Genomic DNA, 115,343 nt, shown 5'->3' with positions numbered 1-115,343 from the left:
ACTTTAGGGAATCTGCTCAGGGAAGGCTATTGGGTTTTTACCGGAGACCATCTTACTCTATTCCAGAAAACCGGAATCTACCAAAACGCTATTACTTCAGATGAAAAAAGCCGCGAACTTGGCTCAACGCCACATCCCCGACTTATACACGCCTCGTGCTACTGGTACTTCTCCCACTTTTCGTAAAAGCTGGACTTGCTGATCTGCAACAACTTGGCGGCGTTAAGCTTGTTTCCCCCTGCTTGCTGCATCGCTTGACGAAGCGCTTCCTGTTCAGCCTCTTCCAAGACTTGTTTCAATGGTCGAACGGCATGAGTTGGAACCGACAAGAATTCGTGCGTCCCTTCGTCAGATACAGGCAGCCAAATATGCTCCTTTTTCAAGATATCGTCTTCCATTAGATGCAGGGCTCGTTCTAGCACGTTTTTCAACTCCCGTACATTGCCTGGCCAGGAGTAGCCACGAAGTACGTGCCATACCTCTTCATCAATGGCCCTGACCGCAACGCCAGTGGACTCGCCAAGCTGTTTGAGCAGATTCGAAACCAGCTCCGGCAAATCCTCCAGACGCTCGCGCAACGGAGGAATCGAGAGTGACACGACATTCAATCGATAATAGAGGTCTGCCCGAAACTTTCCTTCCTTGATGCTTTGAAGCATATCCGAATTCGTGGAAGCGATCACCCGCACATCGATTGGCGTCGTTCTTACAGCACCTACCCGCTCGACTTCTTTTTCCTGCAACACACGCAGTAGCTTGGCTTGCAGCGGCAACGGCATGTCCCCGATCTCATCCAACAAAATGGTTCCGTGGTTGGCCAGCTCGAACTTTCCTTTTTTTCCGCGGCGAACAGCCCCGGTAAACGCACCTTCTTCATAGCCAAACAGCTCTGATTCCAGCAAAGAATCCGGAATAGCGGCACAATTCACCCGAATGAAAGGACCCATTTTGCGCTTGCTCTCGGCATGAATGGCGTGGGCAAACAACTCCTTGCCCGTCCCGCTTTCGCCCGTGATGAGCACAGTCGAATCGCTTTTCGCAACTTTCTGAGAAAACTTTTTAAGCTCCTGCAGCTTCTGGCTGTACCCAACGATTTGGTCAAAGTGATAGGTAGCCCCCATCCGCCGCCGCAGCTCTTTCTTATAATAGGTCAATTCATCCTTCAGCTGAGCAACCATCGCAGCCAAGGCAGTGAGCTCTTGCACATCTTGGAACAGCACGGTTCCCAAAACCGCAATCACTTTTCCTTCGTCCATGATCGGGATGCGATGCGCAATCATGTTCTGTCCTTTTATTTGCTGAATGTCGGCGATCTCGGCAACGCCAGCCTGACCGACAATATGCATCCGCGTGTTTTCGATGACATCCGTCACTGGTTGTCCAATCACGTCCTGTACATTAAGAAATTCCCGATAGCTCCGATTCAATAAGAGTATTTTTCCGTCTTTGTCCGTTACGATCATCGGTTCATGGGCATTTTCAAAAACGACCTCAAGCAATTTGCTCATCTGCTGGAGATTCCAATCCAAAACCGGCTCCCCCTTTGTCTGAATGCGGTTGTGTAAAAATTATACAGGAACGATCAGAGGAGGTGTTGTAATTGCTTGACCAATCGCTTGGGAGCCGCGCACATATAGCCTTCCCGTATGTAATCTTCAATTTCATCATAGCTCGTCACGTTTTTGTCCAGAATCGAAACCCAGCCGTGATGACCGATGTACGGTGTCTTGTAAAAATGCTCCTGTGCAAGCAAAATCTCTTGGGTCGTCTTCAGCACCTTCACAGAAAAGGAGGGGCCTTCAGTGCCCCCCTCTCCCAAGATGACAAACGGCTTATCGTTTACCCGAAACGATGTATGTCCAAAAGCGTCTACCTGCTCCGTTACCTCTGGCAACCGCATCGCCAGCTCACGAACAGCAGCTACCATCTTTAAGCCTTCTATAGAAGAGATCTGTTCGTGCACCATCTGGTCTAAGCCTCCCTTTGCTTCCAAACGCTCATGTACCAGTCTGTTCTGTACTTTGCACCACGTTTCCTTCTCTCATACGATAAAGCGGCAAAATAAAGCTGAGACCAATGATCATCAGGAATGCAGCGATCCCGTATATAACTGCGAGCGGAAGATACAGCTTCAATACTCCCGTAATACTCATCATGACGACCATGGAGCCTGTAAACAACGGGGTCAGTATGCCATTCACCCGACCGATAAAGGTACTCTCTGTGTTTTTAAGCAGCATGGTGTTGATCCCGATTTGAATGGAGGGCAAGAGCAATCCCGCAATGAACTGGGCAACAAGCGTCAGCCACAGATTCGTGGACATCCCGCAAATCGCTACTGCGATCGCATTCCCAAGAAGTCCCATAACTAATAGCTTTTGCGGTGGAATCGTTTTGGAAGCAGCCATCGTCATGGCCCCTCCGGCAATCATCCCCACACCTTGGGCGGTAATTAACCATTGCAGGCTTTCTTTTGGCAATTGTAGTTGCTCGGTCACGATAAAAATCCCAAGCGGCTGAATCATTCCCAATGAGAATCCTACAGCTAAAAAGCAAAAGCCAAGCATTGACAGCACGCGACTGGAGAACACATAACGAATCCCGCTGACCATCTCCCCAAGCAGTGCCGTTTCTTGCTGCTCTTCTTTCTCGACACGATCTGGCGGCAACAAATACAGGACACCCGCCGCTGCGAGGAACGCAACTGCCGTGATGACCATAGCAACCTCCATCCCCCATTGCTGGAACACAAACGTACCGACAATCGGACCAAATACCATAAAGATCGCGAAAATAGTCTGGTACGCCGACATTCCTACCTGAAGCTGTTCACCAGGTACATGCAGCTTGAACAGCTTCATACCGGACGGTTGGGAAAACTGAGAGAGAATGGCTGAAATTAGTGTGGCAAAAAAGATGGCCTTCCACGAGCCGAAAACGAAGGTAAGCAGCACTCCGACAACCGATAGAGCACTGAGCACCTCACACCAGACCATCGTTTTTCTCGGTTGCCAGCGATCGGCAAACGTACCAGCAAGAAAGGAAAACAGAAAGATTGGCGCATACTCTGCCACAGAAATTATGGAGACAGCAAACGGATCGCCTCCTGTATGATCCATCACATAGAGCAGAATCGCCATGTTGCGCACCCATACTCCGATTTGCAACAGAACTGCTGATAACAAAATAGCCCTGACATAACGATTTTTCAAAACATTTGACATAAAAAAGCCTCCTTATCCATTGCGATCTGGACAGGAGGCTACGCATATTATCGTCAAAAAGACATAGAAACCCTTTGGTGAGTCTAAAAAGGATCTACCATCTATTCGCCAATATGCACATACTACCCCTATCCAAAAACGCATCGATTTATCCGATTGGTTTTGTGGAAATGGAGTTAGCAGATCATCGGCTTAATGGTCACCCTTTCTTGTAGAATGACCCAAGGGTACCACAAAAAGTAATCCTGTGACAAGAAAAATTCACTTGATCTTGTCCTATGCCTTGTCTACAAGTGTGATGCGCTCTGCTGCTGGAATGCGTGGCTGTGCGTTAGGGATCGCGGCTGGATAACCGATATGCAGGTTCCCCAGCACCTTTTCACCTGGTCGAATGCCCATCGCTTCACGGAATTCCGGCTCGTGAATCCACGGGTACGTCTCCCATGTCAGACCGATGCCTTTTTCCCACGCCAGCAAGCTAAAGTTATGAATGACAATGCTGGTCGAAGCGAAATCGTCCTGACGCATGATCAGGTTCGGACTTTCTTCCATAATGACCGTCATCAGCATCGGAATCGCCATAATTTTATTGTAAAACTTCTCGCCGACTTCTTTCTTTTTCGACGGATCAATCTCCCGCTTCTCCTTCATGATTCGCACGGCCTCGGCGATTCTTTTCTTGCCTTCCCCGTACGAGACAATAAAGCGCCACGGTTGTGTCATGTGATAATTCGGCGCCCACACGGCTGTATCCATCAGTTCTGTAACCAGCGCAGGGTCTACCTCCCGATCTGTAAAGCGATGAATTGAGCGACGCTCTCTAATCAATTTGGTCAGTTCCATTTCTGTCTCCTCCTTCTCATTCCAGAGCCATTGCAACGCCCCAGGAAATCTGGCGCTTGCATATTTGCTCAAATGATCCGCCCCTTCGTCCATGAACAGGACGAGCTGATCTGCTGTGAAGCCGCTATCAGCCAATATCTGATGGGCTTCTTTTGTCAGCGGGACCATTTGTTTCTGGATGTTTTGTTTTTTAGCACCTTCCTTACTGCCAACATCCATGTAGATGCGCAGCCCGGGATGGTACATTTTCTTTTCCCGCATAAACGGAACCATGCCCTCATACCAGTACGATCCCGAGATGCTGCCGATTTTCGTGAAAACATCCGGATATTGGTGCGCAGCGTACATCGAAATCAAGCCACCCAGCGAAAATCCGATAATCCCTGTTTTTTCGGGCCTAGGGTCTGTCCTGTATTTGCTGTCGATATACGCCTTACATTCATTGGCAACGTAAGAAAGATACGCATCTCCCTGCCCGCCAAAATCAATGTTGCGCTCAGATGAGATCGCTTTGGAAAACCAGGGCGTATAGTCATCCCTGCGGTTTCCTGGTTGGATGCCGACGAGAATCAGCTCAGGAATTTTCCCCTCTGCAAACTTATCTTCGATTGCATCGAGGGCAGTACTAAACGCAGGATCAAACAAGTCACCGCCATCATGGACATACATGACGGGAAAACGGGACGTACTCTTGTCGTAGGATGGGGGCAAATATACGAGCAGTGCTCGGTGATGGCATACGTCTGCAAGCAATTGTCCTTTCACAATTTGCACGTCCCCTCTTTATTTTTTTCTTCTACTCAGTAGATAGAAGAAATACGGTACACCGATGATCGAAATGACGATACCCACAGGCAGTTCAATGGGCGTGAACACAGTTTTGGAGATAAAGTCAGCTGCCACGACCATAAGCATCCCGATTGTTCCCGACAAGGGAAGAGCATACCTGTGCTGGATTCCCGTCAAACGCTTCGCAATATGCGGTGCCATCAAGCCAACGAATCCGATGCCCCCGGAAACCGAGACACACGCGCTCACGATCCCGATACTCGACAGCAGGAGAATATTGCGCTCCTTTTCCACGGACACACCCAGGTTTTTGACGGATTCCTCGCTCAGTTGAAGCAAATCGAGAATATGCACCTTGCGCATCAAAACAGGAATGAGTATGACTAGCCATGGCAACATCCCTGCAATATGCGTCCAGTTGGCACTCCAAATACTGCCTGAGAGCCACACGGTTGCCATTTCAAAATCGTTTGGATTCATTTTTAACGAGAGATACAGCGATACAGCACCTAATCCGGAACCAATGGCGATCCCCACCAAAATCAGTCGCTGTGGATCAAGCGCTCCGTTACGCCAGGCAAAGAGGTAAATCAGTCCAGCCGCAAGCAATCCGCCTGTCAAACCGAACAAAGGCATGGCCATGATGGAATACCAGCTCGCCTCCATAAATTGTCCACCGAAGAAAAACATAAAGGCGACGATAGCGGCTCCTGCCCCAGCATTAATGCCCAAAATCCCCGGATCAGCCAGCCCGTTACGGGTGATCCCCTGAATGACGGTACCAGCAACCCCCAAGCCAAAGCCGACCGATGCCGCAATAACGATCCGCGGCAGGCGAAAATCGAAAATAACCAAATCAAATTCCGCTACAGGATCCATACGCAATAACGTTCGGATGACATCCATCACCGTCATGTCAAATACGCCGTTGGTCAGGCTGATATAAATCGCCAGCAAAATCAAGGCAATGTTGACGAGTAACAGCAAACGAAATCTAGCTTTTCGATCAGGCATGCTTTCCCCCTCCTCTCTTGTAAATCAAATAGAGGAAGAACGGAACGCCGATAAAGGCCGTCACCACACCGATTGGAGTCTCAAAAGGACTGTTCATAAATCGGCTAAGAACGTCCGACAAGGCCAGAAAAATGCTGCCTAGTAATCCTGCACATGGAATGATCCATCGATAATCGAGACCTACCAAAAAGCGGGTAATATGCGGAATAATTAGCCCGACAAAAGCGATTTTTCCTGCCAACGCTACGGAAATGCCTGTGAGAATGACAACAGCAGTCGTTGCCAGCACTTTAACCATCACCGTTCTCTGTCCGAGGCCGCGAGATACTTCGTCGCCCAAGGACAAGATCGTAATCGATTTGGACAAAAGAAGTGCTATGACAATACCGACGATGGCAAAAGGAACCGCCAGTTTCACCAATTCAGGCTCCAGGAGATGCAGCCTTGCATTGTACCAAAAGCTGACGTTTTGCGAGACTTGAAAATAAGTAGAAATCGCGGCTGAAATACTGCTCAGAAAGGTACCGGTAATCGTACCGATGACCGCCATCCCTACTGGCGTCAAGCCGTTCGGCAATAGTCGGGAAAAAGCGAGTACCATCGCAACCGCAAGTGCTGAACCGATCAAGGACATCGTAATCATCGTGACACTCGTAGCGGATGGAATGAAAACCATGCAAAGGGTAACAGCAAAGACCGAACCATCAGACACGCCCATAATAGAGGGGGACGCGAGGTAATTCCTCGTCATCCCCTGCATCAACGCTCCTGATATCGCTAAGAACGCTCCAATCATGAGTGCGCCCAAGACCCTCGGCAAACGAGAGTGCATGACAATTTGATGATCGACATTCCCTTCATCAAAGGCAAAGAAAGCTTGATAAATCGTCCCCGCATCAATCGGCTTGGCCCCGTAATGAATGGAGAGCAAGATTGTAAGCAGGATCACTACTGGCGAAACAGCTAGTATGATCATGGAAGTTGCTTTTTTGGATTGCATAGCTTACCCTCGCCCACCTTTACTTGGCAGACAATTTTTCTACAGCCGCCTTCAGGAATTGTGCTTTGCTCCAAGCAGTACCGCCTTGTGCGAGAGGATCAACCACGTTTACGTAAACATTGCCGTTTTTCACTGCATTCACGCTCTTCCAAATCGGGTTGCTCTGCAAATCTTCCAATGCGTTTGGCTTGTCTTTATTCTCATCTGGAGAGAACTGGATGAACAGGTAGTCCGGGTTGATCTGAGTGAACTTCTCCATGGAGATGATTTCTTGTGCCTTCGCTGCTTTTACTTCTTCAGGTGCAGTCAAACCAAGGTCTGCGTACAGAGCTGGGTTGAAGAACACTTTCTCTGGATAGATGTTGATGTTTCCTTGGCGCAGACGGATTACGAGTACTTTTTTATCCTTTATGCCGTCGCCCAGTTTTGCTTTCGCCGCTTCAATCCCTGATTTGTATTCATTGAGCGCTTTTTCTGCCTCAGCTTGTTTGCCAGTCAACTCCCCCAGCAATTGCAGGTTCGCTTCCCAGTTGGTCGAAATGTGGGACACAGGGAAGGTAGGCGCAATCTTGTTCAATTTCTCAGCCATCTCGGGCGGGAATTTACTGCTTCCCAGAATGACATCAGGCTTCAAGGACAGGATGGTTTCCAGGTTCGGTTGGATTTTTTCTCCGATGGATGTGGCTTCGCCCGTAATCGGTGCAAACATCTCCGGGAATTTACCTCCTACAGAAATCGCTCCTACTGGTTTCACGTTCAGTACCAGCGAATCTTCCATGGACTCCATGCTGCCTACAATGGCGATCCGCTCTGTTTTGCTAGGAACGGTATATTCTTTATCCAAATATTTGATTGTGCGTGTCTCTGCTTTATTCGCTTCATCCGCCGGCTTTTCTGCTGTAGCTGTTGTCGCAGGTGCTGTAGTAGGTGCAGTCGTGTTATTCACTGCTTCTTTTCCTCCGCCGCACGCTGTCAGAGCCAATGTCAGCGCTGCAATACTCAAGCCTAGGTATATCTTTTTCATTCTTGAAAGACCCCTCTCAGAAATGTAATGTTTCACCCCGTCCGAGTGATAACGATTATCATTCGTGATTATAAAGCATCCACTCCTGCCCGACCATGGACGAAATCCAGAATCAACATGGACGATCTCCTGAAAACAATCTCACACTCTCTTCCACGATCCGTTCATGAGCCGTTGCCGAGTATTCTCGCCAAGGGTCTGATGTAATGACATGCGCCCGATTGTTGCGGACTGCTTCGATCTCTTGCCATGGTCCCGATGCTTTCAAGGCCTGGAAGCATGCCAGCGTTTCGGCCTCTTGGCAAACCAGCAGCAGCAAGCGATCAGGCGCGAGCGCAGCCAATTCCTGTGCGGTCACAAGCTGGTCGTACTCGTTCTGCTTCGAGACAAAAGCAGGTTTGACTTGCAGATCCTGAAAAAACACTTCATTCATACTGCGATTGCAGTGGACATATAGCTGGTTTTTCAAAACCCGCACGATGAGCACCGTTTCATCGCCCAGAACCTGTTGAAGCTTTGTCCGGGCCCGCTTCACCTTTTTCTCATACTCGCAAAGCCAATGACTGGCTTCCACGGACTCACCCAAAAAGTCTGCCATGAGCTGTAATTGTTCTTTCCATCCCCGCTCTTCAAAGGGAACATACAACGTGGGCGCAATCTCGTTGAGTTGCTCCTGTTCCTGCAAGCTCGTCTCGTCCAAGCCAATGATGACGTCCGGCTTGGCATCGCGAAGCATTTCAATGTTGGCTTTCCAATTCTGATTAATTCGAAATGCGCTCAGATGTACCGTGATATCGTTTCGATAGCTGTGATGATAGTAAGCCGTCCATTTCGGGTGCAGTGGCGCCGCGTAAGGAATCATTTTCAAAGCCAGTAAATGCCCGATGATGGTCGAGCCGTACGCCGCAATTTTTCGTTGGCGGCTTTTCATATAGAGAGTGGGTGAAACACCGACAGCTTTCTTGAATTTTCGACTAAAGTAAAACTCGTCGTTGTAGCCCACTTGATGAGCGATATCGCGCAGCTTGGCATGCGACTGCACCATCATCTGCTTCGCCCGGCTAATGCGAAGCTCTGCCAAATAGTCCATAGCTGAGACGCCATACGTTTTTTTGAACAGATCGCCGAAATATTTTGGACTCACCTCTGCGATGCGAGCCAGCTGTTCAATCGTCACATTTTCCGAGTAATGCTCTTCCATATGTGCGCGTGCCTGCTCCAGCGCCATTCCAGAATCTGTGGCCGAGAAGTGAGCATGCTTGACGATGTGGTACCATAGCTCTTGAAAAGTATGTTGGCCTCGAAAACGCTCGAGCGCCGTCTCCTGCTTCCATAGATTCTGGATCAAATCACAATAGACAGGCAGCTGCCCTGCCGATTGGACAGAGATCTCTCCCCGAAAAGGAAACAGATCCTTTTCCCGAAGGGCTTGGAAGCGCCGATGTCTGTCTCTCGTTTCCATAAAGACATCAAACCGAAGCATGTACATCTCCAAATGATCAGCCGAATCAGGGACGATGCCAAACGTAAGCATAGGAGGACACACGTAAATCGCATCCTGCCGCAATTGGTACTCCTCGTTCTCCAGACGCAGCCGCCCTCGTCCCCCGGTTACGACCAGCAAAATATGCGAATGAGTGAATTGTTGGCGTAATCGGTCATATCCTTTTGCTTTGAGCCATGTAATGTCACGCAGCTTGAAAATGGCTTCTGCCATGGTCTTCTCTGTGAATTGTTGAACCAAGGCTTGTGTTTCGTTCATGTTCTCACCTCTGCCCGATCCTCTATGTAGATAGTGATAATAATTCTCATTATCATCGATAGAGAAAGTATATCAAAAGTGACGCTTGCTTCCTATCAGGAATATTTATTGGAATTGAACCGATAACTTGAACGTGGTATGGTACGTACCGATAGAAAGGGAACGACGGGAGGGAGTGCCCTGGACGCAAGGTGCTCAAGTATTTACGACGATTTATCAACTGAAACGATTCAACATAACGGAGTGAAATTGAAGATATGAAACAATATGTTCTACCTTTTGTCTCTAGCCTCATGGCGATTACTTTTGTAACAGGGTGCACCTCTGCCTCTGAGCAATTGACGGTAAAAGATCCTACCCCATCTACAACGGAAACCACAGGGATGTCTCATGCTGATGCAACAAAAGGCGAAAAGCCAGCGGATGATTTGCTCAAGCAGTTTACCGTACTAGCTGCACAAGCCAAGGAAGCGAATGAGCTAACTGCCTTTTTGGATCAGCATCTGGCGAAAACGGACACGAAAACTGCCGATCAATTATTTTTTGCACTTGATCAGTATTATGAAAAACATCTGCCCACGATAAACGATAACTTCAAGGCTCTTCTCGCCCAGCCTGGAAACGCGGAAAAGCTGTATGCCTTGCAATACCCTTACGATTTCAACAAGCTAGAAGGCGATGACAGTTTCAAACAATGGCTCCTCAATCAAACAGAGGGCGGACTCGTCTTAAAGGCAACGAACGACATGTCTTTTTACTGGCAAGTGGATTACAAAGCACTGCAAAAATATGCTGCTTCGCTCGATGAGGAAGGGAAGGACTACTTGTCCATTCAAGAAACGGAAACGGTCAAACCGTATTTGGGTGACGGCGGGTTGCAAATCACGCGGGCCGAGCTCGGACCCAGAATGGTTGAAGTCGAAGAGTATTTGGTCAACTACCGCAGTAGCCCACGTGCAGTGAAGCTCCGTACGCTTTATATCGACTACCTCAAAACATATTTGTCTGATTACCGTTATGATGCCATTGACGTAGCAACAATGAAACTGCTCCCGGCCGTCACGGAAGAGTATCAGAACTTTGCCAAGAAATATGAGGCTACGAAAACAGGACAGATCGTCAAGGATTACTTGAGCGAGGTCGCTAAAAACAAGGACGTGGTCTTTGAACCCGGCAAGCCTGGTGAAAGTATCATTGGAGAACGAAAGCCGAACCTTAGTCAGTTCTTGAATGGGCTCGAGGTGCGGATTGCTCATACGATGAATCCTTAAAAAACAAGCGGTTTGCGTGGCTGTAGTGGAGGAGAGGGAACAGGAGAAAACGACTCAGCTTCTAGGACCACCCACTGGGGATTGACTGGCGACTCCATGCAAAAAGCGAAACCGCGTCCAAAGTGGTCCAATCTGGAAGTATCTCAGAGGTGGACGCTTAAGGGCGTGTTTCGCTTTTTGCATTACGTCTCGGTCGGTGTCCCTAAGATCTTCGCTGTTTTCTCCTGTTCCCTCTACAAGCTGCTTGTTTTTTTCGGTAGTTGATAAAAAATGGAAAGACCTTTATTGTTCTACCGCGGAAGTCTCGAACAGATAAAAAATGTAATCGGAGGAAGCTCCCGCGTGACCCATTTGTCTAAGCATGGCGGAGATATTGCCTCGGTGATAGGTTCCGTGGTTGGCGACGTGCTGGACGATGTCTGCATAACGAGCATGAACCGTGCCTAATGCCGGGTGCGTATAAGGCGCGGTGTCCTCCATCGAGATTTGCCCGAAGAAGTCTCTGAACTGCTGGGCTGATTCGGCAAACAGTTTTCGCAGCTCGTGTACGTTTTTCCCTTTTAATTCCTGCAAGAGAACCCCAACTTTTGGTCCTACCTCTTCGTAGCTCTCCCCCTTCATGGCCAACAACCAAACATAATCCGTTTTGAGAATGTGAGCCAACGTCTGGGTGATGGTCGGAAACACACTGGGAACCTCCTGCTCACTTACTCCCTCTGGTACCTCCTGCAACCGCTTAAATACCTTTTCGTTTGCCCATACATGGTATTCGTACAAACGCAATGCTTCATGCTTCATATTCAATCTGCCCCCATTCCCTTTTTCCATCTCTTCTTTGCTTTCAATATAAATCAACTCTGCTGACAAAAATGGTCAGTGATATCAAGTCGACTGATAAAAAAGAAATAAATCGGCAGCGATGGCAGCCAATCGCTCTTTTACAAAAGCTGGCTCTTCCACTTGAATGGATTTTCCGTATGGCAAAAGATAATGAGGAAGGATCGAATGGGCCATTTGCTCATCTACTTGAAAAATCACCTGTGCTTCGCTGCGTTCCATCACAGTATGTCCGAGATACCAATGCCTACACAAATCAGCGAGTGACTGTGGCCTTCCTTTGATTTTTATCAAAATGGTGTTGCCCTGCTTGTCTGCCTCCGGCAGTAAATTCGAGAGAAAAAAATGGCGCGCAGAAAATTCAGGAGGGCGTTGGAAGCTGCCTTCTGTACGTTGGATCTCATGAACACGATCTGCACGAAAACTGCGAATGGTACTACGGAGATGGCAATAAGCAACGATATACCAGTTTCCCTTCCAATAAACGAGACCGTATGGATCGATATGACGCAACTGTCTCGTTGTCTGGTAGGCTTTCTGATACTCGATCGAAAGGGTGTACCCGTTGGCAACAGACAGCTCCAGTTCCTGTAGAGTAGACTCGAGAGAAGGATCAACAGGAGGTTGGATCACCTCGAAGCCGATACTATGTCGGTCAATCGCGTCACGCTGCTCTTCATTTGTGTAACGTTTTAGCTTGGAAATGGCTCGGTGTAAATCTGCTCCGAAGGGATAACCGGTCTCTTGGGCAAAAGCCGCTGCATGAATCAGGGCTTTTTGTTCGTTGAGGTCGAAAAACAACGGAGCCTCATTAAATTGCTGAAGTAAACTGTAGCCACCGTTGTGTCCAGCATCAGAAATGATCGGTACACCGCTCGCACACAGTGAGTCGATATAGCGATAAACGGTACGAATATTAATCTCGAGAATCTCTGCCAATTGCTTGGCTGTCATTCGCTTGCCGGTCTTCAACAGCCACAAAATGGAGAGCATATTATCGGCTTTGGACATGTTCTGATTCGCTCCCCCGAAAGAAATCTTCTGATTCTACTAATTACCACAGATTTCAATCCATTTCCTCTATCTACCCCTTCTCCTTTTCTCGACAGGATCAGTTCTTTCACGATAAGCTGCCAGTTGAAACATGGCGGAAACGGTTGAGAAGGTATATTTCTGCTCACTTAACACCTCAATAATATAGGGCAAGGCGTCCATACTCCCCTTTAGCGTGTCTTTCGTACCGCCAGCAGAATGTTGAAGCACGACTGCGCCTGGTGTGACATGTCCCAAGATGTTTCTTGCGACCTGTGGACCGGTGAGACCTTTCCAATCCCAACTATCTATATCCCACAAAATCATTTCGTAGTCGCTCGCCGCAAGTAGCTGGATGACCTCCTCATTCACTGCTCCATATGGCGGCCGAACCATCCGAGGTCTCACACCTACTACCTTTTCGATCTGATCTGAGGTACGTTCTACCTGCTCATGAACAGCCAACAGAGGGATTTTCGTAAAATCTGGGTGATCCCAGCTATGGTTTCCAACAATGTGCCCTTCCTTTACGATCCGCTCCAGTGTTTTCGGGTTGTACTTCACCATTTGCCCCACGCAGAAGAAAGTGGCCTTTACCTGATAGTGAGCGAATATGTCTAACACACGAGGCGTCCACAACTGATCCGGTCCATCATCAAAAGTGAGTGCGATTTCCTTGAGCCCATTGAGCTTGTTCACAAGCGTTACCCTCCCATAAGCCAGTATTCTGCTGCTTTGATGCATAGTATGACTGGGCTATCATTTGGTAACGCTAAATCAACCGCTATTCTGGGCTTTTGGCAAAATGGAAGAAGATACGGCATGAGTATGCAACGCAGAAAAAAATTTTTTAACAACGGTTAATGAATATAGTATAATAGTGATAATGATTTTCATTTTCGCAAAAATTTATACTAGTGCGTATTCAAAAAGTCAACTTTTTGAACTACCTCTATTAGAGAGAGCGTTGGATATACATGGAGGGTTAATCACGACAAAGCATGCTCGAAAGGGATGATTATATGGGAAAAGTTTTAGAAGTAAAAGATTTGCATGTGTCATTCGATACGTATGCAGGTGAAGTCAAAGCGGTACGTGGCGTCTCCTTCGATCTGGAAAAAGGAGAAACGCTGGCGATTGTTGGTGAATCTGGTTCCGGTAAATCCGTCACTTCCCAAGCACTTATGCGCCTCATTCCTTCTCCTCCTGGACGCATTCCAAAAGGGCAAGTTCTTTTTGAAGGAAGAGATTTGGTTACGCTTTCCGAAAAAGAAATGCAGGATGTTCGCGGTCGCGATATCTCAATGATCTTCCAAGACCCGATGACTTCCTTGAATCCGACGATGACTATCGGGAACCAAATCATGGAGAGCTTCATCAAGCACCAAAAGCTGAACCGTGCAGACGCCCGCAGCCGTGCTATTGAACTTTTGGAAATGGTAGGGATTCCCTTCGCCAAAGAACGTGTCGATCAATACCCGCATCAGTTTTCTGGTGGGATGCGCCAACGGATTGTCATTGCCATCGCATTGGCCTGCAATCCCAAAATTATCATCGCCGATGAGCCGACAACTGCTCTCGACGTATCGATTCAAGCGCAGATTTTGGAGTTGCTGAAGGAATTGCAAAAGAAGATGGGTACCTCGATCATCTTTATTACGCATGACCTCGGTGTAGTTGCGAACATGGCAGACCGTGTCGCGGTTATGTATGCAGGAAAAATTGTGGAAATCGGTAAAGTCGACGAAATTTTCTACGACCCTAAACATCCTTATACATGGGGTCTATTAGGTTCCATGCCTAGTCTCGATTCCAGCGATGACGAGCTGATGTCCATTCCTGGATCGCCGCCTGACATGTTCAAACCACCTGTAGGTGATGCTTTCGCGGCTCGTAACCCATTTGCGTTGAAGGTCGATCTGGAATATGAACCACCGATGTTCAAAATCTCCGATACGCACTATGCGGCAACATGGCTCTTGCATGAAATGGCACCTGACATCAAACCGCCTGCTTCGGCTGTGAGACGAAAAGTCAATTCTGATGAGGCAACTGAGGCTCCTGTAAGCACGAAAAAAACGTTCAACTACGAGAATCGCGAGAAGCTGGTTGAAGTCAAGGATTTGAAACAGCATTTTGACCTCGGGAATGGTCATACGCTGAAAGCGGTAGATGGTATCACCTTCGACATCTACAAAGGGGAAATCTTCGGCCTTGTGGGTGAATCCGGTTGCGGTAAATCGACCACAGGACGCACTATCCTTCGCCTGTACGATGCAACTGGCGGAGAGGTCTTGTTCAATGGACAAAGTGTACACGGGAAGAAAACACTCGAAGAAAAGAAATGGCTCAACCGCAAAATCCAGATGATTTTCCAGGACCCGTACTCATCGTTGAATCCACGTCTGACTGTATCTGATATTATTGCGGAAGGTCTGGACATTCATCGTCTGGCGAACAAGGAAGCACGCATCGCCAAGGTACACGAACTGTTGGAAACCGTCGGCCTCAACCGCGAGCACGCAAACCGTTACCCACATGAATTCAGCGGCGGACAGCGCCAACGGATCGGGATTGCACGTGCATTGGCTGTTGATCCGGAGTTCATCATTGCCGATGAACCGATCTCTGCTCTCGACGTGTCCATTCAGGCGCAGGTCATAAACCTGCTCAAACGCCTGCAAAAAGAAAAAGGCCTGACCTATCTGTTCATCGCCCATGACCTGTCCATGGTTAAATACATCAGTGACCGCATTGGTGTTATGTACCGCGGACGTATCGTGGAGCTGGCAGAAAGTAATCGCCTGTACGAGAATCCGATTCATCCGTACACCAAATCGTTGCTCTCGGCAATTCCGTTGCCAGACCCGGATTATGAGCGCAACCGCAAGCGCATCGTTTTCGATGATCAGGAATATTTGCGAGATCAAGGGGAAGAACGCGTCTTGCGTGAAGTGGAGCACGGTCACTTTGTCGCTTGCACCCAGAAAGAATTTGAAAGATACGGCGGCGTCTTGGTGTAAACCTATGCAAAAGAAAAGGGAGAGAGCTTCGACAGCTCATCTCCCCTTTTTTATTTAGCCTTTCATACGCAAGAGTCTCATGCTGTTTAAGATGACCAGCAAAGCGGCTCCCGTGTCACTGAGCACTGCCAGCCACAAGGTTAGATAGCCGGGGAATATCAGCACGAGTGCAATCAGCTTCACGATGATCGAAAACCAGATGTTTTGCTTGATAATCGTGAGTGCTTTTCTGCTGATCTTCATCGTGTGCGGCAGCTTTTCGAGATTGTCAGCCATCAGTACGATATCCGCGGTTTCCATTGCCGTATCAGTACCTGCTCCACCCATCGCAATCCCCAAGTCAGCTGATGCAAGAGCAGGCGCATCATTGATCCCGTCACCCACCATGGCGACGACCTTGCCTTCTTGCTGTAGTCGCTTGACCGCTTCTACCTTATCTTGTGGCAACAGCTCTGCAAAATAGCGATTGACGCCTGTCTGACTCGCTACTTTTTTCGCCGTACCCGTATTGTCACCGGTCAGCATCACGATGTCTTCGATTCCCGCAGCCTTAAGCTTGCCAATGGCACTAACCGTAATCTCCCGAATGGTGTCGGCAACGGCAATCATCCCGATCAATTTCGTTGCGGTACCAATAACCACCAGTGTATGTCCCTCACTCTGCAACGACTCGATTTTCGTTTGCCATGCCGAGAGATCGATTCCCAGCTCTTGAAACAGGGCGGGCTTTCCTGCATAAAATGTTTCGGTTCCGATGACAGCGCTCGCCCCTTTTCCGACGATCGCCTTGAAATCTTGCCCACTCTGGGAAGCAATCTGCTTTTGTTTCGCATAGGTGAGAATCGCTAGTGCAATCGGATGGGAAGAACGCTCTTCAATCGTTCTGGCGATCGACACTACGTCGTCCTCGCTTCCCTCCATCTCGATAACCGCCGCAACCTGTGGTTTTCCTTCCGTCAATGTGCCCGTTTTATCGAAAGCAATTGCGGTAATCGCTCCTGCCTTTTCCAAAAACGTACCGCCCTTGATCAGGACGCCGTTTCTCGCGGCATTTCCAATCGCGGACACAATCGCAACGGGCGTAGAAATGACCAGTGCGCACGGGCAAGCAACGACCAGCAGTTCAAGCCCTCTGTAAAACCATTCTCCCCAGGTACCGAGTCCGAGTAATGGCGGGAATACGATCACGAACAAAGCAAGCACGAGCACGATTGGCGTGTAGATCGCAGCGAATTTGTCGACGAACGCCTGAGTAGGCGCTTTTTTCTCCTGCGCTTCCTCCACGAGATGAATGATTCTGGCAATCGCTGTATCTTCCACCAGCTTTGTTACCTTGATCTCCACCGCGCCACTTTCGTTAACACTCCCTGCAAAAACACTGTCGCCGACCAGCTTATCTACGGGAATCGATTCACCTGTAATCGGGGCCTGATTGACGCTAGATGTCCCATGTACGATGACACCATCCAGCGGGATTTTCTCTCCCGGCTTCACTACGATGACTTGACCAACAGTGATGTCCTCAACTGGTTTGCGGGTAAGAGACTCCCCCACCTTGACCCATGCTTCAGGCGGAGCCAAATCCATCAGATTGCGTATGGAGTCGCGCGTTTTTTCAATCGACTTGGTCTGCAGCAAGTTTCCGATGGAAAAGAGCCAGACTACCGTTGCGCCCTCCAGCCACTCACCGATTAATGCGGCTCCAACAGCCGCAACAGACATCAATACGTTCATATCCAGTGAACCGCTTTTCATCGCGTAAAAAGCACTGCGTGCAGGTCGGTAGCCGCCGCTTATGATCGACAACGCATAGAGAACAGTAACGACCAGCGGAGGTATGCCAGACGATAAGGAACCTAGAAAACCGAGAGCCAACAATACACCAGAAATCACCGTCAGCGTCGTCCCTGCTCGATCCGTTTTCGGAACTGCTTTGGCCGTGCGCCTCGTAAGTAGCATGGCACTATATCCGGCCTTTGCGACTTCCTTTACCACCGCGTCTTCTCCTAGCCCATCCGCGACGAGCTGCATTTTACCCGTGGAAAAGTTCACGTTTACCTCTTTTACGGCAGGCAACGTCTGCATATGCTTTTCAAGCGATTTGGCGCACGAACTACAATCCATACCTATAACGCGATAGACAACAGCCTGTGAAGAAAGAATGCCTGGGCTTTCAGTTGCCGCAGCCGCAGGCTCGAGAACCGTGAGAATTTTACCAGCATGCTTATGCTCACTGCCGCATTGATGCCCACTGCAACACTCATCTTTTTTTCGTTCTTCTGCCATCTGTTTTCACCTTTTTCCAAGCATCTATTTTGCCCAGCTTCGAATGAAATCAATCCACAAACATTCAAACAAATATTTAATTATTATATTATCTTATCCTTCTGGTTCGTTCAAGAATTGATTTGAATATTTCGCCCATTTTTTTACAGACTGGGAATAAAGAAAAAGACCCCTATTTTACTTAGGAGTCTTGTTACTTGGTCCGGGTTTCTACAGGTGTTGGGGTAGTCTGCCAACGCTCCCCACAGTCCAGACATTTGCACTTGATTACTTTGCGCTTTTCTAAAGCAAGACGAACGGCAAACAGGATAAAGGCCCCTGATAGTCCGAGGAACAAAAAGATGACAGGAGTTCCTTTCACCGAAATCCCGATCAAGGCAAGCACTGCCAAAACTGCTGCATAAATGGTTATGTATAATGGCTTATTGATCGATTCTGTCAAATCGATTTTCGCAGAACGGCACTTCGGGCACTTTGGTTGCGCACTCATGGTATTCTCTCCCCATTTCTTGGATCATGTTCATCTTACACGAAAACAGAGAGGGACACTACACTGCCATCAAAATGTCGTTTTTCCTTTTCACTTTCCCTGTGAATGTCTATAATAGTAGGACATTGTAGAGCATGAGGTGATGGTTACAGTGGATGACATCTGTGAAATCCAATGTTTTGATGAGGAAAAAGTAAATCGGTTAAAGCCGTTCGCCACAGAATCAGAAGGGGTAGCAAAAATCTTCAAGGCGTTGGCCGATGACACCCGCGCCAAAATCATTCACATCCTCTCGATGGAAGACGAGCTCTGTGTCTGTGATGTGGCTGCTATCATCGGAAGCTCGATCGCTAACACCTCCCACCATCTGCGGCTTCTTCGCAACATGGGACTGGCCAAGTACCGCAAAGAAGGAAAGCTCGTTTTTTACTCGTTGGATGATGACCATGTACGCCATCTCATATCTGCGGGGATTGAACACGCCAAAGAACAGAAAACCATTGTCCGAGCTACCTGATTGCTCGGGCTTTTTTGTTACTCCAGCATTTTAAACATTTGATTAACCGCAACGGGTTTCCTCGCTTTTCCGGGTAAACCGCTTCCTGGTCGCCTCTGTACCTACAAATATAAGAAAGTAACAGATCGAAGCAAACACAAAAACCGTTGCCTGCGGATAAAACAATGCGGCATACGGATCAACACTCTTTAGCCATTGAAAAAGTACAGGTACATAACCGATGACAGCATATCCTGCGAAACGCACAACGTATTTTTTCCACCCGATCAGGTGTGATCGACTCACTAGCCAGTCCACGAATACCGACAGCCATACGAAGACAGTCAAGTTCATTGCCATGCTTATGAGTACGCCCAGCAAATACTCTTTTCCAAACCCGTACGGCGCGCTTGGATCACGATAAAGGTAAATGATCAGCGCAGCATACAGACCGGTAATAAAAGGGGATATGACTGCGGCGAGTATACGCATGCCGATATTCATGGAAATCACTCCTTTGCTTTGCTTCGTTATGATTTCTTTGTCGTTCGCGCACTAGGATGTTCACCCATCGGTAGGCTGACTGTGACCGTTGTCCCTTCGCCTACACGGCTCTGAATGTGAATGCCGCCTTTTGCGACCTGCAAAATTTTTTGTACGATGGAAAGACCGAGACCGCTTCCCGTCGCTTCCCGATTGCGTGACTTGTCTCCTTTGTAAAAACGGTCAAAGACATGCTCCTGCTCTTCTTCTGACATACCAATCCCCGTATCCCGAATGGTCACGACGATTCGCGTATCCTTCTGTATCATAATATAAATAGAGCCAGCCGTTGGGGTGAATTTGATACTATTGGCAATCAGGTTCATCCATACCTGATTGAGCAGCTGCTTGTCACCCACGATGAAGGTCTCCGGTAAGGTCAGCTCCATCGCGAGCTTTTTTTGTTGCCACTGATGCTCCAAAACTAAGAGGACTTGCCTGATCTGCTCATCCAGACGAAAACGTGTCGGTTCGTACAGACCTGTCTCCTTGTCCAGGGAAGCGAGCGTCAACAGCTGTTTGCTCAAGGAAGACAGCCGCCTGCTCTCCTCCTCGATGATAGTCAAGTACGTCTCCCGCTGTTCGTTAGTCACACCACCGCTGCGAATGGCTTGAGAAAAGCCTTGGATCGATGTCAATGGAGACTGGATTTCATGAGAGACATTGGAGACAAACTCTTGGCGCATCTCGTCCAGTTGTTTGAGAGACTCTGTCATCCTGGTAAAATGCATGGCCAAATCGCCGATCTCGTCCCGGCGAGAGATCTCCAAGTGGATATCGTACTCGCCTTCCGCCAGTTTTTTGGTCGCATGGCTCAGCTTCTCGATCGGCTTCACCAAATAACGGGTAAAGATCAAGATCAGGACCAAGCTCAGTACAAACATCGCTGCCAGCAGCAAAGCAAACATAATGTGCACCTCGCCAAACTGCTGCTCAATATTTGGCCGTACAAACAGGGCGTATTTTTTCCCTTCTGCTGTAAGCGGCAAGCCAATGCTGTTTGTCAACGTGTTTTCAAAAAATCCGGTCACAAACAAGCCGTGCTGTTCTTCTGTAATCCCTCTGTAGGTCTCTCCCGCCAACACTTTTTGAATAATGGCAGGTTCTATCTGCTGATCGCGAAAAGGTGCTCCGAACTGGCTTGCTGCACCATTCTCATCCACGAGATACAGCTGAAAATTCAAATTGGCGACATGAGTCATAAAGGCGGGCAGGTCGAGCGACGATTTATGCTCATACAAATCAATCATTTGCTGTCCGATGCTCATGATTTTTTGCTCATTATAAGCGCGTAGATTTCGCTGATAATACTCATTTGCCAGCAAAAATCCCAGTGTGCCGCTGATCATTACAATGGCGACGAAGGTAAGAACGACCCGTACGTAGAGAGATTTCACGTGCCTCGTACCTCCAGCTTGTAGCCTAAGCCGCGAACGGTAGAAATGACAAAGTCGTTTGTTTTCTCCGTAAACTTTTCTCGCAGCCGCTTAATATGCACATCGATGGTACGACTATCGCTCTCGGTATCGCCGCCCCACACAAGCTCCAACAGTTGATCCCGGGTAAAAATCCGATCAGGAAAACTGGCAAGCTGGGCAAGGAGTTCGAATTCCTTTAACGGTAAATGAATCAACTCTTCTTTCACCTTCACGACATGGCTGATCCGATCGATGACGGTATCGTTCATGACGATGATTTGTTTGCTGACCATCTGATAGCGACGCAGCAAGGCCTTGATGCGGTACAGCAATTCGGTAGGCTCAAATGGCTTGGTCAAATAATCATCCGTCCCCGCCAAAAAACCTTTTTCCTTATCTCGCACCTCTCCTTTTGCCGTTAGCAGGATGACAGGAAGGTCGTAAAATTCTCTGATCTCCCGGCACAACTCCCAACCGTTTTTGCCTGGCATCATCACATCCACGATGGCGAGCTGGACGGATTCCTGTTCCAACAGCTGCGAAGCCTCTTCTCCATCCACACAAGCCAAGACGTGGTACCCTTCTTTTGCTAAGTAAAATCGCAATAGCTCACGTACATGTGGGTCGTCATCTACAATCAGTATCGTCAGTTTCATCAAGCTGGCCCCCTTGCTACTCCGCCCTCTAGTTCTCTTACTTCATCATTATTTTGAATGATACTCACTTGTCGATCCTCCTGCAAATCGTCACTGGCTTGCGCCTATCTACGCGGATCAATCTTAAAGAAGCAATATGAACAAGAGATGAACGAATCCTGCTGGCTCTTGAAGACTCTTACACATTTGATTAAATCTGCGGGAAACATGCCCTTTTCCCGGAAAAACAATTGTTTGCGCACACAAAAAAGCGGCAGACACTTAGGTCCGCCGCTCTTGTTACTCATGAATTACTTGCGAAACATCTCTGTAAACCACGCCGCCGAAGCCTCTACTTCCTTCACCGTCAGCTGATGACCATACGAATCCCAATGCACAGTCACGTCAGCACCTGCTTCTGTCAGTAGTTGGTTCAGCTCCTCCGTCTCTTGTGCAGTACAGATCGGATCATTCGTGCCCGCTCCGATGAACACCGGGATGGCTGACATATCAGGGAGAGCGATCCCACGACGTGGAACCATTGGGTGGAAAAGAATTGCCCCTTTTAGCGGATTCGCGTAATGGAACAGGAGACTACCTGCAATATTTGCCCCGTTCGAATAGCCGACTGCCACGATATTGTCTCGGTTGATCTGATACGTAACCGCCGCTTGATCCAAAAACTCTTGCAGCTCCTGCGTGCGGTAGACCAAATCCTCTTCGTCAAAAACACCCTCTGCCAAGCGTCGGAAAAATCGCGGCATGCCGTTTTCGAGAACATTCCCACGGACGCTCAGAACAGAAGCGCCTGGATAAATGCGATCAGCCAGTGGCAAGAGGTTGTTCTCATCTCCGCCCGTACCATGAAGCAGCAACAGTGTTGGTGCTTCTGAATCGGTTCCTTTTCGAAAAATGTGCTTCAAATTCATTATTTATCTTCCTCCAACACTCTGACTGTAATCGGCGTCAAGCCTTGCTCAATCTGGGCACGACGTGGCTCATACCACTCAGGGAGCATCAGTTTTTCACCCAATGCCTCAAATGGCTCATCTCGTTCAAAGCCTGGAGGATCTGTTGCAATCTCAAACAAAATCTCGCCCGGCTCGCGGAAGTAGATGGCGTTGAAATATTGACGGTCGATAATATCCGTCGGATGGAGACCGGATTGAGCCGCACGCTGTTGCCACATTTGGTGATCCTGATCGTCTACGGCACGCCATGCGATATGGTGGATCGTACCTGCACCGCCTGCTCCTCTTGGTATCGGCTCGGCATTCACGTCAATGACATTGCCCAAATCGCCGTGAGCCTTGAAACGGACAAGGCCGTTTTCTTCGCCGACTCTGGTCAGTCCCATCAGTCTCTCGAGAACATCCATGGTGTGGGCTGGAGCCATGCTGTACAGGATCGCTCCGCCGAAGCCTTTGATCGCCTTGTCAGCTGGTACTCCGCCAAAGGACCATTTGCTCGCCGGACCGCCTTCACGTTCCACGATCTCCAGCTGTAAGCCGTCTCTGTCTGTAAATTGCAGATACGTTTCATTAAAACGCTCCACGCGGCTGTACTCGATTCCGAATTTTTTCAGTCGATCCTCCCAGAAGGAAAACGCCCCCACCGGAATCAAGAAAGTCGTATAGCCAACCTGCCCACCGCCAACGCGTCCACGACGTCCAGTTTCCCACGGGAAAAAGGTGATCGCAGTTCCTGGACTACCGACCTCATTCCCGAAGTACAGATGATATACATCTGGTGCATCGAAGTTGATCGTTTTTTTCACCAAGCGCAATCCGAGAAACCCTGCATAAAAATCAACGTTATTTTGGGCGCTTGTTACAAAAGCCGTGATATGGTGAATTCCTGCTGTTTGCTGTGTCATTTTGAATTGCCTCCTCAAATCTATTATTTACTTGCTTGGAATGTGTTGTAGCTTACGAACTCTCCAACGGGCTTGCGGTACCCTCTGACACGCTGGCTGGATGTATCTTCTTTTCCAATCGTGATCATCAAAGCTGGCACAAAGCTGTCCGGAACCTTCGCTATCTCTTGCACCGCTGCCGGGTCGAATCCGATCATCGGGCACGTATCCCAGCCTTTATCCTTTGCAGCGAGCATGAACAGCATTGCGGACAAATTGGCATTGCGGATCGCTTCATCACGCTTGAACTGCTCTCCTCCAGCCTCGTGCATTGCTCTGACAGAAGAATTGTTGTGGTCGTACTCGCGTTGATCCATGACTCCTAAATGAAGAAGACCTTCATTAATGCGCTCTACGCTTTGGTACGCTTCCTTGTCACCAAATACAAGCACAACTGCTGACGCGGTCTTTACCTTATATTGTCTATATGCTGCTTCATATACACGCTCTTTGGCTTCTGGATCGATGACAACTACATAATGGGCATGCTGCAAATTGAATGCTGATGGTGCGAATTTGACCAGGGACATGATTTCATCGATCTCAGCAGGTGTTATTGTTACGTCCGTTAGAAACTTGTTTGCGGATCTTCTGTTTTTTACAAGGGTAGTGAATTCACTCATGGGACTTCCTCCTCGATTTTTTCTATCTCATTCATTTTTGAATATCTCAAATTAAAGATAATGGATTTAAAAATGTTCCTGCTTGGGGAAGTAGGATGACGATGTTACGAAAATTAAATATCTTGAATTTAAGATAATTATAGGACGAGAATTGTCCCTTGTCAACAGCCTAAGGCCAGAAGAATGAAATCTCTTCCAGCCCAAGGCTCTTGTCAGTTGGCGTACCAGTAAAGAGCATACTCGGTCATAACAGAAGAATACCCCATTTGGCGCAGCATCGCCGTTATGTTTCCACGATGATACGTTCCGTGATTGACCACTTGCATGATGATTTCTGCCAAGCTCGTATCGCGTACTCTCGTGTACGGATTATCAAGGACAATGCGCCGCTCCAAGTCTTCTTCTTGGCTGAGAAAAGCTCTGAATTGCTCGACCAGCTCGGCATACAACTGCTCTACTTCCTCCAAGCTTTTTCCCGTAATTTTCTTCTCTTGCTGCCATGTCTCATCCATGGCAGCTTGCATATCCATCCCCTGCAATATGAGAAGCCAGCTTTGATCCACCATATAAATATGCTCCATCACTTTTGCCACTGTCGGGAAAACGCTTTGGACCTCCTGCTCGTAAACACCTTCCGGAAGTTCCTTCAAGCGATTGATTAATGTTTGATTCGCCCACGCGTGGAAATCGTACATGTTTTTGGCATAGTGTGTCATGATAAAGCCCCCTCTTTGGTTCGTCGATAGCTCTATCATAGACCGGTTTCCCTGACAGATATGGTCAGTGATGCTTCCTACCCCAGCCAAAATTAAAGCCCCCTTCTTACACGCTGCCAGAAAGGGGCTTTTCGCTACTATATGTGGATGCTGTCAAATCGAGATGAAAAATCAGCTCCTCGCCAAACTCACCCGCAAATCTCCATCCCTGATCGACGAGCCCCGCTTTTTTATACAGTTGGATCGCTGGCGTATTCGTATGATGCACGGTCAACACGATTTCATCTCTCTCCGGGTAATGCACTCGTGCAATGTCAGCCAACTCATGGAATACACGCAAAGCATAGCCCTTCTTTTGATAGCGGGAATCGATCGAAAATGATTTGAAAATAACCGCCTCGCCATTTGGTGTGTAGGGATTGCCTGTGTGTGGTGTGAATAAGGCAAAACAGCCGATTAGATGGCCTTCGTCGAGAACCACATAGGGCATATAACCAGGATTGTTTTGAGTTGCTTCGATCACATCGACTGGCATAGATGTGTAGATCGCTTGTTCTTGCGGCAAATCGTAAGCCATGATTGAAGGGTAGTCGCTTTTTTCGTACGGTCTGATAATGAACATCTTGGTTCCTTTCTCTTCTTACGGAGAAATTAGCGGCAGCCTGGTATGAATCTGTAAACACAGACTGCCACCGCCCCGAAATCGATTCATTTACTCGGCTTTTGATTTCTGCTCCCCTATTTTCTGATGCAGCTTTTCGAACGCCAATGCCAGCTCTTCCTTCGGGATCATCGCATACCGATCGCCAATACTTACCTCATAGGAGCTAGAAGATTCGTCATCTTGTCTGACATAATGCGTGAAGCCAATTCCTGTCTCTTCACTAAGTGAGACCATGATACGCTCGAGCTCTTCCTTCGGCAAATCTGTGTGAACATGAAACATGTTGGACACAGGCACAGTTGGTCTCGTGGATATCCCCTGGCATTGATTGTAGAGTGCCGCCAGCTCTTTTGCATGCTCGTAATATTGACTGAATTTATGCTTTCTCTGTTCAAAATGGTATTCTGCCGTGACAATATACGGGTACAAACTAATCAGGTCCCCGCCATGGCGTCTTTTCCATACCTTCGATTGCTTCGTGAAGTCTTCATCGCCAGCCAGGATCGCCCCGGCAATTGCGCCTATCCCTTTGTAAAAGGAAACGTACACGCTATCGAACAATGCGCATACCTCATCGGCTGTCTTCTGGTAATACGGCAGGATTTCCAAAAGCCGGGCACCATCCAGATGTAGCCGAATTCCTTTTTCCCGACAATAACGGGAGATCGCCTCCAACTCCTCATACGCGGGCAGCTGTCCGCCAATCTCACGCTGTGGCAATTCCAGCAACAGGCACGCGATATCGTCGTCCATGCCGAGAACATCGTCCAGTTCAATCACACTGTCTTTATCCGCCAGCAAGACAGCCTCGATTTGATGCAGCTCCTTGAGCCCATCCTCCTCGTGGATCTCCAAGTGGCAGAGCGGATGATAGGCGACCTTTTTGATTCCCTTCTCATCGCACCAGATACGTAACGCGATTTGTTGGGCCATCGTACCGCTCGGAAAGAACACGGCAGACTCTTTGCCCAAATATTCGGCCATCTTGTGCTGAAAATTCTCGATGAGTTCGCCTGTTCCGTACATATCGCCCTCCACATTCCCATCCACCCTGGACAGGACCTGCTGCAATTGATGGAGGTCTCTCTTGCTGTGCCCGGCGATTGGATAAGTGGTCTTTTTAAATACTTCTCGCAAGGTTTTCGTATCGTTCATCTTGGCAGGGCTCCTTTTTCTAATTGTGGTGAATCCATCAGACGCTGCGTCAGGAGAATGCCAATCATTTCTTCCTGCGGATCTGTGTAGGCTGACGTTTCGAAACCATTGTCATCAGCTCCACGGATGGACGGGACAAAATGCGCTCACGTCCGTAAATTCCCTTGCCCAGCATCATCTGGCAAAACTGCTAATGCTTCTTACTTTTAAAGATATCACATTTCACAAGCAGCTTATGTCGTTTGTTGTTTGACGTTCAGTTGGCGATATTCACTCGGGGTCTTACCCGTCATTTTTTTAAACAGCGTGATAAAATACGGCGTATTCGGCATTCCTACCAATTGCGCAACATCCGCGATCTGGTTGTTCGAATGAGCCAGCAGCTCTCGCGCCCTTTCTATCCGTTTTTTCTGGATGTACTCCACGGGCGTCATATCCATGAGTCGCTTAAACGTTCGCTGCAAATGAAACGGACTGCCATGGCACATATCAGCCAAATGCTCCAACGTCAGCTTTTCGTTATAATGAGAATCAATATACTGTGTAATTTGTGCCACCCACTCACGATCTGGCAACCTCTCTCCCGTGGGCTTGCAACGTTTACATGGCCGAAATTCTTCCCGCAGGGCTTGGCTTGCATTTTGGAAAACCCGCACATTCTCCCTCTTCGGTGGCTTCGACTTGCATGACGGTCTACAAAAGATCTTCGTCGTTTTTACCGCATAAAAAAATTGATCATCGTAAGACACATCGTTATGAATAATAGCCTGCCATCGCTCATCGGTTACCCGTTCCTCCAACACATGTCATCTCCTTTGCCGTAGCTGTCATCGAATCGCTTGCTCTTACCGACAGTATACCCCCACACTACATGATCCGTACTGCTAGAAGATTAAAATAGCAAGATAACGAAATGACAGCCCCGCTTATCTTGGTATAAAACTAGGAGGAAGTCAGACAGGAGGTTTTCGCATGACAAGCGGTCTATCACACTCGGCTTGGGTCGATAATAGAGATGAAATCATTTTGTCCGTACCTACGGAATTCAGTTTTTCGCAAAATCTTCACTACTTGTCCAGAGCATCCAACGAATGCATGTTTCACATTCAAAACGGGCGCCTCTACAAAGCCATCCCGATGGAACAAGATTCACAAGTGGTCGAAATTCACGCAAAGAATGATCAAGGGTTGACTGTGCGTTTTCTCAGCCCTTCGATTCCCAATGAAAAAGTACGAACAGAAGTAGCACGTTATGTACGAGACTGGTTCGATCTGGACAGGGATCTCCTTCCGTTTTATGAGCTTGCCGCAGGGGATGCTCTTCTACAGCAGGCCGTTGAAAAGTTTTACGGGCTGCGGACCATGGGTATTCCCGACCTGTTTGAAGCACTTAGTTGGGGAATCATTGGACAACAAATTAACCTGACCTACGCGTACACGCTTAAACGACGGTTGGTAGAGGCATTCGGAAGAAGGGTAGAATTCGAAGGAGAGACGTATTGGCTTTTTCCCACAGCAGAAAACATCGCCGGATTATCCGTCACTGATCTGGATGGATTGCGCATGACGACCAAGAAATGCGAGTATTTGATTGACGTCGCACAACTCATCGTTGAAGGGAAACTATCGAAAGAGCTATTATGGGACGGAGGAGATTATCAAACCGCGGAGAAACGCTTGACCAGTATCCGCGGGATTGGACCGTGGACGGCCAATTATGTGCTCATGCGCTGTCTGCGAATGCCCTCTGCTTTTCCCATTGATGATGTCGGCCTGCACAATGCGATCAAATTTTTACTAGGCAAAGAAAAAAAGCCGACAAAAGCAGAAATCCGAGAGCTGTCCAAGACTTGGACCAATTGGGAGTCGTACGCTACTTTTTATTTATGGCGTTTGCTTTATTAATCAAAGGAGGTTCTATCCTATGCTAAAAATAGGTTCGCATGTATCATTCTCCGGTAAAGGACTGCTGAATGCCGCCCAAGAAGCAGCCACCTACGGCTCAAGTACCTTTATGATCTACACGGGTGCGCCACAAAACACCCGCCGCAAGCCGATCGAGGATCAGTACATTTCGGAAGGAAAAGAGGTAATGGCGAAGCAGGGCGTGGATGAAATTGTGGTGCATGCCCCGTACATTATTAACTTGGGCTCTTACAAGGACGATACCTACGAGCTCGCTGTCCGCTTTCTGCAAGAAGAAATTCGCCGGACCGACTACATTGGTGTCAAAAATATCGTGCTGCACCCTGGTGCTTACACCGACAAAGATGCGGAGTACGGCATCGCCCGGATCGCGGAAGGCTTGAATGAGGTTTTGACAGGCATTAAAGACACCGACGTAAAAATTGCGTTGGAGACTATGGCGGGCAAAGGGACGGAAATCGGTCGCAGCTTTGAGGAAATCGCGGCCATCATCGAGAAAGTAGAAGACAATAGCAGATTGACCGTCTGCATGGATACTTGCCATATTCACGATGCTGGCTACGATATCGTCAACGACTTCGATGGCGTTCTAGAACAGTTTGACCGGACAATCGGTTTGGACCGTCTCGCCGTTGTTCACTTGAATGACAGCAAAAACTTCCGCGGGGCAGGCAAAGACCGCCATGCGCCAATCGGTGCGGGACTCATTGGCTTTGATGCGATGAATTACATCGTGAACCACGAGAAAATCCGCCACCTGCCGCTTGTACTGGAGACACCTTGGATCAGCAAGGAAAAAGGCAACGAGCGTCCGATGTACGAAGCAGAAATCGCCCTCCTACGCGGGGAAGTGGACAAGCGCTTCGGCAACGAATTCATGGATCATGTGGAGCGCCTCGATTTCTTTTTCCGCAAGCAAGATGTCACCAGACGCGAGTATGTAGTTGGGATTTGGGAGCTGCTCAAAAACGACGCGAAGGCAAAGAAAGCCGATGGTCGTGAGCCGATGGAGCGTCTGTACGATATGGTGAAGGAAGCGAGACTGTTCCCAGAGCTCACCGAAGAACAGATCAACCACCGCTTGACTGCCTACTTCGCAATTCCAAAATACTCGTAAGGTAAGAACACTTCATGTAGGCTGACCGTGGCTTCCTCCTTTTGGAGTGAAAACGACACATGACCAATAGAGGGGGAGCCATATGCCTACACCGAAAAAGCCAGCACCTCAAGATGCTGACTCTGCCAAAGCATACACCCTGCTCGGAGCTGATCGTTCCTTTTATCAAAGTGATTCTCCGGGTACATTGGGGGGCTACCGACCACGCAAAATATACGGCCGACTGGATTGCCCCTCTGCCATCAGAGCTATTACGCGAGGCGGTTATGTCCGTCATCGCGTATTTTTTGCGGATGAAGCTACTGCTATTGCTGCGGGGTATCGGCCTTGCTCTGTTTGTTTACGGGATAAATATTTGTTGTGGAAAGCCCTTCCCCTTTAAGGTTTTAGAACACCTGCGGGGATTCGAAAGAGTACATAGTTGCCCGTCCACATTTGTGAGGTAATGATCAGCTTCTCTTTCCCCCGTTCAAAAAAATATCCGGCCCCATCTTGTTGGATAAACGTCCAACCTTTTTCTGTCACCGCTCGTTTCATCGCTTCTGCCGCTGTAGCTTGATTCGCTTGCGGCCCATACCCATACCAATCTACGTTTTCCTCCGTTGTCAATTTGATGATAGTTCCCGTGTTTTCGCCCAACAGCTCCGTCACTTCTCTTTTGGACTTAGAATCGAATGGTAATGCAGGATGCCAGATCAGAGAAACATATGCGATCATGATGAAACAAAAACCCAAGAAAAATAGGAGGAACAGAACTTTCGCTCGTTTGTTCATGCCCATGCAACTACTCCTCTTCTTCAAAAATAGCAACAGGACGCGCCCATCCCGCACTTGCTCCCTTCACTTTTACAGGGAACACAGAAACAGTAAACCCGTAGGGCCTCGGCAATTGCTCCAGATTCGCCAGCTTTTCAATTTGGCAATACTCCTTCTCTTTTCCCACATAGTGAGCCGCCCATAAAACGCCATCGCGCGGATTTTGTTTATAATCAGCGGCTTGAATGGAAAACGGGATATCCCATCCCCACCCATCGGTTCCCATGACCTTGATTCCTTGATCGATCAACCAATGTGTCGCCTCGGCGGATACTCCCGCATGTGATTGAAAATAGTGCGCTTCATAGTATCGTTTATCTGCGTCCGTCCTGATCAGAACAATATCGAACGGTTTCAGTTCGTATTCGATTTGGGCAAGCTTCTGTTGCACATCCTTCACCATAATTTCATAGCCAGACGGCTTTTCACTAAAATCAAGCAGGACACCATCTCCGTAGAACCACTCCAACGGCAATTGATCAATCGTTTTCGCTGGCTCTCCCTCTGAAGTAGGCCAGTAATGCCAAGGAGCATCTACATGTGTCCCTGTATGTGTCGTGAGTGTCACTGTTTCACTCGCCCAAGCCTTCTGTTCGGGAAAATCCGTTGGCTGCAATCCGAAATACTGCGCGGCTTGGACAGCCCCTTCTTCATGACTATTGTATTGAATCTCAGGTGGGAACGGTTCTTTTGCCAGACGATCAAGAGGCACACTCAGATCAATGAACCGACGCGCTTTTCTATTCATAGCAGGATTCCCTTCTTTCTCCCTTTGAGTTTTCTGTATTTTCAATCAACCTTACTGTACTACCTGCCTTCCATCAGCGTCAAATGAACACAAGCAAAAAGCCAGTACCTCGTCGTCTATACAGGTACTGGCCTTCTTCATGGGGATTCTATGGGAATTTGTACTTCTACATAAGTATCGCCCCCATCCGGGGATTGCAGATAGTTTTCTCTGCCTGGCTGATCTTTTTTGATCCGGTATTGATTGCGCTCTATCCATTTTGCCAAGTCAATACAGGCCGTAGAAGGAACGAATGGCTCTACACGTTGGACCAGGGTGGCCATCATCGGCTCCTCTGGCAGCATACGTATTTCCAGCATGTCGGATGGCAAGGCAATGTCCTGTTTGAGTACATAGCCGATCTCCAATTCGAATGCCGCCTCGTCTCTCTCCGACTCCTTCCATAAAACGATGGGGGAAAGCATCCCTCTCTGCTGCTTGCCTGCATAATGAGCCAGCCGATCAAAAAGCATCGGAATCTCTTCCACCGTCCCTTCTGAACGGAACGAAACAACTTTTTCGGCTTCGACTTGTTTAAAGACAACCTCTTGTTCTATGTACCCCTTTTGCTCGATCGACAACAGACGCTCCTTGATTCGATTCAATCGTGCTTTCTCCGCCTCAAGTAGCTGTTCCATTTCCCTTTCTTTTTGCCTGAATATGCCTTGTAGTTGGTCTATCGACATCTCTTCATGCAGCAATTGCTGAATTTGTTGCAACGTAAATCCCAAGTCCTTGTACATGAGGATTCGATTGAGCATAACCAATTGCTCTGCTGTATAAAACCGATAGCCAGTCTCTTTGTCGATATCCGCTGGCTTTAAAATGCCAATTTGGTCATAGAAACGAAGCGTTTTTAGGGACACTCTGCTCAATCGGGAGAATTCACTGATCTTAAACATGGAAAAACCCCACTCTATCGTCCCCTTGACTTTCCCCTGTACGGGAAGGTTTATAGTTGAAAAAAATCATGCTTAGAAAAGGAGCAATGCGAAATGGATTACGACATTTTTCACTTGGGAGATGTTCGCTTGCAGTCAGGAGTGACACTACCGCATGCATTTATTGCTTACAAAACGTACGGCACGCTAAACGCAGCCAAGGATAACGTCATTATATTTCCTACATCGTTTGGAGACCAGCATTACCAAAACGAATGGCTTATCGGGGAAGATAAGGCTTTGAACCCGAATCAATATTTTATCATCATTCCCAACATGCTCGGCAACGGGCTATCGTCCTCCCCGAGCAACACGGCAAGCCCGTATGATCAGTCCCATTTTCCACATGTTACGATCTACGATAATGTCGCACTTCAGCATCGACTCATTACAGAGAGGTTTGGCATCAAAAAAGTTGCGCTGGCCACTGGCTGGTCGATGGGGGCCATCCAGGCTTTTCAGTGGGCGGCGAGCTACCCAGATATGGTCGAAAGATTGGCCCCTTTTGCCGGAACCGCAAAAACATGGCCGCATAACATCGTCTTGATCGAAGGTATCCGAGCAGCATTGCAGACCGATGTAGCTTGGAATAGCGGGCAGTATACTGCGTCTCCCGAGGTGGGCTTACGTACCTTGGGTCGCGTTTATGCGAGTTGGGGGTTTTCACAGCCATTTTACCGAGAGGAATGCTATAAAGCTTTGGGCTATGAGACACTTTCCGAATTTATCTCGGGATTTTGGGAGGAGAGCTTTGTTCCTTCGGATGCAAATGACTTGCTGGCGATGATGTGGACGTGGCAGCATGCCGACATTAGCCAAAATGATAAGTACAAGGGAGACTTTGAGACAGCGTTACGAAGCATCCAGGCACAAACGGTTGTGATGCCTGTACGGACTGATTTGTATTTCACGCCAGAAGACAGTGAATATGAGACGAAGCACATCCCTAACGCTACCTTTAAGCCGATTGAATCAATCTGGGGTCACTTGGCTGGGTTTGGACTTAATCCAGTCGATACCGCTTTTATTGATAACACGTTAAAAGAACTGTTGGGAACGAACTGAAAATACGAAGTAGAGGGACACCTATAATGGTGCCCCTCCTTATCATTTTTCCAAGAGTGACTCGACGGATTCAGCTATATCTTCCGGCAGAAACTTTCGAACTGCTTCAAGAGTATGGCTAATCTTTTCACACTGTTCATCCTTTAATCGCAAGTAGAACCTTCTATTATATCCATACAGCCAATGCTCGACATGCAGGATTGCATCATCGCGTATTTCTTTTTCCTGCACAGCACATGCCCGTAATAATAATGAAATACTGTCAGCCTTATTCATCTTCGAAAATAAGAAGAGAATGTTTTTCTTCACATGAAGGCCCACATCTTTTTCAAGCATCTCCCATAGCATATCCGTATGACGAAGCTCCACTCGATCCGCTAGTATTTGTCTTGCTTCACGGGATGCGCTTCGTTTATTGGTTTGTAGCGCGCGGATAAAAACTTCGATGTGATCATCTGGATTCAGCATAGCGAGTGCCTTCACGGCTGCTCTTTGTATTCGTTCATTTTCATGGCGCAAAAACGGGAGAATCCATTGATCATCTGCTTTCACACCCGTTTCCCCTACTCCCACAATCGCTATGAGTATCACCTGCTCCTCGGAATCTACCAATTTTTCCCGATAGAAGGCAACGAAATCGATCTTCTTGTCCCTCAAATAAAATCGGGCCATTTCGCGGATAGATTTATGTCCATCCAGCAGAGCCACAAGCAACGCGTCGGTCGATTCCTCAGGAAAGCGATCCACATAAGCTTGTAGGGCCAGTTGGCGAATCGAAGGGAAAACGTCATGCCGGATTCGATCCAGCCATTTTCCCAGACGCTCATTGTCGTCCTGTTTGCACATATGCCTAACCGTCTGGAGCCTGATCATGGCATCCTTCTGAATCAAAGCCGCTGCAATGACCTCATCTGGATCGATATCATGTAGGTTGAGTGCCAAATCAAAGCAAAATCGCCGAACAACCGGGTCTTTTGAGTGAAAACCACTTCGTAACACGTCCCGATTATCTGGATGACGAAACATTGCGTCGATCTCCTCTATGAAATCGGAGAACTTTTCACGGTTATAGTATGCGGACAAATGCTTCAACAAGAAAATCGATTCGAGAAAGTGTTTTACATAATTGGGACGGAATCTCACCTTACACGCCTTAAACGCCAGATAACGAATTTTGGGCTGCCAATCATTCAAGCGGATTAACAAAAAGGGAATCTCCGCACCCGTAACCTGTTTTAACAACACTTCAATTGCTGCTTCCCTTACATATCCATTTCGATGAAAGCTGCAAATTCCGATGAAGCTAAGGTCTGCCTCATCGTTTATCGAAAAGTTCCGGATATCCTCCGGCAACAATTCATGCCACGCTGCCAACTGGTTACTATTTGAATAAGGGGTCAATCTCCGTATGTATTGATCCAAGCCAATGAAATCTTGTTTACGCAGGCGTGAGGCTATTTGATGGACAGCCGCAAGCGCTGCTTTTCGTACTTCTTCTTCTTTTTCCAAGGCAAATGGTAATAAAAAGGTCAGAGTGATCATGCTGCCCATCTTGCCTAATGAGTGGAGAATTTCTACTTTTCTTTCGTCCGATCTATACAATTCTTCAAGAAGCCCTTGTTCTTTCGGCGTCAATTGTTTCATGTCGATCCTCCTCTTTATCTAATGAATCAGACTGTATCAAATAAGTCTCAAATAAAATGCATGCAAGCCCTAAATCGTTTCACATAAAATGAAGTGGAGAAAAAAGGAGGGATTTCCAAATGGCCTCATTAATTTATCATGTTGCCGTATCGTTAGACAATTTCATTGCCGATCAAGCCATGATGGACGGAAATATCGACAGCACACTCTTTTTATTTGAGGGAGAACATGTACCGGACTTTTTATCTGAAATTCAGGAATATGTTGCTGTGCTAATGGGCGCCAAAACCTACGAGTTTGGGTTCAAATTTGGTGCCAAGCCAGGCGAACCAGGCTATAAGGGAATCAAGCATTATATTTTCTCAAACTCCATGCAGTTTGAATCCAATGCAGAAGTCGAGCTGGTCAAAGGCGATGCCATCGAATTTATCAAGAATCTCAAACAGCAAGAAAACGGCAAGCTATGGCTATGTGGGGGCGGTGAATTGGCGGGAGCGTTACTGGCACATCAACTGATTGATCAATTAGTGCTGAAAGTGAATCCGGTGATGGTCGGTGAAGGTGTCCCGCTATTTGGAAGTACGAAGCCACGTCTCAAACTCGAGTTAGTTGACATGAAACAGTACGCGAACGGCGTTACGAAGCCTACTTACAACATTATTTATATTTAATCTTGCTTACTAAGAGAAACGGGACCGCATTATTCGGCCCCGTTTCTTTTGAGAAATTACAGCGTAATCTTAACAGATTTTGATTACGTTACGTCCTGTAGCTCACGAACTGGAACTTCTGCTGCCAGTTTTGCTATTTCAGGATGGTCCCCAGCTCCAACACGACCGGACAATGATCGCTTCCCATCACCTGTGAGTCAATTCCCGCCCCGAGCAACGACGGAGCCAATCTCTCAGACGCGAGAAAATAATCAATACGCCACCCGATATTCCGTTCTCTTACTTTCGGCATGAAAGACCACCACGTATAGGCATCTGTTTGATCCGGATAAAAATATCGATAGGTATCCACAAACCCGCCTGCCAGCAAGCTTGTCATCTTCTCACGCTCTTCAGGAGTAAACCCGGAATTACCGCGATTGGACTTCGCATTTTTCAAATCAATCTCTTGATGGGCGACATTCAGATCCCCACAAACCACCACGGGCTTCTTCCCATCCAGCTGCAATAAGTAGTTCCGAAACCGATCCTCCCATTCCAGCCGATAATCCAATCTCGACAAATCACGCTTCGCATTCGGCGTGTATACAGTGACCAAGTAGAAATCCTGGAACTCCAACGTAATGACTCGTCCCTCAGGCTCATGATCTTCTTCCAAGCCGTAACGTACAGATAATGGTTCCATTTTTGTAAAAACAGCCGTTCCGGAATAACCCTTTTTCTCTGCGTAGTTCCAATATTGATGATACGCCTCGCCGATCTCCATCTCGATTTGACCTTCTTGCAGCTTCGTTTCCTGCAAGCAAAATATATCGGCATTCGCTTCCTTAAAGTACTCGTAAAAACCCTTGTTCACGCATGCGCGAAGTCCATTTACATTCCAAGAAATCAATTTCATCATCGCTAATCTCCTCGTCGCTATTCGTTAGATTCCATGGTACACTAACTTTGTTTTCAATTATAGGAGGTTACGATGATGGACATTGCAATAGGCATCGCATTCATGAGACTTCGTTAAAATCGACAAGCCCCCATGTAGGCTCAACCATTTTCAAAAACGTAGACCCCACTACCGTGAAAGTGAATGAATCCGGCTTGGATTTTCTTGCGATATTTGCAAATACGATAGATGGTGTTCCATGGGTATTGCGCCAACCGCGCCGGGACGATGTCGTGGAGACAGCCCGTTATGAGAAAAGGGTGCTAGATCTCGTTGCCAAACATCTGCGAGTCGAAGTACCGGATTGGCAGGTTCACACCTCTGAATTCATCGCTTATCCGATTCTGGGTGGCACACCGCTGGCGACGATCAATATGGAAACCAAAAATTATGACTGGTATTTGAATCCCGAATCCCTACCTGAACTGTGCATCCAAACGTGGGCGGAAGCATTGGTGGAATTACACAGTATTCATCATGATCTCGCTCGAGATGCTGGTATCCGCGTCAAGCAGCCTCGCCATGCACGAGCAAGCCTTCGAGAAAAGATGAATGAAATCAAACGCGTCTTTGGCGTTTCTGGGGCGCTATGGGATCGATGGCAAAAATGGCTTGCAGATGAAACATTCTGGCCTGCTCACTCTGCACTTGTGCATGGTGACCTCCATCCGGGGCATATCCTGGTTGCTGAAAACGGCAAGGTAACAGGGCTCCTGGATTGGACAGAGGCAGAAGTTTCTGACCCTGCTATTGATTTCACGGTCGTTTACCTGTTGTTCGGAGATACTGGCTTGGCCGATTTCATCCAACGGTATGAGAAGGCAGGAGGCCGTGTATGGTCGCGTATGCATGAGCATATCGTCGAAATGACGGCTGCGTATCCCGTCACTCTTGCCACCTTCGCATTGAAATCAGGGCTGGAAGAGTTCAAGATCATGGCACGACAAGCTCTGGGTGTCGACGAAAACGGCATAGAAATCACTTCCTAGATAAACCAACCACCGTCCCATATTGGAGGCGGTGGTTTTTTATGTAAATAGCTACATGGAGCCATTTCCCACTTGGAAGTAAGGTGTTACAATGAATCGGCTCATTTGGACAATCCTTTACTAAATAGATGGAGTGAATAGGATGAAACGCGGACTTCTTATTGGCATTGGTGCTGTAGCCGTAGTTGCAGGCGTGCTTACCATTCCTGTTGAGGCAGAACCCTCACCCGATACACGAGTCATATTGGAGCACACGAACAAGAGGTATATTTCACCCCCCTGTTATGAGCAAGCCAGCAAAACGAACAATCTAGCCGAAGCCGATATTCAAAAAGCGCAGGAATTAAATTATCAGCCAGAATCGAGCTGCACGGCAAATTCACTTGCCCCCATCAAGCAACCGATTGCTTCCTTACTCGCCGTAAATCTCGGAATCAAACAAAGCCGCTGGGATTGGTAACCCTGTATGCTATTTAAGAGGGGAACCGTAACAAGGCATCGACTATAAAAAAAGAGCGTTAGCTTCAGCAGCTAATGCTCTTTTTTTGCTTAATAGTACGGAGAAATCATAAGGTAAACAATGACACCCGTCGCACTGACATACAGCCACATCGGCATCGTCCAGCGGGCGATTTTTTTATGTTTTTCCACCTTCATGTTGAGTCCGCGTGCTGTCGTAATCAGCGCAAATGGAACGATGATTGCCGACAACAGAATATGTGTAATCAAGATGAAGTAATAAATCGGACGAAGAATTCCCTCTCCCCCGTAGGAAGTGCTAGGTGCCATTCCGTGGTAGATCACATACGAAACCAGGAAGAGAGCTGTTGTAGAGAAGGCTGCAAATATATATCCTCGGTGCATCTTTATGTTTTTGAACTTCACGATGGAAACAAGCGCAGCAATCAAAAATATAAAGGTAAAACTGTTCATGACCGCATTAAAAAACGGCAGAAACGTCAGGTCGAGATGGCCGAAATCATTGTTTTTCGGCATGAAGTACAAGATGGCGACAAGCGTGTTAATCGCTATGGTGAGAATAACGATAATCGGTGTATAGTTGCGTTGTTTCATTCTTATGCTCCTTTTTTCTCAGATCATGAATGAGTATCCCGCTTTAGTCTACCCATTGACGAGCCCGGACATTGGCTGCCGCAAACGGTTAACCAGTCCAGTCATCCTAATGATAAACGAAGTAGGTTTGCCGTACAAAGGCGATTTGATGAACAAAAAAGAGGACCAACAAATGTTGGCCCCCTTTCGTTATTTCTTGTTTGATTGCTCGTCCAGCGGTACTGCCTTGTTTATTCCGAGTGTAAAGAAGCTAATGACCACAATCGCCAAGAAGACAATCCCGGCAATCAGGGAGACGCGTGTCTCATCATTGATCCACATCCCGATGAGTACCATGATGAGAAAAGCAATGGTCAAATAGTTGGACACTGGGGCAAAAGGCATTTTGAATGGATGGTTGTCCATTTCAGCACCCTTTGCTTTTCGGAATCTGATTTGACTGATCAAAATGACAAACCATGGAACCATACCAGGTAGCAAACTTGCACTGTACACGTACACGAAGAGATTTTCTGGGGCAATATAGCTTAAGATAACCCCAATACCGAGGCCGATCAGAACACCAATCGTACCTAACAGCGGCACACCATTCGAAGATAGTTTGGTAAAAACTCTCGGCGCTTGGCCATTTACACCTAAGGTATACAGCATACGCCCTGCACTATAAATCCCGCTATTACAGCCAGACATGGCAGCAGTGATCACGACAAAGTTAATGAGACCTGCCGCTGCGGTAATACCAATTTTCGCAAAGGTAACAACGAAAGGACTACCGATTGCCTGCAATTGATCCCAAGGGTAAACGGTTACAATAACAAAAATCGCACCAATATAGAAAATCAAAATGCGCCAAATGATATTTTGAATCGCACTTCTTAATGTTTTTTTCGGGTCTTTTGCTTCCCCTGCTGTAATCCCGATGAGCTCGACACCTTGATACGCCCCAATCACCAAGGAAAGGGCAAAGAAAAAGCCTGTCCAACCGCCTGTAAAGAACCCGCCATTTTCCCACAGATTCGATAAGCCGATTGCGTTTCCACCATTTCCAATACCAAAGAAAATCAAACCAATCCCTGCAAAAATCATCAAAACGATCGTTACAATCTTGATCATGGCGAACCAAAACTCAAATTCACCAAATGACTTCACAGAAACCAGGTTCGCTATACCGAGTATCACCATGGCAATAATACCAGGTATCCAAGCAGGCAAATCTGGGAACCAGTACTTCATATACGTCCCGACAGCAATGATTTCCGCCATCCCGACAACGACCCACTGGAACCAGTTACTCCAAGCCGTTATATAACCTGCTAACGGGTGAATATACTTATGCCCAAAGGTTGCGAATGAACCAGTACTCGGTTCCAAATACAACATTTCACCCATTGCACGCATGATGAAAAAAATAAAAATTCCTACAATTGCATAAGCTAGCATGACGGATGGTCCTGTCCATTTGATCGTGCTGGCAGACCCCATAAATAGCCCAACACCAATCGTACCGCCTAAAGCAATCATTTGAATATGACGGGCTTCCAAGCCTCTCTTCAGTTCCTTGTTTCCCACGTAAGCTTCCTCTTCCTCTCTGCTGTTGGCGGTATTTCGGATAGCTTCTAGTCATTCTCGTTTTATTGATTGAAAAACTGCCCCTTACATATCTCTTCACTTCTTATCAAGCATTCCTACTAGTTAGTAAGATTATTCACCTCTCTTGCCTTACACTATATTGGTAGATTACTTCATATATTTTAATATGTTTTTATAATATCTACAATTATATTTACAAGGAAAATACTTGATAATCAAACATGCTTGCATTCAACCAGGAGAAAAATACATAGCAAATCAATTAATTCTGAATGTGTTTCTACTTATATAAGGATAAGCAGTATGAAAATTTCCCAGCAAAGAAATACTATCAGCGATTTCAAAATAGGAGGAAATGGAACCATGGAGCACTATTGGGCCGAACAGTATCGAGAGGGACTGCAAGCTTTTGGACAGCTGATGCCAGAGGCCTTGCGAGCATATAATGAATTCACCAGCCAATGCTTTTCGTCCGGTGAATTGTCATCCAAGCATAAGCACTTACAGGCACTGGCTATCTCCCTTTACTCCGGAAATGAGCACTGCATTGTTTATCATTTGGAAGCAGCTCTCAACGACGGAGTTTCCAAAAAAGAAATTGCTGAAACAGTAGCAGTAGCTGGAGCATTCGGCGGCGGAACCACCCTTTCGCATGGCGTCATATTAATCAACGATGTGATGGAGGACAAACAGGGAACGATTCAATGAGAAGATGCCGAAAATTCCTGTACCACTGCGTTTACAAAAGCACAACAATCGCCGAGATCTCTCTCGAACGATTGTTGTGCTTTTTAACCTCCTCGATTATTTAGGATGAAGCGCTCTTGCCATCGCATCTATATAGCTTTGGCTGGCTCTCTGGCTCACTTCCGCTTCGGGGACAAACACTTCAAAGCAGTGGTAGCATCCGGGATACAGATGAAATTCTACGTCTACGCCCGCTTGTGCAAGGCGCGTCACATATTCGATCGTCTCATCTCGGAACAGATCAAGCTGTCCTACGCACGTATACGTCGGCGGTAGCCCCGCCAAGCTTTCTGCTCTCGACGGCACCGCATATGCGGATACCTGACTGTCGTCGGCATCTTCGCCCAGGTACATGCGCCACGCAGCCAAATTATTCGTCCGGTTCCAAGTTGCATTCTCAGCCTCGATTTCGTAGCTCGACGCTGTACGATTACGGTTATCGATCATTGGATACAACGGCATCTGGAAGATAAGGGCTGGCCCGCCTTTATCGCGAGCCATTAAAGCAAGTGCTGCGGTCAGCCCCCCTCCCCCACTTGCACCAGCAATCGCAACCCGATCCACATCGATGCCGAGTGACTCAGCTTCGTCTGTCATCCACGTTAAACCAGCGTAACAGTCATGGATGGCAGCAGGATAAGGATGCTCGGGGGCCAGACGATAATCGACCGATACGACAATACAATTAGCCGCTTGTACAAAGCGTTCGCATAGAGCGTCATCCATATCGGGGTGCCCCATTACATAGCCTCCTCCGTGAATCCACAGCATAGCCGGAAGCTTACTGCCTGTTCGCTGGACGGGCTCGTATATTTTCGCTAGCATCTCTCCTGCTGCGCCCGGAATCATTCGACTTGTGGTACGTACGTGCACCGACTTCACAATAGGCGGATTTTTCAGCATGGACCTGCTCGACTCCAAATTTTCTTCCAGTTGAAAACCAGGGAATTGTGCTAATGTTTGCCTTAATTCTGGCAGTACTCGACGATGAAAGTCCACGTGAATCCCTCCATTAAGCAAATGTTGATTCTTGCTCTGTCTCTGCTTCCCACTTGATTATTTCCTCTCGCACCCGAGGCGCTACCTCCGTCCCTAGTAGCTCAATGGCTCTCATTACCTGTTCATGCGGCATCGTAGATATCGGTACATACATCATAAAGCGCGTCATGCCTACCTGTTTGCGAAGGTGGAAGATCTTTTGAGCTACCGTCTCCGGATCACCTACATACAATGCCCCCTCCAAGCTGCGTGCGGCATCGAAGGTAGCACGGTTATAATGCGCCCAGCCCCGCTCCCTTCCGATTTTATTCATTCCTGCCTGGGTAGAAGGAAAGAATGTATCTGCCGCCAGTTCCGTATCTTCTGCAACAAATCCCAGTGAATGGGAACCAACTGTTAATCGCGATACGTCATGACCAGCGTGCATGGCCACCTTTTTGTAAAGCTGCACAAGCGGTGCAAACTGTCGCGGACTTCCACCAATGATCGCCAGCATTAGTGGCAATCCCAGCAGACCCGCACGAACAACAGATTCCTGATTGCCTCCGCTGCCAATCCATATGGGTAAAGGATTCTGAACGGGCCGTGGATACACGCCCAAATTCTGAATAGCTGGTCGGTGACCGCCCCTCCAGGTTACCTTTTCGGACGCCTGTATTTTCAAGAGCAGTTCCAAATGTTCTTCAAACAGCTCATCATAGTCATTCAAGTCATAGCCGAACAGGGGAAAAGATTCGATAAAGGAACCGCGTCCGGCCATAATCTCTGCCCGTCCATTCGAAATGCCATCGAGTGTAGCAAAATCTTGGAAAACACGCACTGGATCAGCCGAAGAAAGCACTGTCACTGCACTGGTCAGCCGAATCCTTTTTGTCAGTGGCGCAGCCGCAGCCAGCACCATGGCTGGAGAAGAAGCAGCATAATCCTTGCGATGATGTTCACCTATGCCAAATACATCAAGCCCAACCCGATCAGCGAGGACGATTTCCTCGACAACCTCACGTAATCTCTGTGCATGGCTCATCACCTCACCAGTCTGAACATCCGGCGTCGTTTCCACAAACGAAGTAATACCAATTTCCACAGACCATCTCTCCTTTTGCAAAACTTGTATCAGTCAACAGCTCTGGAAGTATAATAGTTTCATTTGATATATCTTCATTTTGAAGTATTTCAGTAGCTCTATTTCCCTGGGTTAGCCGAAACGTGTCTGGTCACTGCCCAATACACCAGAGCCAACCCACTAACGGAGGCTCCGAGCAAGCAAACTCCCTCCCAACCAAAATGCGCATATGTATAGGTCGAGGTAATGGAGCCAGCAGAGGAGCCGATCGAATAGAAAACCATATACCCCGCCGTGAGTCGACTCCGCGCCTCTGCACCCAAGGTGAAGATCATACTTTGATTCGTAACATGCACCGCCTGTACCGCTAAATCAAGCAAAACGATACCGATCGCCAAGGCAAATAACGACTGTTCTAGATAGCTGATTAACAGCCACGATAGTAGCAATAGGCTCAAAGCAAAGCCCGTCGTCCTCTGGCCGTAACCCCGATCTGCAAGCTTCCCTGCCCTTGCTGCCGCTAGCGCTCCGGCAACTCCCACGAGACCAAACGCCCCGATTGCTGTATGCGACAAAGATAATGGCGGCGCACTCAGAGGCAGTACCAATGGCGTCCACAAAATGCTAAACGCAGCAAAAATCAGCATCGCCAGAACAGAGCGAATACGTAATAGCCGTTCTTGGGCGAACAACATCAGTACCGATCCAAGCAACTGGAGATAGGATAGTGGCTTTACCTCCCGTTCCCTATTTGGCAATACCCGAAATAACACGCAAACCAGTAACAATAGAAATGCAGCAGAGACCAGATATACGGAACGCCACCCCGCAAGATCTGTTAAAACTCCCGCAATGGTTCGGGCTAGAAGTATGCCAATGACGATTCCACTTGTAACTACTCCAACCACTCGACCTCGCTCAGCAGGAGCAGCCATGGTCGCCGCGAATGCAACAATCGTCTGCGTCACAACAGCAAGCAATCCGACCGCTGCTATACCTGCGAATAGTACCGTGCTGGTGGAAGCAGTCCCTACGATAATCAGCGCTACCACAGATAAAAACATCTGACCGATAATCAAGCGACGTTGGTTCCATAAATCGCCAAGCGGGACAAGCAACAACAGTCCTACCGCATAAAAGATTTGAGTAAGGGTGATCAGAATCCCAATGATGGAATAGTCAATTCTGAACTCACTCGACAAATGATCAAGTAGTGGCTGCGCGAAATAGATATTCGCAACTGACATCCCGCAAGCAACGGCAAACAATAGTGTTACATAGCGAGGCATGGGCGAATTGGCCGTTACTTTTTCAATAACTTCCTCCATCTGACTTCACCTTACCTCCTTTCATTTTTGGTTTAATCCACAATAACATACCGATCAGTACGTTATTGTGCCCAGTAAATATATCCCAACATTTCTTTTTCTGTCAACACCATTCTTTTTAGGTTCGAATAAACGAACCTGAAATTGACAATGCAGATAAAAATCAATAAAATATAAAATACCACTCAGTACAAAAAGCTTTATTGGCCGTTACATAGATTTGAATTCATGAGTAATGAAAGGAACTCTTTATGGCAAGAACACGCGAATTTGACGAAGAAAAAGTACTAGATGCAGCTATGCAGCTTTTTTGGGAGAAGGGGTATGAAGCTACCTCATTAAGTGATTTAACTTCCCGAATGGGCATCCAGCGCCCCAGTATTTACTCAACCTTTGGTGACAAAAAAGAATTGTTCGAAGCCGCACTACGCAGATACACGATGTCTCGTGCTTCGGAGATACGAACGAAGCTTCAAAACACGCCATCCGTAAAAGAGGCATTTCGCCATTTTTTCAAAGAGGTGGCCGACGAGGAATATACGGAAGGTCTCAGCCGAGGATGCTTTTGCATTAATACCATGGTCGAGCTAGCCCCTCATGATGAGAAATTTGAGATTTTGACAAGGGAACACCAAATGTACCTCTCTGTCATTTTTCAAGAAACGATTGAGCGTGGTATCCAATCAGGTGAACTCGATTCGAGTATAGACGCAAAAGCTACCGCCCAAGCACTTATCGTATCGCTAATTGGACTGACCGTAATCTTGAAATCTCGTCCAAATCGATCATTTGTTGATAATTCGATAGAGGTTACGCTTACGTTACTTACGTAAGCATTAGGACCAGCTTGGACAAAAAAAAGACCAACATCTGTTGGTCTCAGCCTGAAGAGAAACCCCCTTTTGGGGGATTTCTTTTTAGTATTGTTCAGCACGAAGTGCTGAAAAAAAGGATAGCCTGCACCTAACTTGCTTTCGCTAGGTGTAGCGCTATCCTTTTAATGTTTTGTACTGTTGCTGTCATCAATACCTGCTCTTGGACATTTTCACGTCCGCGTAACCTACAATAGCGAAGCCCATGCAGTTCTTTAGCATCTGCAAAGCTTCGCTCTATGGTTTGGTATCTTAATCTATATAAATATTTCCCCGATTTACTTAAACGGTTCTGTCGAACCCATTCCTTACTCTCTTCCCAAACGTGCCTGCTTATCACCTTTTGGTGATTTTTAGATCGGGTACACTCAGAAAGCCTTGGACAAGTTTTACATATTTCTTTATTGGACTTATACATCCTGTATCCGTTTCGATCGGTAGTCGAATAAGTAAGCGTATGTTTTTGAGGACATGTGTACACATCGCACTCCAGATCATATTTAAAGCGCCATTTAGCAAAAAGACCTTTAACAGGTGTAAAGGCACGATGACCGATGACAGCAAATACATTTATATCGTGAAGTGCCTTGCAGATTGGAGTAGTTAAATAACCAGCATCTAATGCAATAGCTTCAATTGTATCCTGAAACCCAAACTTCTCGATTTGGAGATTCAGCCTATCTATGTAAGGAACGGAATCATGGACATTGCCAGCAGTGACATGGACATCGGTAATAATATTGTACTTATGATCGACAGTCCGGTGATCGAGATAGAAAAAGCCTTCGGGCTTGCTGTCTCGAACCATGTAGCCACTTTCCGGATCCGTGGTACTCATCTTGATTTCCTTTTCTTCCTTCACACCCTCTCTAGGCTTCAATCCTTTTTTCCATGTACCTCACGGTCTTCATTAATTGCTACCTCTAAATCTTTGAGATAGGCACGACTCGTTTTCTCGATGACATGCTTCTTAAATTTTCGTTTATTCGCATTTGCTTTAAGATGCGTAGAATCACTTATCAATACACGTCCAGCGACCATTCGATGCTGAATCGCCAAGCGAACAATTTCATCAAAAATCTCCTGAAAAACATTTGTATTTTTAAAACGGGTTCGACGATTCCAACTGATTGTTGTGTGATCTGGAACTCGATCTGTTAAAGAAAGGCCAAGAAACCAACGATAGGCGATATTAGTCTGGATTTCTTTTTCGAGTTGCCTCTCTGAGCGGATACCGTAAAGGTATCCAATGAAAATCATTTTAAATAAAACAATAGGATCAATCGACGGTCTACCGTTATCCTCGCAATAATATTGACGTACTTTTTCTCGGATGAAGGAGAAATCTATATGTTTCTGGATGACCCTTAATAAATGGTCCTCTGGGACCAATTCATCAAGACACACAAATTCGTAATGCATTTGTGGATTTTTATCATTGGAGGTAAGCACAATAATCACCTACTATAAAATGTAATTATAAGAATTATAACAAATTAACGCGGTGTCGCTTTAAAATTAAGTGAAATAAAAATGGCTGTCGACTTTCTCGACAGCCTGAGACCAACATCTGTTGGTCTTTGGTCTTTCAATCTATCACTACAACTACTGTGTACGCTCCAATTTAAAACGCTGCACCAATAACTGCAACTCTTCCGCAATGTTGGCAAGATGCGCTGCCGATGCCGCCACTTCCTCCATCGAAGCATTCTGTTCTTCACTGGCTGCTGCGACTTGGTCGACCTCTTGTGCAGTGGCTTGGCTCATGGCGCTCGATTCACCAAAGGCTACAAGCATCGCCGTATTTGATTGCATTAACCGTTCGCTGACGCGGGCTACTTGTGCGAGGTGCGCGTCAATGCGGTTAATGGCCTCATACATCTCCGTAAAACGCTGCTCAACCGATTGTGTCAAATCACTTCCCGCGGTAGCAGAATCCACGCCTTCCTCCGTTCGTCTAACCATGTGAAGGACGCGATTCTGAACCTCGCCGATCAAACTGTCGATCCTTTCAGCAGCAGAGCCTGTCTGATCAGCCAGCTTGCGTACCTCATCAGCGACGACAGAGAACCCGCGACCTTCTTGCCCGGCACGCGCCGCTTCAATAGCAGCATTCAACGCAAGCAAATTCGTCTGAGAGGCGATATCCTGGATAAAATTCGTCACCCCACTAATTTCTTCAGCAACCTGTTTTAATTCCTCCATCTCCTGCTTAGAACGGGCAGAATGTTCCACGATCATATTCACCTGTTGTCTTGCCGCTCCAAGGGACTCCTCTCCGGTATTAGCCAGACCTGTAATGAGCTGCGACATTTCCGTGCTCTCACGCAGGATGCGGATGGCATCATCCAGCTCCTGTTGCGCTTGCGTTGCCGATTGCTTCACGGTATCTATACTCTGATTCATATCGGAAGACATAGACGCTATTTCTTGCATAGAGGCAGCGACTTGTTCAATCGTTTGCACGTTCTCCTCCGAATTCGCAGACAGATGGTGGGAGGAAGCAGAGATTTGCTCGGAATGATCGGTAATTTGACGCAGGACATCGGACAACGTTTGCGACATCGTATTGAAGTTGGATTGCAGCTGCCCAATCTCATCCGTTCTTCCACTCGCGATAGACCGGACCATCCCCCTGCGCGATTAAGTCGGTCAGTTGCTTCAATTGCAGAATGGGTCGCACCGTGCGTTTCATGAATATCCAAACGAACAGGGCAATGAGGGCAAGCAACAGTACGATGAACAAAAATGAGGTCCGCAACAGTGGCCCCGTTTTTTGATTGATTTCATTCCAATCTATCACGGAAACGACGTTCAATCCGAGCGAATTTTGCTTGTTGAAATGATAATATTCACGAAGCTCGTCATCATCCACTTCGAAAGAACCCTCCGCTCCATCACGCATCACTTGGAAGCGATTGTCTTCAAGCGGCTTGCCCTGCGGGAATCGTGGATGCGACATTGTCACATTGTTCTGATCGAACAAGCTGACATATCCCTTTTCTCCGATCTTGTACGTCTTTACCAGCTCGTTTAAGTGATCGATAGAAACGTCGATTCCCGCTACTCCTTTACCATCGGAGAGCGTCTTGGCAAACGTAATCACGTAACCTCCGCTTATCGCGTCGATATAAGGCGGCGTCACAACGACCTGCCCTTTATGCTGCATCGCTTCCTTGTACCATTCACGGGTAGTCGGATCAATTTCCTTTTTCGCCGAATTGTAATATCGATTGTCGTAGTACATGAACGCAGCCAAAACATTATCGATGTCTTTCTCTATGTTGCGAATGCGATCATAGATATACGTATCCGCACTTTGCCCCGGCGGAACTTGAACATCCGCAAAGCTATTGATCGTAGCAGAATAATCCTCGTACGAATTATTGAGCACTTGTGTAATCATCGTGGTAACCGATTCGACTTGGGACAACAATTCGTGCTCTAACTGGTTGCGCGCCAGTTGTGTCAAGGTCAGGCTAAGAACGACAGAGGGAACAACAATAAGCAAGACGAGCAAAAACAGGATCTGCTTAGATAGCGATGCTTTATAACCAGTAATCATTTTCTTTATCATCTATGATGACTCCTCTCTAGTGAAGTAGAATAACGAGTTGCAACGCAAACAACGCCTCACCGGTCGTTAGAGGCGCGTTCCTATCAGGCTAAATTCATACCTATGCCCATATTTTCTACATGAACATTTATGCAAAATATATTTTCCCTGTTAGTACCTATTTGAAACTTCAGGGCATCAAACAAGTAAAATTTGGAAAACTTCTTTCCGATACAAATAATAACCAAATACCAGTAATCCGCATTCTGGATTGGCTGACGTTTTGGCCAACGACTCGATTCATGAAAGGAGGTATCATCATTCATGTTCTCTGTTACACCTAGATACGCCATAAGCTCGTCTGTCCAGTATAGAAGCCCGGGAATTCACCCACAGCCGAAAGCACTGGAGCACGACCGTAACAAAAAGCAGGATCATCTAACGATTAGCCAGCAAGGCCTACAGCTAAGCAGTGGGAACAACGCTCCCAATAAGAATAAGATGCTGCAAAGCCTCATGGAACAAAAGCAAGCGATGCTAGAGAGACGGAACAACTACTCTGCGGATGCGGTTGAAAAACTGACAGACCCAAAAGTCATGAAAGAACGACTGGATGAGATGGACAAACAGATCGAGGAAATCGATACGCAGATGAAACTAATTCAGTTGGAAGAACAACGCAAGGCGAGAGGCACGGATGAAGAGCAGGGCAAGGAACAAAAAGCTTCCGAGATCGCCCCCAAACAAGATGAATCCCTACAATCCTCCTCTAACCTCCATGCTGTTGTAACGGCAACCCACCATCTCAAGAATATGCACAGTGTAAAACGCGCTCAGATTACCTTGGAATTAGAGGCGAAGGCGTGGGAACCCGCGTCAAAGGACGGAGATTTTACGAAGTCAGAAGAACTGAAGCGGAAGGCAGAAGGCTTGGACGGCAAACTGCTAAAGATGGCTGACGAGATCGACAAAAGGCTTGAGAAATCTCAAGATACTAATCAGGCAGAACGTTCTTCTAACGACAAGCAAGCAGATGAGCAAAAGAAAAACCCTTATCTGCAAAAGCGAATGGAAAACCAACAAGTGTCTGGATCTACCATCGATTGGATTGCATAACTTGTAAGCGAGAAACCTCCTGCTGCTACACATTGATAGCTCTGGAGGTTTTTTCAGTTTGTTTTCAGAGGAAAATACCGGGAAACCCGGGCGAATGGCTATCAAATTGGCTATTAAACAGTTGTTTAAAATGGCGCAAAGGCCACCCTCAAAGGGGCTGTTGACAAAAAGGGTTAGGGACCCAATGCCCTAACCCTTTTGCCGTTTTTTCACTTATACGTCGTCGGATTGTTTTGTTTCGTAACCTGTGATTAGTTTGCTTTTATCATTCGTTTAATGTTAATTGCCATTGCAGAAAAGAGGCAGTGTTCGGATACATTTCGAATGCCTCTTTTGTATGTTTCTTTTAAGTTATGCTGCCTTTTCATTGTACCGAAGGTACCCTCGCACCATATTCTTCTTTGCCTTTGGATAACACTGTACTCTTGGCTTTGCTTCCTTGCTTGGTTGCGTTCTTTAGCCTCTTGGAATAATGGTCTTTCTATTGTTTTGCGAGATGCGGTTTGTCCAAAACATTGTTGGCGTAACTCACAGGACTTACAGTCCTTTGTTTGGGCAGCATAAATTTTGCTATAACTTTGTTTCCAACTGTGCCACTTAACATGAGTAAATTGAAGTGCCTTGCCATTCGAGCAATAATAGGCATCGTTCATTTCATCAAATGTAAATTGTACTGACCTTTCGGTCTGATCAATAACACCTTTTATCGGAGAGATATAACCGGTTATCTTTAAATTTTCTAATTCATGGTGTACTCCAGAGCGATCATACCCTTTATCTGCGCCTACTTTGCCAATATGTAAACCAAATTTCTCTTTTTGTATCTGTAATCGCTTTATAAATGGTTCGTGGTCATTCACATTAGCAGCCGTAACGTGTATATCAGTTATGATTCCATGCTTAACGTCCACACTGGTATGCGCTAAATAGTGAAATCCCTTGGGTTTATTAGGACGGTTCAATAAACCTGACTCCGGGTCTGTTGTGCTCTGTTTTACTTCCTTCTCAGGAGGAGAGGTTTTAGGTTTTCTTCCTCGTTTTTTCCTAGTGGGATCGTTATCTCTGTCTTTTTTAATTCTCCGTGCTTCCTTTTCTAGCTCTTCAAGGTACTCAGTAGGCTTTTTCTCCACTAAAACTTTTTCTGACCTATTAATCGATGCATTCGCTTTGATGTGAGTAGAATCAACAACAATTATTTCCCCAGTAACTAAACCAGTTCGAATACATTCCGAGACGATGTGATCGAAGATCTCCTGAAAAATATGACTTTCTTTAAATCTACGACGGCGGTTCTGGCTCAGTGTGGAATGATCGGGAACAGTGTCAGTTAAGTCCAATCCTAAAAACCATCGATAGGCCAAATTCACTTGGATTTCTTGTTCCAACTTCCTTTCGGAAGGGATGCCATAAAGATACCCGATAAGGATCATTTTCATTAACAAAACGGGATCAACTGAGCGACGACCTACAGGCGAGTATAAGTGTTGCACTTTCTCATAGATAAAAGAAAAATCAATCTTATTACGAACAACACGTAAAAAATGATTCTCGGGTACAAGATCATCCAAATTTAAGAACATAAACTGGTGCTGTTTGTCTCCATCGATTCCCATCATGAGATAGCCCTCCAAAATAAAAAGAACCGTATAGAAATGATTTCTACACGATTCCCAGAAACCCCTATCTCTACGGCAATTTGTCAACAGCCCCTCAAAGGATGGCCTTCTGCTAACATCGCGTCACCGTCGGAATTGTTCCTTCGAGTCGGTGTCTTTCGGGACTGGCGATCAGCGATTGCTGGAGCGTGTTTCATATGCACCTGGTTTATGTCTAACTTTTTCTTTTAACATCACTTGTAAAATCAGTGCAGCAACGATAGCGATCGCCACGCCACTCATACCTAGCCACGTAATTGACGATAAGGATACTTGATCAACAGCGATGCCTCCAATTCCAGCCCCTGCCGCCATCGCGAGCTGCATCATAGATTGGTTTAGACCAAGCATTACCCCTGAATTATTCGGTGCAATCCGAACTAAATTAAACTGTTGCGTTGGTCCGGAAGACCAAGCGGCGAAGGACCATAATACCAATATCGCGATCACCGTAAACGGTTCATGTGAGATAGATACGGTAATGGAGAGCAAAATGAGAGCTGCAACATGCAGAAGCATTCCACCAAGTAATGTAGGAGATACTCCCCATTTGTCCGTACTGTAACCACCGAATTTGGAACCGATCAGACTAGCTAAACCGAACGCCAATAAAGCGCTACTCAACAAATTTTCACTTATATCAGCGGCTTCGAGAAGATAAGGAGATATATAAGTATAGGCAATGGAATACCCACCCAGCCAAAAGAACGTAACCGATAAACCAAGCCCGACTTTCGGGTTTTTCAACAGTGCTAATTGCTTCGAAAGAGGTACGGGTACATCTCCTTTTACTTGTGGGATCGTGCGGGACAGGACAATCATCGCCAAAAGACCTGCAATTGCAATAAACCCGAATACTGATTGCCATTCAAATGCGGCTGCCGCTACTCGTCCAAGGGGAACACCGATAATTAAAGATGCTGTAAATCCCATAATGACAGTTGCGATCGAACTTGCCTGCTTGCCTTCAGGAGAGATCTTGGCCGCGATATCTAACGCAGTCACAACCACCATTCCAGCACCTATAGCCATGATCACACGGGCCATAATAAAGAATTCAAACCCCTGAAGAGCGAACGACAGTATATTGGCAACTACGAAAATTCCTAGTGCACTAACAAGAAGCCTCCTCCTATCCATTTTCGCCGTTATGGCCATCATCACAGGAGTTAAAATGGCATAAACAAATGAAAAGATAGTAACCAGCTGCCCTGCCGCTGTAATGGAGATACCCATCGTATCCGAGATCTTATCCAGAATGCCGGAGATTACATACTCTGAAGTACCCACTAGAAAACTGACCAATGACAAAAAGTAAACCTTCCACGTATTCGACATGAATAGCACCCCTCAAAATTTAGACATATTAAGATATGTCGATATGAATCTTGAAATAAAACTGAATACTCCATGAAGCATTCAGCTTTACTCCATTATATTTGACTGCTAAAAAAAGCGCCTATTTCACGTATTTTTTCCTCGTCCCTGGTATAGTACGTATATTTCCCAATACGCTCCGTCTTGATCAGCCCAGCGCGTTGGAGAATGGACAAATATTGGGACGCAGTGGACTGAGTCATATTCAATTTCTCAGTTATTTGACTGACGCATACCCCGATCTTTCTCATATCCACTCCTTCATGGGGTATAAAATGTTTTTCAGGCTCTTTTAACCAATGTAGAATTTGGAGTCTAGACTCGTTGGACAGCGCTTTAAAAATTTCAATTGGATCCATACGCATTATTATATCGGGAATTGTCGATATGTCAATGACTTCTGAAATGACACCCACCCGTGAGAGCGGGTGGGTTTTTTCAAAGATTCCGTCATTACTGGCTCAACGAATCAAGCGAAGTGCGAACTTGATTGGCAAACGAATAGTTATTTCTAGCATCCCAGTTGATAGACCAGGTCATAACTCCTTGGAACTGCGGATAACCAGCTGGATTTTGGAGTTTGTAGGTTCCCCCAAAAGACGTACCCTTTACCAAATAGTGAAGGGCTTTCTGGATATCGGCAGGAGATGTATAGCCTCCCCCGGCAGCACTTGAAGCAGAAGGCAGCCCGATCGCGACTTGGTTTTCCCTCAAGGCTGGAAACATGTTGTTTGGATTACGCCCGATAGGGAATCCTTTCAACAGCATTTCTGCCATCGCTACTTGGAAATCAGCCGTTCCTTGTTGATACGTACGACCATTCAATGCTTCCAGCGCTCCAGAATTATAGTGCTGAACGTGGATATAATTCATCCGGTCGCGAAGGGCATGAATCACAGGCAGATAAGCGCCCCACGGCCCACCATAGGCAGCGTAACCTCCTTGGACATAAGCCGTTTCTGGAGCCATTGTCAAAATGAAAGATGGGCCAAATGTATTCGTGATCGTCTGAGTCGCTGCGATCAAGTTTATAATTTTGGGCGTTGTCGGATTTCTAAAATCAGTGTCCCCCGCATTTAGCGACAAGGAGCTTCCTTCCAGATCAATATCCATACCATCAAACCCGTACGTTTGAATAATCGAGGTCATCGAGGTAATAAAACTTTGTTTGGCAGCTTCCGTCGTCAGCTCGACTGTACCATTCGCTCCGCCAATCGAGATGAGGACCTTCTTCCCCTTTGACTGTAACAAGGCGATATCCGACTTAAATTCCTCAACGGATGCATTGAACGGCACGAATCCCATTGTCGCATGATCGCCACCGACTGGTTCAGCGAACGCAACATTGATTACATCGTATTTATCTGAGACATCTCTTAGCTTGAGTACTGTAGAACCATTGTCAAAATTATGCCAGTAGCCGATTAAAACTCGTTTGGACACCGGTTCATTCGGGGATGTAGATAAAGTGGTTATCGTTATCGAGGTGCTGGGTGGGGATACATTGCCCGCGGCATCTTTTGCCTGGATCGTGAATGAATAAGTCGTATTTGCTAGAAGCCCTGTCACGGTATAGGATGTTGTACTCGCTATACCAGCGAGTGTATCTCCGTTGTAGACGAGATACTCCTTAACAGCTCTGTCATCCGTAGAAGCTGACCAAGACAAGCTAACCGAACTACTCGTTTTCCCTACTTCACTAAGATTTGTGGGGGACGTAGGTGGAATGGTATCGGGAGCAGAGGGACCTTGCAGCTGCCACAGTGTCGGTACGTTGGGCGGTTCCCACCCGACAAGCGATGTATGAGCAAATGTACATTTGTAATCTTGCCCTTGATACGTAACCATGTCTCCTACCTTGTATACAGTGTTGGGAGTCCACAGTGTCATGGCGTGAGAAGACTGCGGGAATAGAGAAAAAATTAAGAGAAGCGATAGTACTACCAAAACTCCTGTTTTTCTCATCAAAAAATACATCAAACAAAGCCTCCTTCATTTTTACTTGTGCAAAAAAGATGCCTCATACAAATGAGCTAATATAAAGATATACTTATATTTGAAAAAAATGTATTTTTTTGAATAACATATACATAAGAAAATCTCTATCGGCATTGACAACGTTTTCACAGAATAATAGAATACACTTACGACAAGTTAACTATGATGGAGATTCGGAGACTCATACTTTTTGGCACTTTCATTTTTGAAAGCGCCATTAAAGTATGGGTTTTTTTACGTGCATCTCCGTCTTTGTTAGAAATCATCTAGGGGGAGGAATATGATGCTCAAACTGTTTAAGCCTGCACCGCCTATTGACAGATTGCCTGACGAACAAATTGATTCTGAGTATAAAAAGCTCAGGCTTCAAGTGTTTCTCGGAATCTTCATCGGTTATGCGGCGTACTATCTCATCCGCAAAAACTTCTCGCTCGCCATGCCTTATTTGATCGAAGAAGGATTTACAAAAACAGATCTCGGTTTTGCGTTATCCGCCATTTCGATTTCCTACGGGATCAGCAAGTTTGTAATGGCCATTTTTTCAGACCGAAGCAACCCGCGAATGTTCTTGCCTGCCGGTTTGATTCTTTCTGCACTTATCAGTTTATTGATGGGAGTTGTTCCTTACTTCACCTCATCCGTCACGATCATGTTTGTGATGCTGTTCCTGAGCGGTTGGTTCCAGGGAATGGGCTGGCCTCCATCCGGGCGTGTCCTCGTACACTGGTTTAGTGTAAGTGAAAGAGGAAACAAAACAGCCATTTGGAATGTAGCCCATAACGTTGGCGGAGGCTTGATGGCTCCCCTCGCTGTAGCAGGTGTATCGATGTTCACCTGGCTTTCGGGTAATACCTCTTCCGGGTTTGAAGGCGTGTTTATCCTTCCTGCTCTGGTTGCCATTGTCTTTGGATTCATTACGTATTTCTTAATTCGCGATACTCCGCAGTCAGTCGGCCTGCCGCCTATTGAAGAATATCGCAATGACTATCCAAACAAAGAGAAGAAAACGTTTGAAACAGAATTCTCCACTAAAGAAATCCTTTTCAAATACGTATTGAACAACAAATGGGTTTGGGCAATCGCGATTGCCAACATCTTCGTCTACTTCGTCCGTTACGGCGTTCTGGACTGGGCGCCGACCTATTTGAGTGAAGAAAAAGGCTTTGATATGAGCAAATCGAGCGTTGCTTACTTCCTGTACGAATGGGCAGGTATCCCGGGAACGCTTCTGTGCGGCTGGCTGTCTGATAAATTGTTCAAGGGCCGCCGTGGACCCGCAGGGTTTGTCTTTATGCTCGGCGTATTGATCGCTGTTCTGGTCTACTGGTTCAACCCACCTGGAAATTCCGTAGTCGATATGATTTGCCTGATCGCTATCGGTTTCCTGATTTACGGTCCAGTCATGCTGATTGGTTTGCAAGCCCTTGATTTTGTTCCGAAAAAGGCTGCCGGAACCGCTGCAGGACTTACCGGTCTGTTTGGTTACCTAGGCGGTACAGTCACCGCGAACGCATTGATGGGGGTTATCGTTGATGCCTCCGGCTGGGATGCAGGATTTATGTTGCTGACAGCTTCGTGCGCATTGGCTGCTCTTGTTTTTGCCCTTACGTGGAATGTGCGTGGGCAGGAAGTCGTTAAAAATCATTAAAATAGCAAAAAGAAGGATGAAAATCGTTATGATTTTTATCCTTCTTTTTTTATCAAAACCGATCCCCCGATCCAGAGTGGCCTAAGCTAAACATTTAATACTACATTTTCCAGCTGACTGGAATAAGAATTGTCATGCTAGAACAAAATAGGACAAGTTTCTTTTTAGGACTGTAATGAGGCTGCAAAGGAGGAAAACCATGTGGAAAACAATTGTTTCAAAGCTTCCTGCCTGGCCAGTTTTTATTCAAGCCGCAGTCGTTTTTCTTGTTCCTTATGCGATTTCAAGATTATTTCATTGGATTCGTACAACGGAGGAAGAGTGATATAGATGGAAAGTATCGCTCCATTTACAGACGATTACCTATCGAATTTGAATCTTATCCGTCAGGAAATCGCCCAAAACGCAGATGTGCATATCCGCGAATTTTCTTTCGGACAGACTGCCAGTCGTGCTTCCATTATTTTTGTAGATGGGTTATCCGATCGCGATCTCATCGATAATACTATTCTGAAAACGCTCATGAATGATTCTGTGGCAGTGATGGTACAGGAGAATTCTTCGGGGGACGTTTCTGTATCCAAAGATTTTTTCATCAATCATGTGCTTTCGATCCATGAAATACTGGAATGCCGGGATGTATACGATCTGAGGACAAAAGTATTGACTGGCTTTACGGCACTGTTGATTGAAGGGACCGCAAATGCTCTCCTTCTTAATACCGTAAAAGTAAAAACAAGAAATATAGATGAACCTGTCTCAGAATCTTTGGTTAGAGGCCCTAGAGTAGGCTTCACGGAAACGTTAAGCGAAAATACCGCCCTCTTGCGCAGACACGGTGAAAATGGAGATCTTCTCTTCCTAAAATTTCAGGTGGGAGAGCGTGCAAAAAAAGAGCTGATTATCGCCTATATGAAAGAGATTGCGAATCCCGCGTTGGTTGAAGAAGTAAAAAATCGAATTACGAAAATTAAAATTGACCATGTGCCGGAATCCGGCTATGTGGAGCAACTTATTGAAGATAATTATCTCAGCCCATTCCCGCAGGCGCAGAGCACAGAACGGCCTGACCGCGTCATCAGTGCATTAATGGAAGGACGAGTGGCCATCTTGCTGGATGGTACTCCTTTTGCCTTAATCGTTCCAGTGACGTTCAGCATGCTCCTGCAATCGCCTGAAGACTATTATGAGCGCTGGATTCCAAGCACATTCATTCGCTTGTTGCGCTTTTTCACTGCCTTTTCTTCCTTGCTTATACCGGCCCTCTATATTTCCTTTATCTCTTTTCACCAAGGGTTAATTCCTACCGAATTGGCTATTTCCATCATCAGCACTCGACAAGGAGTTCCATTTCCCGCTCTGTTGGAGGCACTGATCATGGAAGTTTCTATCGAGATTATGAGAGAAGCCGGTCTTCGATTGCCAAAACCAATCGGCCCTGCCATCGGGATTGTCGGTGGACTGATTATTGGTCAAGCTGCAGTACAAGCAGGTATTGTCAGCCCAATTATGGTAATCGTCGTGGCTGTCACTGCTATTTCCTCCTTTGCCATTCCGTCATACAACCTAGGTATTTCCTTACGTCTCATTCGGTTTTTGGTCATGTTCTCCGCAGCCATGTTTGGATTGTACGGGGTGATTTTGTTTTTTCTCTTGCTTACGAGTCATTTGGTAAAACTAAAAAGTTTTGGTGTACCTTATGTTACTCCTGCTGTTCCCTATCGGTTAAGGGATTGGAAAGATTTCATGGTGCGCATGCCACTCATGATGATGAAACGCCGTCCAAAAATGCTGCATACGAAAGAGCCGACTCGCAAAGGATAACCACTCAGTATAGTAGGTGAAGCCCAAAATGTTACCCACCCGAAATGATCGGATCACCACCTCCCAAACAGCAGTGATCATCATCAACTTTATATTGGGAGCGGGAATCCTTACCCTGCCTAGAATCTCAGTGGAAAAAGCAAAGACACCGGATGTTTGGATAAGTGTCCTCATTGGCGGTTTACTCGCGATGCTCGCTGGGATAATCATTGTAAAATTAAGCCAGCGGTTCCCTGAGAAAACGTTTTTTGAATACAGCCAGGAAATTGCAGGGGAATGGGTTGGAAGGATGCTTAGCCTTCTGATCATCTGTTATTTTTGTTTGACCTCATCTCTTCAAGTCCGATCTATGGCTGAAGTAACAACCTTTTACTTGCTGGAGAAAACCCCAATGTGGGCCATTGTTATGGTATTTTTGTGGGTTGCTCTTTATCTTGTCATAGGTGGCATCAATTGTCTCGCCCGTATGTTTGAGATTATCTTGCCAATTACTGTCCTCTTTTTTTTGGTGGTTTCCTTGATGAGCATAAAAATTTTTGAAATCGATCATCTTCGTCCCGTATTGGGGCTGGGGTGGAAACCGGTGTTCGATGGGATTAAACCAACTGCGCTCGCCTATACCGGTTTTGAAATAATGATGATTCTGGTGGTATACATGAGACAGCCAAATAAAGGCGTGAAAGCCGTTGTGGTGGGAATTAGCGCCTCGTTGATCTTTTACCTGATGACAGTCGTGATGGTCATTGGGGCGTTTTCAATCGATGGAGTCGTCACAAGGACATGGCCGACCATTGATCTCATACGAAGCTTTGAAATTACCGGTTTACTCTTTGAACGGTTTGAATCGTTGCTGCTCGTATTATGGATTATGCAAATCTTTTCTACTTTCACGTTGGCTTACTACTCAGCCGCTCTAGGCCTCGCCCAGCTCTTCAAGAAAAATATGGAGCCGTTTCTATTCGGATTGCTGCCTGTTATCTACATCATTACGATGACTCCAAAAGAAATCAATAGTGTATTTGCACTTGGAGATTTTGTGGGCGATGCAGCCTTTCTCTTATTTGGTGTAATGCCCCTTCTCCTTCTTATTATTTCTGGCTGGAAGGTGGGTAAGCATGAAGCAAAGTCATCATCGTGAGTGGCTCCTCCTCTTGACATCATTATCTGTTTTCCTGCTCTTCTTACTGACCGGATGCTGGAGCAGCAAAGATATCGACAAGATGGGTGTAGGCATCGGTTTGGCATTGGATGCCAGCAACAAATCAAATGTTGAAAAAAAGCTGGAAAAGCAGGGAAAGAGCCCTCCTCACGTTGACACAATCACCATGACCTATCAATTTATTAACCCAAAAGCAACAAGCAAAGAAAGCAGTTCGGCAGGACCACAACAAAAAGCATATTTGAATGCGTCCCAAACCGGTGAATCTATCCTTCCAATCATCCGTGAATTTTCATTGAGTCATGATGCCCCCTTGTTCAGCCCGCACTTAAAAGTCATTGTGATTAGCGAGGCTCTGTTACACACACATCGTTTGGAATCTTTGCTGGATCTATTTCTGCGAGATAATGAAATACGTCCAAGCTGCTTGGTATTTGTTAGTAACGGGAATGCCCGCGATGTCTTGGAAACCAAAAAACCTGGAGAATTGCCAGCACTGAATTTGCTTGGAATCGTAGATAACCGAAACCGAACAGCCAAAATTTTACCTCCTGTGCCACTCGCCAAATTAACGGCCAAGTTGAATTCCGAATCAAGCTTTCTCTTGCAAAATGTTGCCGCTTCTAACAAGGAAGTGAAGTTTGAGGGGGCAGCCGTAATCAATGGAAAGACAAAAAAATGGGCGGGATTTTTAAACGAAGTGGATTTGGAGGGCATAACGTGGATAACCGGAAAAGGTAAAGGAGGGCTAGTGAGAAGCCTTGACAAGGAGACAGGTCAACTGATCATTTATGAGATCGAAACCATGGAGAGCAAAATCACTCCCCATGTTGACGGAAACAAGATTTCCTTTGATGTGCATATCAATTCGAAGGGACGCTTGTCTGAAAATTGGGTGTTGGACGCGAATCCTTTTAAAAAGGAATTCCTGAAAAGGGTGGAAAAAGCGGCTGAATTGGAAGTACGGAAACTGGTCAAGAGTGTCACAGCAAAAATGCAAAACCATTTCCATGCGGATGTTGCCGGATTCGGAGAACGTTTGCGAATCGAGTATCCAAAAACGTGGGAGAAAGTAAAAAAAGATTGGGATCAAACATTCAGCACTGTACCCATCACTTACTTCGTAAAGCTTACCACTACTGATTTCGGCGCATCAGGGCCTAGCAAGTGAAGCTTCCTTTCGTTCTGTTATCCATTAATTGCGATTGGAGTAAGATGCCCCCTCTCCCCTTACTCCATTCCCTCTTCGTATGAATCACTTAACTTCTGCTATGACCATACCGTCCAGCGACTTTTGCAGACCATATGTTGCAAACGCTGAAATAAGGTGTTATATTAATTGACGTATCAATCATTGATGCGTCAATTATCATCAAGCTATCATGCTCAACTGACTGTATGTTGTCATGCTTGTAGATATATGACTGAGTTTCTATTCATATTGCCCCCGGGAGGCATTTTTCATGACACGCAAGGAATTAGAAGAGGAGCAAATACTGAATCTGCTCATCGGATTAACCAATAAAATAAGTCCCAAGTTCGAACGCTGTACCGGAATCAGCTCTACTCGTCTCGCGATCTTGCAAATCCTTTGCGAATGCAACGAAATCAATCAGTCCCAGCTACAAAAGCACATCAATATCGACAGTGCTGCCATTACACGCCACCTGAAGCAACTGGAAGTGGATGGCATGGTGACCCGACACAAAAATCCAAATGATAACCGCGAAACCTTCGTTCGTCTATCCGAAGAAGGACATCATCGGATTGAAGGGTACAAAAGCGAGAAACGAAATTTTATCCAGCAGATTCTGGAAGGCTTCAGCGAGGATGAAACGCAGGTCTTAACTGATTTTCTCAAACGGATGCAAAACAACATTTGATTGTTCCAGAAAGGAGTCTTTTTACATGAAAAACACCGTACAAAGAACAAATGATTTTCGTGAAATCACGTTTGGTCGTCGTTCTGTCAAACTTTATGATCCTGAAATAAAAATCAGCCGCGAGGAAATGATTGAAATTTTAGCGGGAGCCACACGTGCTCCATCCTCAGTCAACATGCAGCCTTGGCGCTTTGTGGTGATCGAAAGTCAAGAAGGGAAAGAAAAGCTTGCAGAGCTAGCACGCTTCAACAAGACGCAGGTACTCACCTCTTCCGCCGTCATTGCCGTATTCGTCGACATGAATAATGCAGAATATATGGATGAGATATTTGGAAAAGCTGTCGAGCTCGGATACATGCCGCAGGACGTGAAGGACATGCAGCTGAAAGCCGTAAAGCCTTACTACGCCAATCTACCAGCTTCTGACCTGCGCGACGTCAATTTTATCGATGCCGGGCTCGTATCCATGCAATTGATGCTGGTTGCCCGTTCATTCGGCTATGACACGAACCCGATCGGCGGCTATGAAAAGGATCAAATAGCTGAAGCGCTGGATTTGGACAAGGATCGCTATCAACCGATCATGCTGATTAGTATCGGGAAAGCAGCCAAGGAAGGATACCCCTCTTACCGTCTCCCTGTTGAGACAGTGACAACCTGGAAATAATTCAAATTCGTTGGAAGAAAGGGAAAAAACCATGCTTATTATACATGCCCATCTGCAAGTAATACCCGCACAGGAAGAAGCCTTCCTTCAAGCGGCCAAAGCCCTGGTTGCCGCAAGCCAAGCGGAAGAAGGAAATGTGGGATACACCCTTCTGAAAAGCACAGAGCAAGAATATCACTACACCATGGTAGAAAAGTGGAAGGACGCTGCCGCAGTAGCAGCCCACAATGCAAGCGCTCATTTTCAGGCTTTTGTGAAGCAAGCTCCCTCCTTTTTTGCAGCAGCTATGGAGTTGGAAATATTCGCAGGAGAGCCTGTGAAGTTGTAATTTGTGATGCACAAAAAAACAGCAAGGTTGGTCCTCCGATCAGCCTTGCTGTTTTTTTGTCCAGCCTTACATGAAATGGGTAATAGGCACTCGCCAACTATTTGTTGACAGCGCTTTCATTATCCCTTACATTAGTAACCAATATAATATTTTTGTGATGGAGATCAGGAGATTCACAATATTTCATTTGGTATGGTTTAACCTACCAATGGAATTTGTGGATCTTTTTTTCATCCAAATGGAGGAGGAACGACATGAAAAAACTAGTTACATCCCTGGCAGCCGCTCTCGCTATTACAACAAGCTTTGGAAGCGTATCCTTTGCCGAAGCGGATAAGATTGTCATCGCCCACCGCGGAGCGAGCGCATACTTGCCGGAACATACGCTACCCGCAAAAGCGATGGCTTACGCGATGGGAGTCGACTACATTGAACAAGACGTGGTCATGACAAAGGACAACAAACTACTCATCATGCACGACCATTATTTGGACAGCGTAACCAATGTAGCAGAGGTCTACCCTGATCGAAAACGAAAAGACGGCAGGTACTACGTTATTGATTTCACTCTTGACGAGATCAAGAAACTGAAGACAACAGAGGTCTTCACAGTGGAAAACGGCAAACAGGTACAAGATTATCCGGATCGCTTCCCACTCTGGAAATCCAACTTCAGTGTTCACACTCTGGAAGAAGAGATTGAACTGATCCAGGGTATGAACAAAAGCACAGGTCGTAACGTAGGGATCTATACGGAGATCAAAGCTCCCTGGTTCCACAGACACGAAGGAAAGGACATCAGCCTCGCAGTGCTGCAGGTGTTGAAAAAGTACGGCTATGTGTCCAAGAATGACAAAGCGTACATACAGACTTTCGACCCCAATGAAGCAAAACGGATTCGCACGGAACTCTATCCACAATTGAATATGAACGTGAAGCTTGTACAGCTCATGGCAGAAACCGGCTGGAACGAAACCATGAACTATGAAAACGGTAAGGCCGTTCCCTACAACTACGATTGGATGTTTGAAAAAGGGGCGATGAAAGAAATTGCGAAATACGCAGACGGCGTAGGGCCATGGAAGCCGATGATCATCAAAGAAGAGTCGACGAGAGACCACCTGATCATTACCAATCTTGTCAAAGAGGCTCATGAAGCTGACCTGGAAGTGCATCCATACACCTTCCGAGCGGATAAAGGACAAATCCCTGCCTATGCAGCAAGCTTCGAGGAGCTGCTCGATCAGTTCTACTTCACAGCAGGAGTTGACGGGGTGTTTACAGACTTCCCTGACCGTGCCGTTGATTTTTTACGAAAAGCGGAGTACCAAAGCAAGATGTCCCAGTCCCAGGGTACACAGACCGCAAAGTAACTTGAAAACACCTCTTTAACACTAAAACGCCGGTATCTTGTAAGCTAAGGATTACCGGCTTTAATAATTGTGATTCTTTTTGGGACATAGCAGAGATACTATGGACCACTCAGGAGAAGGTCGAGCTAAACGCATCTATATACCTCCGGGTGGGAAGCTCCCAGCTCTATCGAGGCATTCGCCATAAAGCAACTTCTGCGACGCGTATATTCGATGACCTTGTGAAAATAGGGCAGTAGAAACCGTTAAACCCCGCCTCGACTCTGATAGAGCTTGTGGTGGGGTTTGGCACATATTTTTTAATAGATGGCTAGAAAATAAAAATAAGCCGAGGAAAAACAGATGTGCATATCTGAATTTCACTCGACTTATTAACAAGACTTTAATCGCAAAGAAAACTATATACTCTTTACCAAGTCTAATGTAAATTTACTTACTCTAATGTCAACGAATAGCCGCATCTTCCCTTGCATCTTTCAGCTCCTTACGTTCACGGGCTAGTACGCCTTGGTTGTGTTGTATAGTTCCCATCAATACGGACGCTGTAAATCTTCAATGTAACGGAGTGCTTCCAGCCTTGAGTGTCCGTCCTTCTGATCGGCTAGCATTTCAAGCTGTTCAGCTTGATCTAATGAGCTACCGCATTATCAGTCCGCCCCGACCGTTTTAACTCTGCCGCCTGCTCCCGCGAGTCCTTAGCCCGCTGGCAATAGTCCCGCTCTCGTCCATAAGCTGTCCATAGTCTACTTGTGCCTGGGCGATGGAACGCACCGTTTCCTCTATCTCTTGTTCCACTACTTCCGTTACTACCTGTTCACGTTTTGCCATTGTCTGTTCATCCCCTTAGATTTTCCTGCATGCAAAAAAGGCTCACCCCCATTACAACAAGTGGAGAAGCCTTCTAAGTGTTTGGTCAAGTTTATATAATAAAGTTTGTAAAGTGTGTACGTTGTAATGTGTACAGTGTACGACCCTTCTTGCAAGAAGTAAACCCAGTAATTAACACAATCGTTTTAATCTACAGATATAGCTACTATCAAGCACAATTTCTTTTCTTATGGTGTGTACCATCACTTGTGGTACGGTTCTCCGCTCGTCACTAACTGGTAAAGCGGTATTTATGAGTCCATCGTCTTCTATAAACCAGAAGACGATGTTTTGATACTCTTTCTGTCAGCTTACATATGGATTCCTTTATGAGGAACTGCGATCATATGAAAACTTCCCAAACAACAAGTTTGTTGCATGATTCAGTTTTTAACCAGAATTTCCTTATCAAAAAAAACGATTGATGTGATTTCCTTGTCATTGATCACATTTTCAAACGTTTTAACCGTAAATAATTGAGTGCCATTCTCCGTCAAATGCAATCCGTTAAACAGGCCTTTCGTTTCCGATGTACCGTCCTGGTACTTTATCGTGATTGGGTAGTTATCCAAGTATTGATCAGCGCCAATTTCCTTTAAAGAGCCAGCAGCTTCGTTAATTTCATTCATTGAACTGCTCTCAATCTTTAACGAAATCGAAATCGGCGAGACGGAGATCGTTTTAAGTACCGCCCCATAACCAAACATGGTAATGTTTTTGTTGACTTCATAAGGAGTAGAGTACTCCTTGAAATCCAGCTTAAAATCTGTTTCCCAAACGCCTGGTATGACCGATGTAAAAATGCCTGGAAACGGATCTGCCGCTTGTAAATCTTTGAGTTGTAAATGAACGTTTTGACCGGCTATGGAATTTTTCGTCATGATACTCATAACCAAACTAATTTTGTTGTCACTCCGGTTGCCATCGTCAAGCACTTTAAATCCCACGCTCTGAAAGTTCTGATTTGTCGTTATGTCGTTCTCCAAAAAGCGGTACCGCGCTGCGTCTAATACCGTACCCTCCGGTGCAGAAAAATCCATTAAAATATAGGTCAGATTACTGTCGCCGATCACTTGCTTAATTTTAAGCGTCCCATTCTTGTTTTTTACCTGTTTATCAACCACATAAGAGCCATTTGACAAATATTCTGCCTGCTCATGATTTACTGGATTAAGAAATCTCATAAACGTTTCATCCAATCCCATATATGCCGCTGCAAAAGCAGTTGTGGCTAAACAAACCATCAACATGGCTGCCAATACTGCGGGTCTTAAACGTTTCGCAAGAGTATATCCCCTGTGCCTTTTATTTTCATCCTTGCTTTGCACTAAAATGTTATGAAACATCTTTTCTTTTTGTTCAATATTGGGCGTAAGGGCTTCGAAAAGCCAATTAATATTTTTGTTACTCAAGGAATTTCCCTCCTAAGTCAATTTTAAGGCGCCTACGACCTCTGGATAGTTGCGTTTGAATCGTGCTTTCTTTGTATCCCAACATCTCTGATATCTCTTTTACCGTGTATTCCTCGAAATAGTACAGATATAAAACGGTTTTGTATTTTTCGGGAAGTGAAAGCAGTCTTGCAAGCACCTTCCCCGATGGTTCATCGCCATTCCAAGAAAAAACCTCCGGTAAAGTGTCTAAAGCAACGCGGCGGGTTTTCCACCAATGTTTAAGAACATCTTTACAGTAATTTCTGGTGGTTACCGTCAACCACGCTTTTTCATGCTCGTAGTCATTGAAAACCATTTGATATTTGAGCAGTTTTAGAAATACAGATTGAACAGCGTCTTCTGCATCAACGGGATTTTTCAAATAGATATAGCATAGCCTGTAAACTTGATCTACATGCCGTTGATATAGTTCAGCCAATTCTTTATCCGTACGCAATAAAGAATTGTTCTCCATTTTTTCGCCTCCTGCATATAACACGATTGGTGACTCGAAAAAATCTCATTACTGTTAAATTTTTTTACAGTACGCAATTGTTGTTTAGTTCCAACACAAGTTTATCAATTCTATTTTACGGATAGAGAAGCAGAGTAAGCGTCAATTAGCCCCCACCTTGTCTCGTCGCGTTTGCAAATCACAAAAAACGAGGAGGAGAAAGGCGAGGTAGATTCTTTCCTTGACAGGAACCTCCAATCGGGAAAGCTGAACTTCGCAATTGCCAAAGTCGCCTTCGTTCCGTTTGTGTAGAAAAAAAATCCTCCTCAAATCATTCTGAGGAAGATTATCTCAAGTTTTATAGGTCACCATAGATGTGAAATATTTGACAATTACTTATCCAGGCAAGTGCAGCTACTTGAGTATTTTCTCACTCCCAACACACAGATGTGCCAAGTATTTTCGCTCCCATTTGCAGATTTAGTTTTGCTACGTCAACGTTCAGTTCCTGCTTTACCACTATTTGTAATAAGGCTCTCGTAATAACTTGCTTATGTAGTAACTGTCTAGTACAATCTCGTGTTTAATATGTTTTACCATCACTTGTGATAAGGCTCACCGCACATGGTCTTAAACTATTCTCCTGGTTTAGCGTAATGACGCCTCGTCAGTCTAAAACAATATTTTCGAGGTCTAGCACTTTATTTTCCAGTCTACAACACTATTTTCTTCGAACAATAGTCATAAAACAACACTCGAATTCGCTCCCCTAGCACTGGCTAACAGGCCCTTCTTAATAAACAGTCCCGATGACCAAACAAAGCATCATCGGGACTGTTCTAGTAGTTCCACACATTTTTTACTGGTTCCAGACTTTCTTTACTGGTTCCACACTTTTTTATCATTAGACTGTTCAATGACATTAGAGTTGTTAAATGAAAAATGTTATAACATCAAGGTTTCACCTATTTAATTCGCTAATAATATTTACATTAGAGTTGTTAAATAAATATCACTCAAATGCCCACTCTTCTTATGATTACATTAGAGTTGTTAAATATCTAAATCATAAGAAGGACACTAAAGCAGATTTGTGAGTGAATCATCCTTCGATTTAAAAAATCAAGATCACCTTTAGGAATCGACAGTCCCAGGTAATTCCTGTCGTATGTAGAAGAATTGTATTCATCATTAATGAGTGGTCTTATTTAACATAAGCTCTCCTGGAAATACCACTCTTCTAATCCCTTTCTTCCGTCCCCAAGCGCAGTCGTGGAATCACCTTGTAGATAAAGATTGCTGTAAGGAAAGCAAAGATTAAGCCACTAAACCAATAAAACCATATTATACTTACAATATTCAGTAAAAAATATATGATTATGAATCCCCAGTTTGTCATTGAATGTCTAAATCTTTCTCCATAGATCATATCCACAATCCCAATAAAGGTAAAAAACAAAAAGATTACCGCTAACGCATTTATGATAATTAAAACTGATGACAATAGATCTGCCTGGCCCTGTATAAACCACCCAACAATTAAAATTGTTAAACCAAACGTGGCATACACAATAATTATTAATACAGGCTTAAATACAATTGCAAATAATCTACTTGGTAGTTCAATAATATCGAACAAGCTATCTCTAATTGAGTCCTTGGCTAACATAGATTGTTTTAGCTTTAATTGAACTAACTCTTTCCTAATGAGATCAAGTGATTTTTCCAGTTGGTCATTTGCTAAACTTGTCATAAACTTAGATATCTTTCGATGTAAGTTATTAGATAATTCTAGATAAGAGTTACTAAAAACATCGAAAAGTTCCTTTTCTAGATCATTTCGTTCTCCTCCCCTCCCCTGTAGATATTTCACAATACTTACTTCAAGTTTTCCATATGCAGTAATCCGCTTTTCAAGAGTGTCTAGACTTGCTTGTTCTCTCTGGTGGATGTTTTTACTTATCTCTTTGTATAACCATATAAACAAAAACATACCCCCTATTAAGGAAAGAATAATAACGGGATCGTTTCCTAAAAAGTTCTGCAAGGCTTGCATAACAATTCCTATTGGGTTTAGTGATGTATTCATATTTAATCCTCCAAATTCCATACTCAATAAAATCAATGTTCAAATCTAAAATACTTAGTTATTGCTTCGAATAGGAAAAACAAATTCATCAGAACGGAATGTCATAAACTATCGATCCCGTTATTTTCAAAACTTCTCCGTTCATAAGTGACTATCGAGCTTCTAGTTTATGGATCAGGAGATTTGGAATACAAAATAATTAACTGTTTACACGAAAAAGCCGCCTTTGATAAAAGGAGGCCTGACTATCATATTATGTAATCGGTAATTCACTTTCTGTATCATCATCCAAGGGTTGTAACAAATACGTGTCAGCCCCGAGGTCAAGTGCTAATTCGGTATCGCTCACACTTCCTTTTTCAGACGACGCAATAATCACTTGAAACTTCCCTTGATATTTCTTCTCTAACTCTCTAAAAAGATCAATAAAACAATTAAACGTTTTGATGTCCAGATTTTGTTGTCTTGGTTCGTCCATGAGAAGGAGTAAAGGGTGTTGAACTGAATCCTCATAATTCAAAGCGGTCTCAAGCAAAGCAACATAGTATGATAAGATAATCCTAATCAATCCGCTGCTTGAAGTAAGATAATAAAGATTCCTCCCCTCCAATTTTGGCAAGTAATCAAATCTGTCAATTGTTATCTGCCCATATATCTTCTCAAGATCATCATCTAGGGAAACGGCATCTTTCTTTTTCTCTTCTTTAATTTTCTTTTCATCGAGACCGAGTTTTAGAAAGCTTAGGTTCTTTAGATTTGTTTTAAACGTTCTCTCAAAGAACTGGATTTTCTCCTCGTCCTTCTCTTTTTGCTTTTCAATGCCTTTAATGTAAGCCCTTTTGTCTTTAATATCTTTTTCTAGATCTTCTTTTTCTTTCAGGAGTTTCTCAAATCGCTCGATAATTTCTTTGTCTTTGTTAAGATGGGTAATCGAATTTTGAAGCTTTCCTATTTGCCGAGCGTGGAAATTGTATTCCTGGAGATTCCGTGGCTTTAACTTATCTTCAAAGTCATCCATCATCCTTTTTAGCTCCGCTTGCTCTAATTCCGCCAAAACAACTTTATTGTAAAGTTCCTCCTTATCTTTCTCCTTAATTTCTTTTAGTCGGTTAAAGTCCCTCAACTCATCTTTTAAATACCCAAGATACTGCTCGCTTTGTGCTTGAGGTATTGATTTGAAGGGACTACCACATAATCCACAATTACCACTCTCCAATTCATCATCAACATCGATAGAAAGAGCATTAAGACAACGCGGACATGAGCTCACAGGTAAAATACCCACAATCTTTTTTGCAGTTTTAAGCTTATCGTTCTTTTCAATGTCATTCAAAATCTTGTTAATAAAGAAATTGTACTCTTCGATTTCCGTTTCAAGGGATTGCATCTCTTCCCGATGCCTTCTCGCTTTCATTGAGGAAATCCTGAATTTATTCCGAATTTCAGAAAAAACATTATTCCTTTCTGAACTGCCCGATTCCAACCTTTCAATGCTTTGCTCATGATTTAATATTTCAGTTTGCGTTCGGGCGATCTCATCCTCAATTAGCTTGGTGTCTTTTAGAGCAATCATTCCGATAACATCATTGATATCATTTAACGAAGTTGTTTTCTGTTTCAACAGTGACAAAAGTTTTTCCAACTCGTGTCTCGCTGTAATTACTTCAGTCCCAGAAAACTGAAGAAGAACTTCGAAAGCTGTTTTTTTAATATCTTTCAGTCCGTATCTAGGATTTATCGCTTGAATGTCATACCAAGCCTCTTGCTGTATAACAAACAAAGGCATCAGATTCTGAATGTAGAACAACAGCTTAACATCGCCAGTTGACTCAGAATCTTCGCCACTTGTTTCAGATTCGCTCTCTGTTATTGGGGTAATGTCCATAAAAGAAAATAAAAACTCTTGATAAGTTTCGTTTCCTTTTATGTTCTTGTCTTTACGCATTTTGTAGAAAGCTCGTGTCTTGCTTTCATGTACCAGCTGCTCCAAGTTAGAACTTTTCTGAAGTTCTACACCCGAAAAAACGCATACAGGATCGTTCCAATCTAGCGCGTTACGCGCAACTACAACCCTAGTCCCTTTGTTGGATAGCTGCAAAAAAACATGAGCTTGAATAACTTTCCGCTTGTAATGTATTCTAAATAAATCCTTGAAACTCAAAATATCATTTTGACGCGTTCCATATAAATCTTCACCCTTAAGAGCAAAAATTACGCTTTGGATAAACGTCGATTTTCCCAATGTGTTCTCGCCATAAATCATACTGAACTCTTTTATGGTCCCATCAGTATCTCTAAACGGAACAAAACGAACGTACAGTTCCTTTTCTGTTTCAACCCTTATTAGAACGGATTCAATAAACACTATCACTCACCCCGTAATAACCCAAAATAAGAGATGGAAATTCCTTTTGCACATATTTTTCAATATAATCATTAGTAGCATTTGAGGGGAAAATTTTGTTAATGGTTTCCATTCTCATCTTCCATTCTTTCTCGACTTCCACAATTTCATCAGCCTTTTCCGCCCCAAGAGGTGTTAGGCTTATCAAAAACGCTTTTTGGCTTTTTGAGAAATAATCATATTTTACGTCAATTAACTTTTTGCTTATCATATAATTGAAAATCGAATCATACCGGTGATCCCACGGTCCTCTTATATACCTGATCATTGGCGAAAACGCCATTTTTTTCTCATAATCGTTAAGATTTATATAAGATGCAAGATATTTTTTGTTGCTTTTATCGATTGCTTTCATGAGGTAAAATGGATATCTAATCAAGAAATCAAAGAATGAAAACTTCCTCCTCCCATATATTGTAGGGTTCGAAAAAAAACCATCACGCTTAGTCCCACATATCCGCAGCAAAAGTAATATCCGATACGCATGGAAATCGTAATCATCGTCTGGATCTATGTAAGCAGTGCGCAAATGTGGCGGTACGGTCTCCATCTGAACATTATTATTGATTAACGCATCAAAGAATTGGTTGATCTTTTTTATGTCATCGTTATTCATACCCTCACCCTTTATTGTTCCACTTCAAATGGCATTCTGCGGCCATTTGGTACATTTGACCATACACAACCGTTTCGTTAATCTCAATTTTGCTCATTCGACTTTGTTCCTTGGCAAGTAATCTTAAATCATCCTGAAATTCCTTCCAAAATAATCTAGAATTGAACTGGGTAGCACCTTCCTCACCATTATGGATGACAGCGTTTGTGCAACGAATTTGTACGATCTTTTCTAAGTTCTTAACAATACTATGCTGATGGTGTTTGTTACCTAGCTTCAACTTTTGCAACAACAATAGATAGTTGCATCGCATCTCAGTGGCTATTGCTATTATTTTGTTTTCGTTTTCTATATCTTGAAATTCAATCTTTTTTATCTTAGATTCCAATTTACTTTGCTTCTCAGGATCGCTGTCTAAAATTTTCTTCACCTCATCCTCATCAGCAGTAGGTGGGAAAATCATCGAATCCTCTGGTTGAGGAGTTATTTTCTCGCTAATGAAATCAATTTTATGCTCTAACGTGTTAAGTTGTGTTTTCACCTCATCGAAACCCTCGTCTATTTTTACTCCTAAGCCTTCAATTTTCCCAATGAATTCACGATCTATGCAGCCTCTCAGCTCTTCCTCGGTTTCTCGAAATATTTCTTCGAGCAGCTCACGATCCAAGGTTCGGGAGTCAGCATTATCCTCCGCAGATCTGAAAAATATTTCAGTCAACAATCTCTCAAAGTACAATGCGACTTGCTCTTTGTTGGGTATTATTTGCCCAAGCAAAGTGATCGTTTCTGCTTTAAGCGATTGAAGAGCTTTATCTGGATCTTCCTTTTCAAAAACCCACTCTATCCTTTTTACAAAATCCAGTAAGATCTCCACATCATCGAGTTTTTTAAGAAAACTCTCCCCAAGTTTTTTGACAGATTCATACTCCGCTTTTAACGTTTCTAATTCCTTTGCGTTTCTCCTTTTCGCTGCCGTACTTTTAGGTTGTTTAGCCTCAAGTGTCTCAATTTTGGGTAAGATGCTAGATAAAGTAGAACGAATATTGTCATTTGCACTATCTCGCAAAATTTGTTGGGTTTTCACAACCAGCTTTGCAAGCAACTCTACGTTCTCCTCATTTAGTGGCTGTGAATTTATCCATTCGTTTAACAGCTCGTCCCTACCGGAAGGTTTTGAATTGGTTTCGAAGATAAATTTCCCTTTATATTCTTCGTAACATAAGTACAGCACAAAAAAATTATATAGTGTCTTAGTAAGTTCACTGCCACTTAGGTTGAAAGAAGAAGAATAACTTTTAACTTGAGTCCATGTAATACTTTTGTTCACATAGTCAAATTGCTTAATATCGTCCTCTACTTCGCAATAAACTATAATATCTGACTGGTCTCGATAGTTAACCAACCATTGAAACAAGGTCTTAATATATTGATACACAAAACCACGACTGGTGCCTGGGGCATCAGTGTTTTTTTTGAAAATGAGCAACTCCTGAGACATTGTGTACTCTCCTTGCCCCAATGAAATGTTTGGTCATACTTCCAAAGTATAGTAGTTTTTACTCAACTCGGAAATAGTTTTTTACCGCAGTATTACATCTCGGGTGGATTTTGAGTCCATGACATTCCTTTGAGATTTACCTATCCTTAGACAACAAACAAAAACGGATGCCGCAGCACCCGTTTCATTTCGAAATCGATTCGATATCCGTTAGATAGAAACGTTTCTTTTTGTTTTCTAATATCTCATGTTACTTCACATCGTCACGCTCACGAGGTCTCGACGTATATTCACCATGACTCCCGAGTGCTTCCTAAATTTGAACTAATATTTTCGCTGGATTGATTTCACGAACGAGCTCTTTTCACACGTTCCCAGATGCCCTTTCTACGAAATAAAATACTTCACGGTAAATGCATAGTCGTATTGAATACTGTCATATAAATGAAAACACATTGCTCCGAACTCTTCTCCGTCAAAGACCTATCGTTCAAATTGTAGCTGTGCTTTCCAAACTATTTATTAGCACGAAAGAAAATACGAGTTTGTCATTAGAAAATTATGCCCCATTCCCTGAAGTTTTTGAGACATTCATCAGACGGCGAAACTCTTTCAAGCTTATACCTGCTTCCTTTGCAATCTTCCAGGCGGGTCTTGTTGTTCTCGCAAACTCACTCTCATTCATGGCCATGCTTATTCTACGCTTCCGAAACTCTTCGGTACTTTCAACATATTTTGATAATTCCTTGCTGGTTTTAGGTAATTTACCCAATTTGTTATGTATCAATGAAAGTGCTCCAATTTTTCTCCCGATCTCAGATTTTGAAATCCTCATATTTTTGATCGTGTACAATTGTTCTGCTACACTGTGTACCTTTTCAGCAATTATGTTATCCCTTTGTTCCCAATCTACCCGCTTCCTTGGTTGACTTCTCAGATTCCTTATCGTCTCATCGGCTAACAGTCTCTGCTGCTGCTTTTTCGTAGTCTTAGTTTGTTTTTTAGTCGAATTTGAAGGATTAACTCCGATTTTTGAGCCATTGAGTTTATTCATTTGGTTTTTAACAGTTGTTGGATCAACCCCAAGAATACGGGCTTTTGCCCTAAGTGAATAGTTTCCCCCCTCCACCAGTTCGCTTAGTCGTTTTATCCATACATATCCAAATCCTTTAATTCTTCCTATTCTATACGTATCTTCCTCTACTTTATCTGGTCCACGACGACTATAAATAAAACCACAAACGCAATTAAAGGTCCCTACAGGTTTCCCCGTGCTTGAACATCGTGTTACTTTACAGTTGGTAACAATCAACTCTTTGTAATGTATCGCTGCTTTGTTTAGACACGGCCATGGTCCCTCCCCAAAGGGATCCATTTGTAGAACTCCTTCTCTCTTCGAGAACGATAAATGGGTGGGTAAACCCAAGAAAATATGTAATAGAATATGACGAAGGGGATGCATAGTGAAATGTTCTTTTCTCATAACCTTATGGAGCCACGAATATTGCTCAGTTGGATGAATATTACAACCAATCTGATTCAGAAAGTTTTCCCCAAATAAATTTATAAACGCTTGGATTATCAACTTAAATCTTAGTCTCCCAGTGGGACTTACAAACCCCATTTCCTGCAATCTTGCTAAGTAAATTATCCGAAGGGTACCTCCACCACCTGGGTCACATTCAGAATTTAAAATATGATAGGAGTACTTTGCAATTTTAACTTCTGTACTGGTTCTAATTGTTGGTACATTAGGTAAAGCCACCTCTTCTAATGAAACGAATTCATGCTTATTTCTTCTTGATGAGAATGGGACATTTGAATCAATGAGTAAACTCGAATGAAGGTGGCATACGGTAACTCCTGGTAGTTGATGAGCTCTGTGCCAATATGCAATGCCATATTGCAAACGATCCCTGTCGACGCACATGGTACAGTATCGAAGAAACTTATTGTTCTTCACCCCATTTGCAGGTAAACCCAACTTCATATATAGAGCTTCCGTCACCATGTAACATCTCCTCTTCAGCCTGTTTGAACCTCTCTTCAGGTAAGAAAGGTTTGAAGTAGGATAGAAGAGTGTTATCGTTTAATAATTCGTAAGCAGATATCACCTTCCCGGGAATTCTGGTACTTAACTTGTTTAGATGACAAGGTAAATCAGTAACAGCACAAATGGTTTTGGAACCAAAGAAATCACGCACACTATTTTTGTGGCTTTCGTTTCCAGAGTATGCATGATATCTTGCTAGTACACTGTAGAGTAGTTCGTCCGGCAATGTCGGAGGAAAAAAGTGCATCCATTTATCTAATCCTTCCTCATTGTATTATAATTATCTATCTTTTCTTGGATATGTGAAAAGGTTTCCTGTTCGAGATTTTTATACATCTGAAATCTAGTTTGGATTAATTGTAAAGAAAGAGTTTTATACCTAGAACTCTCAAACCATTGCAATACGTTAGGAAAATTCCGGACTGCATACTGATCTTTCGACTCAGTACCGTCTTGAAGAAGTTGGGTGGTCTTTGGCAATAGGCGTCGAAAGGTATAGTATCTTCCCATTATCGTTTTAGGCAACGCTCGTAATATCGTCGCCTTGGAAATTCTCCTATCCGGTGGATTTTCCCTACACTGATAGACTGCAATTTCGACCAGTTTAGATAAATCATCATCTAATGTTTTAAGATTCAATTCCTTCTCCATTCTCTTTCTCGGTGGTAAAACACTTTCCATCCATTCCCTCTCGTTGCACATTAACCAATCGTAGCGATGATTGTTATACTTCCTAATCACCGGTCTTGTAACATCCCTCCCTAGTTTTTCAATCGCTTCCAGAACTGTCTGTTTATACACATCACTCTTAGGAAATGATGTTGCAGCAGCTTGTGTGTACCCCAATTCTATGACTTTCAGAGCAGCTTCTATATCGATCTTCTTGGACCTACGGGAAATCTCTTTACGAAACGGCCGTAGGTATTTGCCAATTGTTGTTTTATTTGAATGCATGAGCTCAGCTATTTTTTGAATTCGATAACCCTCTTGATAGTACTTTACCGCGGTACTAATAAATAGTGTCCCCATCGTTTCTATAGAATATTGGCTCTCATTCTCTTCTTTTGGCAATCCTCGTCTCGTATATATCATTTCACAATGTGGGCATGTGAATACTCCCGTTACCCATTCGTGTGCTTTACGCAAGCATTTTTTGATTATCGGCTTGTAATAATATGGACAAATGAAGTTTAGACATCGCCAGGGCCCAACGCCAAATGGAAGCGGGACAGAATATGAATTGTTCTGAGCAAAAAAACCGTCTATCGAACCGCCAAAAAAACGCATGAGAAGGATATTGAATAGAACGTGCTTATGTAGATTTTCTCTTTGGAACATTTCCACGAGAAATTTTCCATTCGTGAATTGTCCTAAATCTAAATTTCGTAAAGTCTCCTCGCCATAAAACTCTACGAAATCCTGAAGTATATTGCTTTTATAGATAAAGTCCCCTTTATAGTGGATGTACCCACGATACCCAGCTTCTACGAGTAGTTTCTGATAAATCAAATCTAAGGACACTTCTTTTCTCTTCATTAATCCGATAACGTCTTCCAAAAGCGAACGGACAAAAGAATCGACCATCCCTTTTGTTGATATTATTTCATGACCATTTTCACAGAAGGGGGTTATTAGCATGGCAGTCCCAGTTTTATTCATCAAAGGGATATCACAAACTGAGCATTGAGTAATTAAACTATCACCATGAATATGACAAAATGTTAGAAACTTTAGTTGATGAGTTCGATGCAAATAACTTACACCATACATTTGAAAATCATTCTGTAAACACGTAGGACAATACTTACCTTCTATTGAGACTACTTTTTGGAATCTCTTGTGAACTAGAGGGTTATTATTGCTCTCATGTATCATTGCCTCTAAACATATACTCACTTGTTCTTCATTCAAGAATGGCCGATATAGCGGATAGAACGTGTGCAATTCGATAATATCTTGAATAAAGTCTATCGAGACTCCTAAATGGTCACATAAGCGCATCAAACTCTTCGGATAAGTAACCATACCTTGGTGATTCCTACCGAATAACTCCTGTCTGCTATGTAGGTAAGAATCATAGGGTGAATAGAGAAAATGTCTGTACGTTAGGCTTTTAAAATCCTCATCGGGGTATGGTGTAGGAAAAGACACTATTTTTCTCATATGAACACCTAACTCACTACGAATTCATCATACGTATTTATCACCCCAGATTCCGATAAGGCTTCATCAATCGTTCTCCCTCGTCGAGATCCTTCCTGGACAATTTGCCTAATATCATCCGCCTCAAAAGTGTTGTTTTTCCTTCCTCTCGAGGTTGCCTTCTCTTGGTTCTGTTCTGCTCCTTTGACAGCAATATCGGTTCCACCTTTTGTAAGCACTAACTTTGCAATTTCAGAGTATAAAAGTTCTGTATCCTCACAACCGCTATATTTCTTTTCAATCTCACAAGCGTAATGCTCCGCCTCTTCTGTTTGACATCCCATCTTAGTAGCAAAGATTGTTAGTTGCTCGATTAATGTTTTTCTATTTCGTTGCATGATAATTCTTTTATGCTCCTCAGACATTTGACCATCAATTTGTATCTTATGACTTATCTGAGAAAGATATTTGTCAAAAGAAATCCAGTCCGGTTTAAGATCTTCAAATTCTACAGGATCAACGTCTTCCCCCTTACGAATACGTTCAAAAATTGGCTGAACTAACCGTAGGGTTTTATTTGCCACTTCATCGATCATGCTAACGGTAATATGTTCATTCTCACTATATAAAATCACATGCGACTGTACGTGCATAAACAACTTAACTGCAAAATCTGGTATGCCTAGGGTGTGGTAGTACATGGACGCTTTTAACTGAGGGGTAAGTGCTGTGATGTTCTTTGTATACTGCAAATCCCAGAGGCTCTCAATGAACTGTTCCCACTCCCAATTCTCTTTCATACGGTCCGTAATATTCTCCGCGTACCCATCTGGCACGCCTCTCCGGCAGTTTGCAAGACAAGTCTTAAACAGATACATAGCCTTAAATGTACCAATCATGATAATGGGAACACCAATCGAATTGGTTAACTCCGTAATAAAATCTATCATTTTTTCATCCCCGCCGGAATGAGCACGGTTTACGCGTTGGATCTCATCTATCACGAGGACACCTAAGTTAATTAAACCTGCGACTTTTGCCATTCGTTTCGCCAAAACCTCAGCTCTGCCGTCTTTTTCTGCTAGATCCTCGTAATAGGTAGTCCCAAGGATCTCATCAACCGCATAGTAAAAGTTCCTGCACAAGGCCCCAATCGAGCGGTTACTTGGACATTCAATCTTCAGCCAAACAACTTGTTTGCAGGGGAGAGCACTCCCCTGATAACGAGTATGGTGGATCACTTGAGGAAAAAACAATTGCAATAACTTGTCATACGTCTTTGATTTCCCCATTCCACTTAAGCCAATTTCTGCACACTGTTTTGCTGTTTGTAAATGGCCAAGTAAATTAGTACCATCAGGGTTTGTTCCATGAGCTAAGATATTCCCATACCCGACAGACAGATGCCGTTGATACATCGCCGTCATAGGATTTCTTGATTGGTATCCGATTTTTATCATAGTATAAATATTTCGATAACGTTCAAAATGAGGGGTTAATGGCAACCAGAAACTCGGTTTGATTTGTTGTACCAATTCTAGACGTTCTTCAACAGTAAGTGTTGAATGATTCCCGCAATACTTAGGCACGGAGTACAAGTGGTCATAAATATCATCAATACTTAGCCGAGAAGGGATTGCTTCAATAAATGGATTTCCCTTATTTTCTGGAACGATCTGCTCCTGATACTCCGCATTCATTTGGTATCCCTTTAAAATAGAATTTCTAATATCGATATTAGTCACGTTCTTTTCTTTTCTCCTTGTTTTTTGACATTAAAAACAACTGCATATTGTTGATAGGCTGTTCCTTTGTTGCTTGTGGTTTTTGAAAAGGGACAACCTCCCCGGAAAGGAGTTCATCTTTATTTAGATTCGTATTTACCGCCGTCCAAGCACCTTTACTTGTGTCAACTCGTTTATCCAATGTTCGTACAAATCGTTTATTTTTAAATTTTGCAGATTTGGGCCTACCCGATGTTGCCTCTTTCGTTTTTTGGGTTTCAATATTCGTCATGCTTCTTGCTACCGAATCCAAAACGGCTTCTACATTAAATTGATCTTTTTTCTTTTGATCCATCTGTTTTTTCTTGTATCTCACCATGATTCTTACATCATCAAGATGTAAGCCCTCGTAATCCCGATACTTTGCTGTTAAGTAGCATTGTTCAAAAGATCCATCTTTTAACTTCAAAAAAATGCTGCTACAGTTTCTTGAGTCATAACAAACTTCGATCTTCTTGCTGCCATCAACTCTCTCAGCTTCAAACCATCCTTCTTCGATTGCGCGATCACAAGTATACGCCATTTTTTCAAAGATAATTCCTGCTCTTGTTACCGATCCTTCTCCTCTAGGAAGTAGACTATAGCGAATTAGTTGGCGTGGTTTTTCGTGCAGCAGATTTTTATGAACTCCCCAGTTCCAAACGCCTAATGGTGTCAACTCGACCTTGTCCTCAAACAACTCCCTTGTTAAAAAGAAATTTTCGCTCAACACGCTTTTGTTAAATTCAAGAACAAAGTAGATGACGATTTTCGTAAATGCTTCGAACGTATATACTGCATAATCCGCGGGATTCTTATCTCCTCTCTCCCTGTGTTGCTTCACAACTGCTCCAGGGATAAGTTCACGAATCCTAGCATTAAACCGACGGAACTGCTGCTCTATAAATGGCTTTAAGTCCCCTCTTCCAGAGGGGGCATTTCCAATCTGGACGTTAATCATCACTAAATTATTGGAGTTCCTGCTTTTCATTTCCCCACGGTCAGCAGCGATAAATTTAGGCAAATGTCGGGATGGCCAATCTTCTTCGTCGATTTCTATACCATACCTTGCACAAAATTCAACCTTATCTGTAGCTGCATTTTCTAAAGCAACCATCGCTTCTTCCCACGAAGGATTTCTGCATATATGCATCCCAGTAATCATTCTACTCATAACATCTTTTACAAAATATACATGTGCACGACCTATTTCTGTTTTATTATCATTCGACATTAAGATGACATCGGCTGGCGTTGAATCAATCTCAAATAGAGCACCTGGACCTTGTATATCTTCTATAGGATTTCCCGTAAGAGCCCTTGCGTTCATTTCAGCTTTTCTTCTACCATATTTTTTTTCGTACTTCTCTTTCTCGCTATACTCATGTTGGTACCAATAACGAAACTGTCTTTCTGATGGACAGTTATTAACTACAACGATCGGAACCATGACACCATGTTCCCTGTAATATCCTTCGTTATACTCCGTCTGCAACATGTGCTTGTACGTTTCTTTTATGTTTTTTCCCTCTTTTTTATGAAAGCGTTCAATTGCAGTCTTAAACTTCCTCTTATCAACTTCCGTTAAGAGATACCCTTCTCTATCTTCCGGTTTTTTACCAGTATTGTTTATCCTCTTAGCATGTTGAGGGTACCCGCAGTCAAAATAGTTATTTAAGAGACCATTTAGGGACTTTCCATAAAACCAGTACTTTTTAAGACAATCATAAATAATGTTCAATGGTTTTCCCGATGTTTCTCCTGCATCACGAATCAATTGCCCACGATGCTCCTTAAGGTAAATGTCTGGTTCTTTTGAGACAATATCCTTAATAATCTCCCATTTTGCTTCTTGGCTTTTTTTATGCTTTTGCAGATAATCCTCATCAGGCGCAATCAACTTTAAGTCAGGATCCACATGAATGATTCTTGCAAAGCCATCTTCAATCAGATGCTAAATTTCCGAATATTGCCTAAAATAAGGAAAATCTATTTTGTTTTTATTAACAATGTTAATTAGAACCACTTCAGTCCGATCTGGTGAAATCCACAGTACTCTTTCCAGGATTTCTTTCATTTCGAGTTGATCACTAAAAGCGACAATTGTATTTTCAACAATTTGCATCTGTTCTTCTCCTTACGCATAGTTCTTTGAGATAGAGTCATAAGAAGATCCTAGAGTGAGCTGAAGCGGCTTATTCTCACGAATTAATTGATGCATGTCTGTGACCCAGTGTTTATTTGCAATCATATGTTTCACGATGTATAAGGAGGTCCCTGGCATTAATCCTAATTCTAGATCACAGGTAAGACATTGTTTACTTATAGATACCTTTGTACTATTCATTGATAAGAGTGAGAACAAAGGTTTGGACACCATACTCACCAGCTCTGCGTCAACTCCATCTCGGGATCCTAGTTCCTTAGTATCGTAAAGCCAATCAATGTTCTTTATTAAATTCATTGGTTTATTCTTTTCTAAGACAATCCCCCAAGAAAGCCCTAACTCAAGATAATATCTCCTCTCTAATTCAAATAACTCTAATGTCCTCCTCGTCAATTTATTAACGGGTTTAATTGTTCTAGCAAAATCCATTTCCTTACCATCTGGCTGAATAACCGTAAGCATAAAGTCTGTTGTGTATTTGGCAAGTAAAAAGTGCAGAGTTCGGCAGCCATTTTGTGCATAGCCTTGCCAGGCTAAATTTTTATTATTAACGGTGGGAAAGAGCATGCCGAAGGCGATAACTCTCTCCTGTGAAAGCTACGATGTGAGCATGATGCACAAGACGGTCAATCAAGGCAGCGGTTAAACGGTTATCTCCGAAAACCGTATTCCATTGGCTGAATTCCAAATTCGAGGTAACAATGACACTGATTCGCTCATAACATTCTGAGATTAGATGGAAAAGTAGGTCAGCACCATCCTTGTGAAACGGAACAAATCCTAACTCATCTAAGATTAGTAAATCAGCATCCATTAATTCCTTCTGAAATCTCGGTAGATTGCCAGCATGAAACTTGGTTTGCAAAATGGAAACCAACTCTGCAACCCGATAAAACCTCACATTTTTCCCCTGTTTACACGCCTCTACACCAATTGCCGTGGCCAGATGCGTCTTTCCTGTGCCTACGGCACCCAGCAAAATAACATTTTCCTTTCGTTCTACAAACGAGCCTCTCTTCAATTCCTCAATCGTTACACTCTCAGGTAGCGAAACCGACTCGAAAGAGTACCCTTCAAAAGTCTTTATTTGCGTAAATCTTGCTTTCTGTAACAATCGTCGGATTTTTCCCTGCTCACGGGAACTTCGTTCCGCTGATAGAACCGCATGAAGAAACTGAGTTGGGTGTTCAAACGGTACTTGATCATAGATATTCATGACATGTGCTAATCTCATCTGCTTGCATAGTTGACGTAATTCTTCTCTCATTTTCGTACCTCCGTCCGTTGAAGTTGATCATATCTCGAAAGATCTGGCTGATACCCAACGAAAACAGACGGTGTTCGATTGTCTTTCATAGGTGTTGGGATTATCTCTGGATGACGTAAACGGTACAGAACATGCTCCAATCGACTCACATCATCCTGCTTTTCTTGCGTAAGGCATCTTTCGATCTCCTCAATTTGGTATGTTCTTAGCATTCGAATGATCCAGCCGATTCTTGCTTTGCGACTTTTTCCTTCCACAGATTGAAGAAAAGCTTTTGTTTGGCTGGGAAGCAAAGCAAGGACAGAACTGTAATCGAGAGCCTTCGGCCTATTATAAAGTGGCTCCAACAGCGTTTGCAGATCAATTGGGATCGGCTCGTCTATATATCCCCTTGGTAGTGAAATGAGGACTTCATAGCTGTCATTTAGTACGTCTACTTTGTTCCACCAATACTTCAGCCATACTCGTTCGTGAGAACGGATAGATGGAACCTTTAACGTTTTTTGATCAACGAGAACTTCACCGTATCCATTGGCTTTTACGGATTCTAAACGGAAAGCCTCGTAAGGTACGAGAGGAAGTTCCAAAAGCTTGATTTTCTCTCGCTCCCAAAGCTCTTGCTGTAAGACTCCCTTCGCATAATGGAGTCTTTTCAAATCCTCAAAGGCTTGCTGATTGATAACATACTGTAGTTGTTCCAAATCATTGGCTACAGGTAATGGAACACACCAATTTCTTCGTGCATAACCAACTTTATTCTCAACATGTCCTTTTTCGTTTCCCTGAGCTGGATTACAAAATACAGGCTGGAAGCGATAGTGAAGAGCAAATCGTTGAAATTCGTCTGTAAGCTTTCTCTTTCCATCGGTTCCTACAGATACAACTGCCGCTGAAAGATTGTCAAACCAGATTCGATTAGGCACTCCGCCGCTCATCTCAAATAACCGCCGTAACCCTTCCAAGAAACACTCGGTGTTCTCCTTCGGAGTAACAAAAACAAATGCCGCGTTGCTGTAAGGGTAGGAGAGGATCAACATTTTCCGCTCTACCAGTTCACCGCCAATAATTGCTTGAAATGTTCCAAAGTCCGCCTGAGCTTCTCCACCTGGATGTTTTAAACGAATATAAGGTTCCGATTTTTCGATTTGCAGTTCTAACTTCCGCTTGGCAACATAGTACCGTACGGTACGATCTGATCCTGCAAAGCCAAATTCGGAAACAAGGCGATCATAGATACGTTTTGCCGTGTGCCTCTGCTTTTTGGGGCGGGTTTGATCTTCCATAAGCCAAGTATCCACTTGCTCACGATAAGCTTCCATAATAGGGAATTTTCCTCGAAGAGGACACTCTTCTTTGTTCCAGTCCGAACAATCTGCATATTTCTTTGCTGTTCTCCAGTTAACACCAGTTTGTTCTGCTATCTGGGAGATCGATTGATCTTTTACGTCCCGCAAGTATTTGATATAGTATTGTTGAGCCATTGCCAGCATTCCTTTCATCCCTCTCCTATCTGTTCCGCAAATAGAAGAGTAGGGGGTTGTTTAGTTAGCTGGCAAGGCTTTTTTCATGTTCGGAAATGGTCTGCACTTTTCGGTTGCCAAAGTGTGTACTTTTATTTTGCCAAACACACTGTTGTCATAATTACGTTTTCACCATTTAAATGAGGGTGGGGAACATTCAATTTTCTTGCAATTTTTGTTGTTAAATCGAAGTCAAGGGGATACTGTTCTCTAATATCAACTACCAGATCCGACCATTCTTGGACAAGTAGATAGTGATACTCATGCCTCGATAAGGTATGATGAATTCTCCTTGTCTTCCACCCAAGTGACCTCGTTATCCATCCTTCGGAAGGTGCCCTGTTATCAGAAGCTTGGATAAAGGGCACATAAATTTGACCTCTCCCCTTGCCTCTCCCGTCTTTTAGCCGATTTTGGTGATTTTTTAACAAGATATTTTCAGACATTTTTAAACATCCTCCTGATAATAAAAAAGCACATAACGGAATCCATTATGTGTCTCTGTTGATGCGCAATTTATTACAGAATATTGTATCAATTTAAAAAACTAACTACAATATGTAGATTTTTCCAGTTTGAAAATTTTGATCTACTTATATGCTTTCCATTTCACTATCCTTATATAACCGCCATTTACGCCTTTCCTTTATACGCAACTTGAAGTTAGTATTTTTCAATACGGTCCATCGTCTTTGTATTCTTCCTGTTCAAAGTTTGTCTAAACGTGCGATGTATTTTTTCATGGGAATCATCTTCTCTCCCCTGGTATAAGAGCGCCTCTGCTGAATAACCGATTTATTTATGTTTCGCTAGATTGCATTCTCTCCTTCTACTTAGAAAATTTAAGAGGTACTATTAAAGTCTCAAAAATCTTTTTTTAAATCTTATTGAAGTGATGTCTGTCATATTCATTGTAAAATGATTTATAAAACAAGCTGATTTTACCCGCTTTCTCAGCTTCAATACAGTCTTGAGCGAGACTTATATATAGTAATGATCCGAATCTAACCTTTTCTGGTATAGGGTAAAAACCTACCCATGGCCTATAAGGTCTTCGATACCACCTATCCTGATCGAAGTATTTTGAAAAAACCTGACCCCTAATATAAACAAAATATGTATTCAGAACAAAAACAATTTCGCAACGTCGATTTATTCTCGCGCTACAAAACTCTCTAGCCGATGCTAATGTAGTATTTTCAATAAGACAATGTTTGTCATACCATACTGAATAAAATACGTAGTCGTCATACTTGATGCAATAGTCGCCCATTCTCTCTATAGGTATGGCTGGAAAAACATCCGCAATAGTGTAGTACATGGTATCGCCCCCACGAAAAATCATTAGATCCATTTTTCCCAAAAGGAACGATACTTAACATTTTTCTTTATTTTTTCGTTCTTTTAAATTTCTATTTTCTACCTAGGACAGCTTCCTCCGTGTCGGTATCTGTAGTGATCCCACAGTAATTTACCACTCCAGTCAGTCCTCCTACAATCTTACATCTCAATTGCCCCCCCTTTATTCCATTTTTTTGAACCTAGAACAGGACAGCTATCACTTTGTCATTCTTTTTATCACAGGGAATGCTCTTGAACCACCGTTTTACGCTCTCCCTTCTTGTAGGAATTTCCAAATTACTGTCGAAATGACTAAGGAAGGGGGTGAAACCAATGTATTCTGTCACACAACTACAAGCCATGGATTATATCTTAAAGAGAATTACTCTTGAAGAATCCTATCCTTTTTTCCGTAAGAATCTGAAATTAGTTGTAGAAATCAACGGCTCATTTTGGTACGGGGACTTTATTCAAATGGATGGTCTAGCTGCAAAGCAATTATTTATTGACGATAGTGGTGAGATTGAATGCGATAAATTCTATCCCACTGGGAGTAACGCTAATACTTTGTTAAAACAGATATGGGATGCATATGTTACTGCTGCAAAAAATGAAACGAATCCTTTCTGGAACAACCCCTTTCGCAGTATCAATGACTTATCTTTATTGTTTGAAGCGCTGACCAGAATTTTGGATTTGTCCAATATTGTTGAAGATTCAAGTCCCTTCAATCCATATTTTCTTAACGCGCACACATTGGATGGAACTCTTCAATTGACGTTTATCAATCTGAATAGCGCGAAGATTAAACTCGTATCCATCATCGAAGTTAAGAATTGAGTTTATTAAAGTAACTGTTGATGATTTTCAACACTGCTTCTTCTCTCAGTTCTGCTGTATCTTTATTCCCGCCTAGTACCTGGGAGATTCGCTTTCTGAAATGGGAAAGCGGATCTCTTTGTTTTTTCTTTCAGGAAAAACAATATGGGGTGGGGCGTCTTTGTGCCGTATTTCTAGTCTAAGGTGTTTTGCCGTTGGTCCAAGTTCTCTAGGTAGCTTTTTATTCACCTCCGTTCCCCTCCAGTTATGCCAGCTTCGCCATCTCGTAAGCTAAAAGCGGCTCCGTTTCCTGCACTCGTCTGCCCGTTGAACCATTACCGCCGCATCTTCCCTTGCATCTTCCAGCTCCTTACGTTGACGGGCTAGTACGCCTTGGTTGTGTTGTATAGTTCCCCTCAATGCAGACGCTGTAAATCTTCAATGTAACGGAGTGCTTCCAGCCTTGGGTGTCCGTCCTTCTGATCGGCTAGCATTTCAAGCTGTTCAGCTTGATCTAATGAGCTGCCGTATTATCAGTCCTCCCCGACCGTTTTAACTCTGCCGCCTGCTCCCGCGAGTCCTTAGCCCGCTGGCAATAGTCCCGCTCTCTCCATAAGCTGTCCATAGTCTACTTGTGCCCGGGCGATGGAACGCACCGTTTCCTCTATCTCTTTTTCCACTACTTCCGTTACTACCTGTTCACGTTTTGCCATTGTCTGTTCATCTCCTTAGATTTTCCTGCATGCAAAAAAGGCTCACTCCATTTGCAACAAGTGGAATAAGCCTTCTAAGTGTGGTCAAGTTTAGATAATCAAGTTTTTAAGTGTGTACGTTGTACAAGCGTATCTATTGCACAGATAGGACACCAGCTACCACTACTTCGTATGTGTGCAGGGGCTGCTTCCCAAATATGACCCTTTTTGCACTGCTTCAATCGTTTTTCTTATGTCATTTTATTTTTCCGATTAAATTTCTCTATGAAGATTATAAATCAGAAGGGTTAAAGGTACTGACTTCTACTACTCGTTTACAAAAGCCTATCAATATACTTTCTATCTAACACAATCTCCTGCCTAATCTTGTGTACCATCACTTGTGGTACGGTTCACCACAGTTGAGGCTTCAGCAACGGAAAAAAGCCGCGAATATATATCGTAGTTGAACTTTTGTTAATCCTCTTAGTTACTTTCACATTCTTTTTATCTCTGATCCCTTCGAACAATACCCGCTCTAGTGCAATTATATTTGGGCTGAAACCTAGTAATGAACTCATGGGCAAATACCTAAATACCTGAATATGGATTGTTGATAGTGCTGACTACTTCTCAGTATCAAATAAATAAATTAAAATCCCTATATTCAGTTAATTTCTTTGGTTTTTTTCTTCCCATAGTGTTTCTACAAATACGGTAATACTTATCTTTAGTTTCATTTGGAATAGTATCCCAGTAGTCTGGAGAGAAGAAAATATTTTCAATATATAAGGCTATTAAATTTGAGATAGTGGCTTTTTGTTCACTCTCTGAAAGAGGTATTATTTGTTTTTTTATAAATTGATACATGGATTTATCTTTTGAAAAATAGCTCATAAGAACATATGTCATTCCTGACTGAGGAAATATTGTAAAGAAAAACGGTGAAATATATGAGTCCTGATTATTTATTAATCTTCCCTCATTGTCATAACTAATAAAAAACATCGACGTTGAAGCTATTCCATATTCATTTGGCCAAATAATTAAATCAGTTGATATTCTGTCATATCTTAAATTATCTAAATTGGTGTTCATAATAACTTTTAATTTTTCTAAATATTTCAGATGATCAGTGTACATTAAGTACCTTTCACCTAATTCAGAGTTGATTGATGTTGGATGTTCATTAATTCTTGATTCTAATAATTTATAAGAACTATGTCGTTCATAGTAGCCTAATGCAAAGGCTCTATAAGCAAAGAGATAGTTTTGTTCTGCACTTTTTGGAGAATAATCAAATTGTTCAATTGGTTTAAATATTTTCGAATCATGGTTATTGCAAAAACCTGTAAAGGTTGAGGCCTTGCCTCTTCCTACCTCGTTTAATATAATATTATGATTTGATGGAATTTTGGAGAAATCAAAAGCCATAACATTTCCGTTTCTGGCCAATCTATTAAGTATCCCATTATTCTGTATCGAATGTGCTTTGCTAATAGAATTGTTACAATCTTTATCTTTGTGAATACAGCCTGAAAATAATGTTTTGTTCCTTGCTTTATTAATATCTTTTATATTTTTGAGATCAAGCTTCATTAATTGTTCCCTCCATAATTGTTTTTTATTTCAGTACTTTCGCCGTACAGCTCATCCGCAAACATCACTAACAATTTGAATTCATTTTAATTGACTTTCCATGTACCAGATCACATCACAAAAACGGACAGGGTTGTATTATTTCCCCATTAAAAAACATCTCAAGAACTCTCCTTAAGAAGGATTTGCACCTCTCTACGCCACCTTCCCCTCAATGCTCAATCAGCGTTTCTTTCATTTCTAAACGGAGAGTTATTTCTCAATCACTTATGATAAGGCTCACCGCAGATGGTCTTAAACTATCCTCCTGGTTTAGCGTAATGACGCCTCGTCAGTCTAAAACAATATTTTCGAGGTCTAGCACTTTATTTTCCGAGTCTACAACACTATTTTCTTCGAACACGTACAAAATTCGAATTTAGTTGGCTGTACCCCGTAATTAATCAGCAAACTATATTTTCTAGTTATCAACTTTATTTTACAAAAACAATAGTCATAAATGATCACACATATAGATTTTCCATAATTAATTTAAATCTGAATTTAAGTCATTTTTAAACACAAAGAAACCTTGCTACAGTAAAGTGAACTGTAGCAAGGCAAGGCCAACATAAATTACAATGAGTGATAATTTATGTTCATTCATTATTACCCGGGCTGCTTTGATCATCAGATTTCGGAAATTTAACGACTCTAATGTAAATTTAGCAACTCTAATGTCAATTTAGTAACTCTAATGTAAATTTAGTAACTCTATTGTCACTAAACATAGACATGTGGGTAGTAATATAATTTGTCCCCAAAAACGAGGTATTTCTCTTACTTTGTAACATACTTTTGTCTCTAATTGTAATATCAAGTGTCACTTTTCGTAATTTGATGTAACATGAGTTGTCACTTTTAGTACTCCACTCGTTTCACATAAAGAAATGCTGACTCTAAAATATACTTCACACGTTCATTTCTGACACCCATGTGGGAATACCATTGTTCTGAATTAATTTAATCCCAAGCTCAACGCGTGTGCGTTGTATGGCCAGTTTAATTTCCTTGTAATAAATATGTTTTTTATGTATACCTAGTTGTTTAATTACATTCTCCACTGAAGGACTCTCGTTAATGAGAAAAGAGTTTCTAACTGTTTCTTTTACCATTCTTTTTATTTCTTCTAATTTTTCTATTGATCGTTTTTGTGTATAACTAGATACTTGCTGCCTGATCCAATCGGCTAATGCTGGCAAATACTTCGCGACGTAGTTACGCTTAATTTTGATGAAACGATAGATCTCTTGTACAGTCAAATCCTTATTGTTGCGCCAACTGTTATCGAGAATGCAGCAATCTTTTCCTTAGCATCTTTCTCTGTCCTCGAAAGACGATAAATTCTCTGGTCATTTTTCGCTTGATCAATAACCTCTCGCAGACCATAATGGCTCAGTAACATTGCTGAACAATTTAAAGCAGCCGCAATATATTTTATTGATATATCTCTATCCTCAGTTTTAAAACGCTCTAATTCCTTTTCTACGTTGATTCTCCAGCGTTCTTTAGCAGTTCGACTATAACGAGATTTATCTTTGTATGCTTCGAAAATAAGATAATTTTGAACCGCTGGATTTGCCAGATGGAACGAGTATTCAATTGGCCCCCATCCGTACAATTTCTTAGCATTAGTATGTGCCGCTCCAGATAGAACTATTAATTGCTTAAAGCTTCGCACTAAATTATTGGGGATTTCTTTTGGGGTAAGCACTTCTAAATATTCTTCTTCTAACAGTTTATGTTGAAGCAAGTATCCGACATATCTGTATAGAATCACTAGGGTTGTATTTAAGTGCTTTGTGATATGTGTGTAATTTAATCCTGAGGCTATTAGTTTTCTCAATTCTTCCAAACACTCGATTACATTTCCTACCTGCTCCCATTGCCCTTTATGAGTTACAACACCATATTTCATATAGCAGATGGTACAAACATGTACATTATGATACTTTATTTTCTTCACTGCTGTTTGAAAGCGATGTGGGATTCTATTCATCGTAATATCAGTACCAAAAGAAGTGCACCAAGGGGTTAAACAAATATATTCTCGCGTCTTAACGTAGTCATCTATAATTGAGTTAATAAAAGAACGAGGAACTTTCACTTGCGAAAAGCACTGAACACTCATGCCAAGTGAATTTAAAATTTGTAAGAGCATTTGAAGTGTTACGTATTGTGGAGAATCCTGATCATTAATAAATCTTCTAACTCTATGAATATAGTCATCTCTTAATCTGTGTTTAAGAGTTTCAAAGCTATATGTTTCTTCTGGCATTTGAACGCAATACATTAAAGTTATGGCGATCTGCTTTTTAGCCGGTACACCTCGAATATCTTCGACCATGCGTATATTATTACCCATCATATATCGCCAATTACTGTATCTTCTTTTTTGATCTGTAATGTAATCTGGAAGTTGTTCTTTCTCCCTTGTTGCATTAATTAAAGTAAGGCTGGAGAAGCAGTATTTACACTGGGCTGTCACAAGACTATCCGCTAAATATGGTTGCTCCTTCTGGCACGCAGGACATCTAGATTGTAATTTACATAAATGCTCATCACAGATTTCAATCTCCTTTACTTGCCATATAAGCTTGTAATACTTTTTTTGCGCCAAACACCTAGGACAAAAAAAACGTACTGTAGTATGTATGAGCGAGGTAAGCATTTGAAACAACTGGTCCCTTGAATAATAGCCTGGGTTCAAGAAATTTTGTACCACAGGCCAAAAGGTCATCGAACGAATTTCTTCTACAGACTTATTTACTTTTCCGCATAGCTCGGAAAAATTTATCTTATCCTCTTTAATTATCTCTAACCGAAAATACCTATCCCATATGTGATCTTTGTTGTTAGCCAATGGACTTATTACTCTGTTATAGTCGCATGCGTTTTTCTTGGCTAGTCTAAATATATAGGACGTCAAAGATTCCCCGTCCTCAATCCGTGGTCGAATAGTGTACCTCCCAGCCATTTTCCTATCCCCTACCTTATCAAAGAAAAACCACCGACAATTTCGACAGTAAAACATGAAATCCTTCTATTTTCAACATTCAATTACACTAATCGATGATCCATTCCTCCGCAGCTCCCTTTACTAGTAAATTATGTTGTCTTACTCTTTGATTAATATATGATGTGAGCTCAGGTGCCGTGCGCCACAACACAGTTCGACTTTTTCTTAGTGCTTCATATAACTCGCTGGAGAATACCTTTTTATTTTTACGTGCACCAAAATAAGCATCCACGAAACCATAAATATTTTCCATCTCCATTAATACTCGTTTTTCAAATTGACTCTTCTTCATCATACCTATGTATGGACAGCATCCCCAGTTCCGTATGGTATTGACAGATACCCCAACTTGTTCAGCAACCGCTTCTATCGTGATTATAATTTCCTGATCATACATCTCCTCTACAGCCCTCTCAACTTTATCGATGTTTTGTTTAGATTTGTTCCGCTTCGGGCTATATCGCGTTTGCATCAGCGACTCTTTTAACACTGTTTTATGAAAGCGATATATCAAGAAATGAACGTAATTAGTCCAGGAATCCCAATTTCGTATGGTTGTTAACGGCACCTTTTTCTTTACAGCTGCTATAAAACGTTCTAGCTCCTGAGCATCTATGTGAATTGCGTCGGTTTCATATTCACAAAATTTGATTCCCCTTGTGGAAAAATAGGCTTTACATCTTTTTATCTTGTCTAATGACAGCCCAATTTTCTCTGAAATGGACGTAATAGGTTCCCCTTCATAACATTTAGTTTTAATTAGATGGTAAGCATGTATAAAGTATGTCCGCTCCTGTAATTCACCCTGTCCATCAAAAGCATACTCACATCCACAGTGTAAGCAAGCCAAATAATAGGAAAGAACCTGTCCTCCCATTTTTCTTTTAAGTGAAGTTCCTGTCTGTATCAAACCACCTTCTACACCCCTATTCTCACACCATGGTGCTTGGCATGATATCATCTCTTTCTTTGAACTGGGTGGAGTAAGCACGGAATCAACAAATGGTTGTGGCAACTCCATCTTCAAGAACTCATCAATATCTATGTGGTTTGCCCACAGTACCTCAAGTACATAGGAAATATGCAAGGTACGTTTTTGCTTTAAAGAATCTCTTGCATGTTGTAATAGCGTAGAAAGTTTACCGCTTCCTTGCATAGAAGACTTTGCACTGTTTTTATCAAAGATATCCTGTTTGTTGTTTATTAGATATAACAGGCGAAGAGCAACGGTTTGCGGAGGGATTTTAGGCCCTGAATAATTCAGTAGTCGATCCCAAGATCTCCACTGCCAACTCAGTTTATTCCAATCAAAATCATAATTGCTAGGAGAATACGTGACTCTACTTAAATCTAAATCACAATAAGGACATTTTTCATGAACCGTAATGTCCTTGTATTTTATCTCTTTTGCACAATGCGGGCACTTATCATGTAAAAGCATACGATGAGTCAGGCATGCGTCTATACCCTTAATTCGCCAGAGCAATTGATGGTAATGTTTATTCTTTAAACACTCTGGGCAAAAATGAAGCCTCTCGCGAATCATACCCGAGGTAAATCGTGATTTTTCAATTTCAGTTGTGGCACCAAAGCACTTCAACAAATTATTTAACGTAAGTGCAAGCAGTTTAGCTGGTGCCCAATTAATTGCCTTTGACAGTTCTCCTATATTAATTATGTTTATTGGACAAAAATCTAATAGTCTGATGTCATCATGCTGAGCATAATGATTCCGTTCAGTTTTCAAGTAATTTAAAAGAGACAAATAACTTATCCCGTTTGATTTTGAGATACGTCTTAAATAACTTGAAAGTGATTCACCTTCAAATGGACGTAAGCGAACTGTGAAAATATACTTTACCATCGTAACCTTCTCCCAAAAGGATTTCTTACCATCATTTACCCTTTCAAGGAAAGGTATACCCTATCCATATTTCTGATGAGAATCTAGTTAGAAATCATGACTTTAGAAGCTTAATTTAATGGTTCTATCCTCAGAATATGAAATCAGAAGAAATAGAGTTAAACATTTTACAGCTAGATTAGATTTTAATGGTCATGGTGTAGTTCAAGTATAAAATCCCAAATTCATTAACATTGATTTACCGCCCTAGTCAGCACTTCCTCTCAAATAGACAATACTGCGTAACAAAGGTGAGTTGATAAGGAACAACCGCGACGTTAGCAGAGGTTTTTTCGTGTGAATCGGGCCAGTTCCTTTTGAAGAATTTACTCGTTCTCCTCTATACACAAATCTCCCTTTGCTTTTGATACAGTGGAAAGGCAAAAAAGAAACCCCAGACGAGTAGGTGAATTCGATTGGGGCTCAATGCTCTAGTTCAACTTCTGCTCATCAGTATTTATTAACATGTAATGAAATCGCTGATATGACGGTGCTCCTTTTTGCGAAATAGGGTTGCTATACCTACTCTTGCTCTACTTCCTGTTTATTAATATCAACTTCACTTAAAGTGTATGTATCCATTAGTATTCGTAACGCTGAACTTCTGTGATACTATTCAACAGTCGATTAATCTCGGCATTCTTACAATACCCTCTAAGCGAAACAGAACTATCTATGTATAATGTATCACTCCTGTCGCTGAGCCAAAAAACTGCTTTACCTACATCTCATCCAATAGAAGAGCATTGGTTCTTTGTGTAAATCTGACAGGAAAAAACCCCCATATGTCGAATTCTGTAGCAACACCCATCATTCAGCAGAAAGGAGGATATTTAATGAGTACTTCTGATAAAAACACTAACAAGCCAAGTGGATCAAACCAACAAAAGGTTGTAAAAACCGACATTAATAAATCAGTCAATGGAAATCGAGCATCTCTACCACCACTACCACCAAAAAAGTGAGGCTGATTAAATGAAGCCATTGAACACCCGCAGTGGACTGCATCGTATTACAGATTCAGTTGACGTAAATCGTGCAACTTTACCACCTATTCCACGAAAAAATGAGACACGTTCTATAGAAGGGAAAAAAGCTCCAATTCCAAAACTCCCTTCAGAGAAGTGAAATTTTAGAATCGGACTTTTTGGGCTCTTTTAGAGTTGGGTTTTCATGATCCAACTCTTTTACAATTACCCCTGCCTTCAAGTCTACGTAGACTCTTTTTACTGGGAATAAATAATAACTCAACCTTTCTTTCCACTCCTCTGTATCAGCCAAGACTAAGGCTTTTTCCAATTCGTATGGGCGCGCCCCTTTAATCATGCTACCGATAATGAAATCGTCCTCTTTATCAATCTTGTATATTTGGAGGACTGCAACTTTTTCTTTTTTACTTGGATTCTGTTCATCCCTTTTCTTTTCGTTTTCATCATCTGAATTTACCCTAATAAAGAATTCCTCCCAGACTGTTGCAGTAGGAGAAAGTTTCGCAAGGCCTCTCCATTCTCGAACTTTGTTAACAAACCAATTAACGATATTCACAAAATAAAGGCTCCATAAACCACAAACAATAAAACTGATAATAATACTAAGAAAAACAAAAAGCACTACATACCTAATGTCAGAGGTAACAGTCTTTATTTCTGTTAAGGACCATGCTGCGTTTGTCCGAAATGTATCGGAATAGTTACCAAATATATTTGCCCAAGCATTTAAACAAGATAAAGTTATAAAACTAATGGGTAACCAAAGCAAAGCCGCTATCCCAGTCACTTCTGGTGCTGTATGCTTAACAGGTGGATTTAATCCGAATGTCTGTAACCAAAAGTATGCCATCAGACCTGGTAATAAAAACACGGAAGTACTGATGAAATTTTCCATATCCCTCACCTCTATTCAAAGATTTCGCTGTAACACCATTAGTCCCTGCACTCCAAATAGAAATTGTAAAACATTATCACATCTCAAAAGAAAACAAGCACCTTGTGAGTGCTTGAATTGATTTAGGATATTACGATAACGACTTAACAATAATTACAGGTAATCACTCCCTCTCTGTTTCAGTGATCAGATTACTCTAAACAATTCAACGACTGTCCAACAGCCAAACCCTAAAGTAACTAATAGTGTCACTCGTGCAGTCAATTGAGAAGCACGATGATTCTTGACATGCATTAAGACAGTAAGACTATGAAGAAACAGCAGAACAATAACTGTAATAACAAGCGGTAATGACCTTTGAGTATGCTGGATATTGGATTGCCACAGGTAACATCGTTAACCCAATTGTTACACTATCACTGTTCTTAAATAATCGCGTTCTTCCTACTTCTTTACTTATTAATAAAAGTTTTACCAAACCATGTTCAAACTTCATTGGTTTTTTCTTTACATATCTGAAGTAAAAAGTGATGATGAGCCAGATGAACATTAAGATACCCACAAAATTTAGTAACGTTTCGAGGATAAGTTTCATTTTAGCCCCCCTCTTTTCTATAATTTAACTATACGTTGACTTACATGTAGAGTCTCAAAACTTGGAAAACGCTTTTGTTTTGGGACCAGAATCTCATTAATATATTGATGGATTAACTTATATATATTGAAATAATCAAAAATTTATTTTAGTTAATCTAAGTTTTCCTAATTCTTTACCTACGCTCCATAGCTCAACATTCCTTGGTGATACAGATTTATATCATTCAGCATAACTCATCGGAGTTATGTTTGTTCTAGCCACACGAAAAACCCCTCCAAGTAGAGTGTACCACTCACCGTTAGGTGATCGGCTTTTATCACTATACATAAAGGGGATAATATCCAACACTACATTTTAAAGTGGTTGTTCGTTCCCGACTCTTATACTTTTCCTTCCGTAACCAAACGCCAATATTGATATCCAAGTGCTGTTAAACGACAAGATTTGGATTCCATAGCTGCAAAATACATGTACTCCGCATCCACCGGTACTACAAGTCCAACTGATTGATACTTTTGCAAGTCTTTAAAAACAGCTACGTTTTCTACATTTGGTTGATCACTTGTAAACTCGTAGGAAGGATCTAGTTGAAATTCTGCTTCAGGACTTTGAAAATAGTCAATGATTTTTCTTATAGTAACTAGTGGTATAACAGGTTCCACTCGTCTTAAATGTGTAAACCGAGACACATTTGTTTTAAATACAGGTCTTTGATCCCAAGCACCAAGCGCCTCATCTATATAAGAGTATAAGCTACCTGGTGTGATAAACCCCCTTAAATCAGATGCACCACCATGTAATGCATCGAGCAACAGAGATGTGAAAACACCCTGAGCATTACTTTCCAATGCAACTTCAGAGCTCCGGCTTGCTGTTAGGATGGTTAATCCATCACTCAGTTGAGTTAACTTACCATGATTTAAAGCCGGAGACCCGAAAGATCCAGAATGACAACAATCTAGAATGATTATTTTATCACGAGCATTAGATTGATTAGCTAAAGTCAAAATTGTATCCATAGAAATGCCTTCATCATATTTTTCGTAGTCGGTAGTAACAATGTATCCGCCTGTTGAATTTATCAGACCATGTCCCGAAAAATAAAGGAGAGCAACATCATTGTCTCCCTTGAAAAGTTCTTCAATGTTTTCTCTTAGTTCGCTTCTTGTAGCTGTATTCGTAACATACTTAACAGCGAAGTTTGGAGAACCATCACCATTTTTAGATAAAACTTGTCCTACAGAAATGGCATCGTTAACACATCCTAATAGTGGGGCACTCGGATAGTCGTTAAGTCCAACTACTAAAGCCTTTCTCATGTTTATAATCTCCTATCCTAGTTCTTTTATTGCGGCAATAATAGAGCTTGATTGCCATTTTACTATTTTATTTGCATTATCTTTTACTTTCTTTGAAGTTTTTTCAGATGCCCATGGTTCAACAGCTAGAATAGGCTTGGCGGTGTAAAACTCGGTTTTGGCAATGGTAATTTCATGATCAATCCACTTACTATATGAGGCGTAAACACCAGCTAGGATAATTACTATTGAGCTCGGACTAATTTGTTTCTTTATTGCCTCATAAAGCTCTTTATCATTTTTAGCGTTATGTACAGGGTCGTCTTTAGGTACGGAATAGTTCTTGTAAGAGAAAGAGGAGTCCTTATCAAGAAGCTTAATCAAACCCTCGTAAGCCTCAGGATAAGCCCAGGAATGACTGATAAACAAATTGTACGTTTTTGACATAAAGCAACACCCCTTATAGTTTGTTAGAAATCTTGTAAAATGAATGCTACATCAATTATATTTAATTTTCAATTTTACCTCAATTGAAACCCTTTTATTTATTCCAATTTTTTGAACCCGAAACAGGACAACTATCACTTTGTCATTCTTTTTATCACAGAGCAGAAAGGGTCCATAAGTACGCCCTACAGCTAGAGAAACAGAAGATAATCAGTAAAACTTTTGGTGAAAACTTCTGGACTAAAAAACAGTACCTTGGATATCAGATTATCGAAGAGCACAAAAACATGTATTCTTATATTATTAAAGAGACTCAAAAACGAAAATACAAAATTCCTGATGTAGCAGCAATTGTAAATAAAAGAGATCCAAACAATGAGTTAATTCTAGAATTACTCCCTCTCCAAAACTTCGCCTTAAAAAGGATTGCAAAAAAAAATTTGAAGAACAGATCTTAATTCTGCAAGCTCAACTTGACTCAAAATATCAAACAATTATTCATTTAAGGGACAAAGTTACAAACCTTGAACAAGCCTTATTTGAATTAATGTTATAGTGAAAAGTAAATGCCGAACACTGAATGTGTTCGGATTTTGCTTTTATAAAGATGTTGTTAATTCGATTTATTTCGACATATTTTTTGCTAGACATAAAGTAATATGTAATTAGAACTATAAAAGTACTTTGCCTGAAAAACAGCTTAATTCAAAATAATGAAATAGGCTTATATGAGTTGAACTTTTCGTGATCATTCCAACTGAACCAGAGACTATCGAAAAGCATGACCGACTTATGAGCAACTAACATGGATAGTAAGGAGAAGTAATTGGAGGGCACTACTACCCTAAGTTGTAACAATTGATTATGAGGAGATTTATATAGTTGGTCGAGCTGTACAATTATGAGTACATTAACAATCAATGCTTGCCTAACATTTTTAGACAGAAAAAATACGAATCTGGGTGTTAATAACAATAGCAGGGAATTATTATGACTCTTAATTTTGGAGGTACAAAGAATGACTAGAGCTAAAGTTATAAGTGTGATTAACTGGAAAGGAGGAGTTGGAAAGACAACAATTACTCATAATCTTGCTGTAGGACTCCAAAATATAGATTATGAAAAAGAGTTAGGACTAAAATCATTCCCAAAAGTTTTAATTATTGATGCAGATCCACAATGTAATCTATCGATCGCATGTTTATTAGATCAAAACTTTGAAAGTAAGATTAATAAAATCGAAAACCGCACCCTATATTGACTTTGAAGGATGTTTTTGAACAATTTTTAGAAGAGGAAGAAATCGATATAAATAACGAAATAATACTAAAAAAAGAGGTGCGCGCTAGAGATGGACGTATATTCCTTAATATAGATCTTATCACATCACACCCCGAACTCATATATACAGACATGATCATAGCAAGGCATAATCAACAGAGAAGAAAACTAAAATCTTCTCTTATTGACACTGATATATATAAATTTAAAATCCTTGATGAAATTTTAGAGAATGCACGAGAACAATATGACTTTATTCTTATTGATTGTCCTCCGAATTTAAACTATATTACCCAAAATGCGTTATATGCTAGTGATTTTTACCTCATCCCTACAATTGCAGATAAACTGTCGACTTATGGTATAATGGCGATTAAAACAGCAATAAAAAAATTAAATGATGATTTTTACCATGCCTCGAATGATTTTAAGAAAACAAAATTGCTTGGAATTGTATTTAATAATATTCGAGAATGGAGAGGGCAACCTAAGAGATCTCAATTAGATATGAAGGAATCACTAGAACAGCTGTTTCCAAACGAAGTATTTCAGAGCTATTTGACATACGGAGATGGAATTTCCTTGGCTTCTGCGGCATCTTATCCGGTATTTGCATTCCGTCATAAACACCAAAATGCTACAAAGCAGAGCGAGTTAATGTTAAAGATCACAAATGAATTTATTCAAAGGTGTAGATGAAAATATGAAGGTAAACAATTTAATTTCATTACTATCAAAGGTATTAGAAATTCTACAGTTTTATAAAAATAAAAGTGTGAATGATATGTTAGATGATATTCATTCAAAAGTAGTTCAAAGCGATCAATATAAAATAGGACTCAAGAAAAACAGCAAAGAATTTAGTCTTTCAGAAGCACTTAATAACTTAAGGTTGATGAATCGTGATGAAATCGTATTATACTTAAAAGGATTAGAAAAGAAAAATATTGAAGACATTGTTGTTGAAACTAAATTAAGTTTTGCTCAAAGAGAGAGTAAAGCAAATTTAATTGATAAGTTAGCTAATCATTTTAGTATGATAAATTTAAATAAACAAATGTCAGAAAGATATTCACAAAACAATACCTATGAAGGGGCAAGTGAGGTAAATAATAATTCACTCTACAAAACTAAGGATTAATTAAGCGCAATAACTGGTCAAGAATTTTTACTTTTTTCGTCTTCCTCGAATAGAAATCAAAAATGGTTCCCCAACCCTTGATACAACTGGGTTTTTGATAAGGAATCACGAAACTATCAAAGCCATCAAACTATCTTGACAGGGTGGAGGTCGCTGGTTCGAACCCAGTCCGGATCACCATATGATGAATCGAGTAGGAGGGGGTGACTAGCCCCCGTCCTCTCACACCACCGTACGTACCGTTCGGTATACGGCGGTTCATCTAAGTTTGACGTAAAAGAAAATACCTATCCTTAAGACTCTTAAGACCTTCGGTCTGCCAATAGGCATTATCCAAAGTTCTGTGAAGTATAGGACTGCACGCAATACGCCAGTATCTCTTACGAGAATTGCCCCATTCGAAGGCTTTTGCTTTGGGCACTCCCAAAGTAATAAGCCTTTTTACTTTTGTTCGAGGGTTCTTCCACTGTTTCCATAGGCACATACGGAGCCTTCTTCTTATCCATTCGTCTAGACTGGAGAAGACCGAAGGTGTGTCTGCAAGTGAGAAATATCCCGCCCAGCCAATAAGGTATCTATTTAGCTGTTCAATTCGATACTCCATGGGAAGCGCGTTTGACCTTGAGGTAAATTCCCGAATTCGTTGTTTTACCTTCTTCATGCTTTCTTTCGCGATTCGAATCTTTGGATCAGACTGGTGGGTAAAGCTAAACCCTAGAAATTTTCGTTTCCATGGCCGGTCTACTGCACTTTTCTCAATGTTCACCTTAAGTTTTAGTTTATTCTCGATGAACCAGGAAATAGATGCCATTACCCGTTCGCCAGCCTTCTTTGAAGAAACGTAGACATTACAGTCGTCCGCGTAGCGGACAAATCTGAGCCCTCGTTTTTCTAGCTCCATGTCCAATTCATGCAACATGATGTTGGAGAGCAGCGGACTAAGAGGTCCACCTTGCGGCACTCCTTCCTCATTTGCTGTCTCCAACCCGTTAATCATGATGCCCGATTCTAAATAGCTTCTGATAAGCCTGAGAAGTGTCTTTTCCTTGACATGTTTGGCGATAAGCCCCATTAACTTGTCATGGTTTACTTTGTCAAAGAATTTCTCTAAGTCTAAATCAACAACCCACCGTTTCCCCTCTTTCATAAATCCTTTAGCCTTCCGAACTGCATCATGTCCTCGCCTATTTGGACGAAAGCCATAACTGTGTTCGGAGAACATCGGATCGAAAACTGGGGTCAGAATTTGAGCGATTGCCTGCTGGATAAAGCGGTCTGTCACAGTAGGAATTCCTAGCAACCGTACCCCACCTCTAGGTTTCGGGATTTCGACCCTTCGGACTGGTTGCGGTTGATAGGTACCATCCTCTAACTGCTGGCGGATGGAGTCCCAGTTGGTCATGATATGTTCACGTAGGGATTTTACTGACATACCATCCACACCGTGGCTTCCTTTATTCTTTTCCACTCTCTTTAATGCTGTCAGAAGGTTTTCCCGTGACAGAAGTTGCTTCATCATGTTGAGGTATTCCTTTCGCGTGAACGTTCTTTCTACTTGTGCCATTCTTACTTCAGCCCTCTCAGATTCCCCCGTGGAATTCACCACTTCCTCCTCTGAGCAAGTCCTTACGGATTGTCTGCCTCATTAGCAAGAATGAACGCCTAGCTTCTCGTTCTTCCTAGATGTTCGGTCCTTCCCTGTTCAGGCGTCCCTTACTAGGGTACTATGACCTCTGCTGACTCCTGATCGTTCAGCTTCTCCTTTCAAAGAAGGTTACCATGTGAGCATGGCGTTTCGGTCAGGTCTCCCCAGGTAAGAGCGTTATCTTCCCCTCCATCTATCTGCCTCATTTACTCTCATTCGCCTTTGGCAGTAAGGACTTTGCCTTGACATGCAGGCTCATCCAACGAATGCTAGCCTCGTATGAGGTTCGTGTTCCTCAGACCGGAGGTTTGCCGCCGACTTCCTTCAGATTCCACCTCACGGTGGACACCCTTGTCTTAAGCTAATGGCTACTACTGCCTTCACCATTCGGGACTTTAACCCTAGAGATAACGCCCATGCTGGGCGCACATGTTGAAACCCTTGATAATCAAGGGTTTTTTAATTTTTTCCGCCTGATTCATTCGCGTCAACAAGTCCAAAAAACGTAAGCGCAAATTAGCCCCGCCAAGAAAAAATGGTGAGGGCTATTTCTTCTAAGACTAGGATTTCGTGATGTGACAAACATCTGGTAATGACGTCGACCATGGAAGGAAACGGTCCAACTTTTCTCCGTTCGTCACATCAGATAATTGGGGTATTTGTTCAAACAGATAGTTCAGATATTGGAAGGGATTTAGTTGGTTCTCTTTCGCTGTCTCAAGTAAGCTATAGATGATTGCACTGGCTTTTGCACCGCGAGGTGAATTTGCAAACAACCAGTTTTTTCTTTCAATGACAAAGGGTTTTATGGACTTTTCACTTCGATTGTTATCCATCTCCAGACGTCCGTCTTCTAGAAAGGAAGTCAGTTTCTCCCACTGATTTAAGCTGTAGGCAATGGCCTGACCAACTGCGCTTTTAGGTAGGGTACGGGCTCTTTGCTGACAAAGCCATACCAAATAAGCATCCAAAATGGGCTTGCTCCGCTCTTTTCGGATGGCATACCGCTCTTCTGTGGTTTTTTCCTTAATGTCCCTTTCAACGACAAACAACTGGTTACAGTATGGCAGTCCCTGCTGCGCAACTGTACCTTTCCGCTCTTCCTTTGAAGGTAGGACTTTTAGTTGCTTCGTCAAACTTTCGGCGAGCATGTGCCCAACACCCAACAAGTGTCGTATTGGCTACCTTGTGGTATCCCGCATAGCTATCCACGTGGAGATACCCATAAAAGCCTTGTAGATAATCACGGGGATGCTCACCGCCACGAGTCCGTTTATAGTCAAATAAGACAATGGGTGGACCCATTCGTCCCGTTCGATACAGCCACATATAGGACTGTACTTTGTGGAGCTTTCCCTGGTTCACGAAGGACTTGTAGCGTGGTTTCATCCGCATAAAGGACATCCTGACGTAACAGGTGTACACGCATCCTCTCTACAAGGTGAGACAGCCACTTTTCAGCTCCATAGATCATCCAATTGGCAAGAGTCTGTCGTGAGAGAGGAAGACCTAAGCGAGCAAACTGCTGCTCCTGCCGATACAAGGGCTGACTCTCTACGTACTTTTGGCACATAACATGTGCCAAAATAGAGGGAGAAGCGAAGCTACCCGGATAGACAGGTCGGGGCATCTGTGCTGTTACAACAGGTGTATGAACATCTTCACGTTCGCAATGACGACAGGCATAGACTTGACGCACATGACGCACAACTTTCACTTGTGCGGGGATGATCTTTATTTCACTTCGTGTCTCCGTACTCATTTCATGCAGTACGCCACCACAGCAGTAACAAACTTGTTCTGCCTCCGGCAGCTGGTAGACTATCGTCTCCACAGGAAACTGGTCCAGCTTCGCTTCACGGCTTCCAGAAGGTTTCTTACGGCTGTAAGTGATTGTCTCAACATGTGCATCTGCCTCTTCGGTTGTTGCAAGTACTTCTGCTTCGTTAAACAACTGAAGATCGAGTTGGTTCAGGTCTGTTTTCTCGCTTGAAGCGCCAAAGCGCTTTTGTTGGGCAAGACGAAACTACTCCTCGTACCACTTGAGCTTTGCTGAAAGCTGTCAATCTGAGTCTGGAGTTTCTCGATGTGGCTTTGTAATTGTTCAGTTGACGTGGAGGATTGGCCTGTATTTTTCATACTCAGTTTATTCGAGAAAACACACTGAATCTCCTTGATCCATACATTCCTTTTGTGACTATTTGCGAAGGCATTACACAACAGCGTGAGCTGTTACCTGCGGATGTGCTAGACGCTGCTCGAGGGAAAGTCCGTCTAGTAGCCACTGGAGCTGCCGGGGAGAAATCGAGAGTGTTTGCGAGTGCATATCTGTTGGCCAACGGAAGCGCCCACGTTCCAATCGGCGGTAGTAGAGCCAAATCCCTTTATGGTCCCAATGTAATAGTTTGAGCTTGTCTCGTTGGCGGTTGCAGAATACAAACAGAGCTGGAGAAAATGGATCGAGATGGAACTATTCCTGAACTAAAACAGCAAGACCATCTATGGATTTACGCAAATCCGTAGTTCCACAGGCTACATACACATGAGAAAGATGAAGGGCCTTTAACATAAACGCCTTAATACCGTTACCACGTCTGCTAACAGTTTCTGATCTACACCTTGAGGTACTTCTAACCGTGCTGCCCCTATTACGACCACCAGTGCTGTACGATCTTGGGGAACCGAAGGTTTCACGTGCAAGCTAACCCAGTTCGGTTTGGAGTGAGTGTTTTCCAGATGTTCCGCACTTTCTTTTTTCAACTTTTTCATCCAGTACCAAAGCTGACCAGATGTCACTCCGTGACGGTTACACCAATCTGCCACCTGTTCATTGCTAGAGCGATAGTCTTGTATTCGTGACTTCCACAATGTCTTTTTGTCTGTCTGTTCCAACAAAACAATCCTCCTCATAACTGATCTGAGGAAGATTGTTTCATGATGAAACTTGTTTTAATAGGTGGGCTATATTTGACGCTTACACAGAGCATACTCTGAACCACCGTTTTACGACCTCCCTTCTTGTAGGATTTTCCAAATTGATATCGAAATGTTCGTTGTAAGACTTAGGAAGGGGGTGAAACCAATGTATTCTATCCCACAGCTACAAGCTATGGATTATATCTTAAAGAGAATTACTCTCGAAGAATCCTATCCTTTTTTTCGTAAGAATCTGAAATTAGTTGTAGAAATCAATGGCTCATTTTGGTACGGGGACTTTATTCAAATGGATGGTCTAGCTGCAAAACAATTATTTATTGACGATAGTGGTGATATTGAATGCGATAAATTCTATCCCACTGGGAGTAACGCTATTACTTTGTTAAAACAGATATGGGATGCATATGTTACTGCTGCAAAAAATGAATCGAATCCTTACTGGAACAACCCCTTTCGCAGTATCAATGACTTATCTTTATTGTTTGAAGCGCTGACCAGAATTTTGGATTTGTCCAATATTGTTGAAGATTCTAGTCCCTTCAATCCATATTTTCTCGACGCGCACACATTGGATGGAACTCTTCAATTGACGTTTATCAATCTGAATAGCATGAAGATTAAACTCGTATCCATCATCGAAGTCAAGAATTGAGTTTATTAAAGTAACTGTTAATGAATTTCAACACCGCTTCTTCACTCAGTTCTGCTGTATCGTAATTCCCGTCTAGTATCTGGGAGATTCGCTTTCTAAAATCGGAAAGCGGATCTCTTTGTTTTTTCTGTCAGGAAGTAAATAGGTCAACCGCTCTTCAAGTCGTAATCGAACAGCTTCCTTCTTTAGTTCATCGCTATAACGCAAAAAAGGACTTGTCCTTTTTTGCGTTGCATGAAAAAACCCCTCCGGTCAACAGTATTGAGTACATGGTATCATGAACTCTTTATTTACTGTCTACCTTAAGGGGATAATACCAACATTCATAAAGAAGCGTTCCCTTCTCTTTCTTTTGTGGTAACGGATAATAGCCAATGAAAATGGTATCTTCTTTGGCTATCGCTTTCATTCACTTATTTTGAGAAGGTCTCTCCCCTAATTAAAGTCACAAAAAACTTTTTAAATCTTGTTGAAGTGGTGTCTGTCATATTCATTGTAATATGGCTTATAAAACAAGCTGATTTTACCCACTTTCTCAGCTTCAATACAGTCTTGAGCTAGCCTTATATATAGTAGTGATCCGAATCTAACCTTTTCTGGTATAGGGTAAAAACCTATCCATGGCCTATAAGGTCTTCGATACCACCGCTCCTGATCGACGTATTTTGAAAAAACCTGTCCCCTAATATAAACAAAATACGTATTCAGAACAAAAACAATTTCACAACGTTGATTTATTCTCGCGTTACAAAACTCTCTAGCGGATGCTAATGTAGTATTTTCTATAAGACAATGTTTGTCATACCATACTGAATAAAAAACGTAGTCGTCATATTTAATCCAATAGTCGCCCATTCTCTCTATAGGTATGGCTGGAAAAACATCCGCAATAGTATAGTACATTGTATCGCCCCCATGAAAAGTCATTAAATCCATTTTTTCCAAAGGGAACGATACTTAACATTTTTCTTTATTTTTTCCTTCTTTTAAATCACCATTTTCTACCTACTATGATTTGCTCCATGACGGTATCTATAGTGATCCCACAGTAATTTACCACCCCAGTTAGCCCTTCTCTCCTCATAAGAGTTCTACAATCTTCTAGCTTAAATTCGCATTCAACTCATTAACTAAAAAAACTCTCATAAGTCATATTTGAAAAAGTTTGCCCAAATAAAGATTAAACTTTTTCAAATTGACAATACTGCGTAACAGAGGTGATTTGATATGGAACAACAAGCATGGGAGTACCATCTACCTGAACTCGGTTATGCTGAAGGATTTACCTATCTCTTTGAGCCTTTAAGCCATTTAACAAGTTCGCGTCATTTGTTCGGACATAAGCTTTCAATTTTAATCCGCCTTTCTCGCGAAACCCATAGCAGTCATTTTACACGGGCTGAAATGGAGCGTATGTTTCCACAGTACACCCCAAAAGACCTTGATAGCTTGCTCAATAGTCTAATGGAAGGCTCCTGGCTAGTCCGCGCGGAAGGTACACTCCATTACTCCTTATCAAAAAGTGGACTCCTGTTTGTACGATTTCTTCCTTTTCTATACAAGGGTGATGAAATGGACGAAATGGCTTTTCAAATGGCTGTAACAGACATGCTGAATGCTGCTCAAAAAATGGAGTTAGGTCTTCCCTCACTTGAGCTATTACGAGATCAGATTCTCTATGCAGTACAGCGCAACATTGCGGAGCTTTCTTCCGCTCTTGTGTCGAGGAATGATGAAAGAATTCGAAAAATAATCTATAAAATCAGTGAGTTTATTCAGAATATCGATGATTTAATTAAGCGAATTTCTGACATCACTCAATACAAGATACAAAAAGGATTGGAACTATCGGAAACGGACAAACATGGCATTGAAATTTTACTCCGTCTTAGCTCGCGCGTAATGAATTTATACCATGATCGAAGGCAGTACTACTTAAAAAATATGGTTATTGGTACCAATCCATTTACCAAAAGTGATATTGACCGCCTACTGATTAACACCAATTTTTATCAAATGGCAGGTTGGGTAAGTGGAAGTGTGTATACCCCTTCTCACTCCAGTTGGCTGGATGAATATGATTTATCTACTTCTTTAGATACGTTTTTACAGCAAATCAAACATAGGCGTAAGCGTACACTTGGTCCCCGAGTCCAAGGGGATAAGGAGGCCTTTGAGGAGCTTTTTGGAGAACCACCATATTCAGAAAAGTTGAGAGACGCCCTTATTGAGCTTTTTAAAACGGATCAGTCAGTTAAGCTTGAACGGTTCCTTGCTCCTTACCAACTGAAAGTGGATGGTCTCATGTATCTTGCAGCACTTTGCTCCTTAGAAAACTTACGCCATCTTTGGGTAAATTCATCATACGCTGGATATGACTTACATGTTGAACCTACATCCTTACAGCTTACAAATCAAATCTTTTCCATGCTATCAGAAGCAACTATAGAAAGGAAGGATCACCATGCATAACAATCATAATTGGTACGATTATTTGCCTAACGAAATCTGTGCCATGCTGACCATCAAGGCATGTCCAAGAAGTATGTTTCCTCGCCTTGAGTTCGATGATCAATTTCGCAAAGTTGTAGAAAAATCTTTGAACGATGCAGGTTATGAACTAGTAGATGATCCAATATCCCGCCACTATGATGCTCGCCTCTCTACCAATGTTGTAATGACACAGGCTTTTCGAGAAGGCCTCTTTCCATCTGGAGAAGGTATGTCTATCCCTGCCAAAGCAATGTTAGTCATACTCTGGTGCAATTTGGTATTACCTAAATACGACACTAGTTTTAAAAAGGAATTGCTTGATGAGCCATACGTCACAGAAGACCAACTATTCGAGAATTTCAAGAAGCAGTTAGGCTCAAGGCAAACCCTTCGTAAAATACTCACCACATTGAAACAATTTAGTTTTATTCAAACTGTTCGTGGAACTACACGTATAATTGCTGGTCCCCGCCTGTCCACAGCCATTGATAGCTCCAGACTCTACGACTACGTACGTAAGCATGTCATTAATCTATTAATTGAAGAGGTCGATGAACAAGAAAAGGAAGCTTCCCATCTACTTAACACAATGGAAACTCAATTAGAAGGAGGAGATCATCTTGCGGAACAGCATGGATAGAAGGTATTTACCTATTCGATTTATCAGTCTAGAAACGGAGGGTTTTTCCTTTTTCCCACGACAAGAAGTTAGACTTCATGCCAATATAAATGGACTAATCGGCTTAAATGGGGCTGGTAAGACCACTTTTCTTAATATGATTCGTGTTCTAATCGGTTCAAGGAAGTACGACAATAATCAATCTCTTCATACTTTTTTCGAGCGTGATGACATCCGTGAAATATACATTGTTGCTCGTTTCGATAATACCGTGCAGCCAAAATACGGAAGACGTCCTTTTGAAACAATCGGAAAACGACAAGATGTAGTGTCAGTTGTATGTCGAATAAAGCGTGAACAAATGAAACGTGAATATCTTATCTTTGATGGATATTTTGATTTAGAGAATGATTTGAATGGTTATATCAGATGGACCAACGTAGACCAATACGCAAGACAAATGCAAGAAGTTGGATTAACTCGTTCTTTAATTAATGCTTGCAGCCTCAGCCAAGGCAATACGGAAGAAATTATGGAGAAATCGGAAGAACAATTGGCTGATTACATTTTACAAATATGCGGTGAACAAGAACGAATTGATAAGTTTAACGAGATCAAAGCAGAAATAAAACAGCAAAAAGAACAATATTTCCATATTGACCTGCTTAAACAGCAAGAAGAAGTATCCCTAAAAGAGATTGAGCGTAATCTGGATCTATGTAAACAGTTTGTTGAGCACCAGGAACAATTGAACATACTTCAATATGAGCTACCATTATCAGAGTATGCCGAGATCGACAGCCAACTGGCTAAGCTGATTGAATCTTTGACAAACATTCATAATCAGCAACAAAGCACAACGCAACAAGCTACAGAATACGAGCAAGCACTATCTAACTGCCAAAATAAAATCACGATGGCCGAATTAGATATGATTAAATTAACGCAAGACTTCCAGTCATTGAACGAACGTAAAACCAATTCCCTTTTGACCCTAAATGAAGCTACAAAGGATGTAAATCAACTCAACGAGTTCATTGAGACTTACCAAGATATACCTCCCCAAGACCTTGTAGTTCTTCAAGAAGAGCAGCGGATGCAAGAGAAATCTCATCTTGAGTTATTAGCAGATTTGAAAATACTTAATGATCAAAAACAAGAGCTTAAGTCAAGAATCTCCGCTATGGAAAAGTCTCGTAAAAATGTTTATCCTCCAGCAGTTGTTCAAATGAAGAACTGGTTAGAACTCAATAACATTGAACACTTGCTTGTTGCAGATTGCTTAGAAATTACTGATGAGCCTTGGCGCGAGGCAATTGAAGCCATGCTTGGGAATGAACGTTTCACCTTAACTGTTGCACCCGAACACTTGGTAACTGTTATGGAAGCTGCTCAAAACAGTAGGTACCCTTATTGGATTTCTCCCTTTAAGTCGGCAGTATTATCACTCCAAACAGAGGCTGTTTTAAATAAAGTCATTATTACCGATGAACGGATTGCCGGTTATCTGGAACGCTTTAAACGTGTCATGATTGCCGACAACATGAGGGAAGCCTGGGCTTGGGTTAAGAAGGGATTCAGCGCTTTGCTACACAGTCCATTTCCCTACCAAGTTGTCGAACGTGGTGGTCGCGCGATTAGGGTAAAAGAACTCTGTTGTGGTCGACATGCATTTGAGGCACAACTTTTGGAATACCATAAGCAATTAGAAGAACTAATTCCTCTTGTCTCCCAAGCTGAATCTCGTGAACAAGAAGCAAAGGATATTCTTAATAATTTATTGGAAGTCATCCAAGCTCAGCTCCAAGTACATCAACTTCCAGAAAAGAAGCAAGCTTTGAAGCATGCCGTTACACATCAATACGAATTACAACAAACTTTAGGGGAAATTAACACCACTCTCCAAGAATACACCACCCGAATTCTAGAAGAGACAAAACGACAAAGTGTGCTAAATAGTGAAGCAGGCGTGTACCAAGTCTATCTTAAACAAAGTCAGGAAAAACACAACCAATTATTGATAGACTTCGAGAATGTGGAGAGATCTAAGGAGGGCATGGAGAAACGACTCATAGAAGCTAAAAAGAAACTGGCAGATGATCAACTTAAACTCCTTTTACAGCCTGAATTATTAGCATCACTAGCATCGCCCGAATCCTACAGGTTAAAAATTGATGTAAGGAAAAGCACCATTGAATCGATTCGAAAAAACATCCCACCAGGTGTTATAAAACCTGGTGAAGAAATAACTACCCTTAAACTTTCTCGAAAGCATGAAAAACACCGAATTTTACTAAATCAGCATCTTGATGAGATTGAAAGAATTAGATCCAATCTCAATGATCTTGAGAAAAAAAGGGAAGATGCAAAAAATGAGTACCGCATTATGGTTGATGAAGTATTCCAGAAAGTAAGAAAGTCTTTGGAAAGCATGGCTGAACGCGGGAACTTTGAAGCGAGTCTTCGAGCCGTTTATTTAGAAGATGAACGGTGGAAAGTGGATTACCGCCTTGGCTTTAATGGCAAGCCAGCAAAAAGTTATCGTGAAAAAAGTTCATTAAGTGGTGGGCAAAAGGTTATTGCCTCTCTCCTCCTCACGTTTGCAGCTATTAAAGCGGATGGTGTCCTTAGCTTCATGCTGCTCGATGAACCTTTTGCCCATCTGGATGAGGAACGCATAGGACTTGCTGGCGATTTTTTGAGCAGTACTGATGCTCAGATTTTTATCGGAATGCCCTATTCCGAAAACATCAAACTGTTAATGCCTTGGATCAACATGCTTCTGAACTTCCGTCCAAAACCAAACGACAAAACAGTTGCACCTCCAATTACATACGGAGAGATTGGTTAGATATCTAAAATCGGGTTTTAAATCGCTAGATCAAGTAGAAATTAATAATGTGCCACATGACTTTCCGATTTAGAAAGCTATATTTACATTAGTTGCGAACTTGCGTTCGCAATTTTTTATTTTGATAATTAAGGTATTACCAGTGTCGCTGACACCACCCGCATTGGAATCGATTATTATTAAACCAAGACAACTTTAATTTAGAAGGAAACTAACGAAGTCACTTGAGATCGCAGGATAGGTGCTTAGGGGTGGACGTGACGCAATGAGGAATTGGGCTGCAAAACGGCATCGATGAGTGGTATACAATGAATCTGTCGACTTCAGTGATCGGTGCCGACAGAATCTTAGCCAATCTCAAACGATCCGATAACCCAGCTCCTTCGTTACCCCTTGTGATATGGAAAACGTACATTTTTTCTCGTGACGGGTCCCAAATGACAAAAACTCGAATCCCATAGAGTACAGGAAATCGAGATCCAACTAGAAAAAGAAACCTATATGAGCCTTTACATAAATCAATGCTGTATTATTAAAATTCCATATTTTTAAATGCTTATAAAACACCCTAAGCGGTAATACTGAGAATGATTACCTAGCAACAAACATAGCTAACACACAAAAGCATAACTCCAGTTTACAAGTAGATCTTATTATAAAGAGGATGAGCGGAAAATGTTCTGTGAGAAACATAACTATCTATCTAAAACATTTTGGGGCCCATTTGAATTAGTGCATAATATATATGTCAGTAATAAAATCAGAGTAAGTGAATGCTCGAATTGTGGTCACCAACGGAAGTTCCCCACCACAGAACGTAAGAGATATGGAAGCTTTCCGCTTCCTATGTCACTAGATGGAGTATTAGAAGGAGAGGCCCTCTCTTTAACCCGCTCATTGCTACATAATCTCACTTCCTCCACTACTCGGAAAAAGTGGGCTACTTGGAAACAAAAATGGTTTGAGACGACTGATTATTCCTTGTTTGACGAATGTGTAGAACGGCTATTTCACTGGGGTCTTGTGATAAAGCAAGAAAAAAAGACTCTTGATGGTATACAATGTTGGCAAACAAAGTACATTTGTGCTAACAGTCTTTACGATTCTGAAATTATGCGCTTGTTAGGTATCTCCAATCCTTCTTTTCCTCTTGATACGGAGTTATCTAGCATCCTGAATATAGATTTAACCCCCTCCACTACTAAGGGAGCCCAAGTAAAAGAACTGATTTTAAAACTTCGATCTGAAAACCAGACCCCCGCCTCTCTTCGTATACTAAAAGCTCTTCTAGGAATCTTTGAAATGGTAGAGAAGCAAAAAATAATGAGTTGGAAAACATTCTCTCAATCCTACTTTGGGTCAACAAAGGCCCTTGGGGATTTTGATAAAGTTCGCTTACGCAAACTGTTGGGCAGAAAACTCTCTGAGTATGGGATACGATCGAGTAGTTCTCGCGTATTCATTAGTGGTGACTTTTCTTGGCAGACCCAAGGCTATGTCAATCATGGTCTTGGCTTTTTAGGTAGTCTTTCTCTTCCTAGGACCATGATTAATAATATGTGTCTTGTATCATGGAAGAGTCCTCACCTACTTATTATTGAAAACAAGGACCTATTCGAATCACTGGTCGACAGTCAGCTGCTTGATCCCCGAAAATGGGCCATTTTATTTGGGAAAGGGTTTCTTTCCTCCGAAGAAGTGAATCTCATTCGTCACGCTTCAAAATTCTCTCTCCACTCTATTACGATTTGGCCGGACCTAGACCCCTTCGGCTTATCTATAGCGCTTAATTTAAAACAAAAGTTATTAAACGCTAACATCTCGATACCTTTATTTTTATTTGGATTCACAATCAATTGGGCAAATCGATATTCAGTGAAATTACCGCTTTCCCCCGTTGACGTTGAAGAGATCGAGCGATTAGAAAAACACCCTTTGCCAACTCCTTGTCTTCAAGTCCTTGAGTGGCTGCGCAACTCCAACCAGAAGTTCGAGCAAGAATTAGCATTTGAACTATTAAACCCCTTAACATTTGAGCAGGACTTGCAGCAAGATATAGTCGAGCTCACTACTGGTACCTGTCGAATGCTCTAAAAAGCATCGCGGCCTCCACTAGACGATCCGAAAAATGGTTGCAATTATCATCGTCGCTTTCATTGGACACAGGGAACGAATTTGTTTCGTACCATCATAAAAAGCCATCCCTTAAAGGAATGGCTTCTTTTCATTCATTCAAAACTGGATCTGCATGATCATTACTAAGTGTGTGGATAAGTCCTCGACCGATTAGTATTCGTCAGCTCCACGCGTTACCACGCTTCCACACCGAACCTATCAACCTCATCGTCTATGAGGGGTCTTACCAGCTTACGCTGTGGGAAGTCTCATCTTGGAGGGGGCTTCACGCTTAGATGCTTTCAGCGCTTATCCCGTCCGCACATAGCTACCCAGCTGTGCCACTGGCGTGACAACTGGTGCACCAGCGGTGCGTCCATCCCGGTCCTCTCGTACTAAGGACAGCTCTCCTCAAACTTCCTACGCCCGCGACAGATAGGGACCGAACTGTCTCACGACGTTCTGAACCCAGCTCGCGTACCGCTTTAATGGGCGAACAGCCCAACCCTTGGGACCTACTTCAGCCCCAGGATGCGATGAGCCGACATCGAGGTGCCAAACCTCCCCGTCGATGTGGACTCTTGGGGGAGATAAGCCTGTTATCCCCAGGGTAGCTTTTATCCGTTGAGCGATGGCCCTTCCATGCGGAACCACCGGATCACTAAGCCCGACTTTCGTCCCTGCTCGACTTGTAGGTCTCGCAGTCAAGCTCCCTTCTGCCTTTACACTCTACGAATGATTTCCGACCATTCTGAGGGAACCTTTGGGCGCCTCCGTTACCTTTTAGGAGGCGACCGCCCCAGTCAAACTGCCCACCTGGCATGGTCCTCTCGCCCGATAAGGGCGACGAGTTAGAAACTCCGTACATCAAGGGTGGTATCCCACCGACAGCTCCACAGAGGCTGGCGCCCCTGCTTCTCAGCTTCCCACCTATCCTGTACATGATGCACAAAGTTCCAATACCAGGCTACAGTAAAGCTCCATGGGGTCTTTCCGTCTTGTCGCGGGTAACCTGCATCTTCACAGGTATTATGATTTCACCGGGTCTCTTGCCGAGACAGCGCCCAAGTCGTTACGCCTTTCGTGCGGGTCGGAACTTACCCGACAAGGAATTTCGCTACCTTAGGACCGTTATAGTTACGGCCGCCGTTTACTGGGGCTTCGGTTCAAAGCTTCGCTTGCGCTAACTCATCCCCTTAACCTTCCAGCACCGGGCAGGCGTCAGCCCCTATACTTCGCCTTGCGGCTTCGCAGAGACCTGTGTTTTTGCTAAACAGTCGCTTGGGCCTTTTCACTGCGGCCCCCTCGGGCTATTAACCCTACCGAGGCGCCCCTTCTCCCGAAGTTACGGGGCCATTTTGCCGAGTTCCTTAGCAAGAGTTATCCCGCGCACCTTAGGATTCTCTCCTCGCCTACCTGTGTCGGTTTGCGGTACGGGCACCTTGTTCCTCGCTAGACGCTTTTCTTGGCAGTGTGAAATCAGGGACTTCGGTACTTAAATTTCCCTCGCCATCACAGCTCATGCTTGACGGTGTGCGGATTTGCCTACACACCACACTTACTGCTTGGACGGCCATCCAGTAGGCCGCTCACCCTATCCTCCTGCGTCACGCCATTGCTCAAGCGGAACAGAGGTGGTACAGGAATATCAACCTGTTGTCCATCGCCTACGCCTTTCGGCCTCAGCTTAGGTCCCGACTAACCCTGGGAGGACGAGCCTTCCCCAGGAAACCTTAGGCTTTCGGTGGACAAGATTCTCACTTGTCTTTTCGCTACTTACACCG

Annotated in this window: 98 protein-coding genes, 1 rRNA gene and 2 pseudogenes (1 of these 101 only partly in view); 32 read left to right on the top strand and 69 right to left on the bottom strand. The window is 43.3% G+C overall.

What is annotated here, in order from left to right:
- Nucleotides 1–158: 158 nt before the first annotated feature.
- From ACUUHJ_RS02210 to ACUUHJ_RS02175, 8 genes are all read right to left on the bottom strand, one after another.
- Nucleotides 159–1,529 carry a sigma-54 interaction domain-containing protein gene (locus tag ACUUHJ_RS02210; protein ID WP_472298167.1) on the bottom strand — a complete coding sequence of 457 codons (1,371 nt, stop codon included), beginning with the start codon at nt 1,527–1,529 and terminating at the stop codon, nt 159–161.
- A 53-nt stretch (nt 1,530–1,582) separates the two neighbouring features.
- The gene (locus ACUUHJ_RS02205; RefSeq protein WP_289675779.1) at nt 1,583–1,966 is read right to left on the bottom strand and encodes an MmcQ/YjbR family DNA-binding protein; all 384 of its coding nucleotides are present in this window, start codon (nt 1,964–1,966) and stop codon (nt 1,583–1,585) included.
- Nucleotides 1,967–1,997: 31 nt separating this feature from the next.
- Nucleotides 1,998–3,224 carry an MFS transporter gene (locus tag ACUUHJ_RS02200; protein WP_472298166.1) on the bottom strand — a complete coding sequence of 409 codons (1,227 nt, stop codon included), beginning with the start codon at nt 3,222–3,224 and terminating at the stop codon, nt 1,998–2,000.
- A gap of 276 nt (nt 3,225–3,500) precedes the next feature.
- Nucleotides 3,501–4,832, bottom strand: a complete 1,332-nt coding sequence (locus ACUUHJ_RS02195; protein ID WP_472298165.1) for an alpha/beta hydrolase-fold protein — start codon at nt 4,830–4,832, stop codon at nt 3,501–3,503.
- Between the two features lie 18 nt (nt 4,833–4,850).
- A complete protein-coding gene (locus ACUUHJ_RS02190) occupies nt 4,851–5,870 on the bottom strand; it encodes a FecCD family ABC transporter permease (protein ID WP_472298164.1) in 1,020 nt (339 codons plus the stop codon).
- Complete coding sequence (locus tag ACUUHJ_RS02185) at nt 5,863–6,870, bottom strand: FecCD family ABC transporter permease (RefSeq protein ID WP_173627685.1); 1,008 nt, start codon at nt 6,868–6,870, stop codon at nt 5,863–5,865. Before ACUUHJ_RS02185 ends, ACUUHJ_RS02190 begins: the two co-directional genes overlap by 8 nt.
- Before the next feature lie 19 nt (nt 6,871–6,889).
- Nucleotides 6,890–7,894 (bottom strand): iron-hydroxamate ABC transporter substrate-binding protein, encoded by a 1,005-nt coding sequence (locus ACUUHJ_RS02180; RefSeq protein WP_289675771.1) that lies wholly within the window; start codon nt 7,892–7,894, stop codon nt 6,890–6,892.
- A gap of 112 nt (nt 7,895–8,006) precedes the next feature.
- Entirely contained in the window at nt 8,007–9,656 is a 1,650-nt protein-coding gene (locus tag ACUUHJ_RS02175) for an ABC transporter substrate-binding protein (protein WP_472298163.1), read from the bottom strand.
- A 257-nt stretch (nt 9,657–9,913) separates the two neighbouring features.
- Between ACUUHJ_RS02175 and ACUUHJ_RS02170 the strand changes: the two genes are divergently transcribed.
- Entirely contained in the window at nt 9,914–10,927 is a 1,014-nt protein-coding gene (locus ACUUHJ_RS02170; protein ID WP_472298162.1) for an ATP-binding protein, read from the top strand.
- A 282-nt stretch (nt 10,928–11,209) separates the two neighbouring features.
- On the opposite strand, the gene ACUUHJ_RS02165 is transcribed toward ACUUHJ_RS02170, so the two are convergent.
- The 3 genes from ACUUHJ_RS02165 to ACUUHJ_RS02155 all read right to left on the bottom strand — a co-directional run bounded on the left by ACUUHJ_RS02165 (nt 11,210) and on the right by ACUUHJ_RS02155 (nt 13,495).
- A complete protein-coding gene (locus ACUUHJ_RS02165; RefSeq protein WP_087349222.1) occupies nt 11,210–11,725 on the bottom strand; it encodes a DinB family protein in 516 nt (171 codons plus the stop codon).
- Between the two features lie 84 nt (nt 11,726–11,809).
- Entirely contained in the window at nt 11,810–12,775 is a 966-nt protein-coding gene (locus ACUUHJ_RS02160) for a helix-turn-helix transcriptional regulator (RefSeq protein ID WP_289675763.1), read from the bottom strand.
- 69 nt (nt 12,776–12,844) lie between these two features.
- Entirely contained in the window at nt 12,845–13,495 is a 651-nt protein-coding gene (locus ACUUHJ_RS02155) for a polysaccharide deacetylase family protein (RefSeq protein ID WP_472298161.1), read from the bottom strand.
- A 323-nt stretch (nt 13,496–13,818) separates the two neighbouring features.
- Between ACUUHJ_RS02155 and ACUUHJ_RS02150 the strand changes: the two genes are divergently transcribed.
- On the top strand, nt 13,819–15,819 hold the full coding sequence (locus ACUUHJ_RS02150) for an ABC transporter ATP-binding protein (RefSeq protein WP_472298160.1): 2,001 nt from the start codon (nt 13,819–13,821) through the stop codon (nt 15,817–15,819).
- A gap of 54 nt (nt 15,820–15,873) precedes the next feature.
- Here ACUUHJ_RS02150 and ACUUHJ_RS02145 read toward each other — a convergent pair whose 3' ends face one another.
- Together ACUUHJ_RS02145 and ACUUHJ_RS02140 are read right to left on the bottom strand one after the other, a co-directional pair.
- The gene (locus ACUUHJ_RS02145; RefSeq protein WP_472298159.1) at nt 15,874–18,105 is read right to left on the bottom strand and encodes a heavy metal translocating P-type ATPase; all 2,232 of its coding nucleotides are present in this window, start codon (nt 18,103–18,105) and stop codon (nt 15,874–15,876) included.
- Nucleotides 18,106–18,298: 193 nt separating this feature from the next.
- The gene (locus ACUUHJ_RS02140) at nt 18,299–18,595 is read right to left on the bottom strand and encodes a hypothetical protein (RefSeq protein WP_472298158.1); all 297 of its coding nucleotides are present in this window, start codon (nt 18,593–18,595) and stop codon (nt 18,299–18,301) included.
- Between the two features lie 142 nt (nt 18,596–18,737).
- On the opposite strand from ACUUHJ_RS02140, the gene ACUUHJ_RS02135 reads away from it, so the two are divergent.
- Complete coding sequence (locus ACUUHJ_RS02135; protein WP_035290894.1) at nt 18,738–19,112, top strand: ArsR/SmtB family transcription factor; 375 nt, start codon at nt 18,738–18,740, stop codon at nt 19,110–19,112.
- Nucleotides 19,113–19,154: 42 nt separating this feature from the next.
- Here the strand turns inward: ACUUHJ_RS02135 and ACUUHJ_RS02130 are convergent, their stop codons facing one another.
- The 10 genes from ACUUHJ_RS02130 to ACUUHJ_RS02085 form a co-directional block, all read right to left on the bottom strand.
- Entirely contained in the window at nt 19,155–19,595 is a 441-nt protein-coding gene (locus tag ACUUHJ_RS02130; protein ID WP_472298157.1) for a hypothetical protein, read from the bottom strand.
- A 26-nt stretch (nt 19,596–19,621) separates the two neighbouring features.
- On the bottom strand, nt 19,622–21,031 hold the full coding sequence (locus tag ACUUHJ_RS02125; protein ID WP_472298156.1) for a sensor histidine kinase: 1,410 nt from the start codon (nt 21,029–21,031) through the stop codon (nt 19,622–19,624).
- On the bottom strand, nt 21,028–21,708 hold the full coding sequence (locus tag ACUUHJ_RS02120) for a response regulator transcription factor (RefSeq protein ID WP_472298155.1): 681 nt from the start codon (nt 21,706–21,708) through the stop codon (nt 21,028–21,030). Before ACUUHJ_RS02120 ends, ACUUHJ_RS02125 begins: the two co-directional genes overlap by 4 nt.
- 290 nt (nt 21,709–21,998) lie before the next feature.
- Nucleotides 21,999–22,616 (bottom strand): alpha/beta hydrolase, encoded by a 618-nt coding sequence (locus ACUUHJ_RS02115; protein ID WP_472298154.1) that lies wholly within the window; start codon nt 22,614–22,616, stop codon nt 21,999–22,001.
- Nucleotides 22,616–23,563, bottom strand: a complete 948-nt coding sequence (locus ACUUHJ_RS02110) for a ring-cleaving dioxygenase (protein ID WP_289675751.1) — start codon at nt 23,561–23,563, stop codon at nt 22,616–22,618. The genes ACUUHJ_RS02115 and ACUUHJ_RS02110 overlap by 1 nt, the downstream gene beginning before the upstream one ends.
- Before the next feature lie 23 nt (nt 23,564–23,586).
- Nucleotides 23,587–24,225 (bottom strand): nitroreductase family protein, encoded by a 639-nt coding sequence (locus ACUUHJ_RS02105; RefSeq protein ID WP_087349231.1) that lies wholly within the window; start codon nt 24,223–24,225, stop codon nt 23,587–23,589.
- A gap of 212 nt (nt 24,226–24,437) precedes the next feature.
- A complete protein-coding gene (locus tag ACUUHJ_RS02100; protein ID WP_406798074.1) occupies nt 24,438–24,941 on the bottom strand; it encodes a DinB family protein in 504 nt (167 codons plus the stop codon).
- Nucleotides 24,942–25,047: 106 nt separating this feature from the next.
- Nucleotides 25,048–25,563, bottom strand: a complete 516-nt coding sequence (locus ACUUHJ_RS02095) for a GNAT family N-acetyltransferase (RefSeq protein WP_472298153.1) — start codon at nt 25,561–25,563, stop codon at nt 25,048–25,050.
- Nucleotides 25,564–25,653: 90 nt separating this feature from the next.
- Complete coding sequence (locus ACUUHJ_RS02090) at nt 25,654–26,760, bottom strand: threonine aldolase family protein (RefSeq protein ID WP_472298152.1); 1,107 nt, start codon at nt 26,758–26,760, stop codon at nt 25,654–25,656.
- Between the two features lie 233 nt (nt 26,761–26,993).
- Nucleotides 26,994–27,563, bottom strand: coding sequence for a bifunctional transcriptional activator/DNA repair enzyme AdaA (locus ACUUHJ_RS02085; RefSeq protein WP_012684072.1), 570 nt, complete (start codon nt 27,561–27,563; stop codon nt 26,994–26,996).
- Between the two features lie 169 nt (nt 27,564–27,732).
- Here ACUUHJ_RS02085 and ACUUHJ_RS02080 point away from each other — a divergent pair, with 169 nt between their 5' ends.
- From ACUUHJ_RS02080 to ACUUHJ_RS02070, 3 genes are all read left to right on the top strand, one after another.
- Nucleotides 27,733–28,665: a DNA-3-methyladenine glycosylase family protein gene (locus ACUUHJ_RS02080; protein ID WP_472298151.1), complete on the top strand. Its 933-nt coding sequence runs from the start codon at nt 27,733–27,735 to the stop codon at nt 28,663–28,665.
- Between the two features lie 19 nt (nt 28,666–28,684).
- Entirely contained in the window at nt 28,685–29,803 is a 1,119-nt protein-coding gene (locus ACUUHJ_RS02075) for a deoxyribonuclease IV (protein WP_173627668.1), read from the top strand.
- Between the two features lie 82 nt (nt 29,804–29,885).
- A complete protein-coding gene (locus ACUUHJ_RS02070) occupies nt 29,886–30,185 on the top strand; it encodes an Ada metal-binding domain-containing protein (RefSeq protein WP_472298150.1) in 300 nt (99 codons plus the stop codon).
- On the opposite strand, the gene ACUUHJ_RS02065 is transcribed toward ACUUHJ_RS02070, so the two are convergent.
- From ACUUHJ_RS02065 to ACUUHJ_RS02055, 3 genes are all read right to left on the bottom strand, one after another.
- Nucleotides 30,182–30,577 carry a hypothetical protein gene (locus tag ACUUHJ_RS02065; protein WP_472298149.1) on the bottom strand — a complete coding sequence of 132 codons (396 nt, stop codon included), beginning with the start codon at nt 30,575–30,577 and terminating at the stop codon, nt 30,182–30,184. The genes ACUUHJ_RS02070 and ACUUHJ_RS02065 overlap by 4 nt on opposite strands.
- 10 nt (nt 30,578–30,587) lie before the next feature.
- Nucleotides 30,588–31,367, bottom strand: a complete 780-nt coding sequence (locus tag ACUUHJ_RS02060) for a cyclase family protein (RefSeq protein WP_289675737.1) — start codon at nt 31,365–31,367, stop codon at nt 30,588–30,590.
- A gap of 137 nt (nt 31,368–31,504) precedes the next feature.
- Complete coding sequence (locus tag ACUUHJ_RS02055; RefSeq protein WP_472298148.1) at nt 31,505–32,308, bottom strand: MerR family transcriptional regulator; 804 nt, start codon at nt 32,306–32,308, stop codon at nt 31,505–31,507.
- A 93-nt stretch (nt 32,309–32,401) separates the two neighbouring features.
- Here ACUUHJ_RS02055 and ACUUHJ_RS02050 point away from each other — a divergent pair, with 93 nt between their 5' ends.
- Nucleotides 32,402–33,412 carry an alpha/beta fold hydrolase gene (locus tag ACUUHJ_RS02050; RefSeq protein WP_472298147.1) on the top strand — a complete coding sequence of 337 codons (1,011 nt, stop codon included), beginning with the start codon at nt 32,402–32,404 and terminating at the stop codon, nt 33,410–33,412.
- Between the two features lie 42 nt (nt 33,413–33,454).
- Here ACUUHJ_RS02050 and ACUUHJ_RS02045 read toward each other — a convergent pair whose 3' ends face one another.
- Complete coding sequence (locus ACUUHJ_RS02045; RefSeq protein WP_472298146.1) at nt 33,455–35,056, bottom strand: HEAT repeat domain-containing protein; 1,602 nt, start codon at nt 35,054–35,056, stop codon at nt 33,455–33,457.
- A gap of 119 nt (nt 35,057–35,175) precedes the next feature.
- Between ACUUHJ_RS02045 and ACUUHJ_RS02040 the strand changes: the two genes are divergently transcribed.
- A complete protein-coding gene (locus ACUUHJ_RS02040) occupies nt 35,176–35,727 on the top strand; it encodes a dihydrofolate reductase family protein (RefSeq protein ID WP_472298145.1) in 552 nt (183 codons plus the stop codon).
- Between the two features lie 133 nt (nt 35,728–35,860).
- Here the strand turns inward: ACUUHJ_RS02040 and ACUUHJ_RS02035 are convergent, their stop codons facing one another.
- Nucleotides 35,861–36,625: an exodeoxyribonuclease III gene (locus ACUUHJ_RS02035; RefSeq protein ID WP_472301128.1), complete on the bottom strand. Its 765-nt coding sequence runs from the start codon at nt 36,623–36,625 to the stop codon at nt 35,861–35,863.
- A gap of 149 nt (nt 36,626–36,774) precedes the next feature.
- Here ACUUHJ_RS02035 and mphJ point away from each other — a divergent pair, with 149 nt between their 5' ends.
- Together mphJ and ACUUHJ_RS02025 are read left to right on the top strand one after the other, a co-directional pair.
- Nucleotides 36,775–37,656, top strand: a complete 882-nt coding sequence (gene mphJ, locus ACUUHJ_RS02030; RefSeq protein ID WP_472301126.1) for a macrolide 2'-phosphotransferase MphJ — start codon at nt 36,775–36,777, stop codon at nt 37,654–37,656.
- 142 nt (nt 37,657–37,798) lie between these two features.
- A complete protein-coding gene (locus ACUUHJ_RS02025) occupies nt 37,799–38,116 on the top strand; it encodes a hypothetical protein (RefSeq protein WP_472298144.1) in 318 nt (105 codons plus the stop codon).
- A gap of 89 nt (nt 38,117–38,205) precedes the next feature.
- Here the strand turns inward: ACUUHJ_RS02025 and ACUUHJ_RS02020 are convergent, their stop codons facing one another.
- Nucleotides 38,206–38,730: a DUF420 domain-containing protein gene (locus tag ACUUHJ_RS02020; RefSeq protein ID WP_472298143.1), complete on the bottom strand. Its 525-nt coding sequence runs from the start codon at nt 38,728–38,730 to the stop codon at nt 38,206–38,208.
- Between the two features lie 189 nt (nt 38,731–38,919).
- Nucleotides 38,920–40,299 carry an amino acid permease gene (locus tag ACUUHJ_RS02015; protein ID WP_289675728.1) on the bottom strand — a complete coding sequence of 460 codons (1,380 nt, stop codon included), beginning with the start codon at nt 40,297–40,299 and terminating at the stop codon, nt 38,920–38,922.
- Nucleotides 40,300–40,683: 384 nt separating this feature from the next.
- On the opposite strand from ACUUHJ_RS02015, the gene ACUUHJ_RS02010 reads away from it, so the two are divergent.
- Complete coding sequence (locus ACUUHJ_RS02010; protein WP_472298142.1) at nt 40,684–41,028, top strand: carboxymuconolactone decarboxylase family protein; 345 nt, start codon at nt 40,684–40,686, stop codon at nt 41,026–41,028.
- Between the two features lie 96 nt (nt 41,029–41,124).
- On the opposite strand, the gene ACUUHJ_RS02005 is transcribed toward ACUUHJ_RS02010, so the two are convergent.
- From ACUUHJ_RS02005 to ACUUHJ_RS01995, 3 genes are all read right to left on the bottom strand, one after another.
- On the bottom strand, nt 41,125–42,066 hold the full coding sequence (locus ACUUHJ_RS02005; RefSeq protein WP_472298141.1) for an alpha/beta hydrolase: 942 nt from the start codon (nt 42,064–42,066) through the stop codon (nt 41,125–41,127).
- 13 nt (nt 42,067–42,079) lie between these two features.
- Nucleotides 42,080–43,150 carry an LLM class flavin-dependent oxidoreductase gene (locus ACUUHJ_RS02000; RefSeq protein ID WP_472298140.1) on the bottom strand — a complete coding sequence of 357 codons (1,071 nt, stop codon included), beginning with the start codon at nt 43,148–43,150 and terminating at the stop codon, nt 42,080–42,082.
- Between the two features lie 98 nt (nt 43,151–43,248).
- Nucleotides 43,249–44,457: an MFS transporter gene (locus tag ACUUHJ_RS01995; RefSeq protein WP_472298139.1), complete on the bottom strand. Its 1,209-nt coding sequence runs from the start codon at nt 44,455–44,457 to the stop codon at nt 43,249–43,251.
- Nucleotides 44,458–44,708: 251 nt separating this feature from the next.
- Between ACUUHJ_RS01995 and ACUUHJ_RS01990 the strand changes: the two genes are divergently transcribed.
- The gene (locus ACUUHJ_RS01990; RefSeq protein ID WP_472298138.1) at nt 44,709–45,290 is read left to right on the top strand and encodes a TetR/AcrR family transcriptional regulator; all 582 of its coding nucleotides are present in this window, start codon (nt 44,709–44,711) and stop codon (nt 45,288–45,290) included.
- Between the two features lie 130 nt (nt 45,291–45,420).
- Here ACUUHJ_RS01990 and ACUUHJ_RS01985 read toward each other — a convergent pair.
- The 3 genes from ACUUHJ_RS01985 to ACUUHJ_RS01975 all read right to left on the bottom strand — a co-directional run bounded on the left by ACUUHJ_RS01985 (nt 45,421) and on the right by ACUUHJ_RS01975 (nt 48,906).
- Nucleotides 45,421–46,751, bottom strand: a protein-coding gene (locus ACUUHJ_RS01985) for an IS1182 family transposase (protein WP_472301122.1) whose coding sequence is annotated in 2 segments (ribosomal slippage) — nt 45,421–46,211 and nt 46,211–46,751 — 1,332 coding nt in all. Because the reading frame shifts where the segments join, the coding sequence is not laid out codon by codon here.
- Between the two features lie 183 nt (nt 46,752–46,934).
- A complete protein-coding gene (locus ACUUHJ_RS01980) occupies nt 46,935–47,960 on the bottom strand; it encodes a methyl-accepting chemotaxis protein (RefSeq protein WP_472298137.1) in 1,026 nt (341 codons plus the stop codon).
- Nucleotides 47,926–48,906: a cache domain-containing protein gene (locus ACUUHJ_RS01975; protein WP_472298136.1), complete on the bottom strand. Its 981-nt coding sequence runs from the start codon at nt 48,904–48,906 to the stop codon at nt 47,926–47,928. The genes ACUUHJ_RS01980 and ACUUHJ_RS01975 overlap by 35 nt, the downstream gene beginning before the upstream one ends.
- 303 nt (nt 48,907–49,209) lie before the next feature.
- Here ACUUHJ_RS01975 and ACUUHJ_RS01970 point away from each other — a divergent pair, with 303 nt between their 5' ends.
- Nucleotides 49,210–50,001, top strand: coding sequence for a hypothetical protein (locus tag ACUUHJ_RS01970; RefSeq protein WP_472298135.1), 792 nt, complete (start codon nt 49,210–49,212; stop codon nt 49,999–50,001).
- 251 nt (nt 50,002–50,252) lie between these two features.
- Here ACUUHJ_RS01970 and ACUUHJ_RS01965 read toward each other — a convergent pair whose 3' ends face one another.
- The 4 genes from ACUUHJ_RS01965 to ACUUHJ_RS01950 form a co-directional block, all read right to left on the bottom strand.
- On the bottom strand, nt 50,253–51,617 hold the full coding sequence (locus tag ACUUHJ_RS01965) for an IS1182 family transposase (RefSeq protein WP_472298067.1): 1,365 nt from the start codon (nt 51,615–51,617) through the stop codon (nt 50,253–50,255).
- A gap of 171 nt (nt 51,618–51,788) precedes the next feature.
- Nucleotides 51,789–52,994, bottom strand: coding sequence for an MFS transporter (locus tag ACUUHJ_RS01960; protein WP_472298134.1), 1,206 nt, complete (start codon nt 52,992–52,994; stop codon nt 51,789–51,791).
- Nucleotides 52,995–53,089: 95 nt separating this feature from the next.
- Entirely contained in the window at nt 53,090–53,392 is a 303-nt protein-coding gene (locus tag ACUUHJ_RS01955) for an ArsR/SmtB family transcription factor (RefSeq protein WP_064203332.1), read from the bottom strand.
- Nucleotides 53,393–53,486: 94 nt separating this feature from the next.
- Entirely contained in the window at nt 53,487–55,010 is a 1,524-nt protein-coding gene (locus tag ACUUHJ_RS01950; protein ID WP_472298133.1) for a chitinase, read from the bottom strand.
- Nucleotides 55,011–55,314: 304 nt separating this feature from the next.
- Between ACUUHJ_RS01950 and glpT the strand changes: the two genes are divergently transcribed.
- The 9 genes from glpT (at nt 55,315) to glpQ (ending at nt 63,913) form a co-directional block, all read left to right on the top strand.
- On the top strand, nt 55,315–56,679 hold the full coding sequence (glpT, locus tag ACUUHJ_RS01945; protein WP_142498872.1) for a glycerol-3-phosphate transporter: 1,365 nt from the start codon (nt 55,315–55,317) through the stop codon (nt 56,677–56,679).
- Nucleotides 56,680–56,878: 199 nt separating this feature from the next.
- The gene (locus ACUUHJ_RS01940) at nt 56,879–57,004 is read left to right on the top strand and encodes a hypothetical protein (protein WP_289675715.1); all 126 of its coding nucleotides are present in this window, start codon (nt 56,879–56,881) and stop codon (nt 57,002–57,004) included.
- A 5-nt stretch (nt 57,005–57,009) separates the two neighbouring features.
- Complete coding sequence (locus ACUUHJ_RS01935) at nt 57,010–58,503, top strand: spore germination protein (RefSeq protein ID WP_289675714.1); 1,494 nt, start codon at nt 57,010–57,012, stop codon at nt 58,501–58,503.
- Between the two features lie 28 nt (nt 58,504–58,531).
- Complete coding sequence (locus ACUUHJ_RS01930) at nt 58,532–59,641, top strand: spore germination protein (protein WP_289675712.1); 1,110 nt, start codon at nt 58,532–58,534, stop codon at nt 59,639–59,641.
- A complete protein-coding gene (locus tag ACUUHJ_RS01925; protein WP_289675711.1) occupies nt 59,619–60,833 on the top strand; it encodes a Ger(x)C family spore germination protein in 1,215 nt (404 codons plus the stop codon). Before ACUUHJ_RS01930 ends, ACUUHJ_RS01925 begins: the two co-directional genes overlap by 23 nt.
- A 292-nt stretch (nt 60,834–61,125) precedes the next feature.
- Nucleotides 61,126–61,545, top strand: a complete 420-nt coding sequence (locus ACUUHJ_RS01920; protein ID WP_472298132.1) for a MarR family winged helix-turn-helix transcriptional regulator — start codon at nt 61,126–61,128, stop codon at nt 61,543–61,545.
- A gap of 25 nt (nt 61,546–61,570) precedes the next feature.
- Nucleotides 61,571–62,212 (top strand): nitroreductase family protein, encoded by a 642-nt coding sequence (locus ACUUHJ_RS01915; RefSeq protein ID WP_142498826.1) that lies wholly within the window; start codon nt 61,571–61,573, stop codon nt 62,210–62,212.
- Nucleotides 62,213–62,243: 31 nt separating this feature from the next.
- Nucleotides 62,244–62,540 (top strand): putative quinol monooxygenase, encoded by a 297-nt coding sequence (locus ACUUHJ_RS01910; RefSeq protein WP_289675707.1) that lies wholly within the window; start codon nt 62,244–62,246, stop codon nt 62,538–62,540.
- A 254-nt stretch (nt 62,541–62,794) separates the two neighbouring features.
- The gene (gene glpQ, locus ACUUHJ_RS01905; protein ID WP_289675706.1) at nt 62,795–63,913 is read left to right on the top strand and encodes a glycerophosphodiester phosphodiesterase; all 1,119 of its coding nucleotides are present in this window, start codon (nt 62,795–62,797) and stop codon (nt 63,911–63,913) included.
- A 666-nt stretch (nt 63,914–64,579) separates the two neighbouring features.
- On the opposite strand, the gene ACUUHJ_RS01900 is transcribed toward glpQ, so the two are convergent.
- The 16 genes from ACUUHJ_RS01900 to ACUUHJ_RS01825 form a co-directional block, all read right to left on the bottom strand.
- A complete protein-coding gene (locus tag ACUUHJ_RS01900; protein WP_289675704.1) occupies nt 64,580–64,741 on the bottom strand; it encodes a hypothetical protein in 162 nt (53 codons plus the stop codon).
- A 422-nt stretch (nt 64,742–65,163) separates the two neighbouring features.
- Complete coding sequence (locus ACUUHJ_RS01895) at nt 65,164–66,192, bottom strand: hypothetical protein (protein ID WP_289675702.1); 1,029 nt, start codon at nt 66,190–66,192, stop codon at nt 65,164–65,166.
- Nucleotides 66,185–66,688: an RNA polymerase sigma factor gene (locus tag ACUUHJ_RS01890; protein ID WP_289675700.1), complete on the bottom strand. Its 504-nt coding sequence runs from the start codon at nt 66,686–66,688 to the stop codon at nt 66,185–66,187. Before ACUUHJ_RS01890 ends, ACUUHJ_RS01895 begins: the two co-directional genes overlap by 8 nt.
- A gap of 1,219 nt (nt 66,689–67,907) precedes the next feature.
- Nucleotides 67,908–68,756: a hypothetical protein gene (locus tag ACUUHJ_RS01885; protein WP_472298131.1), complete on the bottom strand. Its 849-nt coding sequence runs from the start codon at nt 68,754–68,756 to the stop codon at nt 67,908–67,910.
- 253 nt (nt 68,757–69,009) lie between these two features.
- Nucleotides 69,010–71,121 (bottom strand): hypothetical protein, encoded by a 2,112-nt coding sequence (locus ACUUHJ_RS01880; RefSeq protein ID WP_232774536.1) that lies wholly within the window; start codon nt 71,119–71,121, stop codon nt 69,010–69,012.
- The gene (locus ACUUHJ_RS01875) at nt 71,111–71,776 is read right to left on the bottom strand and encodes a hypothetical protein (protein ID WP_232774537.1); all 666 of its coding nucleotides are present in this window, start codon (nt 71,774–71,776) and stop codon (nt 71,111–71,113) included. The genes ACUUHJ_RS01880 and ACUUHJ_RS01875 overlap by 11 nt, the downstream gene beginning before the upstream one ends.
- Before the next feature lie 4 nt (nt 71,777–71,780).
- The gene (locus tag ACUUHJ_RS01870) at nt 71,781–73,274 is read right to left on the bottom strand and encodes a dsDNA nuclease domain-containing protein (protein WP_106783269.1); all 1,494 of its coding nucleotides are present in this window, start codon (nt 73,272–73,274) and stop codon (nt 71,781–71,783) included.
- A 559-nt stretch (nt 73,275–73,833) separates the two neighbouring features.
- On the bottom strand, nt 73,834–75,285 hold the full coding sequence (locus tag ACUUHJ_RS01865) for a TnsD family Tn7-like transposition protein (protein ID WP_472298130.1): 1,452 nt from the start codon (nt 75,283–75,285) through the stop codon (nt 73,834–73,836).
- Nucleotides 75,286–75,582: 297 nt separating this feature from the next.
- Nucleotides 75,583–77,490, bottom strand: coding sequence for a TnsD family Tn7-like transposition protein (locus tag ACUUHJ_RS01860; RefSeq protein WP_232774539.1), 1,908 nt, complete (start codon nt 77,488–77,490; stop codon nt 75,583–75,585).
- Between the two features lie 8 nt (nt 77,491–77,498).
- Complete coding sequence (locus tag ACUUHJ_RS01855) at nt 77,499–79,214, bottom strand: ATP-binding protein (RefSeq protein WP_232774541.1); 1,716 nt, start codon at nt 79,212–79,214, stop codon at nt 77,499–77,501.
- On the bottom strand, nt 79,207–81,150 hold the full coding sequence (locus tag ACUUHJ_RS01850; RefSeq protein ID WP_472298129.1) for a Mu transposase C-terminal domain-containing protein: 1,944 nt from the start codon (nt 81,148–81,150) through the stop codon (nt 79,207–79,209). Before ACUUHJ_RS01850 ends, ACUUHJ_RS01855 begins: the two co-directional genes overlap by 8 nt.
- Nucleotides 81,151–81,186: 36 nt before the next feature.
- Nucleotides 81,187–81,357, bottom strand: coding sequence for a hypothetical protein (locus ACUUHJ_RS01845; protein ID WP_472298128.1), 171 nt, complete (start codon nt 81,355–81,357; stop codon nt 81,187–81,189).
- Between the two features lie 12 nt (nt 81,358–81,369).
- A complete protein-coding gene (locus ACUUHJ_RS01840; protein ID WP_472298127.1) occupies nt 81,370–81,966 on the bottom strand; it encodes a TnsA endonuclease C-terminal domain-containing protein in 597 nt (198 codons plus the stop codon).
- Nucleotides 81,947–82,666, bottom strand: coding sequence for an IS21-like element helper ATPase IstB (gene istB / locus ACUUHJ_RS01835; RefSeq protein WP_092272886.1), 720 nt, complete (start codon nt 82,664–82,666; stop codon nt 81,947–81,949). Before istB ends, ACUUHJ_RS01840 begins: the two co-directional genes overlap by 20 nt.
- Nucleotides 82,663–84,165, bottom strand: coding sequence for an IS21 family transposase (gene istA / locus ACUUHJ_RS01830; RefSeq protein WP_472298126.1), 1,503 nt, complete (start codon nt 84,163–84,165; stop codon nt 82,663–82,665). Before istA ends, istB begins: the two co-directional genes overlap by 4 nt.
- A gap of 113 nt (nt 84,166–84,278) precedes the next feature.
- Nucleotides 84,279–84,632 carry a PDDEXK family nuclease gene (locus ACUUHJ_RS01825; protein WP_472298125.1) on the bottom strand — a complete coding sequence of 118 codons (354 nt, stop codon included), beginning with the start codon at nt 84,630–84,632 and terminating at the stop codon, nt 84,279–84,281.
- A 1,228-nt stretch (nt 84,633–85,860) separates the two neighbouring features.
- Between ACUUHJ_RS01825 and ACUUHJ_RS01820 the strand changes: the two genes are divergently transcribed.
- Complete coding sequence (locus tag ACUUHJ_RS01820; RefSeq protein ID WP_472298124.1) at nt 85,861–86,367, top strand: hypothetical protein; 507 nt, start codon at nt 85,861–85,863, stop codon at nt 86,365–86,367.
- A 560-nt stretch (nt 86,368–86,927) separates the two neighbouring features.
- Here ACUUHJ_RS01820 and ACUUHJ_RS01815 read toward each other — a convergent pair.
- The 4 genes from ACUUHJ_RS01815 to ACUUHJ_RS01800 all read right to left on the bottom strand — a co-directional run bounded on the left by ACUUHJ_RS01815 (nt 86,928) and on the right by ACUUHJ_RS01800 (nt 93,559).
- Nucleotides 86,928–87,059, bottom strand: a complete 132-nt coding sequence (locus tag ACUUHJ_RS01815; RefSeq protein ID WP_255688947.1) for a hypothetical protein — start codon at nt 87,057–87,059, stop codon at nt 86,928–86,930.
- A gap of 618 nt (nt 87,060–87,677) precedes the next feature.
- Nucleotides 87,678–88,637: a hypothetical protein gene (locus ACUUHJ_RS01810; protein ID WP_232774547.1), complete on the bottom strand. Its 960-nt coding sequence runs from the start codon at nt 88,635–88,637 to the stop codon at nt 87,678–87,680.
- 1,297 nt (nt 88,638–89,934) lie between these two features.
- Nucleotides 89,935–91,653: a TniQ family protein gene (locus ACUUHJ_RS01805; RefSeq protein WP_472298123.1), complete on the bottom strand. Its 1,719-nt coding sequence runs from the start codon at nt 91,651–91,653 to the stop codon at nt 89,935–89,937.
- An 88-nt stretch (nt 91,654–91,741) separates the two neighbouring features.
- The gene (locus ACUUHJ_RS01800; RefSeq protein WP_472298122.1) at nt 91,742–93,559 is read right to left on the bottom strand and encodes a TniQ family protein; all 1,818 of its coding nucleotides are present in this window, start codon (nt 93,557–93,559) and stop codon (nt 91,742–91,744) included.
- An 875-nt stretch (nt 93,560–94,434) separates the two neighbouring features.
- Between ACUUHJ_RS01800 and ACUUHJ_RS01795 the strand changes: the two genes are divergently transcribed.
- Nucleotides 94,435–94,563, top strand: coding sequence for a hypothetical protein (locus tag ACUUHJ_RS01795; protein WP_472298121.1), 129 nt, complete (start codon nt 94,435–94,437; stop codon nt 94,561–94,563).
- A 151-nt stretch (nt 94,564–94,714) separates the two neighbouring features.
- On the opposite strand, the gene ACUUHJ_RS01790 is transcribed toward ACUUHJ_RS01795, so the two are convergent.
- The 4 genes from ACUUHJ_RS01790 to ACUUHJ_RS01775 all read right to left on the bottom strand — a co-directional run bounded on the left by ACUUHJ_RS01790 (nt 94,715) and on the right by ACUUHJ_RS01775 (nt 97,825).
- The gene (locus ACUUHJ_RS01790; protein WP_472298120.1) at nt 94,715–95,482 is read right to left on the bottom strand and encodes a hypothetical protein; all 768 of its coding nucleotides are present in this window, start codon (nt 95,480–95,482) and stop codon (nt 94,715–94,717) included.
- 307 nt (nt 95,483–95,789) lie between these two features.
- Complete coding sequence (locus ACUUHJ_RS01785) at nt 95,790–96,077, bottom strand: hypothetical protein (RefSeq protein ID WP_472298119.1); 288 nt, start codon at nt 96,075–96,077, stop codon at nt 95,790–95,792.
- 383 nt (nt 96,078–96,460) lie between these two features.
- Nucleotides 96,461–97,399, bottom strand: coding sequence for a caspase family protein (locus tag ACUUHJ_RS01780; RefSeq protein WP_472298118.1), 939 nt, complete (start codon nt 97,397–97,399; stop codon nt 96,461–96,463).
- Nucleotides 97,400–97,411: 12 nt separating this feature from the next.
- Complete coding sequence (locus tag ACUUHJ_RS01775; RefSeq protein WP_472298117.1) at nt 97,412–97,825, bottom strand: TIR domain-containing protein; 414 nt, start codon at nt 97,823–97,825, stop codon at nt 97,412–97,414.
- Between the two features lie 1,018 nt (nt 97,826–98,843).
- Between ACUUHJ_RS01775 and ACUUHJ_RS01770 the strand changes: the two genes are divergently transcribed.
- From ACUUHJ_RS01770 to ACUUHJ_RS01760, 3 genes are read left to right on the top strand one after another with little or no spacing between them, the layout of a single operon-like run.
- Nucleotides 98,844–99,086, top strand: coding sequence for a ParA family protein (locus ACUUHJ_RS01770; RefSeq protein ID WP_472298116.1), 243 nt, complete (start codon nt 98,844–98,846; stop codon nt 99,084–99,086).
- Nucleotides 99,083–99,805: a ParA family protein gene (locus ACUUHJ_RS01765; protein ID WP_472298115.1), complete on the top strand. Its 723-nt coding sequence runs from the start codon at nt 99,083–99,085 to the stop codon at nt 99,803–99,805. Before ACUUHJ_RS01770 ends, ACUUHJ_RS01765 begins: the two co-directional genes overlap by 4 nt.
- Before the next feature lie 4 nt (nt 99,806–99,809).
- Entirely contained in the window at nt 99,810–100,247 is a 438-nt protein-coding gene (locus tag ACUUHJ_RS01760; RefSeq protein WP_472298114.1) for a hypothetical protein, read from the top strand.
- Between the two features lie 262 nt (nt 100,248–100,509).
- Here the strand turns inward: ACUUHJ_RS01760 and ltrA are convergent, their stop codons facing one another.
- The 4 genes and pseudogenes from ltrA to tnpA all read right to left on the bottom strand — a co-directional run bounded on the left by ltrA (nt 100,510) and on the right by tnpA (nt 104,787).
- A complete protein-coding gene (gene ltrA, locus ACUUHJ_RS01755) occupies nt 100,510–101,811 on the bottom strand; it encodes a group II intron reverse transcriptase/maturase (protein ID WP_406798395.1) in 1,302 nt (433 codons plus the stop codon).
- A 641-nt stretch (nt 101,812–102,452) separates the two neighbouring features.
- Nucleotides 102,453–104,031 (bottom strand): annotated as a pseudogene (tnpC, locus tag ACUUHJ_RS01750) (IS66 family transposase).
- A 73-nt stretch (nt 104,032–104,104) separates the two neighbouring features.
- A pseudogene (gene tnpB, locus ACUUHJ_RS01745) lies at nt 104,105–104,347 on the bottom strand (IS66 family insertion sequence element accessory protein TnpB); the annotation flags it as partial.
- 107 nt (nt 104,348–104,454) lie between these two features.
- Nucleotides 104,455–104,787 (bottom strand): IS66 family insertion sequence element accessory protein TnpA, encoded by a 333-nt coding sequence (gene tnpA, locus ACUUHJ_RS01740; protein WP_472298113.1) that lies wholly within the window; start codon nt 104,785–104,787, stop codon nt 104,455–104,457.
- 187 nt (nt 104,788–104,974) lie between these two features.
- On the opposite strand from tnpA, the gene ACUUHJ_RS01735 reads away from it, so the two are divergent.
- The 5 genes from ACUUHJ_RS01735 (at nt 104,975) to ACUUHJ_RS01715 (ending at nt 113,538) form a co-directional block, all read left to right on the top strand.
- Complete coding sequence (locus tag ACUUHJ_RS01735; protein WP_472298112.1) at nt 104,975–105,481, top strand: hypothetical protein; 507 nt, start codon at nt 104,975–104,977, stop codon at nt 105,479–105,481.
- Nucleotides 105,482–106,708: 1,227 nt separating this feature from the next.
- Nucleotides 106,709–107,953, top strand: a complete 1,245-nt coding sequence (locus ACUUHJ_RS01730) for a hypothetical protein (RefSeq protein ID WP_472298111.1) — start codon at nt 106,709–106,711, stop codon at nt 107,951–107,953.
- Entirely contained in the window at nt 107,946–108,614 is a 669-nt protein-coding gene (locus ACUUHJ_RS01725) for a hypothetical protein (RefSeq protein ID WP_472298110.1), read from the top strand. The genes ACUUHJ_RS01730 and ACUUHJ_RS01725 overlap by 8 nt, the downstream gene beginning before the upstream one ends.
- Nucleotides 108,595–111,444: an AAA family ATPase gene (locus ACUUHJ_RS01720; RefSeq protein WP_472298109.1), complete on the top strand. Its 2,850-nt coding sequence runs from the start codon at nt 108,595–108,597 to the stop codon at nt 111,442–111,444. The genes ACUUHJ_RS01725 and ACUUHJ_RS01720 overlap by 20 nt, the downstream gene beginning before the upstream one ends.
- Nucleotides 111,445–112,119: 675 nt before the next feature.
- Nucleotides 112,120–113,538: a toprim domain-containing protein gene (locus ACUUHJ_RS01715; protein WP_472298108.1), complete on the top strand. Its 1,419-nt coding sequence runs from the start codon at nt 112,120–112,122 to the stop codon at nt 113,536–113,538.
- Between the two features lie 172 nt (nt 113,539–113,710).
- Here the strand turns inward: ACUUHJ_RS01715 and ACUUHJ_RS01710 are convergent.
- Nucleotides 113,711–115,343: ribosomal RNA gene (locus ACUUHJ_RS01710) — 23S ribosomal RNA — on the bottom strand; it runs 1,296 nt beyond the window's last position.

Source organism: Brevibacillus schisleri (assembly GCF_055685845.1).
This window is presented reverse-complemented; position numbering and strand designations above follow the sequence as displayed.

Coding starts and splice junctions, on each gene's coding strand:
- ACUUHJ_RS02205 (WP_289675779.1), bottom strand. CDS start 1,966: ATGGTGCACGAACAGATCTCTTCTATAGAAGGCTTAAAGATGGTAGCT.
- ACUUHJ_RS02200 (WP_472298166.1), bottom strand. CDS start 3,224: ATGTCAAATGTTTTGAAAAATCGTTATGTCAGGGCTATTTTGTTATCA.
- ACUUHJ_RS02190 (WP_472298164.1), bottom strand. CDS start 5,870: ATGCCTGATCGAAAAGCTAGATTTCGTTTGCTGTTACTCGTCAACATT.
- ACUUHJ_RS02185 (WP_173627685.1), bottom strand. CDS start 6,870: ATGCAATCCAAAAAAGCAACTTCCATGATCATACTAGCTGTTTCGCCA.
- ACUUHJ_RS02180 (WP_289675771.1), bottom strand. CDS start 7,894: ATGAAAAAGATATACCTAGGCTTGAGTATTGCAGCGCTGACATTGGCT.
- ACUUHJ_RS02175 (WP_472298163.1), bottom strand. CDS start 9,656: ATGAACGAAACACAAGCCTTGGTTCAACAATTCACAGAGAAGACCATG.
- ACUUHJ_RS02170 (WP_472298162.1), top strand. CDS start 9,914: ATGAAACAATATGTTCTACCTTTTGTCTCTAGCCTCATGGCGATTACT.
- ACUUHJ_RS02165 (WP_087349222.1), bottom strand. CDS start 11,725: ATGAAGCATGAAGCATTGCGTTTGTACGAATACCATGTATGGGCAAAC.
- ACUUHJ_RS02160 (WP_289675763.1), bottom strand. CDS start 12,775: ATGTCCAAAGCCGATAATATGCTCTCCATTTTGTGGCTGTTGAAGACC.
- ACUUHJ_RS02150 (WP_472298160.1), top strand. CDS start 13,819: ATGGGAAAAGTTTTAGAAGTAAAAGATTTGCATGTGTCATTCGATACG.
- ACUUHJ_RS02145 (WP_472298159.1), bottom strand. CDS start 18,105: ATGGCAGAAGAACGAAAAAAAGATGAGTGTTGCAGTGGGCATCAATGC.
- ACUUHJ_RS02140 (WP_472298158.1), bottom strand. CDS start 18,595: ATGAGTGCGCAACCAAAGTGCCCGAAGTGCCGTTCTGCGAAAATCGAT.
- ACUUHJ_RS02135 (WP_035290894.1), top strand. CDS start 18,738: ATGGTTACAGTGGATGACATCTGTGAAATCCAATGTTTTGATGAGGAA.
- ACUUHJ_RS02130 (WP_472298157.1), bottom strand. CDS start 19,595: ATGAATATCGGCATGCGTATACTCGCCGCAGTCATATCCCCTTTTATT.
- ACUUHJ_RS02120 (WP_472298155.1), bottom strand. CDS start 21,708: ATGAAACTGACGATACTGATTGTAGATGACGACCCACATGTACGTGAG.
- ACUUHJ_RS02115 (WP_472298154.1), bottom strand. CDS start 22,616: ATGAATTTGAAGCACATTTTTCGAAAAGGAACCGATTCAGAAGCACCA.
- ACUUHJ_RS02110 (WP_289675751.1), bottom strand. CDS start 23,563: ATGACACAGCAAACAGCAGGAATTCACCATATCACGGCTTTTGTAACA.
- ACUUHJ_RS02105 (WP_087349231.1), bottom strand. CDS start 24,225: ATGAGTGAATTCACTACCCTTGTAAAAAACAGAAGATCCGCAAACAAG.
- ACUUHJ_RS02100 (WP_406798074.1), bottom strand. CDS start 24,941: ATGACACACTATGCCAAAAACATGTACGATTTCCACGCGTGGGCGAAT.
- ACUUHJ_RS02095 (WP_472298153.1), bottom strand. CDS start 25,563: ATGTTCATTATCAGACCGTACGAAAAAAGCGACTACCCTTCAATCATG.
- ACUUHJ_RS02090 (WP_472298152.1), bottom strand. CDS start 26,760: ATGAACGATACGAAAACCTTGCGAGAAGTATTTAAAAAGACCACTTAT.
- ACUUHJ_RS02080 (WP_472298151.1), top strand. CDS start 27,733: ATGACAAGCGGTCTATCACACTCGGCTTGGGTCGATAATAGAGATGAA.
- ACUUHJ_RS02075 (WP_173627668.1), top strand. CDS start 28,685: ATGCTAAAAATAGGTTCGCATGTATCATTCTCCGGTAAAGGACTGCTG.
- ACUUHJ_RS02070 (WP_472298150.1), top strand. CDS start 29,886: ATGCCTACACCGAAAAAGCCAGCACCTCAAGATGCTGACTCTGCCAAA.
- ACUUHJ_RS02065 (WP_472298149.1), bottom strand. CDS start 30,577: ATGAACAAACGAGCGAAAGTTCTGTTCCTCCTATTTTTCTTGGGTTTT.
- ACUUHJ_RS02060 (WP_289675737.1), bottom strand. CDS start 31,367: ATGAATAGAAAAGCGCGTCGGTTCATTGATCTGAGTGTGCCTCTTGAT.
- ACUUHJ_RS02055 (WP_472298148.1), bottom strand. CDS start 32,308: ATGTTTAAGATCAGTGAATTCTCCCGATTGAGCAGAGTGTCCCTAAAA.
- ACUUHJ_RS02050 (WP_472298147.1), top strand. CDS start 32,402: ATGGATTACGACATTTTTCACTTGGGAGATGTTCGCTTGCAGTCAGGA.
- ACUUHJ_RS02045 (WP_472298146.1), bottom strand. CDS start 35,056: ATGAAACAATTGACGCCGAAAGAACAAGGGCTTCTTGAAGAATTGTAT.
- ACUUHJ_RS02040 (WP_472298145.1), top strand. CDS start 35,176: ATGGCCTCATTAATTTATCATGTTGCCGTATCGTTAGACAATTTCATT.
- ACUUHJ_RS02035 (WP_472301128.1), bottom strand. CDS start 36,625: ATGAAATTGATTTCTTGGAATGTAAATGGACTTCGCGCATGCGTGAAC.
- ACUUHJ_RS02025 (WP_472298144.1), top strand. CDS start 37,799: ATGAAACGCGGACTTCTTATTGGCATTGGTGCTGTAGCCGTAGTTGCA.
- ACUUHJ_RS02020 (WP_472298143.1), bottom strand. CDS start 38,730: ATGAAACAACGCAACTATACACCGATTATCGTTATTCTCACCATAGCG.
- ACUUHJ_RS02010 (WP_472298142.1), top strand. CDS start 40,684: ATGGAGCACTATTGGGCCGAACAGTATCGAGAGGGACTGCAAGCTTTT.
- ACUUHJ_RS01995 (WP_472298139.1), bottom strand. CDS start 44,457: ATGGAGGAAGTTATTGAAAAAGTAACGGCCAATTCGCCCATGCCTCGC.
- ACUUHJ_RS01990 (WP_472298138.1), top strand. CDS start 44,709: ATGGCAAGAACACGCGAATTTGACGAAGAAAAAGTACTAGATGCAGCT.
- ACUUHJ_RS01980 (WP_472298137.1), bottom strand. CDS start 47,960: ATGGTCCGGTCTATCGCGAGTGGAAGAACGGATGAGATTGGGCAGCTG.
- ACUUHJ_RS01975 (WP_472298136.1), bottom strand. CDS start 48,906: ATGATAAAGAAAATGATTACTGGTTATAAAGCATCGCTATCTAAGCAG.
- ACUUHJ_RS01970 (WP_472298135.1), top strand. CDS start 49,210: ATGTTCTCTGTTACACCTAGATACGCCATAAGCTCGTCTGTCCAGTAT.
- ACUUHJ_RS01965 (WP_472298067.1), bottom strand. CDS start 51,617: ATGATGGGAATCGATGGAGACAAACAGCACCAGTTTATGTTCTTAAAT.
- ACUUHJ_RS01960 (WP_472298134.1), bottom strand. CDS start 52,994: ATGTCGAATACGTGGAAGGTTTACTTTTTGTCATTGGTCAGTTTTCTA.
- ACUUHJ_RS01955 (WP_064203332.1), bottom strand. CDS start 53,392: ATGGATCCAATTGAAATTTTTAAAGCGCTGTCCAACGAGTCTAGACTC.
- ACUUHJ_RS01950 (WP_472298133.1), bottom strand. CDS start 55,010: ATGTATTTTTTGATGAGAAAAACAGGAGTTTTGGTAGTACTATCGCTT.
- glpT (WP_142498872.1), top strand. CDS start 55,315: ATGCTCAAACTGTTTAAGCCTGCACCGCCTATTGACAGATTGCCTGAC.
- ACUUHJ_RS01940 (WP_289675715.1), top strand. CDS start 56,879: ATGTGGAAAACAATTGTTTCAAAGCTTCCTGCCTGGCCAGTTTTTATT.
- ACUUHJ_RS01935 (WP_289675714.1), top strand. CDS start 57,010: ATGGAAAGTATCGCTCCATTTACAGACGATTACCTATCGAATTTGAAT.
- ACUUHJ_RS01930 (WP_289675712.1), top strand. CDS start 58,532: ATGTTACCCACCCGAAATGATCGGATCACCACCTCCCAAACAGCAGTG.
- ACUUHJ_RS01925 (WP_289675711.1), top strand. CDS start 59,619: ATGAAGCAAAGTCATCATCGTGAGTGGCTCCTCCTCTTGACATCATTA.
- ACUUHJ_RS01920 (WP_472298132.1), top strand. CDS start 61,126: ATGACACGCAAGGAATTAGAAGAGGAGCAAATACTGAATCTGCTCATC.
- ACUUHJ_RS01915 (WP_142498826.1), top strand. CDS start 61,571: ATGAAAAACACCGTACAAAGAACAAATGATTTTCGTGAAATCACGTTT.
- ACUUHJ_RS01910 (WP_289675707.1), top strand. CDS start 62,244: ATGCTTATTATACATGCCCATCTGCAAGTAATACCCGCACAGGAAGAA.
- glpQ (WP_289675706.1), top strand. CDS start 62,795: ATGAAAAAACTAGTTACATCCCTGGCAGCCGCTCTCGCTATTACAACA.
- ACUUHJ_RS01900 (WP_289675704.1), bottom strand. CDS start 64,741: ATGGCAAAACGTGAACAGGTAGTAACGGAAGTAGTGGAACAAGAGATA.
- ACUUHJ_RS01890 (WP_289675700.1), bottom strand. CDS start 66,688: ATGGAGAACAATTCTTTATTGCGTACGGATAAAGAATTGGCTGAACTA.
- ACUUHJ_RS01885 (WP_472298131.1), bottom strand. CDS start 68,756: ATGAATACATCACTAAACCCAATAGGAATTGTTATGCAAGCCTTGCAG.
- ACUUHJ_RS01875 (WP_232774537.1), bottom strand. CDS start 71,776: ATGAATAACGATGACATAAAAAAGATCAACCAATTCTTTGATGCGTTA.
- ACUUHJ_RS01870 (WP_106783269.1), bottom strand. CDS start 73,274: ATGTCTCAGGAGTTGCTCATTTTCAAAAAAAACACTGATGCCCCAGGC.
- ACUUHJ_RS01865 (WP_472298130.1), bottom strand. CDS start 75,285: ATGGTGACGGAAGCTCTATATATGAAGTTGGGTTTACCTGCAAATGGG.
- ACUUHJ_RS01860 (WP_232774539.1), bottom strand. CDS start 77,490: ATGAGAAAAATAGTGTCTTTTCCTACACCATACCCCGATGAGGATTTT.
- ACUUHJ_RS01845 (WP_472298128.1), bottom strand. CDS start 81,357: ATGCAAATTGTTGAAAATACAATTGTCGCTTTTAGTGATCAACTCGAA.
- ACUUHJ_RS01840 (WP_472298127.1), bottom strand. CDS start 81,966: ATGCTCTTTCCCACCGTTAATAATAAAAATTTAGCCTGGCAAGGCTAT.
- istB (WP_092272886.1), bottom strand. CDS start 82,666: ATGAGAGAAGAATTACGTCAACTATGCAAGCAGATGAGATTAGCACAT.
- istA (WP_472298126.1), bottom strand. CDS start 84,165: ATGAAAGGAATGCTGGCAATGGCTCAACAATACTATATCAAATACTTG.
- ACUUHJ_RS01825 (WP_472298125.1), bottom strand. CDS start 84,632: ATGTCTGAAAATATCTTGTTAAAAAATCACCAAAATCGGCTAAAAGAC.
- ACUUHJ_RS01820 (WP_472298124.1), top strand. CDS start 85,861: ATGTATTCTGTCACACAACTACAAGCCATGGATTATATCTTAAAGAGA.
- ACUUHJ_RS01815 (WP_255688947.1), bottom strand. CDS start 87,059: ATGGCAAAACGTGAACAGGTAGTAACGGAAGTAGTGGAAAAAGAGATA.
- ACUUHJ_RS01810 (WP_232774547.1), bottom strand. CDS start 88,637: ATGAAGCTTGATCTCAAAAATATAAAAGATATTAATAAAGCAAGGAAC.
- ACUUHJ_RS01805 (WP_472298123.1), bottom strand. CDS start 91,653: ATGGCTGGGAGGTACACTATTCGACCACGGATTGAGGACGGGGAATCT.
- ACUUHJ_RS01800 (WP_472298122.1), bottom strand. CDS start 93,559: ATGGTAAAGTATATTTTCACAGTTCGCTTACGTCCATTTGAAGGTGAA.
- ACUUHJ_RS01795 (WP_472298121.1), top strand. CDS start 94,435: ATGAGTACTTCTGATAAAAACACTAACAAGCCAAGTGGATCAAACCAA.
- ACUUHJ_RS01790 (WP_472298120.1), bottom strand. CDS start 95,482: ATGGAAAATTTCATCAGTACTTCCGTGTTTTTATTACCAGGTCTGATG.
- ACUUHJ_RS01785 (WP_472298119.1), bottom strand. CDS start 96,077: ATGAAACTTATCCTCGAAACGTTACTAAATTTTGTGGGTATCTTAATG.
- ACUUHJ_RS01780 (WP_472298118.1), bottom strand. CDS start 97,399: ATGAGAAAGGCTTTAGTAGTTGGACTTAACGACTATCCGAGTGCCCCA.
- ACUUHJ_RS01775 (WP_472298117.1), bottom strand. CDS start 97,825: ATGTCAAAAACGTACAATTTGTTTATCAGTCATTCCTGGGCTTATCCT.
- ACUUHJ_RS01770 (WP_472298116.1), top strand. CDS start 98,844: ATGACTAGAGCTAAAGTTATAAGTGTGATTAACTGGAAAGGAGGAGTT.
- ACUUHJ_RS01760 (WP_472298114.1), top strand. CDS start 99,810: ATGAAGGTAAACAATTTAATTTCATTACTATCAAAGGTATTAGAAATT.
- ltrA (WP_406798395.1), bottom strand. CDS start 101,811: ATGGCACAAGTAGAAAGAACGTTCACGCGAAAGGAATACCTCAACATG.
- ACUUHJ_RS01735 (WP_472298112.1), top strand. CDS start 104,975: ATGTATTCTATCCCACAGCTACAAGCTATGGATTATATCTTAAAGAGA.
- ACUUHJ_RS01730 (WP_472298111.1), top strand. CDS start 106,709: ATGGAACAACAAGCATGGGAGTACCATCTACCTGAACTCGGTTATGCT.
- ACUUHJ_RS01725 (WP_472298110.1), top strand. CDS start 107,946: ATGCATAACAATCATAATTGGTACGATTATTTGCCTAACGAAATCTGT.
- ACUUHJ_RS01715 (WP_472298108.1), top strand. CDS start 112,120: ATGTTCTGTGAGAAACATAACTATCTATCTAAAACATTTTGGGGCCCA.